The sequence below is a fragment of the Ancylobacter sp. TW_SC_1 genome, assembly GCF_056836805.1.
On the sequence record NZ_CM166365.1, the window covers coordinates 951,382 to 1,063,691 of the forward strand.

Here is a 112,310-nt window from a genome sequence, read left to right on the forward strand (position 1 = left end):
GCGTCGAGCGTGGTCTCCAGCGTGTCGTCGAGCGTGAGGCCGGCCCGGTCGAGCGGCGGCATCTCGAAGGTGCGCGCCCTCTCTGTGGCCTCCGCGTCCGGCGGCGTGACCGGCGGCAGCGCCGGCACGATGGCCTGCTGCGCCTCGATGAGGCCGGCGACGAAATCGAGATAGGGCTTGAGCGGGCTCACCGCCGCATAGGTGCGCAGCCGCGCCGCCCGCACGCCGAACAGGCGCGACGGGTCGGGCAGGACCGCGAAGGGCGGGGTGGAGACGGAGCCGATCACGCTCGGATCGGGCTGAAGCTCTGCCGACATTGTTTCCTCACGAACCGCACGGGCCACGTGTTGCGTCCAGGCACGTGTTGCATATAGGGCGGCGCGCGATCGGCGCGACGGCCCGTTCCCTCATCATCCCGGCCGTCGCAGGCCGATCCGGCTTCGGCACGCGATCCCGGATATGGCCTGCGGCCAATCCGGGATGACGGCGGGCGAGCACGCGCGTGCTCGCCCGCGCCGCCTATTCGGCCGGCGTGACCGGCGGCCTTGCCGGACGCTTGCCGGGCTTGCTGCCGACCAGTTCGCGCAGCCATTTGCGGTGATGGCGCCAGGCCCAGCCGCCCGTCACCTCGCCCCGGGTCATGGCGCCGATGGTGCCCTTCACCCAGATGGCGGCGTAGACATGGATGATCCACACGCAAATGATCACCACCGCGGTAATCGAATGCACGAGGATGGCGATGCGCTTCTGCTCGATGGTGGTGAAGGGATAGAAATACTGGTCCCACATCACGACGCCGCTGGCGATCAGCACGATGATGAGGGCCGACATCGACCAGAAGACGAATTTCTGGCCGGCATTGTACTTGCCGACCTCCGGCATCTTCTCCTCGCGGCCGGCCAGCAGGTCGGCCGAATGGGCCACCCAGTCGACGTCCTCGCGCGCGGGCAGGTTGGCCCGCCAGAAGCGCAGGAACAGCCCGGCGAAGGAGAAGAACAGCACCACGCCGATCCACGGATGCAGCGCCCGCGTCCACTGCCCGCCGCCGAACAGGCCGGTGAGGAAGAACAGCTTCGGCGTGAACAGCGCCATGCCGGACAGCGCCAGCAGCACGAGGCTGGTGGCGGTGACCCAGTGGTTGATGCGCGCGGGAAGCGTGTAGCGCGACACCTGGACCGGGTGGCCCGGGCGAACGGCGTCGCCCGGTTCCACGTCGGCGGGAGTGTGGTTCTCGAGGTTGGCGGCCGTCATGGCGTCCTCCCCTCATGCGCGTCGGCGGATGGCGCCGGCGGGGGCGCGCCCGTGCCCTCGACCAGCCTCTCGGCGTTCTCCTCGTCCTCCTCGCCGACCCTGTTCGGGCCGGCGACGGCGTAGTGCAGGAAGCCCGCGGCGGCGGCGAAGCCCATCACCGCGAGGCCGACATATTTGGTCACGCCCTTCCACGCATCGACGATCGGCGAGATGCGCGGATTGTCCGGCAGGCCGGCATAGATGGACGGCGTGTCGGCGTGGTGCAGCACGTACATCACATGCGTGCCGCCGACGCCCTGCGGGTCGTAGAGGCCGGCCTTGTCGAAGCCGCGCGACTTGAGGTCGGTGATGCGGAACTCCGCCCACTCCTTCATCTCGTCCTTGGTGCCGAAGACGATGGCCTGGGTCGGGCAGGCCTTCTGGCAGGCCGGGCCCTGGCCCACCGCCACGCGGTCCGAGCACAGCGTGCACTTGTAGGCGGTGTGGTCGACCTTGGAGATGCGCGGGATGTCGAAGGGGCAGCCCTTGATGCAGTAGCCGCAGCCGATGCAGTTCTCGTGCTGGAAATCGACGATGCCGTTCGAGTACTGCACGATGGCGCCGGGCGCCGGGCAGGCCTTCAGGCAGCCCGGATCCTCGCAATGCATGCAGCCATCCTTGCGGATGAGCCATTCGAGATTTTCGGTCTCGGGGTTCACCCATTCGGTGAAGCGCATCAGCGTGAAGGTGTCCGGCGTCAGGTCCATGGGATTGGTGTAGATCCCGTGGTTGAAGCCGATCTCCTCGGTCAGGTTGTTCCATTCGAGGCAGGCCGCCTGGCAGGCCTTGCAGCCGATGCACTTGGTCACGTCGATGAGCTTGGCGACCTCGGTCAGCCGCTCGGCGGGCGGCGTGACCTCGGAGGCGCTGCGGCGAAGGATGTCCTTCTCGCCGAAGCGCGGCTTTGCGGCGTCGGGGGCGACGGAGGGGTTGGGGATAGCTGGGAACATTGCGCCGCCTCCCTATGCCGCCACCGGCCCGGACGAGGGCTCGATGTTGACCATGAACGCCTTGAATTCCGGCGTCTCGATGTTCGCGTCGCCCACGAACGGGGTCAGCGTGTTCGCCGGGAAGCCCTTGCGCGCCGCCCCGACGAAGCCCCAGTGGATCGGCACGCCGACCACATGCACCGTCTTGCCGTCGATGGTCATCGGCTTGATGCGCTTGGTGACGACCGCCTTGGCGTAGAGCTCGCCGCGCTTCGACCACACGCGCACCCAGCCGCCGAGCGCGATGCCCTTCTCCTTCGCCAGCTCCTCCGAGATCTCGACGAACTGCTCCGGCTGCAGGACCGCGTTCACATGGTTGTTCTTGGTCCAGTAGTGGAAGTGCTCGGTGAGGCGGTAGGAGGTGCCGGCATAGGGGAAGGCGGGATCGCCGATGTCGGCGAACTGCTTCCAGTCGTCGGCGAAGACGCGCGCCACCGGATTGCCGCGCACCTTCGGCGCGATGACGTTGGCGACCGGGCTTTCGAACGGCTCGTAATGCGCCGGGAATGGCCCGTCGCGCATCATCTTGCGCACGAAGAGCCGCGACGTGCCCTCCGGGTTCATGATGAACGGCCCGACGTCGCGCGGCTTGGCGGTCGGCGCGATGTCCGGCACGTCGTAGCCGGTCCACTTGGCGCCGTCCCACTCGATCAGCTTGCGCGAGGGATCCCACGGCTTGCCGTCGAGGTCGCAGGAGGCGCGGTTGTAGAGGATGCGCCGGTTGGCCGGCCAGGAGAACGACCATTTGAGGAACATGCCGGCGTCGCCCGGGTCGGAATTGTCCCGCCGCGCCATCATGTTGCCGGCCTCGGTCCAGCAGCCGGAGAAGATCCAGCAGCCGCCCGCGGTGGTGCCGTCGTCGCGCATCTGGCCGAAGCCGGAAAGCTGCTTGCCGGCCTCCAGTATCTTCTTGGTCGGGTCGGCCGGGTCGTAGACGTCGGCCAGCACCGAGCCGTTCATCTCCCTGGCGAGCTCTTCCGCCGTCGGATGGTTCGGGTCCTTGTAGGACCAGTTCAGATTGACGATCGGATCGGGGAAGGCGCCGCCTTCCTTCTTGTAGAGCTCCTTCAGCCGCAGATGGATCTGCGCCATGATCCAGGTATCGGTCTTCGCCTCGCCGGGAGGCGAGCCGCCCGGCCAGTGCCATTGCAGCCAGCGGCCGGAATTGACCAGCGAGCCCTCGTCCTCGGCGAAGCAGGTGGTGGGGAGCTGGATCACCTCGGTCTGGATCTTTGCCGGGTCCGCCTTGTTGAAGGTGCCGTGATCCTCCCAGAACCGCGCCGTCTCGGTCTGGAGCGGGTCCATGATCACCAGCAGCTTCAGCTTGGCGAGGGCCTCGGCCAGCTTGGCCTTGTTGGGGAAGGCCTGCAGCGGGTTGAACCCCTGGCAGAAATAGAGGTTCACCTTGCCCTGCTTCATCATCTCGAAGATGCGCAGGACGTCGTAGCCCGGCACGTCGAGCTTGGGCAGGTAGCCATAGGCCCAGTCGTTCTCGACTGTCGCGGCGGAGCCGTACATGGACTTCATGAAGCTGACGAAGAACTTCTTGTAGTTCTGCCAGTAGCTCATCTGGTTCGGTCGCAGCGGCTTGAAGGCCCGCGTCGACATGTAGGTGGCGAAGTCCGCCTCCTTCTCCGTGGGGATGTTGAGATAGCCCGGGATGAGGTTGCTCATCAGCCCGAGATCGGTCAGCCCCTGGATGTTGGAATGGCCGCGCAGTGCGTTCATCCCGCCGCCGCGCACGCCGATATTGCCGAGGATGAGCTGCAGCATCGCCATGCCGCGGATGTTCTGCGAGCCCTTGGAATGCTGGGTCCAGCCGAGCGCGTACATGCTCGTCATGGTCTTGGTCGGCGTGGAGCACTCGCCGATCATCTCGGCCACCTTCAGGAACTTGTCCTTCGGCGTGCCGCAGATGCGCTCCACCATCTCGGGCGTGTAGATGGCGACGTGCTGCTTCAGCAGGTTCCACACGCAGCGCGGGTTCTGCAGCGTCTCGTCGACCACCGCGTAGCCGTCCGCGCCGATCTCGTAGTCCCAGGTGTCCTTGTTGTAGTCGCGCTTTTCCTCGTCATAGCCGGTGAACAGGCCGTCCTTGTAGCCGAAGCCCTCCTTCACCACGAAGGTGGCGTTGGTGAACGGCTTCACATACTCCCACTGCACCTTGTCGTTGCCGATGCACCAGTTGATGAGGCCCATCAGGAAGGCGATGTCCGAGCCCTGGCGGATCGGCGCGTAATAGTCCGCCACCGACGCCGAGCGGTTGTAGCGCGGGTCGACGACGATGAGCTTGGCGCCACGGTTGGCTTTCGCCTCGGTGACCCATTTGAATCCGCAGGGATGCGCTTCGGCGGCGTTGCCGCCCATGATGACGACGAGGTCGGTATTCTTGATGTCCGTCCAGGCGTTGGTCATGGCGCCACGGCCGAATGTTGGGGCGAGACTCGCCACCGTCGGGCCGTGTCAGACGCGTGCTTGGTTGTCGAACGCCAGAATGCCGGTGCTGCGCACCACCTTGTAGGTCGCGAAGGCCGTCTCGTTGGTCGTGGCCGAGGCGGCGAGGAAGCCGGCGGTAAGCCAGCGGTTGACGGTCACGCCGTCCTTGTTGGTGGCGACGAAATTGGCGTCGCGGTCGTCCTTCATGGCGCGGGCGATCTTGTCGAGCGCCACATCCCAGGAGACGGCCTCGAACCTGTCGGAGCCGGCCTTGCGCAGCATGGGCTGGGTGAGGCGGGTCTGCGACTTGACGATGTCGCGCAGCGCCGCGCCCTTGGGGCAGAGCGTGCCGCGGTTGGTGGGATGGTCGGAGTCGCCCTCGATATGGACGATGTCGGCCGTCTCGCCCTTCCGGAGGTCGCCCTTGGAATAGATGATGATGCCGCAGGCGACCGAGCAGTAGGTGCAGGTGTTTCGCGCTTCCGTCGTGTTCACCAGGTGAAACGGCTTCACGGCGGCGGCCACGGCGGCCTCCGCTTCGCTGAAGCCGAAGGCACCCAACGTCGTGCCGGCGATGCCGGCTCCCGACGTTTTGAGGAACGTGCGGCGCGAGAGCTCCATATTCATCGAGGCCCTCCCGAAAATCTCTCCGCGAAGCCCATCGCTCGATAGGCTTTTCCGATCACAAGGCTATTTTTTAGCTGGTCCAATGTCAAACAGTGTAAGGGCTGGACGCAGGACAAAAAAGCGTGTGATTTCAAGCCATTCCTTATATTGCCGTGCGGTTCGGAAATGCTGCGTCGCAATAGTTGCCCGGTTCGCCGATCGACCGATTGACGATTGGGCGGCCCCGTCGCAGCATCATGGCCGTGCTCGCATGGACGGCTCCCGCGTGTCGGGGCGAGACGATCCGCTTTCCGTGGCTGTTTGCCGCCTCCCTTGCGTCGATCGCGCTGGGCGGCGCGGCGAGGGCGTCTGACGTCTCGCCCCTGCCGATCGGCGGGATGCCGCCGGCGCTGGCGCTGCCTTCGCTCGACCATGGCCCGCAGGAGCTTGCGGCGCTGCACGGGCGCCCCGTCCTCGTTCACTTCTTCGCGACCTGGTGCGAACCCTGCCGCGCGGAAATGGCGGGACTGGCGCGGCTCGCCGGCCGCCTGAAGGAGCGGCCCTTCGCGCTGCTCGCGGTCGATGTCGGCGAGGTTCCCGTGCGGGTGCGCCGCTTCTTCGACGCCGCCCCCGTGCCGTTTCCCGTGCTGCTGGACGAGGACCGCGCCGCGCTGAAGGCGTGGAAGGTCGTCGGCCTGCCGTCGAGCTTCGTGCTCGATGCCTCGCGGACCCTGCGCCTTTATGCCGGCGGCCCGGTCGACTGGGACGACCCGGACGCCGCGCGCCTGCTCGACAGCCTGATGCCCGACACGCCCGCCGACACGGCCGCCGCGCCCACCGGCGCGAGTCTGCCGCCCCTCCTGCCGCCCCTCAACGATTGAATGAAACCGACCGGGAGCCATCGCCATGACCAGTCGCCGTGAATTCCTCAAAGCCGGCGCGGCGCTTGCCGCCGTCGCCGCCGCCCCTCACGCAGCCTTCGCCCAGGCCGCCAGTCCGGCCGCCGCCGCCGTCTTCGCACCGAAGCCGGACAAGTGGCGCCAGTTCGAGGTGGTGACGGTGCTCGACGTGAAGCCCGTCGAGGGCAAAGCCGGGCCGGCGCAGGCCTGGGTGCCGCTGCCCTCCTACACGGCGGCGGACTGGTTCAAGCCGGGCGAGAGCACCTGGAAGACCAATGCGGCGACCGCCACGGTCGAGAAGGACTCGGTCTATGGCGCGCAGATGCTGCATCTGACCTGGGCCGAGGGGGAGACGAAGCCGAGCGTCGAGATCACCTCGCGCTTTGCCACCCGCGACCGCGCCACCGATTTCGCCACGCCCGGCAACGCGGCGCCGCTCTCGTCCGAGGAACGGGCGCTGTTCCTGGCCTCCACCGACCTCATCCCCACCGACGGCATCGTCAAGGCGACCGCCGACAAGATCACCGCCGGCAAGACCAGCGACGTCGAGAAGTCGCGCGCCATCTATGAATGGGTGGTCGAGAACACCTACCGCAACGCGGCGACGCGCGGCTGCGGCACCGGCGACGTCGCCTCGCTGCTGGCGAGCGGCAATCTCGGCGGCAAATGCGCCGATCTCAACGCGCTGTTCGTCGGCCTCAACCGCGCCGCCGGCATCCCCGCGCGCGACCTCTACGGCATCCGCGTGGCGCCCTCGGCCTTCGGCTACAAGAGCCTGGGCGCCAATTCGCCGACCATCTCCAAGGCGCAGCACTGCCGCGCCGAGGTGTGGCTCGACGGCTTTGGCTGGGTCGCCACCGACCCGGCCGACGTGCGCAAGGTCGTGCTGGAGGAGCCGCCGGGCAAGAACGCCATGGACGACGCCAAGGTGCTGGCGGCGCGCAAGGCGCTGTTCGGCTCCTGGGAGGGCAACTGGCTGGCCTATAATGACGGCCACGACATCGCCCTGCCGGGCGCGAACGGGCCGAAGCTCGGCTTCCTCATGTACCCGCAGGCGGAAGTGGCGAGCCTGCGCCACGACTGCCTCGACCCCGACGCCTTCGCCTATGTGATCAAGGCGAGCGAGGTGTCGGCCTGATCGGAGGGCCTGCGCCCTCTCCCCGCCGGGGAGAGGGTTGGGGTGAGGGGGTGCCGGCCGACCGACGGGCCCCTCACCCGCCGCTGCGCGGCGACCTCTCCCCGCCGGGGAGAAGTGAAGATCATCATCGAGGACCCATTCCATGCTCGACAAGCCCACGGAGGGTGCCCCCTTCCGCCTCACCAGCCTCGCCCATGGCGGCGGCTGCGGCTGCAAGCTCGCGCCGTCCGTGCTGCGCGAATTGCTGGGCGAGCAGCCGCCGGGCTCGCCCTTCGAGCGGCTGCTCGTCGGCACCGAGACCGGCGACGACGCGGCGGTCTGGCAGCTCGACGACGAGACCTGCCTCATCGCCACCACCGACTTCTTCATGCCGATGGTGGACGACCCCTACGAGTTCGGCCGCATCGCCGCCACCAACGCCATCTCCGACGTCTACGCCATGGGCGGCAAGCCGCTGCTGGCGCTGGCGATCCTCGGCATGCCGCTCGGCAAGTTGGAGCCGGCCATGGTGCGCGAGATCCTGAAAGGCGGCGTGGCGATCGCCCGCGAGGCTGGCATCCCTGTCGCGGGCGGGCATTCCATCGACGCTCCCGAGCCGATCTACGGCCTCGCCGTCATCGGCACGGCGCGCCCGGAGCATATCCGCAGGAACAGCACCACCCGGCCGGGCGACGCGCTGATCCTCACCAAGCCGCTCGGCGTCGGCATCTATTCCGCCGCCTTCAAGAAGGAGGCGCTCTCGCCCGCCGCCTATGCCGAGATGATCGGCGCGATGACGACGCTGAACCGCGTCGGCACGGAGCTCGGCCGGATGCCCGACGTGCACGCCGTGACCGACGTCACCGGCTTCGGCATTCTCGGCCACGGGCTGGAAGTGGCGCGCGGCGCGGGCGTGGCGCTGCAGATCGAGGCGGGCGCGCTGCCGCTGCTCGACGAGGCCGGCGCGCTGGCGCAGGCCGGCTTCATTACCGGCGCCTCGCACCGCAACTGGGCGAGCTATGGCGAGGGCGTGCGGCTGCCGGCGGATTTCCCAGACTGGCGCCGCCATCTGCTCACCGACCCGCAGACCGCGGGCGGCCTGCTGGTCGCGGTGGCGCCGGAAGCCGCCGCCCGCGTTCTGGCCACGATCCGCGCGGCGGGCTTCGGCAAGGCGGCGATCATCGGGCATGCCGGCGAAGGCGAACCGTCGGTGACGGTGGTCTAGGCCCGCCGCCGGCGCACGGTCCGGAGGATCGGCCCGGAGGATCGGCCCGGCGGGTTGATCCTGTGACTTGGCCTGCCGATGCGGCCGGTTTATGAGCCGGCGGCGCCGGGCTATCATGGCCCGGTCCCACCCGGCATCGCGGCCGCGTCCTCGTGTCCGGGACCCCTAGTCAAGGATCGACCATGCTCGATACGGCCCTCGAACTCGCCTTCGGTCGCGGCACCCTGCCGCTCACCCTTCCGCCGGGGGCGAAGCCGACCGTGCTGCGCAAGGCCGAGCTGCCGAAGCTGGCCGACAATGTCGCCGGCATCCGCCGCGCCTTCGAGCATCCGGTCGGCTCGCCGCCGCTCGGCGAGCTGGTGAAGGGGCGCGCGAGCGCCTGCATCCTCGTCTGCGACATCACCCGGCCGGTGCCGAACCGGCTTTTCCTGCGCCCGATGATCGAGACCATGATCAAAGGCGGCATCCCGGCCGAGGCCATCACCGTGCTGGTGGCGACGGGGCTGCACCGCCCGAACGAGGGCGAGGAGCTCGCCGAGCTGATCGGCGATCCGTGGGTGCTGGAGACGGTGCGCGTGGTGAATCACTTCGCCCGCGACGAGGAGGCCCATGTCGATCTCGGGCCGACGCCGACGCGCGGCACGCCGGTCCATATCGACCGGCGCTTCGTCGAGGCCGATCTGCGCATCGCCACCGGGCTGGTGGAGCCGCATTTCATGGCCGGCTGGTCGGGCGGGCGAAAGGTGGTGGCGCCGGGCGTCGCCGGCCACCAGACCATCCGCACCTTCCATTCCGCCCGCTTCATGGAGGACCCGCTCGCGGTGCAGTGCAACCTCGTCGGCAACCCGCTGCACGAGGAGCAATTGGAGATCGTGCGCAAGGTCGGCGAGATCTACGCGCTGAACACCGTGCTGGACGAAGAGCGCGACCTCGTCTTCGTGTCCTTCGGCGAGATCATCGCCAGCCATCTCGCCGCCGTCGACTTCGTCGAGGAGGCCACCGTCATCGAGGTGCCGCGCCGCTTCCACACGGTGGTGACCTCCTCGGCCGGCTATCCGCTCGACAAGACCTACTACCAGACGGTGAAGGGCATGGTGACACCGCTCGACATCCTCGAACCCGGCGGCACGCTGATCATCGCCTCGGAATGCTCGGAGGGCTTCGGCAGCGAGGAATTCCGCGCCGCGCAGGCGCGCCTCGTCGAGCTCGGCCCGGAGCGGTTTCTCGCCACGCTGACCGCCAAGACGCTGGCCGATGTCGACGAGTGGCAGACCGAGATGCAGCTCAAGCCCATGCGGGTCGGGCGCATCCAGCTCTACACCACCGGCCTCACGCAGGAGGAGCGCCGCATCACGGCGGTGGAGATCGTGCCCTCGCTCGACGAGGCGATCGCGCAGAGCCTGGCGCGCTCCGGCGACGCCGCGCTCGCCATCGTGCCCGAGGGGCCCTATGTGATTCCCGTCTTCCGGCAGCGGCAGGCGGCGGCGTGACATCCGGCGGCGTGACATCCGGCGGCGTGAGACGCATCCATCTCGACGCGGTGGGCGGCGTCGCCGGCGACATGTTCGTGGCGGCGCTGCTCGATGCCTTCCCGGAGCTGCGTACCCGCGTGCTGGCCGATGCCCGCGCCGTGCTGCCCGAGGGACTGGGCGCACCCTTCCTCGACGAGGGGATGAGCGGCGGGGTGCGGGCGCTGTGCTTCGGGCTGGCGGGCGCTGCGCACGCGGATGCGCATGCCGGGGCTCAGGCTCATTCACCTGTCGAGCGGTCACATGACGAGCGGCCACTTGCCGAGCGGTCGGGCGGCGAGGCCGCTTCGCTTCACGCCCGGCTCCCTTCCTCCCTCATGGCCGGGCTGGTTTTGACCGAGACAGACACTTAATAACAGTGGAGATTTGAAGTCTGCCCCCGCAACCACTTCCAGCACGAATCGCTCGTCGTGGCGATTTAAGACCATACAGGCCGCCCTTCGGGGCGACCTGTGCCATTTAGGCTCACGCTTTCAGAGCGGAGCGGCGACCGTGCCCCCCATGACCTTACGAGTTCGAATCGCCCCCGCTCCGCCACGGACGGAAGGCTGCACTTTGCGGCCGGTCGAGCAGAAGATGTAGCATCGACATAATTGGCATGCGCGCCGGCGTGGCATGATCGACCGCCATATGCTGTAGATCTGGCCTCGCCCGCGCTGGATGGAAGGCGTCTCGCCTTCCATCCCATGCTGATGATGTCCATGCTCGTCGGCGGCTCCAGCGTAGGGTTCGCCTCCGATCGTTGTCGGCCATCTTCACCTTCCACAGCGCAAGCAAGCTCGTTGACCGTCCGTTATTCCGCGATCAGGTTAAACTCTTTGAGAAGTTCGGCGATCTCAGTCCCTTCGAGCTTCTTCATCAACAGTTTGCGCAGGAAGGCTGGCCCGGGAATTCCGATCCCCTTCCCGTCTCTCAGCGGTTCGATCGCGGCAAGCAGCGTGCGGATGTCATAGGTCGAATTGAACACCTCGGGCACGCCACGCTCGACATTAAGCAGTGTGTAGACCGCCTCCATCGGCGTGCGGACGGAATATTCCGTTGTGAAGATGCAGTCGCGCTGCTTCGACTCGGAGAACTGGCCGATGAAGGCGAAGTTGACCGCACCCTCAGGGACCACATCCGGCCGGTCGCCAGCTTGGCGCGGCATGAAGAAGGCGGTGATATAGGGCATCATTACTGGAACCGTTCGGGCTCCCGTCGCGGCGAGTTCGGTAATGTCCTCGGTTGGCACTCCCATATGATAAAGCCATTCCCGGGTGATTTCCTCGCCGGTGCAGTCCTGCATCGGCTTCTTCACATAGTCGCCTGGCCTGTCCACAAAGAGCGCGTAGAGCCAGCCCACAATCTGGTCCTTCGGCTGCTTTTTGAAGTGCGGTTGCCGGCTTACGGTCCAGCTCAACAACCAACTCGAATCCTTCACCGTGACGATGCCAGCCGTCACCACCTTGCCGCGGAACGGATCGCGCTTGGCGATCTTGCGGATATACTCCGGAATGCGCTCGTCCAGCGTGGTGATCGTCGCCGACGCCCATTTGGTTTCTGGGATGTGCGCGCCGAACGTATCGGGGCGCCCAAAGGCGGGGTTCTTGGCCGCGATACGGCGCCATAGATCCCAGGCCGGCGCCGGCCCCTCCTTCAGCTTGGCTGGGGTGTGATGATCGCCATTGTCCGAATTCTCGGTCAGCGAACCGATGGTGATGAAGACGAGATCGTCGGGGCCGAGATCTACACCGCCTTCTACGCCGTTCTCGATCCAGCGAATTCGTGTCGCCTGTTTGCGGTCGGCCTGGATCTCGAAATCGACATCGGTGACCTCGACGCCGTAGCGGAACTGGACACCATGACCCTGCAACCACTTCACCAGCGGCAGGACCATCGATTCATACTGGTTGTAGCGATTGAACTTGAGGGACGAAAAGTCCGAAAGGCTTCCGATATGATGGATAAAGCGGTGGAGATAGAGTTTCATTTCCAGTGCGGAATGCCACTCCTCAAAGGCAAACATGGTCCGCCAGTAAAGCCAGAAATTGCTCTTGAGAAAATCTTCGCTAAAAACTTCGTTGATGCGCTTATTTTCCATCTCCTCCCGCGTCGCGAGAAAGACGGAGAGCAGGTTCTTCTGTGCCTTGTCGTTCAGCGTCAGCAGGGCCTTGTCCGGCACGTCCTGCCCGCGGTTCTGCGTCACGCGCTGCAGCGAAAAGTTCGGATCGTCCTTGTCGAGCCGATAGAATTCATCGAGGACGCTCGCGTCTTCGATCTCCAGTGACGGGATCGAACGATAGAGGTCCCAGAGGCACTCGAAATGTTCCTCCATCTCGCGCCCGCCGCGGATGACGAACCCCTTTTCGGGCACATCAAGACCGTCGAGAGCTCCACCCGGTATTTTCAACTCCTCGAGTATGTTGATGCGCTCACCCGCAACACCACCATCCCGGATGAGGAAAGCTGCGCCAGCAAGTCCGGCGAGACCAGAGCCGACGAACCACGCCGTCTTCTTGTCCGCACCCTCGGGTTTACGGGGGCGGACGAAAGCTTCATAGTTTCCGCGGATATAGCGCATAGAAAATTCCTTCTTCTTAGATTTATTAGGCGTTAATCGGCAGTTTTTTAGGTGTAGAAGCTTTCGCCAGACGCGACGCCAAGTTTGCATGCCGCAGATTATGCACCAACCTCAGGGGCAATCATCGGATGTCTTCGATCCGGCGATGACGGCTCGCAGGAACATGGTGAGGGTCGCAGCAATTGGTGCCGGGCAGCTAACGCTCTCCTGCATTACCAGTCCATTCATCAGTGCAGCGAACCCTATCGCGATTTGTTCCGCCTGAGACCCTTTTCTCCTCCGGCTTAGGAGAGAGCCCGAGGGTTGGTTGATCCGAGACCATTTTCTGGATCGCCGGAAGCTGGAGTTTCCGGCCTTCTTCACGGCGGTGGGCTGGTTACGCCGCCGGGGTTCTGTAGCGAGATCGGGGGCTTGTGGCCGATGGCCCCGTGCGGCCGATCCTCGTTGTAGTATCTGAGCCAAGCCTCCATCTTTTCGGCCGCATCCGCAAGCGTCAGGAACCAGTGCGTGTTCAGGCACTCACTGCGGAAGCGGCCGTTGAACGCCTCGATGAAGGCATTGTCGGTGGGCTTGCCTGGCCGCGAGAAGTCGAGCGTGACGCCCTTGGCATAGGCCCACAGATCGAGATCGCGGCTGACGAACTCGGAGCCCTGATCGACCCGGATCGTCTTAGGATAGCCCAGTTTCGCGCAGACCCTTTCGAGCGTGGCGACGACGTTCTCGGCCCGGTAGGCGAAGCGGGGATCGACCGTCGGCGAGAAGCGCGAGAAGGTGTCGACCACCGTCAGCACCCGGATCTTGCGACCTGTGGCTAGCTGGTCGTGGACGAAATCCATCGCCCAGACATCGTTCGGCCGGGTGGCAAGTGCCCGGTCGATGGCGATCCAATCACCGCCGATAGCCGCACGACGTCACCTGCGGCACTCCGGGTTATTGCTAGCGCGTGGCGTCGGTCCCAGGCCTTGGCTCAGACCGGTTGCTCGGCCATGAAGCGCGCGCGGTGTCCGATGGACTGATTCCCTGCCTCTGGCGAAAGTGGTGACGGAGCCCGTAGGCGCTGCCCAGCCCGACTGCGGTCGCCACGTCATCCAGGCTTCCATCGCCCTCCCGGAGCAAGGTTTTTGCGGCTTCCAAGCGCTCGGAAGTGAGCCATTCGCCGGGAGGAGCGCCCGCTGCCTCTACGAAGCGGCGAAGGAGGGATTGGGCCCGGCCTTCAGCTTCCCCTCCCATCGAAGCAATAGGGCGCGTGGTCTGAGTTGACGATGTCGATGGTTCCGTCTTCGATGCCGCGCCACAGCGCGGCCTGCGCCGTGGTGTCACGCGGCGGAGGGCTGCACATCGCCTTCGCTCCCAGCATGTCCGGCTGATCGAGGTCCTGCTCGGTCAACAGGAGATATTGCGGACAGGTCTCGGCCAGAACGGTGTGACCGCGCGCCCGGGCGCGGCGGATTTCCTCGAGCCGATCTCCGCCGCTGACATGGACGATGACGAGGGGAACGCCAGCGATCTCCGCCAGCGTCACGGCTCTGTGCGTCGCTTCCCGCTCCACCGGCAGCGGACGGGACTGGGCGTGGGCGACCGGCCTCGTGCGCCCCGACCGTTCCAGCCGGTCCGCGAGCCAGCCGATGATCTCGTGATTTCCAGCATGGATGAGCATGATCGCCTTCTCCTGCCGCGCGATCTCGAATACGTCGAGAATTTGCCAGTCGCTGAGCAGCATCGCCTCATAGCACTACTTTGGCATATTTTTGATATTTGGATCCCCGCTGGGATTCCCCTGGGGCGGTTTGCGTGATTCATGGGCGGTCGGCTTATGGAGTGCCGACCATGAACGAAAGCTGGAAAGCGGATCTGGAAGAATGGCTGGCGCCGTTCCTCAGCGCTCTGGGTCATAAGGTCCGGGCGCGGCTGTGTCCCTTGTATGTGGCGGGGCTGATCGGTCCGGGAGATCGCAAAAGCATCCAGCCCATGGCAGCGCGTGAATGCGGCGTCGGGTACGACCAGTTGCATCACTTCGTGGCAGCCGGGACCTGGGATCAGGCGCCACTGGCGGATGTTCTGCTGAAGGAGGCCGATCGCATAGTGGGCGGCCCGTCCGCTTTCTTGATCATCGATGACACGGCGCTGCCCAAGAAGGGCAAGCATTCGGTGGGCGTCGCCCCGCAATACGCGACTACGCTCGGCAAGAACGCCAACTGCCAGACGCTCGTCTCCATCACGCTGGCACGCGACGAGGTTCCGGCCATGGTGGGCCTGCGCCTGTTTCTGCCGGAGAGCTGGACAAGCGACCCTGACCGCATGATCCGGGCGCGTGTGCCGGATGCCAATCGGTCCTACAGGACCAAGCCCGAGATCGCTCTGGAAGAGATCGACCGCATCCGGGCGGCGGGCGTGCGCTTCGGCTGCGTGCTGGCCGATGCCGGCTATGGTCTGAGCGCCCCGTTCCGCCAGGGCCTGAGTGCGCGTGGCCTCACCTGGGCGGTGGGTGTGGGCGGGCGCAAGAAGGTCTATCCCGCCGGCGTGGCCCTGACCTTCCCAGCGGCGGCGCGCGGCAGGCCGCGCAAGAACCCCGTGCCCGACGTGACCTCGCTTTCGGCGGAGAAGACGCTGGCGAGCGCCCCCTGGCGCACGCTGAGCTGGAGGCGGGGGACCAAGGGCCCGCTCAAGGCCCGCTTTGCCGCGGTGCGGATCCGGGTGGCCGATGGGCCGCCCCAGAGGATCGGCGCCATGGGACAGCAGCATCTGCCGGGGGAAGACGCCTGGCTCATTGGCGAGCACCGGTCCACTGGCGAGCGGAAATACTATCTCTCCAACCTTCCCGCCGATACGCCTCTCAAGCGCCTGGCGGGCGCGGTGAAGGCGCGGTGGGCCTGCGAGCAGGCGCATCAGCAGCTGAAGGAGGAACTTGGGCTCGACCACTTCGAGGGCCGATCCTGGGGCGGCCTGCACAGGCACGCCTTGATGACGATGATCGCCTACGCCTTCCTGCAGAACCGCCGCCTGCGTCAGGCGAGCGGGGGGAAAAAGGACCTCCGGCCCCCCGCCGCAGCCCAGCCTGCCGGCGATCCGCCAGGCCATCCTCGATCAGATCTTCAAGCCCGAGACACTCAGATGTCCACACTGCAGGGCGCGCTTCAGGCGTAAACTGCCAAAGTAGTGCTAGGTCATGTAGACTTTGATGCTCGTATGCCCGCGGCGGATCAGCGCCGGCAGTTCCTGCCCAAGAACGGCGGGCGTCGGGTCGCTGACGATCAGCTGAAAAGCGTAGTCGCCACCCGATGCTACGTCAACGCCACTGCTTCTCCTCCAATGTCCAGCGCTGGCCGGGCAAAGCACCATCCTTGACGAAAGCGTCGACCACGTTTCGAAGCACCTTGGAGGCCGTGCCTTCATAGCCCTTCGACGGCAGCGCTTGCCCGAATGCAATCGATCCGGAACTGAAGACGGCACCGTTGTTCGAACTCGTATAGAAAATCATGTCAGCGCGAATGCGATAGTCAAGGGTCCCAACCATACCGGCATAAGCATAGAGAATCTCCTCCGTAGCCAGAACGTAATTGTCCGTGTGGCCACCCGACGAGGCGATAATCTTCGTGTGCGGCGGCGTTCCGAGCGACAGATCGTAGCGATCGACTTCAATGCCTGCGGCGCCTCCGTAAGCCAAGCCTTGATCGCCAATCAGATCACCCTCAACACCCTGCGTGATCCAAGAAACCGTACGGTGCCAGGAATCGGGCATGCGGCGGAACGGCGCGCAGGTCTCGAAGCCCTCGGCGATCATGCCCACGCCGACGAGCTTCTGCGGCGCACGTCCACGATTGCGCCAGAGTCCGCTCTTCTCACCGGTGGTCTGCAGATAGTGCTCGCCGGCCTTGGCAGCCCAGGCGCGCATACCGCTGTCGAGTTTGCGCACCTCCATGACCGCGTTCTCTTCCGGGTCGAAATTTACACACCAATAATAGCCGTTTCCGCCCATGTAGATCAGGCGCCCGCCCTGCGCGACGAAGTCCTCCTGAGCATCAAGCATCCGCTCCGACACGTATTCGGGATGGGTGCCCGTCATCACACATTTATACGGAGCGATAGCGTCGACGCCTTCACGATGCAGGTCCAAATCGGAGATGAAATCGCACTCATATTCGAAATGCTCCAGCCAGGCGACGATCGAAAGATCGGCGGGGAATTGCCACGGAACGCCCATCCACGAATTGCGAAACTTGGGCCGCATGTTAATGAGCGGACGCTTGAAGGAACTGAAGCAGACGCCCGCGCCATCCTCAAAACTATTGTAGGTGGAAAGCCCGTATTCACGGTGCTCGTAGGTCTCGATCTCGACATCGGAGATGATGGGCGGCTGGCCGGTCATCGGCTGCACGATCTGCGCGTCGAAGGCGAGGGTTTCATTTCCGTAAGCTAGATAACTGGCCAACGGCACGAGGAAGCACAGCTTCGCGGTTGGCTTCGCGGGGCGGACGATGAAGACGATGTATTCCTCGGCGATGCCCTTGCCCGGCCCCACGCGGAGACGGATGGCGTAGGCGCCACTCTTCAGTTCGACCGGGATCTCCATGCTGCGGGTCGCCGCCCAAGCGCAATCCGTGATCGCATCCGGATGGAACTCGATGCCGCCGAATTCCTGCGGCGCGAGGCGGAAGCAATCGTTCTTGCCGTTCCAGTTCCAGCCGGTCATGCCGCGCACGGGATGGTTGACGCCGCGCGTCTTCAGCCTGAAGGGGCCGCTTTCCACCACCTCGTGGCCGATGCCATGCTCGGTATAGCCGGCAGCGGTGTCCCAGTAAGCGACGAGGCCGTCTCTCGGCGGAAGCTGCCCGGCTTTCACGCTATCGAATTCCTGGCGCGACAAGAAGCGGCCGGCGACGAAGGGGCGATCGATCTTGCCCGCATAGAGATCCGAGACGAAGTCCCCGCGCAGCACGTGGCGGTCCCGAGCACCGCCGATCAGGAACGGAATGTCGTCCCGGTTATGCTGTCGGAATCGAAGCCGCGTCCGGACGTGGGAAGCATAGTCGTAGGGGACGGTGGGACCGACCAGTGAATTGTAACGATTGAGCGCGCTCTCCTGGTAGAGCGTCGCCTCGCCCGTTTGCGCGTCATAGCTTACGCCGACAAGATACCAAGCATGGCGAATGAGCGGCATCTCGGCGGTGATGTAGTCGACCTCCTTGCCGTCGCCGACCCAGAATTGCAGGTAGCCGTCCGGCGTGATGCCGAAGCCGAAGCCTTCGTTGGTCAGGGTATCCCAGCGCCCCATGATGGTCTGCCGCATGCCCTTCTTGGGCATGGACGGCCAGATGAACGCAGCCATGGAGAGGGAGCCGTCGAGCTTCAGCCGGCGGTCGGGATCCTGAACCGCCAGGAAATTGCCCAGCTGCGTGAACTGCTTTTTCACGGCCCACGATCCGTTGACCGGGTGCTCGATCTCCTGCTCGATATAGCCGGGGCCGTCCTCCCGGTTATCGTCGCCATGGATCAACCGAACAAGCTGGGCTTCGGCCGTGCTGGCTCCATCGCAGTTCACATAGAACCGGATACACTCTCCCTGCTTTACTGAAAACTGATCCGCGTATCCGAATATCTTGGTCTCAGCCATCGCTCTTTTCCATAAGGTCGCTGATCTTCCGCAGGAAAATTCCGTGGAAACCTGCCGATGTACTAGTATAGTCGGCGCCGTCGAGGTCGACAGCGCGCTGGCCCGGCCGCGGGAGATTGGTGATCCGGTATCGGCCCTCGGGCGTCAGCCGCAACGCGTACTGCTCCTCGATGGGCAGGTTTTTGAAGTAGAATAGCAGGCGCCCGAGAGGTTCGCTGCGGTGCTGCGCGTTCGGTCGGCGGCGATGCTCCTCTATAAGCGCGTCGTTGATGACGGTGCGCAGGTACTCTCTCGTTTTTGCATCGAAATAAGCCCGGATTCGTCTCCCACCATCACGCGGCGAGGCGATCTCTTTTTCGACGTCGTCTTGCTCCACGCTGGACTTTCTCACGATCAGCTCTCCATGACGTCATGGATGCGGCGCACGAAGATCGCGTGGTACCCCTCGCCTATGGAATCATATTCCCGGTCTTCGACCACCCGGGGCGAGACACCTCGCTCGCCAGAAAAGGCAATGATCTTATAGCGGCCACTCACTGCATTGCGATGCAGGGCGTACTTGTCGTCCATCGGCGCCCGCCGGAAGTACATGAGAAGTCGTTCCAGAGCGGCGCTGTGCTGGCCCAGCGGCTGCCGGCGATGCTCCTCGACGATCTCGGGGCAAATGAGAGTCTTCACGTAATCCCGCTGCATCTTGTCGAAGCGCTTGAAGTACAGAACGTCCTTGTTGTCCTGTTCGGTCGCCTCCTCGGGCAGCGCCTCACCGCCCTTCTCGGCGCGCATGGAGCGCCACTCGCCGCGCTTCTTGTCGCGCCAGGCGTTGAACTGCTTCTTGATGCCGAAATAGCCGTTGTTCAGGAAGAGCACGACAGCAAGCATGATCATACCGATCAGGAACATGCGCATCGGACCGAGCCCAATCAGAACCTTGTCGAGGAAGATCACGACGAGCGTGCCGAGTATGGCCCCCTCCGCCTTGCCGATGCCGCCGATCGTCACCATCGCCAACCCGAGCAGCACCGTGTCGAAGCTGAAGATCGAAAAAGCGGTGCCGCCGTAGAGCGCGGCGTAGAATCCGCCAATGAACCCAAGCGCTGCCGAGGTCAGGACGAAGATTGTCATGCGCGCTCGGCGGTAGTCGACGCCGCAGGCTGCCGCAAACGCCTCGCGCTTTTCCGGCGCCATGCGCAGGACGCGGCCAAGGCGCTTGCCGTTTATGAAGCGGAAGAGGAACAGCGCGGCAATCAGCAGCAGGAAGGCACTGTAATAGGAAAGAAGCGACTGGGCCTCCGGGGACCAGCCTTTCGGCAGGAACGTGTCAGCGCCGTACAGGCCGCCGGAGGCGGAACCGAACTGTTTCGACGTGGTGAAGAAGACCCGGCAGAGTTCGTTCAACCCAAGCGTCAGCAGAGCGTAATAGAAGCCATCGAGCCGGAGTGCGGGAAAGGCGATGACGCCGCCCATGACAAGGCCGAGCGCGCCGCCTATCACTGGCAGCGTGTACCAGGGCAACCCCAGCTGTATAGACATGTAGGTGGTAACGAAGGCCGAGACGCCGACCACGGCATAGGTCGCCAGCGAGAAGATACTCGCCGAGCCGATGATCAGCGTCCAGCAGACATTGATGGCGGCGAAGACGCCGAAGATCGTGCCCGCCGACAGCATTGTATTGTACATCGACGCCGGGAAGAGCAGGGGTCCCAGAGCGAGCAACAGCAGGGACAGCGCCCAGTAGATCGGCCGTCGATCGAGGATCTCCTTCTCGGCCGCGAGCGTCTTTCGGTTGTAGACTCCGCGAATGTTGAGCAGCGTCCGGCGCGTCGGCCACCAGCGCCAGCGGGTCCACAGTTTCTGCCCGTGATTGGGCCAGATGACATAGTGCTTCAGTCGGCCGACCTTGTAGGTTTTCGCCTTGAAGCGGATGTTTGCCTCCCAGACATCGCCAGCATCGGGAGGCTGGACCGAGGTCAGCTCCGTGGTTTCAGCGCCCCAGGGGGCCAGGGGATTGCGCCAGACGATAGGGGGCAGGGCTTGGGGTTCCGTCATTGTTCGCGGGCCTTGTCGAGCAGTCCGGATATGCCACGTGGCCGGACGATCAGGATCATGATGATGACCAGGAACTGGGTGATGAGCACATACTGACCGCCGAGATAGCGGGAGGTCGTGGCTTCGGTGGCGCCGAGGATGAAGGCCGCGATCACCGCGCCCTGCACCGAGCCGAGCCCCCCGCACAGCGCGATGGACACGCCCTTAATGAGAGGCGTCAGACCGCTGAAGGGGGCGATGTAATAGGTCTGCGACAGAAGCACCGACGCCAGCCCGGCCATGGCGCCGGTCAACGCCATCACATAGATGCCGGTTGACCGTATTCCAATACCTACGATGGAAGCCGCGTGCGGGTTCATCATCATCGCCCGGATCTCAAGCCCGCGACGGCTGCCTTTCATCCAGGCGACGACGAAAGCGAGCATGAGGAGTGAGCAGATGACGATGCCGATCTTGTCTGACGTCAGGATGGTCGCGCCGATGGATATTTGCCACGTGCCGAACAGCTCCGGCAGGGATTTCGCGCGTGGGCCGAATTGCATCAGGAGCGCCTGCGAGCCGATGAGGCTGATCGCCAGAGTCCCGATCAAGCCGCGCGAGGTGAAATTCGGCTTGTCATGGAGCGGAATGAAGACAGCCAGGCAGATCAGGATCCCGCAGAGCGTTCCGCCGAGTATGCCAGCGGCCGCGATGACAGGCGGAAACTCGGAGATATGCTGGGCCGCCAGCCAGGCGCAGTAGCCCGCAAAGGAAAAGACGAAGCCGTAGCCAAGATTGATAAGACCGAGGCTTGACCAGGTGATCGAGACGGCGACCGCGATAAGCCCGTAGATGGCCGCGATCGTTACTGCATTCATCAAGATGAAGCTGATTTCCATTGTGAGGTACCGTTCAGCCAAGCCCGAGCGCGGTCGATGCCTCGCCCTTCAGTTTTCCGGCATGCATGCCGATGCAGCGATCGACCCGCCCTTCGAGCAGGGCGACGTTCTGCTCGGCGATGAACATGGCACTGTCCTTGAGGTCGATGGAGAAGAGCGCCTCCATAACTCTCTGGCCGATCTTCGGAGCCAGACCGAGTGAGGGCTCGTCGACCAGGTATAGCTTGGCGTCCGTCATGAGCCCGCGCCCGATCGAGACCATACGCCGCTCCCCGCCCGACAGGCGTCCGACTGGGGTCTTGGTTAGCTTGCGCAGGGGCTCAAAGAGATCGAGAATTCTTTCTTTGCGGGCCTTGCGGTCACGCCACGCCTCAGAGGTAAACGCCCCGGAATCGAGATGTTCCTCGACCGTGAGACCGGTGAAGATCTCATCGCCCTGCGGCATCAGGGCTAGCCCCCTGCGAACGATCTGGTGCGTATAACGCCCCGGCCCCTGGCTGCGCGTGCGTCCGATCTGCACGCCATTCAGCTCGATCGAGCCGCGCTGCCAGCCGGTCAGGCCGGCGATGGCATAGATAAGCGTCGTCTTTCCGTGGCCGTTGAGGCCGACGATTCCGAGCCGCTCGCCAGGTCGAATGACGAGGTCGAGATCGTGGATGACCCGGAGCGGGCCGTATCCGGCGGAGAGGCCGCTTATGTTGAGGACATCTTTCATGGCGTTCCCTCGGCACCCTCAGTGCGCTTCAAAATAGGCAGCGCGCACGGCCGGGCTGTCGATGATGTCGGCGAGCTTGCCCTCGGCGATGATCTCGCCGGCATCCATAACGATCACCCGGTCGGCGATGGAGGCGAGAAGCTCCATGCGGTGTTCGACGATCAGCACCGCTACTTCCATTTCTTTCGAGAGCATGCGGAGTATCTGGTCGATTTCGTCGATCTCGGCATTGATCAGGCCAGCAGCAGGCTCATCCATCAGAAGCACCTTCGGCCGCCGCATCAGGATGTTTGCCAGAAGAAGCTTGCGCCGCTCGAAGGTCTTGAGCTGCGTGTTCGGTTTGTCGTGGGAGGTGCGAAAATGGACGAGATCGGAGCCGTATTCGGCGTCGAAACGGGTCAGATAGGGCCTGTAGGCCTGCCGGGCCGCCTTGAACGTCTCGCCGACGGTCAGATCCTCGCAGACGATCGGGGTTTGGTAGGTCCGCCCGATACCCAGGCGGGCGCGCTCGAAGAGCGGCAGGCCGGAGATGTCTCGCCCACCATAGATCACGCGCCCGGTCTTCGGCCGGTATCGGCCCGAGAGGATCTCGAGTAGGCTCGTCTTGCCCGCCCCGTTCGGCCCGATGATGCCCAGCACTTCCCCGGGTTGCAGCTCGAGGCCGATATTGCGTAACACCTCTCGCCCGCCAAGGTCGAGCGAGAGGTGCTCCGCCGCGAAGATCGGCGCGTGGCGCGCGGACTCCATCGTCAGATCCACCACGGGGCGCGGCGGAGAGAGGATTCGGCGATCTGATTGGGCCAGACAACCTTGTGGGCGCCGTCCTGAACCTGAACGAAGAGCTGCGACATGCCCTTCTCGAGTTCAGTGGCCTGATTCCCGAACCCATTGTCAGGGAAGTGCAACGCCTCCTGAAGGTCATTACGCATGTCCATCAGGCCGCAGACGCCGCGATAGGGATTGTTTCGAATCCAGGCGACGTTGGCGGCGAAATCCTCCGGCTTGCCGGTCGCCTCCCAGGCGAGCTTGAGGTACTGGACGATGTCATAGCCGTTGCCGGTATAGACGAGGCCCATATTGCCCTCGAACTCTGAATACCGCGCCATGTACGCCTTGCGGAACGCTTGCCCGCGCGCGTCGCCATAGACGCCCAGCGTTGTCGCCCAGCAGAAGCCTTCCGTGGAACGCCCACCAAGTTCCAGGAATTCGGGCTGCGACGGACCATATTGGAGGTAGACGAGTGAATTCGGAACAGGGTCGGCGCGGAATTGCTTGCAGAAGGCCGCGTATTCGGCGGCAACCCAGTGGTCGATCATGATCGCGCCAGCATCGACTTCCTTCAGGCGGCGGATCACCGGGCTCCAGTCATTGACCGGATACTGGATGTCGGTCACTTCGGCGAGTTCGAAATCGTATTTCGGAATGGCCTCGCGCATCGCCCTCAGGATGGTCTGGTTGTAGCCGACCTGCTCCGCGACGACGTGGATCTTACGGTTCTTCGGCTTCCAGACGCCGGAACGCTCCATGGTGGTGAGCCAGAGCGGATAGGTCCAGCCGTAATTCACCTCGGCCGGACAGGTCTGCAGAACGTGACTGTATTTGACCGGGTCAGCCCGGTACGCTTCCGTGGGCAGGCGCTGCGCATTGCCGTTCAGATAGGGACACTTGTACTTCGCGGATTCGTCCAGCGCAGGAATGGGCGCGAAAAGGAAGGAGTTGGAGATCGCCATCACCTTCTTGTCGATGCAGGCGGCGATGGCCTGCCGGCAGCTCTCCGGCGAGAGCTTGTCGACGTCGGGGACGAACAGCTCGATTTCGCGACCCTGCACGCCGCCAGCGGCATTGATCTGCTCGACCGCAAGCTTGGTGCCGTTCAGGTGGTCGGTATCGTCGGCCACGCCGTAAGGCGTCGAGAGCGAGGATGGGACCCCCACCAGGATTTTGTCTGGCAGGCCGGTGGACAGAGCTGGAGCGCCAAGGCCGACCGCCGAGGCGCCGGCGAGGGCGATCTTCAAGGCATCGCGCCGCGAGACGGCCGAAAGGGCCATCGGCGACGCCGGCGAACCGATACTCCGCTTCTTCGTCATGAATCCCCTCCAGCCAGGCGTCCCGCGCCCGGTCATCTAGATCGATATTATCGATATGTCTATTTATGTTCGCAATCCGATAGATTCAGACTAGGCAATTCATCCTATAAGCGTCAATGATTTTTATCCGGCAATCTACGGGTTTTATATTATTAACAACCAATTCAAGAGCTAGTGCGACTAGACTGGTATGTCTATGATCAATAAAGAGGCAAATGCGGAAAATTTATCTCGGAAGGCTGGCGATGAATCGGGCATTCCTGCTAGAAGTGGCGAAGGAGCCGTTAACTGCCATGCTTGGAGCGGAAGGCGCCGTGCGAAGGCTGTGGCAGATGCCGCGCGCTGCCCCTGCTTCGGATGCAACAAGGGAGGGCACTCATTCGGGATATCGAAGAGTGCCAGATCATTTATGAACAAGTCCGCTTCGATGAAAATCGAACCCAACGACCCGAGCCAGGCCATCTCCATTCTGATCACCGACGATCACTGGGTGGTCCGGGAGTCCCTCAAGCATGTCGCGCGCGGACTCTGCGACGGTGAGATCGAGGAGGCTTCCAATCTGGACGAGGCGCTGGCGGCGCTGGCCCGGAACCCGTCGATCGGCCTGGTGCTGATCGACCTGGTCTTGCCGGACACGAAGGAGTTCGAAGGCCTGCAGGAACTGCGCAGCCGCTTCCCGTCCGTCCCCGTGGTCATCGTCTCGGTCCACGAGGATCCCGAGCATGTGCTCGAGGCGATCCGCCATGGCGTCGTGGGCTATATCCCGAAATCCTCTGGCGCGGTGCAGATCAAGCAGGCGCTCGGGCGGGTACTGGCGGGAGAGGTGAGTTTTCCTCGCGACATTCTCACGCGCGCGCATGTCGTCCCGGGACGGGAGAACCCTTCCACCGCCCCTATGCCTTCGTCTTCCGACGCGCGACCGGGTGTTGACGCCTTCCAGCACCTCACGCGACGCGAGACCGAAGTCCTCGTCGCGCTCGGTCGTGGCGAAGCCCTTCACAACATAGCCAACGCGCTGGAAATCAGCCGGCAGACTGTGCGCGTGCATCTCGGTAACGCCATGAAGAAGCTCGGCACTATGACACGCGAATCGGTAATCCGGCTGGCGGTGGAACGGGCGAGCGAACTGCAGAGGGTGCTGGAGACGAAATGAGCCCTTCGGATGAACTCGGCGCGCGGCAGGAAGCCCCCAGTGCGGATCAGGGGACGCGGCGGGCATGCGCTTTCTCCAGCCTGGGCTTCGGGATCGCGCTGTGGGGCTCCGATGGTGAGATAGTCGACGCCAATCCGGCCTTTCTGCGCCGTTTCGCCTTTTTGTTACCAAGGGAGCAGTGGCATGGCCAGTCCCAGCGGAACTTTCTAGATGCACTCAATTCCTCCGGGATGCTGGTGCACGCACAAGAGCCGCCCGAGGTCACCAACCGCTTGCCTCTCGCTGGCCGGACTCTCACTTTCACAGATGGCCAGGTCCTGAAGGTAGAGAGTTGGCCTATGCCGGAAGACGGCGTGGTGACCCTGTTCAGTGATATTTCCGAAGCTTGGCAATCGCAACAGGCCCTCGAGCGGGCGCGCGACAAGGCGGCGGCGGCGGATCAGAGCAAGTCACGTTTCCTGCGTGCCGCTAACCACGACCTGCGCCAGCCGCTCGCATCCCTGAAGCTGCTGATCTATTCCTGCATGGCTGCAGAATCGGAAAGGGAGCGCGCCGAAGCTCTCCACGCCATGGATGTCTCCGTTTCGATCATGGAGGACCTGCTCGGCGCGCTGCTCAATATCGGGCAGCTCGACGCCGGCAAGGTTGTCCCGCGCATCCAGACTTTTCAGCTTTCCACCGTACTGGAGCGGCTGCGCATCCAGTTCAGCCAGTTGGCGCGGGAGAAGGGTCTCGACCTGCGCATCCTGCCGTCTCGCGCTGCCGTCCAGAGCGACAGGGCCCTACTCGAGCGCATCCTGTCCAATTTCGTCGGCAATGCCATCAACTATACGGATGTGGGGCGCATTCTTGTGGGATGCCGGCGGCACGGTAGATTCCTGCGGATCGAGGTGCATGACACCGGCCGCGGCATTGCTCCCGAACACCAGGAGGCCATCTTCGAGGAGTTCTTCCGGGTGCCGGAGCGGCAGACCGCCCGCCACAATCTCGGGCTCGGCCTGAACATTTCCCGCCGCCTCGCAGAGGTTCTCGGGCACCGTATCACGCTCCGGTCCAGGCTCGGCAAGGGGGCAGTCTTCGCCCTCGATGTGCTGCTCGGAGACGTCTGGCATTCCTCGGTTGGCGAGGCGGAAATCAGCGAGCGGATCGGCGGAGAATTTACCGGTCTGAATTGTGTCGTCATCGAAGATGACATTCACTTGCGGAATGCGCTGACGGCGCTCCTGAAGCGGTGGGGCATAGGAACCCATATTCTCGATGCCTTCAACGACATAACGGCCTCAATCGCGGGGCTGCCCAGCCCGCCGGACATCATCATCACGGATCTTCGCCTGCGGGGCGGTGTGCTGGGAACAGACGTCGTTCATCAGATCAACGACCTTCTCGAACTCCCATGCCCCGCGATCGTCATTACGGCGGACACTGGGCCGGAACTGATCGACTCGATCCGCAATCAGGGGTTCCCGGTGTTGATCAAGCCCGTCAGCCCGCCAAGCCTTCGAGTCATCATGCACAATATTCTTTTCGAGCCAGAACTCGTGCCGGAACTTTCGTGAGTAACGCGCCGCCATGACGGACACCACAATCCCCATCGGCGGCATGGTACCGCTGACCGGCACCGCCGCGAGCGATGGTCGGGAGTTCAGCAACGGGATCATGCTCGCGTGCGAGGAAATAAACGGCCGTGGGGGCATACTCGGGCGCAGTCTCAGCCCGATCCTGATCGACACGGGCAACCAGACCGCCGCGGAGACCGTGCGAGCGGCGCGCCATCTGATCTCCAAGGGTGTGCATGCCATTTTCGCCGGCTACAACATCGGCGCGCAGAATTCGGAATACGAGCCCATCGCGGACGCTGGGATCATCTACATTCATCACAACACACTGCTGCAGCACCACGACACCGTCATGAGCGCCCCTCAGCGTTACTTCGGCTGTTTCATGGCTGATCCGGCCGAATACTGGTATGGTCAAGGCTTCATCAAATTTCTTTCTTGGCTGCGCGGCAGTGGGCAGTGGAAGCCCTCGAACAACCGCATAGCCATTGTCTCCGGGCCGAAGCCTTACAGCATCGTCATCGCCAACGCGATGATGCAGGTCGCAGAAGAGTTCGGCTGGAGCCCGGTCTCCCGTCCGAGAATCCTGCGGCGTCTACCGGCCGATTGGCGTCCCCTGTTGGAGGAAATCCGGAGCGAGGAGCCTGCAGTCCTCGCCATGACGCATTTTCATTCGGGCGATCTCGCCCGTTTCCAAATTCAGTTCATGAACGAACCGATACCGGCGCTGCTCTATCTGCAATATGGCGCCCTGCACCGCACATTTTCCGAACTCGTCGCCGAAAAGGGGCGCGGTGTGATCGTCGGAACTGTCATTGGCCTGTTGCGCGACGAGATGGGGTGGAACTTTTTCAGGCGCTACAAGGAACGCTTCGGGCAGGGTTCGACGCCTGAGATCGGTTGCCAGACCTATAATGCGCTCCACCATTATGCCATTGCCGCAGCTGTCGCTGGCGGCACTGCCGGTCCCGGCGCACATGAACGGAACCGGCGGATCGCTGCGATTTTGCTGTCTATGCCCTATCGCGGTGTGTCGGGCACCATCCGCTATCATCCCGATTGGCAGGCTGCCATGCCTTATCCGGACCTGACGCGCGACCCATCCCTGGGCCTGCCCCATCTGTTTTACCAGCTTCGGGGTCCGGACGACCCGCCCGCGCTCATCGCGCCGGAACCATTCGGCGATGCATCCTTCAAGTTGCCGCCGTGGTTTCAATCGCATTGAACTTGCGGTGGACTCGGCCTATCAACAAGTGCCGCTGGGTGGTCGGGGCAGCTTACGCGGGCACTGCAGCGACCCGAGGTCCCACCGCCTTGGCAACACCTTGAAACCGGGCTCCTTGTCGGTGCGGCGGACGACCGCGCGGGGGTGCCGCGCGGAACCGATACTCATGCGGGCGGAAGCTGGAAGTAGTAGTGACCGAATAGGATCACTCCAGCGCCCAGAGCGAGCGTGAGATACGGCAGAATGCCGGCCCGCCGTTCACCCAAGTCCTGTCCCTTCAGATCAAGATCCAGCAACATATGGTCGGGGAAGCGTCCCTTGTCCTGGACATAATGCCGGTAAAGGAAGACGGGAATGATGAGGAGTGCAAAAACAAGCCCGTACCAAAGCGCATTGGGATTGCCCCACACTTTGGCGCCTGCCCCCATGAAAAGCAGATTCACGAAGCCCAGCACCGCGTTGAACGCCACCAGCCAGTTCGGCGCGCGGTATGGGCGCGGAATCTTCGGACTGTCGATGCGATGGATCCAGGTAGCTTGTAGGTTCAGAAAAATGAATAGCATATAGCCGACGTTGGAGATGGACAGAATTAAGTAATATGCGCTCGCATCCGAGGCTGCGAACGTGAGCAAACCCAGGTTGAAGACGAGGTCCGTCCACAAGGCTCTGGTGGGCGCGCCATTTTTATTGGTGTGAGCGAGGTAGTTGGGCAGCCAGCCATCGACGCCACCTTGATAGAGGGTACGTGAAGAACCGGCCATGGCCATCATGATGGCCAAGATCAGCGCCAGGATCATCATCATTTCGAGCAGATGCGTAATAATTGCGGAGCCACCGCCGACCATTTCGCCCATTGCGGCGGCGACACCGGTACCGTCCACGATGCCCGGCTGGGTCATACCCTCAAGTCCGAGATAGCCTTGAAAGGTCGCGGCCACCAATGTGTAGAGCACCACGCACAGCAGCCCCGCGCTGATGATGGACGTCTTGGTGTCGCTTGCCGGATTTTTGAACTCGCGGGTGTAGCAGACGGCGGTTTCGAACGCGTAGGTGGACCAGCCCGCAATGAAGAGCGCGCCGAAGAATTGGGTCCAGCCACCATTATTCCACTCCCCCGTGGGGGGTAGGAGCGGAACGTAATTATCGTAATGGACGCTGCCGTTGAGGAAGGGAACGATACCCACAATCAGCATGGGAATGACCACCAACAGGCCAATCCACATCTGCACTCGCGCCGTGCCGAGAATGCCACGATGTTGGATGGCGAAGGCGACCAGCATCAAGATTGCGCCGATGAAGAAGGTGGCGCCAATCTCGATATTGGCCATTCCGAACAAGGAGAAGCTGACCAGCTTGAAAGAACGCAGGGCCGGTGTGCCGGCCTCGGCCAGCGCGGCGATGGCGATCTTTGTCGCGTCCTCCAAACTCTTGCCATCAATGGCGGCGGCATGAGACGCCATTTTGAGCCAGGCGCCCACTTCTGCGGATTCCGCGGTGAACACCGGAATTGGCGCGATGGCATTCAGGATATATCCGGCCGCGATAGCGCAACCGAGGGAGAGCACGGGCGACCAGGCAAACCAATTGCACCACACTGAGAGCGGAGCGGTGAGCTTGCTGTAGCGCAGCCACGCCGCCGCGCCATAGACGGCCGCGCCGCCCGACTTATTAGCGAACAAGCCGCCGATCTCGGCATAGCTGTAGGCTTGGCTCAGGCCCATGAGCACCGATATCGCCCAGACCAGGAATGCCAATTTTCCAGCGGTGGCGCCCATGCCACCGATTGATATCAAGACCAGGGCGGGAACACCGCTGGCGATCCAGAATGCCCCCTTCCAATCGATGGTCCTGTGCAGACCCTCGACTTCCCGCATGGAGCTTTTTCCGCTCCCGTTAACGTCTGACACGATGGACATAGGCCGACCCCTTCAGAAGACTCTGACATTTATGGAAAGGTTGTTTTTGCATATTATGCATTATTTTTGCATGCATTTGATGCACATTTTTTTACCCTCCGCAACATCCTTCTGAGGTCGGCGAGACTATTTTTCAGTCTCTGCAGACACTGAGAGATTCACAGGCTCTTACCAAAGTCGAATGAACCCGCTATGCTTCGGTTGCTTACGTAACGTCGGTGCAGGGATCAGAAGAATGGCAATGAAGGCGAAGGGGGCTGCCCGAACACGAGTATCGAGCAAGAGCGCGGTTGATCAGCAGGGCCCATCAGAACAATCTGCCGCGCGGGTGCCTCTGGAGAAACGGATCGGCGTTGTTTTGCGCAACCGGCGCGCGGCCGCCAAACTCACCTTGGCGGAAGTGAGTACCGGAGCCGGAATTTCCAGCGCCATGCTGAGCCGAATCGAGAACGGCGCGGCCACCGCGAGCCTTGATTCCCTCGAACGGGTCTGCGAGGCCCTCGGCATCGGCATGGCCGACCTGTTTCAGGAAACCGACCAACAGAACGGCATGGCACAGCTCATCAAGCGCAGCGACCAGATGGAGGTCGTTCGCGTGGGCACCAAGCACGGCCATACTTATAAACTGCTGTCCTATGATCGCGGACCTAGAAAGATCTTTGAGCCTTTCTTCATCGAGATGGATAAAAAGAGCCAGTCCTGGCCGCGCTTTTCGCACCCTGGAACGGAATTCATCTACATGCTGCAAGGACGCATGGAGTATCGATTTGGAGATCACACCTATGTTCTGGAACCCGGTGATGCCTTCACCTTTTCCGGAAATGTGGTGCACGGGCCAGAGCGCATTTTCGACGAACGTGCGAAATTTCTCTGCATAATCATTTATAATGAGTAGGTAAGCCGTGGGGAGAGCGGGATAACCCGCTCTCCGTTCGTGCGATCCGTACAGCCTTCCCGGCGCGCCTTTCCTGGACGCAAAACCCGCCAGGCTCATGCAGCGGGAGCAGCGTGGATTAGAAGCGCTGGCCGGGAATCCACTCGGTTCCGGCGAGCGGCACCCGGGCCATGGCAGCGGCCTCTATGGTGAGGGCCACAAGGTCCTCCGGCTCCAGATTATGCAGGTGGTTCTTGCCGCATGCGCGCGCCAGCGTTTGCGCCTCAAGGGTCATCACCTTGAGATAATTGGCGAGCCGATGGCCGGCCTTGACCGGATCGAGCCGCGCGGACAACTCCGGCGTCTGGGTCGTGATGCCGGCAGGATCCTTGCCCTCGTGCCAATCGTCATAGGCGCCTGCAGTGGTGCCGAGCTTTTCATACTCGCCTTCCCACCTGGGATCATTGTCGCCGAGGGCGACCAGAGCCGCGGTGCCGATGGCGACGGCATCAGCACCGAGCGCCATAGCCTTGGCCACATCCGCACCGTTGCGGATGCCGCCGGAGACGATGAGCTGCACCTTGCGATGCATGCCGAGGTCCTGCAACGCCTGCACCGCCGGGCGAATGGCCGAGAGCAGGGGAATGCCCACATGCTCAATGAACACTTCCTGCGTCGCAGCCGTGCCGCCCTGCATGCCGTCCAGAACGATCACATCGGCACCGGACTTCACGGCCAGCGCCGTGTCATAATAAGGCCGGCTGGCCCCGATCTTGAGATAGATCGGCTTTTCCCAATTGGTGATTTCACGCAGCTCATGGATCTTGATTTCAAGGTCGTCGGCGCCGGTCCAGTCGGGGTGGCGACAGGCCGAACGCTGGTCGATGCCCTTGGGCAAGGTGCGCATTTCCGCCACGCGATCGGAAATCTTCTGGCCCAGCAGCATGCCGCCGCCACCGGGCTTGGCTCCCTGGCCGATGACGATTTCGATGGCATCGGCCCGCCGCAGATCATCGGGATTCATGCCGTAGCGCGAGGGCAGATACTGATAGACGAGATATTTTGATTGCCCCCGCTCCTCCGGAGTCATGCCGCCATCGCCCGTGGTGGTGGAGGTTCCGGCAAGGCTGGCGCCCCGTCCCAGAGCTTCCTTCGCCTGGGCCGACAGTGAGCCAAAGCTCATGCCGGCGATGGTGATGGGAATGGAGAGCCGCAGCGGGTTCTTGGCGAAGCGCCCACCCAGCGTCACATCGGTCCCGCACTTCTCCCGATAGCCTTCGAGCGGGTAGCGCGTCATGGACGCGCCCAGCAACAGAAGATCGTCAAAGTTCGGCAGCTTGCGCTTTGATCCGCCTCCCCGGATATCATAAATGCCGGTCGCCGCAGCGCGCCGAATTTCAGAGAGCGTATAGTCATCGAACGTATGAGACTTACGCGGCGTTGTGGGGATCCAGTCCTTTTCGCTCATCAGTAAGCATCCACGTTGTCGATGTTGAAGTTATATAAGTTGCGCGCGGAGCCGTAGCGCCGGAACTCGCCCACATCCACGTTTCCCGCCTCGCCTGAGGCCTCAAGCAAACGGTAGAGCTCCGCGCGATGCTCTTCGCGCATGGCCTTTTCAATGCAATCCGCGCCGAGGCCGGCCACCGGTCCGCGCACATAAAGGCGTGCCTCATAGAGGCTGTCACCGAGCGCCTCACCCGCCTCCCCGAACACCACCATGCGGCCGGACTGACCCATGAAGGCGGAGAGATGGCCGATGGAGCCTTTCACGACGATATCGATTCCCTTCATGGAAATGCCGCAGCGGGCGGAGGCATTGCCGTCGACGATGAGCAGACCGCCGCGCCCGGTGGCACCGGCCGATTGGCTGGCGTCACCCTTTACATGAATGAGGCCGCTTATCATGTTCTCGCCGACACCCTGGCCGGCGCTGCCTTCCACCACGATGGTGGCGTGCTTGTTCATGCCGCCGCAAAAATAGCCGACCGGCCCATCGATGGTGATGGAGACCGGCGCATCCACGCCGGCCGCAACCGCGTGCTCGCCGGAGGGGTTGAGAATGGTCCAACTGGTTTCGTTGGTGTCCGCCCGCAGCTTCTGCAGGGCGGCGTTCAGCTCCCTGAGAGAGGTCTTTGCAAGATCAACGACGGGCATATCACGCGTGCTCCCAGAAATAGACCGTGGCCGGCTTCGGTTCCCACACCCGCGCGGTGGCGATATCGGGCAGGCAGGTGAGGCTTTTGAATTCGGACGCGAAGGCCACGTAACGGTCGGTCTCGGCCATCACCGCAGGCTTGCAGGCGATGGGATCGCGCAGCACGCTGAAGCCATTCTCGGTGCCCACCACGAAGGTGAAGAATCCGTCGAGATCATCGAGACTTGAGGTCAGCGCCTCGCCCAGGGTTTCGCCATCCCGCATCTTCTTGGTGAGATAAGCGGCGGCGACCTCGCTATCATTTTCGGTCCGGATCGTGATTCCGTCCCGCTTCAGCTCGCGGCGGAGCGAGGAATGGTTGGAAATGGAGCCATTGTGCACCAGGCATTGGTCGGCACCGGTGGAAAACGGATGGGCGCCATTGGTGGTCACCGCGGATTCTGTCGCCATGCGGGTATGCGAGATGCCGTGGGTGCCCTCCATTTCAGCGATGTCGAAGGCTTTCGCCACATCATCGGGGTAGCCCACCTCCTTATAGATTTCGAGCCGGTTTCCCGCGCTCATCACGGTGGCTTGCGGGGCATGGGCGGCGAGCCAGTCTTCCGCGCGTGCCACGTCCTGCGGCGCGAGCGTCACCACGGCGTGGGTATGACGGGTCGCAACGCGCGTACCATGACCCAGTTCGTCCGCAAGACGGCCGGCAAGCTCAGCGATATCGGTGCCCTCGGGCGCTGAGAAGGTGAGCTTGGAGAAACCCGGCGTGCTGTCGCGATAGATGGCGAACCCCGCTGAATCCGGCCCGCGGCTGCATAGGCTGGACGTCATTTGGGCGAGCAAGCGCCCAAGCTCGGGTTCGAGTGTGGGATCCTTGATGAAGAGGCCAGCGATTCCGCACATGGGCGGGGTCCTTCCAGTTCGTGTGGTTCAGAAGAAGGTGAGGTATTGGCGGGTTTCCCAGTCGGAGACGTGGCGGTGGTAATCCGCCCACTCGTCCCGCTTGAGGCCCACGAATTCGTCGAGAAAATCGGCGCCGAGCGCGGTGCGGAACAAATCGCTGGCGGCAAGATCCTCAATCGCCTCGCTGAGATTTTGTGGCAGCATGTCGATGCCGCGCGCGGCCACCTCCGCCGGGGTTAAGGCGTAGAAGTTCACATTGTGCGGGGCGCCGGGATCGAGCTTGCGGTCGACACCGTCCAAACCGGCTGCGATCAGCGCCGCCTGGGCGAGATAAGGATTCATGCCGGAATCGCCGACTCGGATCTCGATCCGCCCATAGGGAACGCGGACCATAGCGGTGCGATTATTGTCGCCATAAGCAACAAACACTGGCGCCCAAGTCGTGCCGGAGGCGGTCCGCCCCACCACTAGGCGCTTATAGGAATTGACCGAAGGCGCCAGCAGAGCGGTGAGCGGCCGGGCGTGAGCAAGAATGCCGGCGGTGAAGTGATAGGCAAGCTGCGACAGGCCGAGCCCTTTGGGATCGGCGGCATCGTGGAAGATGTTGCGGCCATTTTCATCGGCGAGCGAGCAGTGAATATGCATGCCGTTGCCGGTCATGGAGCTTTTCGGCTTCGGCATGAAGGAGCAGATGGCACCGAGCTCATGGGCGACTTCCGCCGACACCATCTTGAACAAAGTAATATTGTCGGCGGAATTCAGCGCATCTGAATAGTTGAAATTGATCTCATATTGCCCGTTCGCGTCCTCATGATCGATCTGATAGACGTCGATACCTACCGCCTTCAGACTTTCCGTCACCCGCTCCAAAAACTCCCGCGCGCGGGAGAGGCCGCGATAGTCGTAAGCCGGCTTGCGCAGGGTATCCGTGGCATCGAAGGGTCGGACCGTGCCGTCCGTAGTGCGCTCGAACAGGCTGAATTCCGGTTCGATGCCGGTGTTGAGAACCCAGCCCCGTTCGCTCAGGCGCGCAACCTGCATCTTCAACATGTTGCGGGTATCCACCGCATGCATGCGGCCGGATACAAGTCCGGTCCCCATCATGCGGGCATATCCGGGCGCCCATGGTAGCAACTTTAAGGTTTCGAGGTCTCCCCGCACGATATACTCGGCCTCATGGGGTGCAAGACGCAACCCGAAGACACCGCCACCCGCAAAGCCAACACCATCGGTGACAAGTTCGTCCAGATGGTCAACCGGAACCGCCTTACTCTTTGCTGTTCCATAGATATCGACAAATTGGGCTAGCACATAGCGCACCTTATGCGCGCTCAAAAACGCCTTTGCCCCTTCGATATCGAGACTTTCCGGCGTTGCGAGCTCGCCGGGCGCCAAACTCCATTGCTCGGTCATGAGTGAACTCTTCCCCTGAATGATTCGTCTATTTGGACGTCTTCTGGCTGGTTTCCGGATCCAACGCTTTGCCGCTTATCCGCTCCGGGTATTCTCCGAGTACAAGGAACTTGCATGATATGCAACATCTTTGTATGAAACGCACACCGTCCCGGCGAGCGCGGCGGAGCAAGAGGCACAGGACGATGCGCAACGTTGCGGCACACCCCACACTCGGCGCGCTGGCAGGCGGGCGCGACCTTTCAGGGGCAGCCCTTGCATACCGACCGTTCTGGTGGGAGGCCGCCCCAAGAACCGCCACCGCGCCCAGACAATTGCCGGCGGTGGTCGATGTGGTCATCGTGGGCTCCGGCTTCTCCGGCCTCTCCGCCGCTCTCACCCTCTTGCGCGCCGGACGGCAACCTTTGGTGCTGGAACGTGATGTTCCAGGCTTTGGCGCCAGCACCCGCAATGGCGGTCAGATCGGCAGCGGCAACCAGAAGTTCCGCGTTCAGCATCTCATCGCATTGCGAGGGCGCGCCAAGGCAGAGGCGCTGCTGCGCGAAGGTGTCTTGATGCTTGACTACATTGCGGAGCTGATCTCGGCCGAAGGCATCAGTTGCGCCTTCTCCCGCTGCGGCCGCTTCCGCGGCGCCATCCGCCCGGAGCATTACGAGGCGATGGCGCGGGATATGGACGACCTGAGAGCCCTTGTGGGGGTCAAGAGCTTCATGGTGCCGCGGGCCGAGCAGCATCGCGAAGTCGGAACCGATCTCTTCCACGGCGGCTCAGTTCTTCCCGGTGACGCGAGCCTACATCCCGGCCTCTATCACGCCGGCCTGATGCGTCGGATCAGCGAGTTGGGCGGGGCCGTCGAAGGCGGGGCCGGTGTCACCGGAATCACCGCTGAAAAGGGCGGCTTCACCGTTGCGACCGCGCGCGGCACAGTGTCCTGCCAATCGGTCATCATCGCCACAAATGGCTATACGGACAATCTGCTGCCGGAGCTTGGGCGGCGCATCGTGCCGGTCGGTTCCGCCTTGATCGCAACCGGCGAGATTCCCGAGGCCCGCTTCGCAGCATTGATGCCCACCGGCCGCATGTATGGAAACACGAACCGCGTCTTTTCCTATTTCCGTGCCGCGCCGGACGAACGGCGGATCGTGTGGGGTGGGCGCGTGGGGCGCTTATCCAATCCCCGTTCTCCAGCCGCCTACGGCCATCTTGCCCGCGATCTCCTGGCCACATTCCCGGAGCTTGCGGATATCCCCGTGAGCCACGCCTGGGATGGACAGATCGGCTACACCTATGACGAGATGCCTCATCTTGGCCGCACGCGCACGGGCATTCATTACGTCATCGGCTATTGCGGCACCGGCGTCTCCCGCTCCACCTATTTCGGCCACAAGATCGCATTGCAGCTGATCGGCTCCACGCAGGGCCGTACCGCCTTCGACGATCTCGCCTTCCCAGCCTATCCCGCCCCCCCAATCGCCCGGCGTGCCGTTCCGGTCGTAGAGACCTGGTACCGCCTACGCGACAAATTTAACTTCTGAAGGACAGTTTCATGATCCACGATACCCTGGTCGAGCGCCGCAACATCTCTTCCGGCGGCGCGTATGAAAGTATTTTCGGATATTCGCGCGCCGTACGTATGGGTGCAGATGTACACGTCTCCGGCACCTGCGCGCCCGCAGGTCATGAAGAGAGTGACGCCTACACCCAGACGCGGGCAGCCCTCGCCATCATTGAGTCCGCTCTGGCCGAGGCAGGGGCCGGTCTGGAACATGTGGTGCGCACGGTGGTCTATGTGCGCGACATGGTTGACGCTGACGCGGTGGCCCGGGGCCATCTGGAGAGCTTCGATGCCGTGCGCCCGGCAAGCACGCTGGTGCAGATCACATCCATGCTGCGGCCATGGCAGAAGGTGGAGATCGAGGTCTACGCCAAGGTCTGCGGCGCTGACGCTGTGCGGGCGATTTGAGTCGATCGAACGAAACACAGGCTGCGGTCGGTAATCTTTTGGCAGGGCGCTGAAATAGCACACTGCTTGATGCACTTTGAACTGGGCTCCATGCCTCACCGCTCGCCGGTCGGACGCACCGCAGGACACGCGCGACATTCACCCCAACATCGCCGAAACCTACCGCCGCAGGATCGAGCGACTGACCGCCGCGCTCGCTCATCCCGACGACGCCTTGGAAGCTGCCGACGCGCTGCGCGGTCGGTCTCGGTCAAAACCTGCCCGATGTTGATTTCCACTGAGAAGTGGCCCAGGTTGATGGTGTTCGGCGGTCAGTTGGCGGTCAAGTTTCGGGGCTTCTCCTTTGTGGGCTTGGTTGGGATATTCCGGCCGTAGCCGCACGCAGGACCCGTCATTGAGCCAGAGCCGGCCTTTCTTCGGCTGCTTGTGCGGCACCTTGAGCCCCTCCCGCCGCCAGATCCGCTCCACCCGCTTGACGTTCACCGCCCACCCGGCGGCATGCAGCAAGGCCGTGATCCGGCGATAGCCATAGCGTCCGTACCGGGTGGCGAGTTCGACGATGTCCGCGGTCAGGGCCGCCTCGTCGGCACGGCCCACCGGCACCTTGCGTTGGGTCGATCGATGTTGCCCCAGAACCCGGCACGCCAGCCGTTCCGACACGCCGAGCTTGCTCACGACGTGTTCGACGCAGCGACGGCGCCGGGCGGGGCTTAGAAGTTTCCCGCCGCAGCTTCCTTCAGGATCAGCTTCTCGAGCGTCAGATCCGAGACCGCCTTGCGCAGCCGCTCGTTCTCCTTCTCGAGTTCCTTCAGCCGCTTGACCTGGTCGCTCTTCAGCCCGCCAAACTCCTTGCGCCAGCGGCAATATGTGAACGCCGTCACCCCGATCGCCCGGATCATTTCGGCAACAGGGCGCCCCTGCGACACCAGAACGTCGACCTGCCGAAGCTTCGCGACGATCTCTTCCGGCTTGTGCTTCTTCCGCGCCATGGCGCCATCCTCCAAACGCCCGAAAGCCTACTTCACGGAGGACCACTTTCCAGCGGGCTGGCCAGTACGTCACGCATTGTCACCGCCGCCTTCGTTCTAAAAATCTGCCAAAGTAGTGCTAGGGCCGCTGCCACAGATGCCGGTGGCGCTGCCGTCCTCGTGGTCGGTGAGGCCAATGAGTCGGCCCGAACTGAAACGGTCGGCGGATCGAGCGTTGCCCGCCCACGCGCTTGTCCGGCGTGTCCAGCAGCGCATTGCCATAGGTCAGCGCCAGCGTCATTATGGCCGCATAGTGCGACGCCTCAGTATCCGGCGCGTTACTATTTTGCTCAGCTCGCGCAGCCACAATACAGAACTTGAGACCGCCCCACAAAACAGCCAGTCTCCAGCGTCCAAGCTGACGGTCGAGAATGCCTGCTGGAGGAGAGGCGTGTAAACCACGCAAGCGTGCAGCAGCAGCGAAAGCGCTACCGCGCTCCAGAGCCAGCGATTGGTGAAGAGGCCATTAAATGCGGTGCGATCGTCGGACCGTGCGTTGAAAACGTTGAAGAGCTGAAACATCACTAGCGTCGTAAAGGCCATGGTCCGGCCATAGGCGAGAGTGCCTGAACCTTCGACCATCCCCCCGGGTAGCGCTGCGTCGAGCACGAACAGCGTGCCGACCGCCATGATTGCGGCGACGAGGAATATGCCGACCCACATCTGTCCAGTGATGACCCCCTCGCCGGGCGGGCGAGGCGGATGGCGCATCCCATCCTCGTCGGCGGGATCGATGCCGAGCGCCAGCGCCGGGGCGCCATCGGTGACGAGGTTGATCCAGAGGATCTGCGTCGCCAGGAGCGGGAGCACGACGCCGCCGATGGCCGCGCCGGTCAGTCCGATCACGTCGGCGAGGAGAATGCCGAAGAACATGGTCATGACCTCCCCGATGTTCGACGACAGGAGGTAGCGCAAGAACTTCCTGATGTTAGCGAAGATCGCGCGCCCCTCTTCAACAGCGGCGACGATAGTGGCGAAGTTATCGTCCGCCAGCACAATGTCGGCCGCTTCCTTGGAGACGTCGGTGCCGGTGATCCCCATGGCAACGCCGATATCGGCGGCCTTCAGTGCGGGGGCATCGTTGACGCCGTCACCCGTCATCGCCACCGTCTCACCCGCGCGCTGCAGCGCTTTGACGATCCGCAGCTTGTGCTCGGGATTGACACGCGCATAGACGGAAACCTCCTGAACCGTTCGGTCCAGTTCCGCCTTGGTCATGGCCGCGAGCTCTGCGCCGGTGACGGCGCGGCCTCCCGAGGTGATGCCAAGCTCGGCGGCGATGATCCCCGCGGTCACGGGATGATCACCGGTGATCATGATGGAGCGGATGCCCGCAGCCTGCGCCCGCGCCACCGCCTCGCGCGCTTCCTGGCGCGGCGGGTCGATCATGCCGATCAGGCCGACGAAGACGAGATCGTGCTCCACATCCTTCTCGAAGGCGTCACGGTCGGAATGGTCGGCCGGCAGCAAGCGGAAGGCGACGCCAAGCGTGCGTAGCGCCTCCTGGGCGAGCGCGTCGTTGCTCGCCATGATCTCGGCCCTGCGCGCATCGGTGAGTGCGACGGCGTCTCGACCGACAAGTTCATCGGTGCAGTGCGCGAGCAGAATATCCGGCGCGCCCTTGGTCACCATGATCAGACGCTCGGGCTGCTCGGCATCCGTGTGGACCGTGCTCATCAATTTGCGTTCGGAGGAAAACGGTACCTCGCCGACCCTTGCGAAGCGTGCATCGAGGGCCTCGGCAAGCAAGCCGGCCTTGCGCGCCGCAACGATCAGGGCGCCCTCCGTCGGGTCCCCCTGGACGAACCAATTGCCGTCGCACTCCTGCAGCACCGCGTTATTGGCCCGCTCAGCCGCCGTCAGCGCGCGCGTAAGCTCGAACTGCAAGGACTCGCCGGGCGATTGCGGCCCAATGAGCTGTATGTCGCCGTGCGGCGCATATCCGGTCCCGGACAGGTTCGCGCTGCCGCTCGCCGTCACGACCCGGCGCACCGTCATCTCGTTTCGGGTCAGCGTGCCCGTTTTGTCGGAAGCGATGACCGTCGCCGAACCGAGGGTCTCCACCGCAGCCAGTCGGCGGATGATGGCCTTATTCTTCGCCATGCGCTGCATGCCGAGCGACAGCACCGCGGTGACCACTGTCGGCAATCCCTCCGGCACCGCGGCGACGGCCAGCGCGACGCCGAGGATCAGCACGTCGAGTATCTCGGAGAAGCCGCGAATATCGCTGACGAGGAAGATTGTGCCAATCACCGCGAGGGCGATGAGAACGACGGTAACCGCCAGCGCCTTGCCGACCCGATCGAGTTCCCGCTGCAGGGGCGTGATCTCATCCGGAGCTTTTTCCAGCATGCCGGCGATCCGCCCCATGGCAGTTCGCATCCCCGTCGCGGTAACGACGGCGCTGCCATGGCCATAGACCGCCGCGGTTCCGCTGAAGACGATGTTGTGCTGGTCGCCGAGCTCGGGCGTGCCGTAGAGGACTGCGATGTCCTTCGAAACCGGCAGGCTCTCGCCGGTGAGCGCGGCTTCCAGCGTCTGCAGGGAGGTCGATTCGATCAGTCGCGCATCGGCGGGAATGGTATCACCTTCCTCCAGGAGGACGATGTCGCCGGGAACGAGCTCGGCTGCTGGGATGCGCCGCCTCTCGCCGTCGCGAATGACGGTCGAATGTGTGGCAGACATTTGCCGCAGCGCCGCCGCCGCCTGCTCCGCCCGGGCTTCCTGAATGTAGCCCATCAGGGCGTTGAGGATCACAATGGCGAAAATCGCCAGGGCCTCATATGGGAGCGCCGTGTCGCGCTCCTGCAGCCAGATCGCGGCGGAAACGATTGCCGCGGCGAGCAGCAGGAGCACCAGCACGTCGGCGAACTGATCGAGGAACTTCAGCCAATGCGAACGCGGCGGCACTGCGTCGAGTTCGTTGCGGCCATAATGCGCCAGGCGCCACGCAGCTTCCGTCCGGCTGAGGCCGGACTGGCGCTGCGTCTTCAGGATGGCGATGATCTCGTCGGCGCTTTGCCGGTATGGCTCGTCAATGAACGGGGCGGGGGACGTCGCGGACATATCACAACGATACGCGTGCGCGACGGATTGCAATAGCTTGGTTTAGCGATGTGACGATCACACCGACCCAAAGAGCAAAGCCGACGCTGATGGCCCAAAGAACTAGCGGTCCGGGAATGGAGCCGCTCATAGGCAATGAACGGCGCGGCAATAGCGGGCCGATGACGAAGCCCTTCATACCGAGCACCGAGAGGCCGCCACCGTCGATATGAGGACGGTTTAGTCCGGCGGGCGCGTTCCCCTGCCGACCAGGGGAGGGTGCTGGAGATTGTGACCCTCTCCGCATCGAGATGCCGTGGTGAAAGCCGATCAGCCTGATCCGATAACGGTGCGGATGGGGCCACCAAATGACTTCCCGCGCGGGCAGCGGATTGAGGCATGTCATGGAATAGCGCGGGCGATCAATATCATATGCAAACAATAATACGGCCTGCTGGGGCAGCACTCCTGCATCGGTAATCGTCGCTCGCGGTCGGTCCGGGACGGCGCGCCATGGTCACAGCGTTGGACAAAGGCAAGTCCTTGAATCCCGGTCCTTCTTCCGGCCAGCAACCCTGCGCCGACGACCCGACGGTCGCCAGGAGCGTCGGGGATCAGTTCCGCCGCGGGCAGGAACAGCGAGGAACTGTCGGTGGGTTCTTGCATGTCCTGTGGCGCCATAAACGGTGGATCGGCGCCGCGGCTCTTTTGTTCGCCGCCGCGGCATGGATGTTGCTGCGCTGGCTAGTCGGGCCCGAAGTCGTGCTTTACCCGGTGCTGAAGGCTGAACTGGTGCGCACCGTGGTCGCCACCGGCCATGTAGAGACGCCGTATCGTGTTGAGATCGGTAGCCAGATCACCGGCACGGTGAAGGACGTGCTGGTGGAGGAGGGGCAGACGGTGAGGCAGGGCCAAGCCCTGGTCGCGCTCGACACCACCGAGCTCGATGCCGCGGTGGTGCAAGCGCAAGGGGCGGTAGCACAAGCCGAAGCGCAAATGCGGCAGATGCAGGAATTGACGAGACCCGCCGCCGACGAGGCGCTCAAGCAGGCCCGCGCCAATCTCGACAATGCCAAATCCGCTTTCGAGCGCGCCGACCGGCTCGCCAAATCCGGAGCGGGGACCCAAGCGACGCTGGATGAGGCGATGCGCGCTGTGAATGTCGCCCAGGCCCTGACGCGCACCGCCGAACTGCAGGTCTACACATCGAGCCCGGGTGGCAGCGATTATGTCATGGCGCAGACTCAGCTCGACCAAGCGCGGGCGAATCTGGCCACTGCCCGCGCGCGACTCGGCTACGCCACCATCACCGCCCCGCGCGACGGGGTACTCATCACCCGCAGCGTCGAGCGTGGCGCCGTGGTGCAGGCGGGGACAGCGCTCCTAGTGCTCGCCCCAGCCGGAGATATCCAACTGGTCGTGCAGATCGACGAGAAGAATCTGAGCCTGCTCAAGGTAGGTGAGGATGCCCTCGCCTCCGCCGACGCCTACCCCGAGGAGCGTTTTGCAGCTACTCTTTCTTATATCAACCCATCGGTTGATATCACCCGAGCCTCGGTCGAGGTGAAGCTCACCGTGCCCGATCCGCCGGCCTATTTCCGGCAGGACATGACGGTATCCGTCGATATCGCGGTCGATCGCCGGCAGGATGCAGTGATTGTACCGGCACGGACCGTACATGAACCAACCTCCGCAGCGCCTTGGGTGCTCGTGGTGCGTGAGGGCCGCGCCCGCAATCAGCCGGTGCGCCTCGGCCTCAGAGCGGCTGATCAGGTTCAGATTCTCGAAGGTGTCCTACCTGGCGAGAAGGTCGTACCCGTGGCGGCCGGCGTGCGTGCGGGCCAGCGCATTCGTCCGGTGCAGCCATGAACCGTTGGCTGCCCTTCGAATGGATCGCCGCCTTGCGCTTCCTGGCAGAGGGCCGGATGCAGACCGCCTTCATCCTCGGCGGGGTGACCATTGGCGTGGCTGTGATCGTATTCATGTCAGCCATGCTGGCGGGGCTTCAGGCCAATTTCATCAAGCGGGTGATTACCTCCCAATCGCAGATCCAGATCCTGCCACCCGACGAAGTGGCGCGGCCGCTACGCGAGCAGCCAGGCGTGATCGAAGGCGCGATCGTGCAGAAGCCGACCCAGCGAATCCTCTCCATCGATCAATGGCAATCCATCGCCGCCGCCATGCAGGCGCGACCCGACGTGTTGGTGGTCGCTCCCACCGCTTCGGGAGCTGCCCTCGCAGTCCGGGGCGACGCCAGTCGCAGCATCTCGATCATCGGCATGGAACCCGCGCAATATTTCCAGATCGTGCGGGTGCCGGATTACATCGTGGCGGGCGAAGTGCGGCTTGGAACCGATGATATCCTCGTCGGAACCGAACTGGCCAAGAACCTCGGCGCCAGTGTGGGCGACAAGATCATTGTCACCACCGCCAACAGCGGGAGGCGGGTGCTCACGGTCACCGCCATTTTCGATTTCGGCAACAAGGGGGCGAACGAGCGCTTCGCCTATGTGGCCTTGCGAACGGCGCAGAGTCTTCTCAACCTGATCGGCGGTGCGACCAGCATCGACCTCACCGTGACGGACATCTACGCCGCCGAGGATATCGCCCGCGACATTGAGGCCATTATTCCCATCAAGGCGGACAGTTGGATCGCCACCAACGCCCAATTCTTCACTGCAGTCGGCGCTCAGCAGACCTCCAACACCCTGATTCGGCTCTTTGTGGGTCTCTCCGTTGCCTTCGGGATCGCGGCAGTGCTGGTGGTGTCGGTAATCCAGCGATCGAAGGACATCGGCATATTACGCGCCATGGGCACGTCGCGAGGCCGAATCTTGAGGGTCTTCCTGATCCAGGGCGGCGTACTCGGCTTCGCGGGTTCGGTTTTGGGATCGGCGCTCGGTGCTGGAGCGCTCATCCTCTGGCATCGCTGGTTGCGCCAGGTTGATGGCTCGGAACTGTTCCCGCTGATCCTGGACCCCAGCCTGTTCGTCGCCTCGGCGATGCTCGCCACGGTAACCGGTGTCCTCGCCGGTCTGGCTCCCGCGCTCAGAGCGGCTCGGCTCGATCCTGTGGAGGCGATTCGTGGCTGACGTATTGGTTCTGGAGGCAGTCCGGAAATCCTACGCCATCGGCACGCCGGTCGAAACCGAGGTTCTGCACGGCATCGACCTTTCCGTGCGGGCCGGCGAGTTCGTCGCGTTGATCGGGCCGTCCGGGTCCGGAAAGAGTACGCTTCTCAACATCATCGGGCTTCTCGACAGCCCGACCTCCGGTCGGCTGTTCATCAATGGGGTCGATACGATGGAACTCGGCGATGCCGAGCGCACAAGGCTGCGCCGCCATGCCGTCGGCTTCGTGTTTCAGCATCACTATCTGATCTCTGCCTTCACAGCAGTCGAGAACGTGATGATGCCGATGCTGGTCGACAAAGGCCGCGCTGACCGGCAGATGGAGCGCCGGGCGGACGAACTTCTGGAGTGGATGGGCCTCAGCAGATGGCGGAATAACCGTGCCACCAATATGTCCGGAGGCCAGCAGCAGCGTGTCGCCGTGGCGCGGGCGCTCGTCATGGATCCCACGCTGGTGCTGGCCGACGAGCCCACGGGGAATCTCGACACCGCCTCCGCCGAAGGTGTCTTCGGACTGATGCGCCGCATCAACGCCGAACGGGGCACCACCTTCCTCGTCGTCACCCACAACCTCGCCCTGGCGGGACGATGCGACCGCATTATCGAGGTTGTCGATGGTCGTATCAGCACGGGACGCTTAGGCGCGCGCAATTAGTCCGGCGCTGCCCGGCAGCCTGCTGACTGATCTTGGACTCCCTTCCTTGAGGCGCATTCCAATGGCCTGCCCCCTGAAAAGTGGTCCTCCTTGAAAGAATGCTGCGCCCCGTCGTGCCCACGCCTCCTTCCGTCCGGCGTCTTTGGTCTCGGCCAGCACGAGCAGGGCGCCGGCGAGTTCCTCGGCGGTGAGCGCGTCCGCGCCGGTGGCAATCACCAGATCGCCGAGTTGCTGCACCTTGCCGGTCTTGAGCTCTCGTGCCTTGTCTTCCAGAGCCTTCAGCTCCGCGTCGAAGTCCCGTGGCTTGCGCATGGGTCTCTCCATCAGCAATCGATGGATGGATGATAGTTGAGCGGATTGCAGATGGCTGTAATGTTGCCGGGACAGACTGGGATGGCCTCGTCGCTCCCGAGATTTTTTCGAGGGAGGGCGCGCTTATACGTCGTTCCGACGTGCGCTTCGCCGTGCTGATGTTCGGATCGCGATGGCGATCTATCATCTTCACGTCAAGGTCATTGGCCGCAAGGCCGGCTCCAGTGCGGTGGCGTCCGCAGCCTACCGCTCTGCTAGTCGGCTGCGCGATGCGCGCATCGATCGCGTCCAGGACTTCTCCGGTAAACGCGGCGTCGTGCATTCCGAGGTCCTGCTGCCGGACGGGGCGCCTGAGATGTGGAGCGACCGCGAGCGGCTGTGGAACGATGTCGAAGCCTTCGAGCTGCGCAAGGACGCCCAGCTCGCCCGCGAGGTCGAGTTCGCCCTGCCGCGTGAGATGAGCCAGGCACAGGGCATCGCGCTGGCCCGTGACTTCGTTGAGGCGGAATTCGTCGATCTCGGAATGGTCGCCGATCTCAATGTGCATTGGGATGTCGATGAGGACGGCATGGCCAAGCCCCATGCCCATGTCATGCTCACCATGCGCTCGGTGGATGAGGACGGCTTCGGCCCGAAGGTGCGGGAGTGGAATGCGACTCATATGGTCGAGCGCTGGCGCGAACGCTGGGCCGCGCTCGCCAATGAGCGGCTGGCCGAGCTCGACATCGACGCGCGCATCGATCATCGCAGCCTGGAAGTCCAAGGCATCGCACTGGAGCCGCAGAGCCAGATCGGCGCGCCCGCCCAGCGCATTGAAGCGGAGGGAATCGAGGTCGCCGATCGGTCGGAGCTGCATCGCCAGATCGCGCGCGGCAATGGTGCGCGCGTCATCGCCGATCCGTCGCTGGCACTGGAGGCCATCACCCATCAGCAGTCGACCTTCACCCGGCGCGACATGGCGCGTTTTGCGCACCGCCACAGTGACGGTATTGAGCAGTTCAACGAGGTGATGGGCGCGATGGGCCGCGCCCCCGATCTCGTCGAGCTCGGCAAGGATGGACGCGGCGAAGATCGCTTCACCACCAAGGCAATGATTGAGGCCGAGCAGCGCCTGCACAAAGCTGCCGAGCTGATGGCCGAGCGCGAACGCCATTCCGTGAACGACAGGGACCGCGAAGCCGCCTTGGAGCGCGCCGAGCAGCGCGGCCTCGTTCTCTCCGCTGAGCAATCTGATGCGCTGTCGCACATCACCGGCACCCGCGATCTCGGCATCGTCGTCGGTTATGCCGGAACGGGGAAGAGCGCCATGCTGGGCGTCGCGCGCGAGGCCTGGGAGGCGGCCGGCCTGGAGGTTCGCGGCGTCGCCCTGTCCGGTATCGCGGCGGAGAATCTGGAGAGCGGATCGGGCATCACGTCCCGAACGATCGCCGGCCTGGAACATGGCTGGGGGCAAGGCCGGGATCTCCTTACATCACGCGATGTTCTGGTGATCGACGAGGCCGGCATGGTCGGCACGCGCCAGCTGGAGCGCGTGCTCTCCCATGCCGCTGACGTCGGCGCCAAGGTGGTGCTGGTTGGCGATCCGCAGCAGCTGCAATCCATCGAGGCCGGCGCCGCCTTCCGCTCGCTTGTTGAGCGCCAGGGCGGCGCAGAAATCGGTGAAGTGCGCCGCCAGCGCGCGGACTGGCAGCGCGACGCCACGCGCGACCTCGCGACTGGCAAGATCGGCGATGCGATCCAGGCCTATGAGAGGAATGGCATGGTCCATTCCTCGCAAACGCGGGAACAGGCGCGGGGCGAGTTGATCGACCGCTGGGAGCGTGACCGGCAGGCCGCACCTGACCGCAGCCGCATCATCCTCACCCACACCAATGACGAGGTGCGTGCCCTCAACCAGGCCGCCCGCGAACGCATGCGGGAAGCCGGCGATCTCGGCGAGGAGGTGCGTGTCACCGTGGAGCGCGGGGAGCGCTCAGTCGCCCGCGGCGACCGTGTCATGTTCCTGCAGAACGAACGTGGGCTCGGGGTGAAGAACGGCACGCTCGGCACTGTCGAGCAGGTCAGCGCGCAGTCCATGTCGGTGCGCACCGATGAGGGCCGATCCGTCGCCTTCGACCTGAAGGGTTACGATCGTATCGACCACGGCTATGCCGCCACCATCCACAAGGCGCAGGGCATGACGGTGGACCGCACCCATGTGCTGGCCACCCCCGGCATGGATGCCCATTCCAGCTATGTCGCGCTGTCGCGCCATCGCGACGGCATGGACCTGCATTACGGACGTGACGACTTCGCCGACGGGGAGCGCATGGTGCGTACCCTGTCGCGTGACCGGGCCAAGGACATGGCGTCGGATTACGCGCCGTCGGATCCGGCGCAGGCCTATGCCGAGCGGCGCGGCATCACCTTCCGCGAGCGGGTCGTGGAGATCGTCAGGAAGATCGTGCCGGAACAGGTGCGCGACCGGATCGGCGACATGATAGGGGGCATGCGCTCACCCGCAAACGGCACACAGACGCCAGAGCGGGCAGCGCCGGACAGGAAGGTGGCGGAAGACCCGGAGGACGCGTTGCGCAGCGCCCGCAGGCGGGCGCTTGTCCGCCACGCCCGCGCGTCCGATGCCATCATCGAAGCCAAACAACAGGGCCTTGCGCCTTCCGTCGAGCAACGGCGCGAGCTCGGTGCGGCAAGGCGCGCCTTCGATGAGGTGAGGCCCTACGGTTGGCAGGATGCGGAAGCCGCCTACAGCAGGGATAACAGCCTCGCGCGCGAAGCAAGCTCCGGCAGGATCGGCCGCGCCATCCGCGCCCTTCAGCTCGAAACCGAAATCCGCACCGGACGGGATGCCGATCCCGGCATCTCTCCTAACGTGCGCGCCGACCGCTTCGTGGAACGCTGGCAGAAGCTCGAACAGACCAGCCAGCACCAGTATCAGGCAGGTGACATGTCCGGCTACAGGGCCACGCGCGCCTCCATGGGCGACATGGCCAAAAGCCTGCAACGTGACCCGCAGATAGAATCGCTGCTTGCCAACCGCAAGCGCGAACTCGGCATCAGCGTCGAGACAGGCCGTCGTCTCGGTGACGAACTCGCCTTCACGCACGGCATCGACCTCGGCAGGGGCCGGGGCATCGGAATCTGACCCGTCCGATTTGCCGCCGTCTCTTCGCCACAGCCCTATGACGGGCTGAGCCCTCTTGCGCACCTGTCGAGGCCTGTCCTGTCTGGTCCTGGAAACAGCCAGCGGGAGGCAGGCCGGCCATGCGAGAACCAGACCGTATCATCCGTTTAAAGACCGTCCTCTCCCGAACTGGGCTGTCCCGCTCCACCATCTACCGCAAGATCGCCGAGGGCACCTTTCCCGCCCAGATCAAGATCAGCACGAACGGCGCGGGCTGGCAGGAATCCGACATCAACCGATGGATCGCCAACCCTGTCGGGTGGCGTCCGAAACGTGAGTTTGACCTCCTTGAACTCCGGTGACGTCGCTTGCGGGATCTTGGGTGGCACGCCCTTCGGGACAGCTCGATTCCGCTACGGCTTCCGCCGTAGCTTCACCGAACCCCAGACGGGTTAAGGCGTGACGATCCTTCGTGCAGCCGGCTTTCAGCCGGAACATGACGCGCATTCGCGCGAATTTCCTGTCTGTGGAGGGAACCGAGGGCTTCGCCCTTCTCTTCCCCAAACAGACTTCCGCCCACCTTCCTCCACGGCGCGTCGCGCCGTTCCGTGCAGGCGGGTCCCCGCGAAGCCTGTTTTCCCCTTCCAACCCACCGCTCGCGCGGCTCCGGGAAGCAGGCAGGGCCCGCTTTCCCATCCATCTGGGAAATGGCGGCAGCGAGGCAGAGCGCATGGTTTTGTTGGCAGAATCCTTGAAGCAGCTTGTAAAATTGCCTAATTGCAGTAATGTAGGTAATATAACTACTAGCATGGAGTCTTCGATGGAAGAAGCCGTTACGGCAGCGGATGCCAACCGCAAATTCTCCCTCATCCTGCGCAGCGTGCGCGAGGGACACAGCTATGTTGTGACCAGTCACGGGCGACCCGTGGCCCGCATCATTCCCGCCAACAAGCAAGAGAGCGTGGCTTCTGGCGCACGCGCGGCACTACTGTCGCGTCTCCAACACCAGCCCGTCGTCAATGCCGGCCGCTGGACACGCGACGAGCTTTACGAGGACGAGCGGTGAAGGTCGCTCTCGATACCAACGTCCTCGCCTATGCGGAGGGCGTCAACGATGGCGGCAAGCGCGCCATCGCCCTCGAACTGGTGCGCGACCTTCCTCAAGCGGCCGCCGTCATTCCCGTTCAGGTGCTTGGCGAACTGTTCAATGTTTTGGTGCGCAAGGCCGGCAGGTCGCGCACCGATGCGCGCGATGCCCTTCTGGCATGGCGCGATACCTTCGCGACGGTCGAGACCGCGCCCGAAGTTATGCTGGCCGCCGTCGACCTTGCGACCGACCACCGCTTCAGCATCTGGGATGCGGTCATTCTTTCAGCCGCCTCTCATGCCGGTTGTCGGTTGCTGTTGTCCGAAGACCTGCAAGACGGGTTCACATGGGGCGGGATAACGGTCGTCAATCCCTTTGCATCGCCCCGTCATCCGCTGCTGGAATCGCTATTGTAAGGACAAACCGAGTAAAGCAACCCGTCCTATGTGCCGCCGATACGTCGCCAGCGCCGCACGCTTGCGTTTTATGCCTTCACAGCCTGAATCCCGTGCCGCTTCATACCTGTTTGTCTCGAAAACAAAGCAGGAAGCGACATGGAAGAGGATACCGAACCGAGGCCGGAACGGTTCAGACCGGCCAACGACAATAGCGGTCCGCTTGGCGAGCCGAGCACGGAGACCTGGCTCAAGATCGACCGCGCGGCGCTGACACTGGCCCGCATCATCGGCCGCCGCATGGCGCGTGAGGATTTCGAGCGGCTGACCGCCGCCAACGACAACAGGCCCGACGTTTCCGAAAGCACGGAGGACGGGGCCGGCAAGGAGTGAAAGGACCGCCCCCGATGACTGCCCGTCCGACGCCGCGCGTTGCGCTCTATGCCCGTTATTCCTCCGACAACCAGCGTGACGCTTCCATTGAAGACCAGTTGCGCCAGTGCCGCGAACGCGCCGCCCGCGAGGGCTGGGCCGTCGCGGAAACCTATTCCGACCGCGCCATCTCCGGCGCTTCGCTCATCCGTTCGGGCATTCAGTCCCTGCTTGCCGACGCACAAGCCGGACGCTTCGATATCGTACTGTCCGAGGCGCTGGACCGCATCAGCCGAGATCAGGAGGACGTGGCGGGCGTCTTCAAGCGGTTGAGCTTCGCGGGTGTTCGTATCTTCACCCTCTCCGAAGGCGAGATCAACGAGCTTCATGTCGGCCTCAAGGGCACCATGAACGCCCTGTTTCTGAAGGACCTCGCCATCAAGACCCATCGCGGCATCCGGGGCCGCGTAGAAGCGGGCAAGATCGGCGGCGGCAACGCCTATGGCTATCGCGTCGTCCACCAGCTCGACGCGCGCGGCGAGCCGATCCGGGGCGAACGCGAGATCATCGAGGAGCAGGCCGAGATCATCAGGCGCATCTTCCGTGAATATGTCGCCGGCAAGGGGCCGCAACGCATCGCCGCCGATTTGAACCGCGACGGCATCGCCAGCCCCACCGGCAAGCGCTGGAACGACACCACCATTCGCGGCAACCGCATCATCAGTTCCGGCATCCTCAATTGCGAGCTTTACAACGGCGCCATCCGCTGGAACCGGCAGCGCCAGATGAAGAACCCGGACACCGGCCGCCGCGTCCTGCGTCTCAATCCCGAGAGCGAATGGATACGCACCGAGGTTCCCGAGCTTCGCATCGTACCGCAGGAGCTTTGGGACGCGGCCAAGGTCCGGCAGGACGAGTTGACCGCGCTCTATCAGAAGCAGATCGACGGTTCGCGCGCGGCCACGCGGGCGATGATTGCGAAGAATGCCGGGCTCAACGCCACCCATCGCCCGCGCACCCTGCTGTCCGGCCTCGTCTTGTGCGGCTGTTGCGGCAGCACCTACGCCCGGCGCGGGCAGGATCGCTTCGCCTGCACCAATCATGTGCTTGGCAACGGCTGCGACAATGCCCGCACCATCGCCCGCGAGGTACTGGAAGCCCGCGTGCTCACCGGCCTCAGCGAGCGCATGATGACGCCGGACATGGTAGCGGAAGCCATGCACGCCTACGCGCAAGAAACCAACCGCCTCAAACGCGAGCGCCGCCAGACGGAGGATGCCACCCGCCGCGAGCTTGCCGAGACGACCAAGGCCATTGCCGAGATCGTGCGCGTCATCGAGCAAGGTGGCTGGCACCGCGCCCTGTCCCAGCGCCTGACCGAGTTGGAGATGAAACAGGACGGCCTCACCGCCCGCCTGTCGGACGCACCGCAGGACACACACGATATTCACCCCAACATCGCCGAGACCTACCGCCGCAGGATCGAGCGACTGACCGCCGCGCTCGCTCATCCCGAAGACGCCCTGGAAGCCGCCGACGCGCTGCGCGAAGTCATCGAACGCGTCGTCGTCACTCCCGGCGAGCAACACGGCAGCTACCGCATCACCCTGCAAGGCGAGCTTGGCACGATCCTCGACTGGATCGACCGCACCGGAAAACCCGGCTACAAGCCCAATCCTGACCTGCCAACCTCTCGTTTGTCGGTCTCGGTAAAAACTCGGGCTTGACCCGGCCACCCAGGCTTCCGTGGGGGTTCTGGTGGAAGGGCTGGATCCCCGGGTCAAGCCCGGGGATGAGGGGAGCCGTGCTGGGGATGAGGGAAGCCACGGCCACCACGCCCACACGCCCCATCACGCGCACCAGCACGCCCCCGGCGCCGGCAGCTATCGCGACATGCGGGCGCGGATCGAACGCGCCGCACTGAGCGCGGGCACGGCCGGGCACGCCGCTGCCATCCTTGCCATCCTCGCCCGCGCCGAGGCGACGATCCATGGCGTGGCCATCGAGGAGGTGCATTTCCACGAAATCGCCGACTGGGATTCGCTGCTCGACGTCGTCGCCGCCGGCAGCATCGCCGGCGCGCTGGAGGGCGCGGACTGGACCGTCTCGCCCCTGCCGCTCGGCGGCGGGCTGGTGAAGACCCAGCACGGGCTGCTGCCGGTTCCGGCGCCGGCCACCGCCGCGATCCTCACCGGCTTCGACTGGCGCGACGACGGGGTTTTCGGCGAGCGCGTCACCCCAACCGGCGCCGCCATCCTCAGGCATCTGGCGCGGCCCGGCCGGCCCGCCGGTGGGCGGCTTGCCGCCTCCGGCACGGGCGCGGGCACGCGCACCTTGCCGGGACTGCCCAATGTGCTGCGCGCCCTCGTCTTCGAGGAGGTCGAGGCGAGCGGCGACCGGGTGGCGGTGATCGAGTTCGAGATCGACGACATGACCGGCGAGGAGATCGGCCAGGCCGTCGAGCGGCTGCGGGCCGAGGCGGGCGTGCTCGACGTCAGCGTCGGGCAGCGCCTCGGCAAGAAGGGCCGGCCGATGGTCTCGCTGCGCCTGCTGGTCCGGCCGCAGGAGGCCGATGCGGTGGCGCGGGCCTGCTTCGACCAGACCTCGACCCTCGGGCTGCGGCTGCGCGAGGAGCGGCGCCTGACCTTGCCGCGCGCGGCGGGCACCGCCGCCGGCGTCGCGGTCAAGCGGGCCGAGCGGCCCGGAGCGATCACCGTCAAGGCCGAGAGCGACGCGCTGACCGGGGCGACCCTCGCCGAGCGCCGGGCGGCCCGGCTGCGGGCGGAGCAGGGCGATGGATGAGGCGCGGCCGGAAGGACCGGCCGGGGCGCGGCTGGCCGCCGTTCTCGGCCGCTTCGACGCCCTCGCCGTCGCGGTGAGCGGGGGCGTCGATTCGATGACGCTCGCCACCTTCGCCCATCGCCATGGCCTGCCGGTCACGGTGATCCACGCGGTCTCTCCCGCCGTGCCGGCGGACGCGACGGCGCGGGTGCGCCGCCACGCGGCGGCGGAGGGCTGGGAGCTCGTGGTCACCGGATCGGGCGAGTTCGGGGATGCGCGCTATCGCGACAACCCCGTCGACCGCTGCTATTTCTGCAAGACCAATCTCTATGACCGCATCGCCGCGCTGACCGGGCGGCCGATCGCCTCGGGCGCCAATCTCGACGATCTCGGCGACTACCGGCCCGGACTGATCGCCGCCGCCGAGCGCCGCGTCGTGCATCCGCTGATCGAGGCGCGACTGGCCAAGCCGGACGTGCGCGCGCTGGCGCGTGGGCTCGGCCTCGCGGACGTCGCCGAGCTGCCGGCGCAGCCCTGCCTCGCCAGCCGGGTCGAGACGGGGATCGCCATCGACGCCGGCGACCTCGCCTTCGTCGAGATGGCCGAGCGGCGCCTCGCCGCGCTGACCGGCGGCGGCACCCTGCGCTGCCGCATCACCCATGAGGGCGTCGTCGTGGAACTCGGCGAGGACGCGATGGCGCGGGCGCCGGCGGTCGAGGCGGCGATGGCGGAACTGTGCGCCGGCGCGGCGCGGGTCTATGCCGGTGCGCGGCCCTACCGCCGCGGCGCGATGTTCGTCAGGACCTGAGCGATGGAATTCACCTTCGACTGGCAGCGCGCGGCCCGCGCCGGGGTGCCCGAAGCGGTGCTGTGCAGCGCCAAGACGCCGGACCAGCTCGCCGCCATTCTCGCCGAGGCCCGTCGGCGCGGCGCACGCCTTCTGCTGACACGGCTGGAGGGCCCGACCTTCGAAGCGCTAGATGCCGAGGCCAGCGCCGGGCTCGACTACGACGCCGCCTCGCGCACCGCCGTGCTCGGCGGCGGGGTGCCGCTGGTGGCGGGGGGCGTGGCGGTGGTCGCGGCCGGCACCTCCGACCTGCCGGTCGCCCGCGAGGCCGAACGCACGCTGGCCTTCTGCGGTCACGAGGCGCTGCTGGTCGCCGATGTCGGCGTCGCCGGGCTGTGGCGGCTGATGGCGCGGATCGAGGAGATCCGTGCCTGCCGGGTGGTGATCGCGGTGGCCGGCATGGAGGGCGCGCTGTTCAGCGTGCTCGGCGGCCTCGTATCGGCGCCGGTGATCGCCGTGCCGAGTTCAGTCGGCTATGGAGTAGCCGAGGGCGGCAGGGCGGCGCTCTCCTCGGCGCTGGCGAGCTGCGCGCCGGGCGTCGTCGCCGTGAACATCGACAACGGCTTCGGCGCGGCCTGCGCCGCCATCAAGATGCTCGACGCTGCCACCCCGGCCGGCACCCCGGCCGCCACACAGGCGGACTAGCGGCGCGCGGACCCGGTTTGCGGCCTGCGGCGCTTGGCGCGGGAGCGGTGGCGCCATAAGGTCCGGTAAGCGTGTCGCCGGATTTCCTCCTTCATGAAGTACAGGCCCGAGATCGACGGCCTCAGGGCCGTCGCGGTTGTTCCCGTCATCCTGTTCCATGCGGGTTTCGGCGCGTTCTCCGGCGGTTTCGTCGGCGTCGACGTGTTCTTCGTCATCAGCGGCTATCTCATCACCACCCTCCTCGCGGCGGAGATGGACACCGGCACGTTTTCCATCGCCCGCTTCTACGAGCGGCGCGCCCGCCGCATCCTGCCGGCGCTGTTCGTGGTGGTGGCGGCCTGCATCCCCTTCGCCTGGATCTGGATGTTCCCGGCGCAGTTCGAGAGCTTCGCGCTGTCGGTGGGGGCGGTGGCGCTGTTCGCCTCCAACATCCTGTTCTGGCAGGAGGCCGGCTATTTCGCCGCCGCGGCCGAGTACAAACCGCTGCTGCACACCTGGAGCCTGGCGGTCGAGGAACAGTTCTACATCCTGTTCCCGCTGCTGCTGCTCGGGCTCTGGCGCTTCGGGCGCCGGGGCGTGCTGGCCGGCATCGCCGCGCTCTCGCTCGGCAGCCTGCTGCTGGCCGAGCATGGCTGGCGCAACCATCCGGAGGCGAATTTCTACCTGCTGCACGCCCGCGCCTGGGAACTCGGGGCGGGCGCGATCTGCGCCCTTCTCATGCGCGAGCGGGCGCCCCGGCCCAATGCCGCGCTGTCGCTGCTGGGACTGGGGCTGGTTGTCTTCGCGGTCTTCGGCTTTGACGGGACGATGCCGTTTCCCTCGCTCTACGCCCTCGTGCCGGTGGGCGGCGCCGCGCTGATCATCCTGTTCGCCGCGCCCTCGACCCCGGCCGGCCGGGTGCTGGCGGCGCGGCCCTTCGTCGGCCTCGGGCTGATCAGCTACAGCGCCTATCTCTGGCACCAGCCGCTCTTCGCCTTCGCCCGCCTGCGCAGCCTCGACGCGCCGGGGCCCGGGCTGATGCTCGGGCTCGCGCTGGCCTCGCTCGGGCTGGCCTATCTCACCTGGCGCTTCGTCGAGCGCCCGTTCCGTGCCGGCAGCTTCGCCCGGCGGCTGTCGCGGCGCGAGCTGTTCGCCGGCGCGGCGGCGGTATCCGTGCTGTTCCTCGGCTTCGGCGCCTTCGGCTCTCTCCAGGACGGGGCGCCGTTCCGGCTGCCGGAGAAGGTGCAGGCGCTGCTGCGCGTCGAGAGCGAGTGGCAGCAGCACGGCGGAGGCGGTGCCTGCAATTTCAACGAGTTCAAGCCCCTGCGGGCGCAGCCGGTGGCCGGCTGCACCGGCTACATGATCGACGGGCGGGCGGAGGTCGTGCTCATCGGCGACAGCCATTCCGCCGCCATCACGCATGGCGTGCAGGAGGAACTGCGGCGCGCGGGCATCTCCTCCTATGCCGCCTCCTATGTCGGGTGCATCGGCCTGCCGGGCTTCTACCGCGCCGACCGGACCCGGTGGCATGCCTGCGACGCCTATAATCGCGCGATGCTGGATTTCGCCCGCACGCACGGCACGAAGACGGTGGTCATCACCTCGCGCTTTGCCTCCTATGTCGAGGGCTCGCGTTTCGACAATGGCGAGGGTGGCGTGGAGACCGGCACGGATACGCGCCTCGACGTTCTCGATGCGGTGAAGCAGGCGACCGGCGACCGGCACCAGCGCGTGCTGGCGGCGCTCCGGCCCGGCGTCGAGGCGATCGCGGACGAGATCAACGTCGTCCTCGTCTATCCCATTCCGGAGGCCGGCTGGAACGTGCCGCAGCGGGCCGCCCGGATGGCGCTGAACGGGGAGGGCGATGCCGGGCCGCTGTCGACCTCCTACGAGGCGTTTCGCGCCCGCAACGCCAATGTGCTCGCCGCTTTCGAGGCGATCGAGCATCCCGGCGTGTTCAAGATGCGCCCGCACGAGATCCTCTGCGCCGCCGGGCGCTGCCGCAACGCCGAGGGCGAGGTGGCGCTGTATTTCGACGACGACCACCTCTCCAGCGCCGGCGTCGGGCTGATCGTTCCCGAACTGGTCGCGCAGATCCGCAAGGCGCTCGCCGCGGCGCGATCCTAGGGGGGCGACCGGAGCCGACCGGGGCCGCCGGGGGATAATGGTGCCGTGCGCGGCACCCGACAGGGAGACGATCGTGGCGAAGGTTCTCGTTACCGGCGGTTCGGGCTTCATCGCCGTCCATCTCATCCTGCGGCTGCTCGCCGAGGGCCACGCGGTGCGCGCCACGCTGCGCGACCCGGCGCGGGCGGGACAGGTGCGGGCGATGCTGGCGGCGGGCGGCGCGGCACCCGGCGCGACGGTGGACTTCCACACCGCCGATCTCCTCGACGATGACGGCTGGACGCCGGCCGCCGCCGGCTGCGACTACGTCCTGCACGTCGCCTCCCCCCTGCCGGCCGGCATGGCCGCGGCGAAGGAGGGCGAACTGATCCGCACCGCGCGCGAGGGCACGCTGCGGGTGCTGCGGGCGGCGCGGGCGGGTGGCGCCCGGCGGGTCGTCGTCACCTCCTCCTTCGCGGCGGTCGGCTACGGGTACGCGCCGCGCGCCGGGCGCTATGACGAGAGCGACTGGACCGACCCGGCCGGTGCCGATGTCGACGCCTATACGCGCTCCAAGACGCTGGCCGAGCAGGCGGCGTGGGAGTTCGTCGCCCGCGAGGGCGGCGGCATGGAGCTGACGAGCGTCAACCCGGTCGTCGTGCTGGGCCCGGCGCTGGGGCCGGACATGTCGGCCTCGCTGGACCTGATACGGGCGCTGCTCGACGGCGCCGTGCCGGCCACGCCGCGCATCTTTCTCGGCCTCGTCGATGTGCGCGACGTCGCCGACCTGCATCTCAGGGCGATGACGGCGCCGGCGGCGGCCGGCGAGCGCTTCCTCGCCACCGCCGGCGACGCGGTCTCGCTCCACTGGATGGCGCAGACGCTGCGCGCCCGGCTCGGCCCGGCGGCGCGGCGGGCGCCGCGCTTCGAGCTGCCGGACCTCGCGGTGCGCCTCGCCGCCCTCGCCCTGCCGATGGCACGGCTGGCGGCGCCGCGCCTGGGGGTGCGGCGCGATGCCTGCGCCGACAAGGCGATGCGCCGGCTCGGCTGGGCGCCGCGCTCCGCCGAGGCGGCGGTTCTCGCCACCGCCGAGAGCCTGATCCGGCTCGGCCTGGTGAAGCGGTGAGTGTCCGATCGGCGCACCGCCATCCCGAGGTGCGCGCGGAGCGCGCCTCGAAGGATGCGCCTCGCGTACCTTGAGCCTCCTTCGAGGCCCGGCCGACGGCCGGGCACCTCAGGATGACGGTGCGCGAGGTTGGCCCCGTCCCCTCGCCGCGATCCCGGCTTTCGCGGCGCTCGGCCGGGATGACGGCGAACGGGATGACGATGCCGCCCGCTCAGCCCGGCGTGCCGAGGGGCTGCTGCTGGGTGATGCAGTGGATGTTGCCGCCGCCGAGGATGATCTCGTGCGTCGGCACGCCGACCACCTCGCGGTCCGGGAACAGCCGGGCGAGGATGGCGCGGGCGGTCTCGTCATGCGCGGGATCGAGCAGCGGCATCAGCACGTGCCCGTTGCCGATGTAGAAATTGGCGTAGGAGGCGCCGAGCCGCTCGCCATTGCCGCGCGACATGGTGCCCGAGCCCGGCCCGGCGTCGATGGCCTCCTCCATCGTGCGGAACAGCGGACCCGGCAGCGGCAGCTTGACGATCTCGATGGAGCGCCCGCGCGCGTCGGTCATCTTCGACAGGCGCTCATGGGCATCCCGGGAGATGGCGTATTGCGGATCGAGCGGGTCCTCGCACCAGGTCAGCGCCACCACGCCGGGGCGCACGAAGCAGGCGAGGTTGTCGATATGGCCGGAGGTCTCGTCGTCGACTAGGCCGGCGCCGAGCCACAGCACGCGCGAGACGCCGAGATGGTCCCTGAGGTGCTGCTCGATCTCCTCGCGCGTGAGGTCGGGGTTGCGGTTGGGGTTGAGCAGGCATTCCTCGGTGGTCAGCACCGTGCCCTCGCCATCGACATGGATCGAGCCGCCCTCCAGCACCAGCGGGGCGGCGTAGCGCGGGGCGCGCTCGATCTCCAACATCTTGGCGGCGATGAGCCGGTCCTGGTCGCAGGGGGCGTAGAGCCCGCCCCAGGCGTTGAAGTCCCAGTCGACGCCGCGCAGCCGTCCGGCGCCGTCGGTGACGAAGGTGGCGCCGCTGTCGCGGCACCAGGAATCGTCCGAGGACGCCTCGACCACCCGCACCGAGGGCGGCAGCATCGCGCGCGCATTGCGCCATTGCCGGGCGGTGGCGAGCATGGTGACCGGCTCGAAGCGGGCGATGGCGCTCGCCACGGCGACGAAGGCGTCCTGCGCCGGCAGCGCGCCCTCGCGCCAATTGTCCGGCCGCTCCGGCCAGATCATCCAGGTGCCGGCATGCGGCTCCCATTCGGCCGGCATGCGGAAGCCGTCGGCGGCGGGCAGGGTGGTGAGGGTCTGGCTCATGCCGATCACCCGATCGCGCGCGTCGGCGCGCGCCCGTCGAGGGAGAGCAGCGGCCCGTAGAGTTCCGGCCGCCGGTCGCGGAACACGCCCCAGCTGTGGCGCTGGCGGGCAATGCCGTCGAGGTCGAAGGTGGCGGTGAGCACCGCCTCCTCCTCGCGCCCGGCCTCGGCCAGCTTCTCGCCGGTCGGCCCGGCGATGAAGGAAGAGCCGTAGAAGGTGATGGCGGTGCCGTTGCGGCCCTCTTCCCGGCCGATGCGGTTGGAGGCGATCAGCGGCGTCAGGTTGGCCCCGGCATGGCCCTGCATCACGCGCTGCCAGTGGCCCGACGAATCGAGGCCGCTGTCGTGCGGCTCGGAGCCGATGGCGGTGGGGTAGAGCAGCACTTCGGCGCCGAGCAGCGCCATGGTGCGCGCGCATTCGGGGAACCACTGGTCCCAGCAGATGCCGACGCCGATGCGCCCGACCGCCGTGTCCCAGACGCGGAAGCCGGTGTCGCCCGGCGAGAAGTAGAACTTCTCGGTGTAGCCCGGCCCGTCCGGTATGTGGCTCTTGCGGTAGAGCCCGAGCACCGAGCCGTCCGCGTCCACCATGGCGAGGCTGTTGAAGGCGGCCTGGCCGGCGCGCTCGAAGAAGCTGATCGGCAGCACCACGCCCAGTTCCTTCGCGAGTTTCGCGAAATGGGCGATCAGCCGGTTGCCCTCGAAGGGTCTGGCGAGTTCGAGGAACTCGTAGAGCTGGTCCTGGCAGAAATAGGGGGTTTCGAACAGTTCCTGCAGCAGGATGAGCGTCGCGCCGCGCCCGGCGGCCTCGCGCACCAGCGCCTCGGCGCGGGCGATGTTGCCCTCGATATTCCAGTCGCAGCTCATCTGGGTGGCGGCGACGGTCAGGCTGCGCATTCGGATCTCCGGGGACAGGGGACGGGGTGGTCAGTTGACGGCGCGCAGCGGCTTTTCCAGCACCGCGAGGACGCGTTGAAGCTCATGGCCGCGCTTGAGGATGAGGCCGGTCTGCGACACGACGGTGTAGGCGCCCTGCCGGCGGGCGAGGCGCGGATCCTTCTCGACGCGGTAGATCGGCACTTCGGCGGCGCGCCGGAAGATCGAGAAGATCGCCCTGTCGCGGGTGAAGTCGATGGCGTAGTCGCGCCATTCGCCGAGCGCCACCATGCGGCCGTAGAGGTCGAGGATGCGGTCGAGCTCGCGCCGGTCGAAGGTGACGAGGGCGCCACGCGTGCCGACCGGCAAGGCTATGGGGTCGATTTCCGCCACGCGGCTCCTCCGGCTTGGCCGGCCCGGCTCTCCCGGACGGCCGGTCCGACGTCGTCATGTGCCTGTCATGATCCACCGGCCGGCGGGCGCCTTCAAGCGCCTTTCGCATTCATGGGGTATCCGGCGGCGTTCACGCGCTCGTTAACCGAAAACACATCGCCGCCCGAATTCGGCCGTTGCGATGCCGCCCGGCGCCACCAATCTATCCCTCATAGCGTTGGGCCGGTTCGCGTGGCGCATCGGTTTCCCAGCCCCCCAGCCCCCCGCGGTGCTCGCGGACCGGCCTGACGTTATGTTCTAGGTTCAATCCCCGAATTGCTCTTCAGGGCCGGCCATGTCGCCGGCCCTTTTTCTTTGTCCGCGCCACGGCGACGCCCGAGGGCACGGCACGGCGCGGCGCGGATTGGCCTCGCGGCCCCGCACCGGTCCGTCGGCAGGCTCGGTGGGAATCAGTGCAGCGGCTGCAGGGAGGCGCCCAATATGGCGCCGGGCTCGGTCGCGGAGCCGGACTGCACGAAGACGACGACCGCGTCGGTCGCATCGCCGGGCGGGCGGGGCAGGATGGTTTCAAAACGCGCGGCGCTGCCGTTCCAGTCGCCGAGCTTGGTCCAGCCGCGCACCACATTGTGGTAGGTCATGCTGGCGCCCTCGTTCTCGCCCCGGCCGATCTCGACCTCCATGCGGCTGATGACCGGGCACAGCCAGACCTCGCCCGATCCCGGGGCGGCGTCGATCTTGACCGTGATGCGGTCCTTCGCCGTCTCGACCGTGATCGGCACGGCGGGCCGGGCGATGGTCGACAAGGTGCGCTCCAGCGTCGAGCGATCGGAGCCGATGGCCATGACGTGGCCGTTCACCACCGCCTGCGGCGTGAACATCTTGCTGTCGCCGCGCATGTGGGCATAGGCCTTCTGGCGCAGCGAATGGCCGTGCTTGGCCAGCGTGTCCTTCCAGCCGAGATAGTCCCAGTAATCGACCGCGAGGGTGAGGGCGATCACGTCCGGTCGCTCGGCCATCTCGGCGAGCAGCTTGTCGGCCGGCGGGCAGGCGGAGCAGCCCTGGCTGGTGAACAGCTCGACCATCGCCCGCGGCGCCGTCACCGGCTTGATCGCCTCCGCCGGCGCCTCCTCGGCCCGCGCCGCTGCCGGCAGCACGAGCACCAGCGCCAGCAGCACGAAGCCGATCCGTGAAAACCGGTCGCGACAGGCGCCGGCGGTGTGTTCGGGCATGCGGAAGGCGGGGTGTGCGACGGTAACGGACATATCGAGCAGGTCGTCCTTGGGCGCGAGCTCAATGGTGCGACACGGGCCGTTCCGGATATCGGCGGACCCTGTCGCTTGGCTCCGGGAAGGATCTCCGGGCAGGTCTCGACCGACCGGATCCACCCTAGGCAATAGGACGTGGCAGGCGCCGCTGCCAGTCACATTCGGGTGTCGCGGGGCCGGTGCGGGCGGGGTGTCGCCGCCAGGCCGCAGGAAGCTGCCGCCGGGAAGCCGCCGGCGGAAGAGGTCGCGGAGAGAGGCGCAGGACGGAAAAGGGCCGGCGCGGGGTCGGATATCCCGCGCCGGCCCTTCCTGTCGTCGATCAGGCCGCGAGGTTGCGCAGCACGTAGGGCAGGATGCCGCCGTTGCGGAAGTAGTCCAGCTCGTCGAGCGTATCGATGCGGCAGGTGAGCGGGACGTTCTTCACGGTGCCGTCGGCGAAGGTGATCTCGGCGACCAGCGTCTGGCGCGGCTTGAGGTCGCCCTCGATGCCCCGGAGGGTGACGATCTCATCGCCCTTGATGCCCAGCGACTGCCAGGATTCGTCGTTCTGGAACACCAGCGGCACCACGCCCATGCCGACCAGGTTCGAGCGGTGGATGCGCTCGAAGCTCTGGGCGATGACGGCGCGGATGCCGAGCAGCGCCGTGCCCTTGGCCGCCCAGTCGCGCGAGGAGCCGGTGCCGTATTCCTTGCCGGCGAAGACGACGGTGGGCACGCCTTCCTGACGGTAGAGCATGGCGGCATCGTAGATCGGCATCTCGGCGCCGTCCGGCCAGTGGCGGGTGAAGCCGCCTTCCTTGCCGGCCAGCATCTGGTTCTTGATGCGGATATTGGCGAAGGTGCCGCGCATCATGATCTGATGATTGCCGCGCCGCGTGCCGTACTGGTTGAAGTCCGCCGGGCGGACCTGATGGTCGCGCAGGTAGACGCCGGCGGGGCTGGCTTCCTTGATCGAGCCGGCGGGCGAGATGTGGTCGGTGGTGATGGAATCGAGGAACAGGCCCATGACCCGCGCCTTGATGATGTCGGTGACGGGCTCCGGCTCCATCGCCATGCCCTCGAAATAGGGCGGGTTCTGCACATAGGTGGAGCGGTCGTCCCAGGCATAGGTCTCGCCGAGCGGGATGGCGATCTTCTGCCAGTTCTCGTCGCCCTTGAAGACGTCGGAGTACTTCTCCTGGAACATCTTCTTGGTGACGTTCTCGCGGATGAAGGTGGCGATCTCGCGGTTGGTCGGCCACACGTCCTTGAGATAGACCGGCGTGCCGTCCGAGCCGATGCCGAGCGGCTCGGTGGTGAGGTCGATCTGCAGCGAGCCGGCGATGGCGTAGGCGACGACCAGCGGCGGCGAGGCGAGGTAGTTCGCCTTCACGTCCGGGTTCACCCGGCCCTCGAAATTGCGGTTGCCGGAGATGACGGCACCGGCGATGAGGTCGTTCTTGTTGATGGCTTCCGAGATCGGCTCCGGCAGCGGGCCGGAATTGCCGATGCAGGTGGTGCAGCCGAAGCCGACCAGGTTGAAGCCGAGCGCGTCGAGGTCCTTCTGCAGGCCGGCGGCGTTGAGATAGCCTTCCACCACCTGCGAGCCGGGCGCCAGCGAGGTCTTCACCCACGGCTTCGACTTCAGCCCCTTGGCGACCGCGTTGCGGGCCAGCAGGCCGGCGGCGATCAGCACGCTGGGATTGGAGGTGTTGGTGCAGGAGGTGATGGCGGCGATGGTGACGTCGCCATGGCCGAGATCATAGTCGGTGCCGGCCACCGGCACGCGCTTGGCGGTCTCGCCGGCCTTCTTGAACTCGCCTTCCAGCGCGGCGAGGAAGCCCTGCTTGGTGCCGGAGAGCAGCACGCGGTCCTGCGGGCGCTTGGGGCCGGCGAGCGAGGGCAGCACGGTGGAGATGTCGAGTTCGAGGACGTCGGTGAACACCGGGTCCGGCGTGCCGGCCTCGCGCCACAGGCCCTGCGCCTTGGAATAGGCCTCCACCAGCGCGATGCGGTCATCCGTGCGGCCGGTCTCGTCGAGATAGGCGATGGTCTCGCCGTCGACCGGGAAGAAGCCGCAGGTCGCGCCATATTCGGGCGCCATGTTGCCGATGGTGGCGCGGTCGGCGAGGGTGAGATGGTCGAGGCCGGGGCCGAAGAACTCGACGAACTTGCCGACCACGCCCTTCTTGCGCAGCATCTGGGTGACGGTGAGCACGAGGTCGGTGGCGGTGATGCCTTCCTTCAGCTCGCCGGTCAGCTTGAAGCCGATCACCTCGGGAATGAGCATGGAGACCGGCTGGCCGAGCATGGCCGCCTCCGCCTCGATGCCGCCCACGCCCCAGCCCAGCACGCCGAGGCCGTTGATCATGGTGGTGTGGCTGTCGGTGCCGACGCAGGTGTCGGGATAGGCGACGGTGACGCCATCCTCGTCCTTGGTCCACACGGTCTGCGCCAGATATTCGAGGTTCACCTGGTGGCAGATGCCGGTGCCGGGCGGCACGACGCGGAAATTGTCGAAGGCCGACTGGCCCCATTTCAGGAAGCGGTAGCGCTCCTGGTTCTGCTTGTATTCCTCGTCGACATTCTTGCCGAAGGCGGCGTTGTCGCCGAAGAAGTTCACGATCACCGAATGGTCGATGACGAGGTCGACCGGCACCAGCGGGTTGATGCGCTTGGGGTCGCCGCCCAGATGCACCATGGCGTCGCGCATGGCGGCGAGGTCGACCACGGCGGGAACGCCGGTGAAGTCCTGCATCAGCACGCGCGCCGGCCGGTAGGCGATCTCGTTCTCGACCTTGCCGCGGTTGATCAGCCAGTCCTTGACCGAGATGATGTCCTGCTTGGTGACGGAGCGCCCGTCCTCGAATCGCAGCAGGTTCTCCAGCAGGACCTTCATGGAGAAGGGCAGGGCCGAGACGCCGTCGAGGCCGTTCTTCTCGGCCTCCGGCAGACTGTAATAGACGTAGGTCTTGTTCCCGGCGGTGAGGGTTTTCCGGCTTTTGAAGCTGTCGAGCGACGTCACGGCTGACTGATCCCCGCTAACGATGTGGCAAGGATGCGCTTGGCCTTGGAGGGAGGAGGGCTGGCGGGCTATAGCTCGCGGGGCCCGGTCGCGGCACGGGGCGCATCGTTCAGAATTCTATATAGAGCCATTTCAAACTCCGATCCTAGAGGGCTTGACGCGATGCATCGGAAATTTGTGCGTTGCGTCGGCGGCGGTAAGCGGTGGACGTCGTGATGCGTCTCGTGGTCGAGGAACTGGCCTGCCGGCGCGGCGTGCGGCTGCTGTTCGAGGGGCTCGGATTCACGCTCCAGGCCGGGCGGGCGCTCATCGTCACCGGCCCCAACGGGACCGGCAAATCCTCGCTGCTGCGGCTGCTGGCCGGGCTTTCGCGGCCGGCCGCCGGGCGGATGCGGCTGGAGGGCGCGGCCGAGCCCGAGGATTTCGCCGAGGAGGTGCACTATCTCGGTCATCTCGACGCGCACAAGGCGTCGCTGAGCGCCGAGGAGAACCTCGCCTTCTGGCGCGACATGCTCGGCCGGCCGGGGCTGTCCGTCGCGGCGGCGATGGACGCGGTCGGCCTCGGCGGCCTCGGCCGGCTGCCGGTGGCGGTGCTCTCGGCCGGGCAGAAGCGGCGTCTCGCCCTGGCCCGCCTGCTGGTCGCCGAGCGCCCCCTCTGGCTGCTCGACGAGCCGACCACGGCGCTCGACACCGCCGCGCAGGCCCGATTCGCCGAGCTGGCGCGTGCGCATCTGGCAAATGGCGGCCTCATCGTCGCCGCGACGCATGCCCCGCTCGATCTGGGCGCGGGCGACGCGCTCGACCTCGGCGCCTGGCGTCCCGCCCGGCCATTGTCCTCGCTGCCGGAGATCGCATGAGCCGCGCCTTCCTTGCTCTTCTCGCGCGCGACCTGAAGCTCGCCCTGCGCGCCGGCGGCGGGGCGGGGCTCGGCGTGGTGTTCTTCCTCGCCGTGGTGGTGGTCACGCCCTTCGCCATCGGTCCGGACCTCGCGCTGCTGGCGCGCATCGGCCCGGCGATCCTGTGGATCGGCGCGCTGCTGGCCTCGCTGATCGGCCTCGACCGGCTGTTCGCCGCCGATGCCGAGGACGGCTCGCTCGACGTGCTCGCCATGCTCGCGCTGCCGCTGGAGCTGATCGCCGCGGCCAAGGGGCTGGCGCACTGGATCGCCACCGGCCTGCCGCTGGTGATCGCCGCGCCGGTGCTGTCGCTGCTGCTCAACCTGGAGCCCGCCTCGATCGGCGCGCTGACGCTGACCCTGCTGGTCGGCACGCCGGCGATCACCTTTCTCGGCCTCATCGGCGCCGCCTTCGCCGCCGCCTTCCGGCGCGGCGGGCTGCTGGTCGCGGTGCTGGTGATGCCGCTCACCATTCCGGTGCTGATCTTCGCGGTGGCGGCGACCGGCACGGCACTCGGCGGCACGGTGCCGTTCGGCACGCCGTTCCGCATCCTGCTCGGCCTGTCGCTGGCGGCGATGGTGCTCGGCCCGATCGCGGCGGCGGCGGCGCTGCGCGTGGCACGCGACTGAGGTGCGACGACGCGCGACCGGCGCGGCGCGCCTCTGGTATGCCAGCAGGCGCGACATCCTCGCGCAGGCGTGGAAAACCTCCGCGCGCGGTCCATCGGCCGGTCGGTGCAGCAATGCGCCGCAGGGCGCGCAAAGCCTTGCAGCGGCGTGATGGCAGGTGTCGCAGGCGGTTACGGGGCCGCTACGTCATTTGCCCCCCTGAATCCCTCACGTCCTCGTGTTGCAGCACGCCCGGAGCCGTGTTAGGGAACCGCCGACCTCAAGGGAGGGTAAGGGAAACTCCTACGCCGCCTTGAGTTTGAACCCTTCCAGTCCGGAAGCCGGCGTCCCGCTCCTGGCGGACATCGCTCCGGACAAGCCCCGAGAGAGGCACTGTGGCCGAGACCTACGTATCCGGAGTGGCGGGACGCTACGCGAAGGCGCTCTTCGAGCTTGCCTGCGATGCCGGTTCCGTCGATGCGGTGAAGGCGGACCTCGCCAGGTTCAGCGCCATGATCGCCGAGAGCGACGACCTCAAGCGTCTGGTGCGCAGCCCGGCCTTCTCGTCCGAGGAACAGGAGCGGGCGGTTGCCGCCCTCCTCGACAAGGCCGGGATCGGCGGTCTCGCCGGCAATTTCTTCAAGACCGTGGCGGCCAATCGCCGGCTGTTCGCGGTCGAGTCGGTCATCCGCGGCTTCGACGCGCTGGTCGCCGCCTACCGTGGCGAAGTGACGGCGGAAGTCACCGTCGCGCAGCCGCTCTCGGATGCCCACGCCGCCACGCTGAAGCAGTCGCTCGACACGCTGACCGGCAAGGACGTCAAGCTCGCCGTCGAGGTCGACCCCTCGCTGCTCGGCGGCCTTAAGGTCAAGGTCGGCTCGAAGCTCGTCGATGCCTCGCTCAAGACCAAGCTCAATTCGATCCGCTATGCGATGAAAGAGGTTCGCTGATGGATATCCGCGCCGCAGAAATTTCCGCGATCCTCAAGGAGCAGATCAAGAATTTCGGCCAGGAAGCCGAAGTCTCCGAGGTCGGTCAGGTTCTGTCCGTCGGTGACGGCATCGCCCGTATCTACGGTCTCGACAACGTCCAGGCGGGCGAGATGGTCGAGTTCGAGAACGGCACGCGCGGCATGGCGCTGAACCTCGAAATCGACAATGTCGGCGTCGTGATCTTCGGTTCCGACCGCGAGATCATGGAGGGCCAGACCGTCAAGCGCACCGGCGCCATCGTCGACGTTCCCGTCGGCAAGGGCCTGCTCGGCCGCGTCGTCGACGCCCTCGGCAACCCGATCGACGGCAAGGGCCCGATCGAGTTCACCGAGCGCCGCCGCGTCGACGTGAAGGCGCCGGGCATCATCCCGCGCAAGTCGGTGCACGAGCCGATGCAGACCGGCCTCAAGGCCATCGACGCGCTGATCCCGATCGGCCGTGGCCAGCGCGAGCTGATCATCGGCGACCGTCAGACCGGCAAGACCGCGATCGCGCTCGACTCCATCCTCAACCAGAAGCCCATCAACCAGGGCACGGACGAGAAGGCCAAGCTCTACTGCGTGTATGTCGCGGTGGGCCAGAAGCGTTCGACCGTCGCCCAGTTCGTGAAGGTGCTGGAAGAGCAGGGCGCGCTGGAATATTCCATCATCGTCGCCGCCACCGCCTCGGACGCCGCTCCGATGCAGTTCCTGGCGCCGTTCGCCGGCACCGCCATGGGCGAGTTCTTCCGCGACAACGGCATGCACGCCCTCATCATCCATGACGACCTGTCCAAGCAGGCCGTGGCGTACCGCCAGATGTCGCTGCTGCTGCGCCGCCCGCCGGGCCGCGAGGCGTATCCGGGCGACGTGTTCTATCTCCACTCGCGCCTGCTCGAGCGCGCCGCCAAGCTCAATGACGAGAACGGCGCCGGTTCGCTGACCGCGCTTCCGGTCATCGAGACCCAGGCCAACGACGTGTCGGCCTACATCCCGACCAACGTGATCTCGATCACCGACGGCCAGATCTTCCTCGAGTCCGACCTGTTCTTCCAGGGCATCCGCCCGGCGGTGAACGTCGGCCTCTCGGTGTCGCGCGTCGGCTCCTCGGCGCAGATCAAGGCGATGAAGCAGGTCGCCGGCAAGATCAAGGGCGAGCTCGCCCAGTACCGCGAGCTCGCCGCCTTCGCGCAGTTCGGCTCGGACCTCGACGCCTCGACGCAGAAGCTGCTCAACCGCGGCGCGCGCCTGACCGAGCTGCTCAAGCAGTCGCAGTTCTCGCCGCTGAAGGTCGAGGAGCAGGTGGTGGTGATCTACGCCGGCACCAACGGCTATCTCGACGTGCTGCCGGTCTCCAAGGTCCGCGAGTTCGAGGCGGGTCTGCTGCTGTTCCTGCGCTCCAAGCACGCGGACATCCTCGAGGCCATCCGCACCTCGAAGGAACTGTCCAAGGACACCACCGAGAAGCTCGTCAAGGCGCTCGACGCCTTCGCGAAGACCTTCGCCTGAGCGACAGAGCCGAGCATCCGGGCACGGGAGTCCAAGTTAGATGGCCAGCCTTAAGGATCTGCGCAATCGCATCGCTTCGGTGAAGGCGACGCAGAAGATCACCAAGGCGATGCAGATGGTCGCCGCCGCCAAGCTGCGGCGCGCCCAGCAGGCCGCCGAGGCCGCGCGCCCCTATGCCCAGCGCATGGAAAGCGTGCTCGGCAACATCGCCGGGGCGATCTCCGGCGGGCCGGACGCGCCGCTGCTGCTGACCGGCACCGGCCGGGACGAGACGCATCTCCTGCTCGTGCTGACCGCCGAGCGCGGCCTGTGCGGCGCCTTCAACTCGTCGATCATCCGCCTCACCCGCGAGCGCGCCGCGGCGCTGATGGGCCAGGGCAAGACGGTCAAGATCTTCTGCGTCGGCCGCAAGGGCCACGAGGCGCTGCGCCGGCAGTTCGAGAAGCAGATCGTCGATGTCGTCGAGCTGCGCGCGAACAAGGGCGTGACCTTCGCCGACGCGCAGAAGATCGCCGACAAGATCGGCGCCATGTTCGCCGCCGGCGAATTCGACGTCGCGACCCAGTTCTTCAGCCGCTTCCACTCGGTGATCTCGCAGGTGCCGACCGCGCAGCAGCTGATCCCCGCCACTTTCGCCGCCCCGGCCGAAGCCGCGAAGGGCGCCGAAGCGATCTATGAATATGAGCCGGGCGAGGCCGAAATCCTCGCCGACCTGCTGCCGCGCAATCTCGCGGTGCAGGTCTTCAAGGCGCTGCTCGAGAACGGCGCGTCCGAGCAGGGCGCGCGCATGAGCGCGATGGACAACGCCACCCGCAACGCGGGTGACATGATCAAGAAGCAGACTTTGACCTACAACCGCACCCGTCAGGCGATGATCACGAAGGAACTTATCGAGATCATTTCCGGCGCCGAGGCGCTGTGAGGCAGGACCCGGAAGGACGACGAACATGGCTAATGTCGGACGCATCACACAGGTCATCGGCGCCGTCGTGGACGTGCAGTTCGAGGATCACCTCCCGGAGATCCTGAACGCGCTGGAGACCACGAATCAGGGCAACCGCCTCGTGCTCGAGGTCGCCCAGCATCTCGGCGAGAACACCGTGCGCACCATCGCCATGGACTCGACCGAAGGTCTGGTCCGCGGCACCGAGGTGAAGGACACCGGCGGCGCGATCTCCGTGCCGGTCGGCGAGGCCTGCCTCGGCCGCATCATGAACGTCATCGGCGAGCCGGTCGACGAGCTGGGCCCGATCATCGGCGATTCCACCCGCGGCATCCACCAGCCGGCTCCCTCCTATGCCGATCAGTCGACCGAGGCCGAGATCCTCGTCACCGGCATCAAGGTCGTCGATCTGCTGGCGCCGTACTCCAAGGGCGGCAAGGTCGGCCTGTTCGGCGGCGCCGGCGTCGGCAAGACCGTGCTGATCATGGAGCTGATCAACAACATCGCCAAGGCGCATGGTGGCTATTCCGTGTTCGCCGGCGTGGGCGAGCGTACCCGCGAGGGCAACGACCTCTACCACGAGATGATCGAATCCAAGGTGAACGTGGATCCGCACGAGCACGACGGTTCCGCCGCCGGCTCCAAGTGCGCCCTCGTCTACGGCCAGATGAACGAGCCTCCGGGCGCCCGCGCCCGCGTCGCGCTGACCGGCCTCACCGTCGCCGAGCACTTCCGCGACCAGGGCCAGGACGTGCTGTTCTTCGTCGACAACATCTTCCGCTTCACCCAGGCGGGTTCGGAAGTGTCGGCGCTGCTCGGCCGCATTCCCTCGGCGGTGGGCTATCAGCCGACGCTGGCCACCGACATGGGCGCGCTGCAGGAGCGCATCACCACCACGACCAAGGGGTCGATCACCTCGGTGCAGGCGATTTACGTGCCCGCCGACGACCTGACCGACCCGGCGCCGGCCGCCTCCTTCGCCCATCTCGACGCGACGACCGTGCTGTCGCGCTCGATCGCCGAAAAGGGCATCTACCCGGCGGTCGATCCGCTCGACTCGACCTCGCGCATCCTCTCGCCGCTGATCATCGGCGAGGAGCACTACAATGTGGCGCGTCAGGTGCAGCAGACGCTGCAGCGCTACAAGTCGCTGCAGGACATCATCGCGATCCTGGGCATGGACGAGCTCTCGGAAGAGGACAAGCTCACCGTCGCCCGCGCCCGCAAGATCGAGCGCTTCCTGTCGCAGCCCTTCCACGTCGCCGAAGTCTTCACCGGCTCGCCGGGCAAGCTCGTCGACCTCGCCGACACCATCAAGGGCTTCAAGGGCCTGGTGGAAGGCAAGTACGATCACCTCCCGGAGCAGGCCTTCTACATGGTCGGCACCATCGACGAGGCGATCGAGAAGGGCAAGAAGCTGGCTGCCGAGGCGGCGTGATCCCATCCGCCCGGCGCCGATGACGGCGCGGGGCGGCGATCGCCCAAGCTGACGCATCCCCTGGAGGATCCATGGCCACCTTCCCGTTCGAACTCGTCTCGCCCGAGCGCCTCGTCTACGCCGGCTCCGTGACCGAGGTCGTCGTCCCGGGCGCCGAGGGCGAGTTCGGCATCCTCGCCGGCCATTCGCCCTTCGTGTCGACGCTGAAGCCCGGCATCCTGACCATCAAGGGCGATGGCGCGCCGAAGAAGCTGTTCGTGCGCGGCGGTTTCGCCGAGGCCAATCCGCAGGGATTGACCATCCTGGCCGAAACCGCCATCCCGCTCGCCGAACTGCGCGCCGAGAATCTCGCGCAGATGATCACGGACGCGCAGGAGGACGTCGAGGACGCCCGCGACGAGGCCACCCGCGCCAGCCGCCAGCAGTTCCTCGAGCAGCTCAAGTCGGCCGCGGCCGCCGTCGAATCCGACTCGCGCGGCACGCACTGAGTCGACGTACCCATCGACGCGATTATGATCCGGGCCGCTGACACCAGCGGCCCTTTTCATTTTGGGAGGAAATGCCCGTGAGCGATTCGACGAGTTTCAGCGGCTCGACCTTCAGCGTGCAGGCCTGGGGCCGGAACCTGCCGACCTTCGAGGCCATCCGCACCATGCCGTTCAACGACGCGCTGGCCGACGGCACGCTCTCGGCGGAGCGCTTCCGCCACTACATGGTGCAGGACGCGCATTACCTCATCGCCTTCGGCCGCGGCCTCGCCGTCGCCGCCGCCAAGGCGGACGATCCGGACGGGCTGGTGCAGTTCGCGGAAGCCGCCAAGGTCGCCGTGGTGGTGGAGCGTTCGCTGCACGCCGACTTCTTCGACCAGTTCGGCATCGACGCGGAGGCGTTCGGGCGCACCGAGATGTCGCCGGTCTGCCACCACTACGCGAACTTCCTCATCGCCGCCGCCTATTCGGAGCCCTATCCGGTGGTGCTGGCGGCGCTGCTGCCGTGCTTCTGGATCTATGCCGAGATCGGCCGCGACATTCTCGGCCGGGCGGTGCGGCCCAATCCCTATGACGCGTGGATCGACACCTATGCCGGCGAGGAATTCCACGAGGCGGTGCGGGCGGTGATCGCCACCACCGACCGTGCGGCGGCGGGCGCCTCGCCGGACGTGCTGGCGCGCATGCACGCCGTCTACAAGCGGGCCACGCAGCTCGAATGGATGTTCTGGGATTCGGCCTGGCGCCAGGCGACCTGGCCGGTCTGAGCGGCGGCCGGCGGAACGCCCACCCGCAGCGCCCACCCGCAGCGCCCGCCTGTCGCGCCGCGCGCGCCACGAGAGCCCGCTCACGCGAAAAGGCCGGCGCGAATGGCCCGGCCCTGTGTCACGATTGGAGATGACGGCGCGATGCGCGCCGGGCCGCAGCCCGGCGTGTCAGCGGCGACGGCCGGGTGGCGGGCGACGCTGGCCGCTGCCGATCGGCGGGGTCGGGCCACCGGTCTTGTGACGGAAGTTGATGCGTCCGCGCTCAAGGTCGTAGGGCGACATCTCGACGACGACGCGGTCGCCGACGATGGTACGGATGCGGTTCTTCTTCATCTTGCCCGCCGCATAGGCGAGTATCTCGTGTTCATTGTCGAGCACCACGCGGAAGTTGCCATCGGGCAGGACTTCCGTCACCGTGCCGTCGAACTCGAGCAGTTCCTCTTTCGCCATTAATGGCTCTCCTCGTACAGGCTGCCGCCGGCTTCGCCGCTAGGCAAATACCCTGACGGCCGGCATTTGTCTCGTGCAGATATTACGCGGCGGCAGCGGAAACCACTTCAGCCGCGCGCCGGCCCCCGAATCGAGGGGCCGGCGCATCGGAATGGGTCGTATCAGGGGGCCGAGTTGAAGGACTTGCGCCGCGGCGGGCGACGCCCCTCGCGGGCCGGACCTTCATGACGTGCACCCTCGTGCCGGGCGCCCTCGTGGCGCGGCCCTTCGTGGCGCGGGCCATCCTTGCGGAAGCCGTCGCGGGCGCCGTCCTGCGGACCGCGCTGGAACGGACGCGCGGCGCGTTCGCCCTCGCGCGGACCACGCGGGCCGCGCACGTCGCGCGACTGCGGACGGCCGGCTTCCGGGCGGAAGCCCTCGAGCTGCGGCGCGCCCTCGCGGCGGCTTTCGCCACGGCGGTCGACGGACGGGATGGTGATCTTGATCAGCCGCTCGATGTCGCGCAGGAAGGCGCGCTCCTCGCTGTCGCACAGCGAGATGGCGATGCCCTCGCGGCCGGCGCGCGCGGTGCGGCCGATGCGGTGGACATAGCTTTCCGGCACGTTCGGCAGGTCGTAATTGATGACGTGGCTGACGCCCGGCACGTCGATGCCGCGCGCGGCGATGTCGGTCGCCACCAGCACCTTCACGATACCCTGCCGGAAAGCGGCCAGGGCACGTTCGCGCTGCGGCTGCGACTTGTTGCCGTGGATCGCCTCGGCGGCGATGCCGGCCATCGAGAGGCCCTTCACCACGCGGTCGGCGCCGTGCTTGGTGCGCGAGAACACCAGCGCGCGGTCGAGCGTCGGCTCGGAGAGCACTTCGACCAGCAGGTTCGGCTTGCCGGAGCGGTCGGTGAAGAACACCTTCTGCTCGACGCGGTCGGCGGTCTTGGCGACCGGGGTCACCGCGACGCGGACGGGATTGGTCAGCAGCGAATCGGCCAGCTTCTCGATCTCGCGCGGCATGGTCGCGGAGAAGAACAGGTTGCGGCGCTTGGCCGGCAGCCGCGCGACGATGGCGCGGATGGCGTGGATGAAGCCCATGTCGAGCATCTGGTCGGCCTCGTCGAGGACGAGGACCTCGACCATGTCGAGCCGCACGGCGTTGTTCTCGAGCAGGTCGACGAGGCGGCCGGGCGTGGCCACCAGCACGTCGACGCCATTGGCCAGCGCGCGCGCCTGCCGGCCGATCGGCACGCCGCCGATGGCGAGCGCCGTCGAGGGCCGCACATGCTTGCCGTAGAGCCGGAAGCTCTCGAGGATCTGGCCGGAGAGCTCGCGGGTCGGGCTCAGCACCAGCGCGCGGGCCGAGCGGCGCTCGGGGCGGAAACGGTTGGTGACGAGATGCTGCAGGATCGGCAGCGCGAAGGCGGCCGTCTTGCCGGTGCCCGTCTGGGCGATGCCGATGAGGTCGCGGCCGGCGAGAACCTGCGGCACGGCCTGGAGCTGGATCGGGGTGGGGGTGGTGTGGTTCGCTTCCGCGAGAGCCTTCAGAATCGGCTCGGCAAGGCCGAGTTCGGCGAATTGGGTCAAGTAACGTTCTTTCATGGGCGATTGCGTCCGCGCGCACAGATCGGGCGCGAACCGCGAATCACGGGGGGCGATGAGACACCCCGCGTAGCCTGGGACGTCGGCGTTTCTGGGTGATCAGGGGCTGAAGACTGCCGCGGCTTTGAGTCTGGAAGCGGAATTCCCGGTCAGGTCAACCTGAACAGATCCGGTTCCAAGCCGAAGCGGACATCGAGCGACGCGGCCCCGATACGGACACCTCGTCCGCATGCACCGCTTATGTGGCCTAAAAGGGTGGTGATTTCAAGGCGTCATTCACCCGCTATAAGATGGGGCATGTATCCAGACGTCGCCGGCCTCCGCAGTTTCTATGCCCAGCCCCTCGGCGTGGTGACGCGCCGCCTGGTCGGGCGCGCCATCCGTGCGCGCTTCGACAATGTGCGCGGCCTGTCGCTGCTCGGCATCGGCTATGCGACGCCCTATCTCGGCGTGTTCCGCGAGGAATGCGAGCGCGCGCTCGCCTTCATGCCCGGCGCGCAGGGCGTGACGCGCTGGCCCTCCGCCGCGCCGACGCTGGCGGCGCTGGTCGACGAGACCGAGCTGCCGCTGCGCGACGGCATGATCGACCGGGTGATCGCCGTGCATCTGCTGGAGATGACGCCCGATGCCGGGGAGGTGCTGCGCGAGGTCTGGCGCGTGCTGGCGCCGGGCGGACGGCTGCTCTGCGTGGTGCCGAGCCGGCGCGGCGTGTGGGCGCGCACCGAGAACAACCCGTTCGGCCACGGAAGGCCGTTCTCCCGCACCCAGGTGACCGACCTGCTGCGCGGCGCGCTGTTCACCCCCGTGGGCTGGGACGAGGCGCTCTACATGCCGCCGGTGGCGCGCAACTGGTTCCTGCGCTCGGCGGTGGCGTGGGAGCGGGTGGGGTCGAGCCTGGCGCTGCCCTTCGCCGGGGTGCACATCGTCGAGGCGACCAAGCAGGTCTACAAGCCGGTATCGACCAAGCGCCGCTCACGCCTGCGCGTGTTCCAGCCGGTGCTGGAGCCGGTGCTGGCGCCGAGGCCGCTGGGGGGCTAGGAGCGCGCCCGCGCTCAGCCCTTGCGCGCGCCCTCAGCCCTTGCGCGAGAGCAGGAACACCGCCTGCTCGCCGAGCAGGTTCCACACCGCCCAGGGCAGGTTGAAGCGCACGGGGCGGCCATAGCCGTTCAGCGCCGCCGCGCGGTCGATGCGCGCGCCGACCTCCTCCACCAGCGCGACGAAGTCGCGGATGGTGCAAAAATGGATGTTCGGCGTGTCGTGCCAGCTATAGGGCAGGTTCTCCGTGCTCGGCATCCGGCCGTTGAGCAGCAGATCGAGCCGCATGCGCCAGAAACCGAAATTGGGGAAGGAGACGATGGCGTGGCTGCCCACGCGCAGCATCTGCTCCAAGACCCATTTCGGCCGCCGCGTCGCCTGGATGGTCTGCGAGAGGATGACGTAGTCGAAGGAATTGTCGGGGTAGTCGGCCAGATCCACATCGGCGTCGCCCTGGATGATCGGCAGGCCGCGCGCCACGCCGGCATTGACGCCCTCGCGCGACAATTCGATGCCGCGCGCGTCGCAGCCGCGCGTGGTGGCCAGCAGCTCCAGCAATTCGCCGTCGCCCGAGCCGACATCGAGCACGCGGGTGCCCGGCCGCACCATGTCGGCGATCAGCAGCAGGTCGACGCGCGTGCCGGAGGCGGCGCGGGCGGCCTCGCGCATGGTCAGGTCGTGCGCCTTGAGGTCCTGCAGGGCGAGATCGCGCGGCGACATCATTTCACCCCCACGGTACGGGCGGCGGCGTCGATGAAGCCGCGCGTGATGGCGAAGAATTCCGGCTCGTCGAGCAGGAAGGAATCGTGGCCCTTGTCGCTCTCGATCTCGGCGAAGGAAACTGGTGCGCCGGCGGCGTTCAGCGCGTGAACGATGGCGCGCGAATCCGCCGTGGTGAACAGCCAGTCCGAGGTGAAGGAGACCAGGCAGAAGCGCGTCCGGGTGCCCTTGAAGGCATTGGCGAGCACGCCGTCATAGTCCGCCGCGAGGTCGAAATAATCCATGGCGCGGGTGACGTAGAGATAGGAATTGGCGTCGAAACGGTCGACGAACGCCTCGCCCTGGTGGCGCAGATAGCTCTCCACCTGGAAGTCGGCGTCGAAGGAGAAGGTGTGACCGTCGCGGTCCTGCAGCCGCCGGCCGAACTTCCGGTGCAGCGAACTGTCGGACATGTAGGTGATGTGCGCCGCCATGCGCGCGACCGCGAGGCCGCGTCGCGGGCTGGTGCCCTCATTGAGATAGCGCCCGCCGCGCCATTCCGGGTCGGCCATCACCGCCTGGCGGCCGACCTCGTGGAAGGCGATGTTCTGCGCCGAGTGGCGCGCCGCCGTGGCGATCGGCATCGCCGCGAAGACGCGCTCGGGATAGCTTGCCGCCCATTGCAGCACCTGCATGCCGCCCATCGAGCCGCCGACCACGGCGAGCAGCCGCTCGATGCCGAGATGGTCGATCAGCATGGACTGGGCGCGCACCATGTCGCGGATCGTCACGACCGGCAGGTCGAGGCCGTAGGGCTGGCCGGTGGCAGGGTTGGTGGAGGAGGGGCCGGTGGTGCCGAGGCAGCCGCCCAGCACGTTGGAGGCGATGACGAAGAAGCGGTCGGTGTCGACCGGCTTGCCCGGACCCACCAGCGTCTCCCACCAGCCCGGCTTGCCGGTGACGGGGTGCACGTTCGCCGCGTGCTGGTCGCCGGAGAGCGCGTGGCACAGCAGGATCGCGTTGGAACGCGCGGCGTTCAGCGTGCCGTAGGTCTGGTAGGCGATCTGGAACGGCGTGAGCACGCCGCCCGCGTCGAGCGGCAGCGGCTTGTCGGCGCCGAAGCGCGCCACGGCGGAATGCGGATGGTCCGCCTCGCCGCGCGCCGACTCGAACGTCCCGATATCGCGAATGGCTGTGCTGTCAGACATGGGAACCGTCATACCGGACGAAAGGTTCGTTATACCGGACGATCGGATGATCCTACAGCCGCGACTTGTCAATATGGCGGGCGGCAGATTTCGTTTTGCGCCCGGCGCGCGCGGCGCTAGAGCAGGGGCCGTCGGGATCGGAGCGATCTGCGCGGAACATGGCCGGGATCCTCGATCCGCGGCCTTTCCGTGTCGGTCCGGTCATTCCTCCGGGTCGGGAAATGCTCTAGGACATCCCTTGATGGACAAGATCACCAACATGCCGGCGGCGCGGCAAGCCCCGGCCACGCCCCCGGCTGCGGCCGAGCCCGCGACGGACCTCGGCACGCTGCGCGCGGAGATCGACCGCATCGACGCGGCGATGCACGCGCTTTTGATCGAGCGCAGCCAGATCATCGACCGGCTGGTGGCGGTCAAGCGCGCGCAGGGGACGGAAAGCGGCTCGGCCTTCCGCCCCGCCCGCGAGGCCTCGATGATGCGCCAGCTGGTCGACCGGCATCGCGGCATCCTGCCGCTCGACACGGTCGAGGGCATCTGGCGCGTCATCATCTCCACCTTCACCTATGTGCAGGCGCCCTATGCCGTGCATGCCGACCTCGCCTCGGGCGAGGCGGCGATGCGCGACACCTCGCGCTTCCATTTCGGCTTCACCGTGCCGTTCATCGGCCATATGGGGGCGGCCGGCGTGGTCGCCGCGGTGGCGCGCTCGCGCGGCGATCTCGGCATCGTGCCGGCCTTCGCGGCGCCCGGCGCCGGGGCCTGGTGGACCGCGCTGGAGGGCGAGCACGCGCCCAAGATCATCGCCCGCCTGCCCTTCGTCGAGCGTGCCGACCATCCCGCCGGCCTGCCGGTGTTCTGCATCGCCCATCCGGTGACGGACGGCGCGGTGACCGAGGTCGAGACCTGGAGCCTGCACGTCTCCGGCTGGAACGCGCAGGCGGCGCGCGCGCTCGCCCCGCTCGCCGAGGTCATCGCCGTGCCCGATCGCGGGCTCGACGGGGCGGCGCTGCTCGCCTCGATCCCGGTCGGCGGCGCGGCCGATCTCGACACCGTGCTGGCGGCGCTGCGCGCCTCCGGCGCCTCGGTGCGCGCGGCGGCCCTCGTCGGCAGCCATGCGAGCCGCTATACCCACTCGCCGCAGGGTTGATCCCGCCGGCCTTCCGCCGTTCAGCCGCCTCGCGATCCGCCGCCTATCGGAGTTCCGTCATGTCGTCCGCCGTTTCCCGTCCCACCCGTCCCGTCCCGCGCGCCAACGTGCTGGCGATCGAGGCCTATGTGCCGGGCAAGTCGCAGGCGGGCGCGGGCGTGAAGGTGCATAAGCTCTCGGCCAACGAGAACCCGCTCGGCGCCAGCCCGAAGGCGCTCGCCGCCTTCCAGTCGGCGCAGGCGCTGGAGCTCTACCCCGACGGTTCCTCGACCAAGCTGCGCGAGGCCATCGCCTCGACCTACGGGCTCGACCCGGCGCGCATCGTCTGCGGCACCGGCTCGGACGAACTGCTGATGCTGACCGCCGCCGCCTTCGCCGGGCCGGGTGACGAGGTGCTGTATTCGCAGCACGGCTTCCTCGTCTACCGCATCGCCGCGCTGGCGGCGGGCGCGACGCCGGTCGTCGCGCCGGAGAAGGACTATCGCTCCGACGTCGACGCCCTGCTGGCGGCGGTGACGGACAGGACGCGCGTCGTCTTCCTCGCCAACCCGAACAACCCGACCGGCACCTACCTGCCCTTCGACGAGGTGAAGCGCCTGCAGCGCGGCCTGCCGCCGCATGTGCTGCTGGCGCTCGACGCGGCCTATGCCGAATATGTCCGCCGCAACGACTACGAAGCCGGCATCGAGCTGGTCGCCACCTGCCCGAATGTCGTGATGCTGCGCACCTTCTCGAAGATCTACGGCCTGGCGGCGCTGCGCGTGGGCTGGCTCTACGCGCCGGCGGAGGTCGCCGACGCCATCAACCGCATCCGCGGGGCGTTCAACGTCTCGGCGCCGGGCCTCGCCGCCGCCGTCGCGGCGATCGAGGACACCGCGCATGTCGAGACCGCCATCGCCCATAACGAGACCTGGCTGCCCTGGCTCGCGGCCGAGCTGACGGCGCTCGGCCTCACCGTGACGCCGAGCGTGACGAACTTCCTGCTGGTGCATTTCCCCGACGTGCCGGGCCGCACGGCGAAGGACGCCGACGCCTTCCTGACCCAGCGCGGGCTGATCCTGCGCCGGGTGGATTCCTACGGCCTGCCGGGCGCGCTGCGGCTCACCGTCGGCACCGAGGAGGCCAACCGCCTGCTGGTCGACGCGCTGGCCGAGTTCCTCGGCCGGAAGGGCGCGGACAAGAAGGAGCCGGGTCATGGTGCTTGATCCGCCGCTGGCCAGCCCGCTGGTCGGGCGGCTCGCCGTCATCGGCATCGGCCTCATCGGTTCGTCGATCCTGCGCGCCGCCAAGGCACGCGGGCTTGCCGGCACGCTGGTCGCCTATGACGGCGCGGAGGCGGTGCGCGAGCGCTCCCATGCGCTGGGGCTGGCCGATGTCGTCGCCGCGACGCCGGAACAGGGCGTGCACGACGCCGACATCGTCATCCTCTGCGTGCCGGTCGGCGCCATGGGCGCGGTGGCGGAGGCGATCGCCCCGCACCTGAAGCCGGGCGCCATCGTCTCCGATGTAGGTTCGGTGAAGGGGGCGGTGCTGGCGGCGCTGCGCGCGCATCTGCCGGCAAATGTGCACATCGTCCCCGGCCATCCGGTGGCGGGCACGGAATATTCCGGCCCGGATGCCGGCTTCGCCACGCTGTTCAAGAACCGCTGGTCGATCCTCACCCCGCCGGCCGATGCCGATCCCGAGGCGGTGGCGAAGCTGTCCGGGCTATGGGCCGCCATGGGCGCCAATGTCGAGACGATGACGCCCGAGCACCACGACCTGGTGCTGGCCATCACCTCGCATGTGCCGCACCTCATCGCCTACAACATCGTCGGCACGGCGGCGGACCTGGAGGCGGTGACGCAGTCGGAGGTGATCAAGTACTCGGCCGGCGGCTTCCGCGACTTCACCCGCATCGCGGCGTCCGACCCGACCATGTGGCGCGACGTGTTCCTCAACAACCGCGAGGCGGTGATCGAGGTGCTCGGCCGCTTCACCGAGGACCTGATCGCGTTGCAGCGGGCGATCCGCTGGGAACAGGGCGACGTGCTGTTCGACCTGTTCACCCGCACCCGCGCCATCCGCCGCTCGATCATCGAGATCGGCCAGGAAACCGCCGCGCCCGACTTCGGCCGCGAGCGGGAGTGAGGGGCGGGTCTGCCCGCCCCGATTTCTACACCGCCTGATTGCGCGCATAGACCCGCAGCCGATGGCCGTCGGGATCGAGGGCGACGAAGCTGCGGCCGAAGTCGAGATCGGTCGGCCTCAGGGCGATGGCGATGCCTTTGGTCGCCCAGCTTTCATAGGTGGCATCGACGGCCGCGGCGTCGGCCACCTTGAAGCCAATCTCGCCGCCACCGGCACGCAGCTGCGGCGCCGGCTGCACGTCCCTGCGCTGCCACAGGCCGAGCGCAAGGTTCGGCGCGAGCGGAAACAGCGCGAAGTTCGCGCTTTCCTCGATCGGCGCACGCTCCAGCACCTGGCCGTAGAAGCGGGTGCTGGCGGCGGCATCGGCGACATAGAGAAGAATATTGCTGGCGTCGTTCATGGTGTGCCCCATTGGTTGGTCGAGGGGTGCAACCTAACCGTCGCTGCTGCCAGTTTCCGTCAGCATATTTAGGCCTCGCAGCCGTCCCGCGCCTCCCGCCAGCGCTTCATCAGCACCGCGCGGCGCTCCGGGTTGCGGACATCGAGCAGCTCCACGGCGGCGATGCGGTCGGTGCGGAAGCTGCGGAAATCGCCGCGCAGCTCGCACCAGCCGAGCAGCACCCGCACCTGGTCGAAAAAAGCCAGTGCGAACGGCCAGATCACGCGCTGCGTCGGCACGCCATGAGCGTCGCGATAGGCCAGCTCCAGCTTGCGTTCGGTGCGGATCGCCTTGCGCAGCAGCGCGGCGTCGATGCTGTCGGCCGGGATCGGCGCGCCGGGCACCACGAACAGCGAGGCGGCCTCCATCTCTTCGCGCAGGTCGGCCGGCAGCACGGCGCCGATGCGGGCGAGCGCGCTGCGGGCGGCGGCGCTGAGCGGCCCGTCGGTGCGCTCGGCGACCCAGCGCGAGCCGAGCACCAGCGCCTCGATTTCCTCGGGCGTGAACATCAGCGGCGGTAGCAGAAACCCGGGTTTGAGCACATAGCCGACGCCCGGCTCGCCCTCGATGGTGGCGCCCTGCGCCTGCAGGCTCGCAATGTCGCGATACAGCGTGCGCAGGCTCACCCCGATCTCGCCGGCCAGCACCCGGCCGCTGACCGGCTGGCGGTAGCGCCGCAGCGTGTGCAGCAGATCGAGCAGGCGTTCGGAGCGGGACATGCGCGGAGGATAGCAGGGGATGCTGCCGGAAGGTGGCAGTATGATGAGGGGTCCGCCCTGCCCGGCGAAGCCATGGATTGCGCGCCCCGCCCCGGGGCGGACGGCGCCTTCCGGCGCCGGCCCGCGTCTCAGACGAAAATGCCCGGCTCATCGCCGGGCATTCCCATGTCCTTGGCCGGATTCGGTTCCGGCCTTGAGCCTGTCCGCTCAGCCGCTGGTCGGCATGACGAACTGGGCACCCTCGCGGATGCCGGTCGGCCAGCGCGCGGTGGTGGTCTTCATCTTGGTGTAGAAGCCCACGCCCTCCATGCCGTAGACGTTGCGGTCGCCGAACACCGAGCGCTTCCAGCCGCCGAAGGAGTGGAAGGCCACCGGCACCGGGATCGGCACGTTGATGCCGATCATGCCGGCCTTGGCGTCGCGGTCGAAGGCGCGGGCGCTGTCGCCGTCGCGGGTGAAGATGGCGGCGCCATTGCCGTATTCGTGGTCGTTGACCAGCTTCAGCGCCTCGTCATAGCGGTCGACGCGCACCACCGAGAGCACCGGGCCGAAGATCTCTTCCTTGTAGATCTTCATGTCCGGCGTGACCTTGTCGAACAGGCAGCCGCCGATGAAATAGCCGCCCTCATAGCCCTGCAGCTTGAGGTCGCGCCCGTCGACGACGAGCTCCGCCCCCGCCGCGACGCCGGCATCGACATAGCCGCGCACCTTGGCGAGGTGTTCCTTGGTCACCAGCGGGCCCATCTCGCTGTCGCGGTCGAGGCCGGGGCCGACCTTCAGCGCGCGCACCTTCGGCACCAGCTTCTCCATCAGCGCGTCGCCGACGCCGCCGACCGCCACGGCCACCGAGACCGCCATGCAGCGCTCGCCGGCCGAGCCGTAGCCGGCGCCCATCAGTGCGTCGACGGTCTTGTCGAGATCGGCGTCGGGCATCACCACGAGGTGGTTCTTGGCGCCGCACAGCGCCTGCGCCCGCTTACCGTGCGCGGCGGCGGTCTTGTAGACATATTCGCCGATGGCGGTGGAGCCGACGAAGCTGACCGCGGCGACGTCCGGATGGGTGAGGAGGGCGTCGACCGCCTCCTTGTCGCCCTGCACGACGTTGAACACGCCGGCGGGCAAGCCGGCCTCGGCGAGCAGTTCCGCCAGCATCAGCGAGGGCGTCGGGTCCTTCTCGGAGGGCTTGAGCACGAAGGCGTTGCCGCAGGCCAGCGCCACCGGGAACATCCACATCGGCACCATGACCGGGAAGTTGAACGGGGTGATGCCGGCCACCACGCCGACCGGGTGGCGGGCCGAGAACACGTCGACGCCGCGCGCCACCTGCTCGGTGAAGTCGCCGCGCATCAGGTGCGGGATGCCGCAGGCGAACTCGACCACCTCGATGCCGCGGGTGACCTCGCCCTTGGCGTCGTCGAAGGTCTTGCCGTGCTCGCGGGTGATGGCGGCGGCGAGCGCGTCGATGTCGCGCTCCAGCAGCGCCTTGAACTTGAACATGATACGGGCGCGGGTCAGCGGCGGCGTATCGGCCCAGCCGGGGAACGCCTTGGCGGCGGCAGCGACCGCCTCGCCCACCGTGGCGGTGGAGGCGAGCAGCGTCTCGCCCGATTGCGCGCCGGTCGAGGGATCGAAGACCGGCGCGGTGCGCCCTGCCGTGGTGACGACCTTGCCGCCGATGTAGTGACCGATGACCGCCATGGCGATCTCCCCTCTGAGTTTTCCTGTCCTGGTTGTGCTTGTCGAAACTCGTCACTTCAACGACGATGTTTCCGCATCCGTTGTGCGTCCGTGCACAATAAGCTAGGGAATGCGTCATGGACTGGGACCATTTGCGCATCTTTCTCGCCGTCGCCCGGGCCGGGCAGATGCTGGCGGCCGCCCGCCAGCTCGGGCTCGACCACGCCACGGTCGGACGCCGGCTCGGCGCGCTGGAGGCCAGTCTCGGCAGCAAGCTGGTGGAGCGGCGCACCACCGGCAGCGAGCTGACGCCCGCCGGCGAGCGCCTGCTCGCCCATGCCGAGCGCATCGAGACCGAGATGCTGCAGGCGCAGGCGGCGCTGGGCAATGTCGACCTCGCGCTCGCCGGCATGGTGCGCATCGGCGCGCCGGACGGTTTCGGTACCTATTTCCTCGCCCCGCGCCTCGGCCGCCTCGCCGAGGAGCATCCGAGCCTGACGATCCAGCTCGCGCCGCTGCCGCGCAGCTTCTCGCTGCCCAAGCGCGAGGTCGACATCGCGGTGACGCTGCAGCGGCCGGTCGAGGGCCGGCTCATCGCCCGCAAGCTCACCGACTACACGCTCGGCGTCTATGCCTCGCGCGACTATCTCGCCCGCACCGGCCCGATCGAGGAGCTGCGCGACATCGCCGGGCGCCTGCTCGTCACCTATGTGCCCGATCTCGTCTATTCGCCGGCGCTCGACTATTTCGAGGTTTTCCGCGACGTCGAGGCGCGCCGGCTGGAATGCGCCAGCGTGGTCGGCCAGATGGAGGCGGTGCGGGCGGGGAGCGGGGTCGGCATCCTGCACGACTATGCCGCGCTCGGGCATCGCGAGCTGGTCCGGCTGCTGCCCGAGCTGAGCTTCCGCCGGGCCTACTGGCTGGTGGTCCACGCCGACATCCACGATCTCGGGCGTATCCGGGTGGTGGAGGATTTCATCGCCGGCGCGGTGCGGGAGGAGCGCGCCCGCTTCACTCACGAGGCCGGCACGCCGCAGGCGGCGGAGGTCTAGAGCCTGAGTTCGGCCAGCATGGCGCGCACGCGGGCGATCTCGCTGCGCACGAAGCTGCCGAAGGACGGGCCGGCGAGATAGTCGCCGGTCCAGTTGTAGCGGAACAGCGTCGCCTTCCAGGCTCCGCCCGAAACCATCAGGTTGGTCAGCGCGATCAGCCGGTCGAGTTCCCGCGCGGCGACGCCGGGCGGGGCGAAGACGCCGCGCCAGTTGCTCAGCTCGATCGCCATGCCCTGTTCGAGGAAGGTCGGCGCGCTGATGCCCGGCAGGCGCTGCGGCGCGGAGATCGCCAGCGCCCGCAACTGCCCGAGGGCAAGCTGCGCCTGGAGTTCGCCGAGGCCGCGGACGACGCAGGCCTCGTGCCCCTGCAGCACGGCGACGATCGCGTCGCCGCCGCCGGCAAAGGGGCGGTACGACATGCGGTCGGCGCCGATGCCGGCCCGGCGCGCGATCATCGCCGCGAGGAGATGGTCCGCCGTGCCGAGATCGGCGCCGCACAGCTCGACCGACGCCGGTTCGTGATGCAGCCGTGTCACCAGATCGGTGAGCGACTGGATGGGCGAATCCGGCCGCACCGCGCACACCATGTATTCCGTCGTCAGGCGCGCCACGGGCGAGAGGTTGTTCAGATTGACGGGAAGTCCGGCCAGGATGGCGGCGCCGATCATGCTGTAGCCTCCCAGTATCAAGGCATCGCCCCGCCCGGCGAAGTCATCGACAAAGGGGACGAGACCGGCTGCGCCGCTGCGCGGATCATGCGTGAGGGTGGTGGAGACCCGGTTCTCGCCCAGGCACAGCCCGATCGCCTGGCCCAACGCCGAAAGCCCGCTGTTCGCCAGGGTGGGGACAAACAGCGTCAGCGGCGCGGCAGCCGCCTCGGGCTGCGCCCGTGCGACGGACAGCCCCAGGCCGCTCGCGGCGAGTCCGGCGATGAAGCGGCGGCGATGCATGAGTATGGCGCGGCTGACCTTGAGCAGTTTGCCACGAAGATAGTTCTAATCTTGACATAGTTCGTCGGACGGTCGGACGAAAGTGACGAAGCGGAAATCGGACCGCTTCGTCGGAGCGTGTTACCGCCAGGACACGCTATCCGTGCATTGATGGGTAATAAAATACCATATTCAATAAATGAAACTGGCGCGTCACCCCGGCGCAATCCCTCTCCCGGTCCGGGCGAGCCAGGGTGGCGGGCCGGGGTGGCGACCCGGCGCAGGAGCGCGCGCTAGGGTTGCCCGGTCGCGACGGGGCCGGCCGCGCCGTCATGGTGCCGGCACTCGTCATGGTCGGCGAGGATCTCGATCACCCGGCAGGTGGCGACATGGCCGTGCGAGCAGCCCTCGACCATGCGCTGCAGCTCGGCGCGCAGCGCGGTGAGGCTGGCGATGCGGCGGTCGACGGCGACGAGGTGGTCGCGGGCGAGGGCGTCGGCGGCGGCGCAGGACTGGTCCGGATCGTCCTGCAGTCGCAGCAGGGTGCGGATCGCCTCGATCTCGAAGCCGAGTTCGCGGGCGTGGCGGATGAAGGCCAGCCGGCGCATGTCGGCCGCGCCATAGGAGCGCCGCCCGCCCTCGGTCCGGGGCGGCGGCGGCAGCAGGCCGATCTCCTCGTAATAGCGGATGGTCGGCACCTTCACGCCGCTCTCGCGCGCGACCTCACCGATCGTGAACGGGCCGATCGTAATCGGGTCGCGGTTGGACAGGCCGGCGGCGGACGATTCCCGGGTCATTTCGCGCTTGCTCCTCTAGTCGCTAGAGGAACTAGGCTCGCACCGACGCTGAGGCAAGTGCAGGCGCAGGAGAGACCATCATGCCGGCCGTGAAGACCCGCTACCGCATCGACGGAATGGACTGCGCCTCCTGTGCCACGAAGATCGACACCGCCGTGCGCCGGGTGCAGGGCGTGGCGCAGGTGTCGGTCTCGGTGACGGCCGGGACGATGACGGTGGAGCATGACGGCGCCGACCTGCTGGTGCTGGAGAAGCGCGTTTCCGGCCTCGGCTACGGCATCGTCCCGCTGGCGGCCGCGGCGAAGGCGCCGCCGCCCGCGCCGGTCCCTCACCATGACGCGGGTCACGCCCACGATCACGGATCGTGCTGCGGCCATGCTCATCCGCACGACCACGACCACGACCACGACCACGACCACGACCATGACCACGGCCACAGCCATGGCGGCACGGATCGCGTGCCCGCGCCGGCGAAAGAGCGTGCGGTCGGGCACGACCATGCGCAGTTGCCGGGCGACGGGCCATGGTGGACGAGCGGCAAGGCGCGGCTGGCGCTGGTCTGCGGCGCGGCGCTGGTGGCGGCCTATGCGCTCGGCCATTTCTTCCCCGTGCTCGATCCGTGGATCTTCATCGCCGCGCTGTCGATCGGCCTCGTGCCGATCGCCCGGCGCGCGCTCATGGCGGCGCTCTCCGGCACGCCCTTCTCCATCGAGACGCTGATGACCATCGCCGCCGTCGGCGCGGTGATCATCGGCGCGTCGGAGGAAGCGGCGGCGGTGGTGTTCCTGTTCCTCGTCGGCGAAGTGCTGGAAGGCGTCGCCGCCGGGCGGGCGCGCGATTCCATCCGCTCGCTCACCGCCCTGGTGCCGAAGACGGCACGGCTGGTCGCGGCGGGCGGCACGCGCGAGGTGCCGGCCGAGAGCCTCGCCATCGGCGACGTCATCCTCGTGCGTCCCGGCGAGCGCATCCCCGCCGATGGCGAGGTGCTGGAGGGCGCCGGCTCGGTGAACGAGGCGCCGGTGACCGGCGAGAGCGTGCCGGTCGGCAAGGAGAAGGGCGATACGGTCTTCGCCGGCACGGTGAACGGCGAGGCCGCGCTCACCATCCGCGCCACCACGGAGCCGTCCGACAACACCATCGCCCGCGTCGTCCGGCTGGTCGAGGAGGCGCAGGAGAGCAAGGCGCCGACCGAGCGCTTCATCGACCGTTTCGCGCGCTGGTACACGCCGCTTGTCGTCGTGCTGGCGGCGCTGGTGGCGGTGGTGCCGCCGCTCGTCTTCGGCGCGGGGTGGGACGAGTGGATCTACAAGGGCCTCGCTTTGCTGCTCATCGGCTGCCCCTGCGCGCTTGTCATCTCGACCCCGGCGGCGATCGCGGCGGGGCTCGCCTCCGGCGCGCGGCGCGGCCTGCTGATCAAGGGCGGCGCGGTGCTGGAGGTGCTGCGCACCATCACCGCCGTCGCCTTCGACAAGACCGGCACGCTGACCGAGGGCAAGCCGACGGTGACCGACATCGTGGCCTTCGACGGCGACGAGGCCGCGCTGCTGCGCCGGGCCGCGGCGCTGGAAGCGGGCTCCACCCATCCGCTCGCCGCGGCCATCCTCGACGCGGCGGGCGCGCGCGGGATCGCCGTGCCGGCGGTCGCCGAGGCCGGCGCGCTGGGCGGCGAGGGGGTGAGCGGCACGGTGGAGGGCGCGGCGCTGTTTCTCGGCTCGCCCAAGGCGGCGGCCGCGCGCGTGCCCCTCGCCGACGAACAGACGGCCGCCATCCACGCGCTCAACGACGCCGGCAAGACGGTGGCGGTGCTGCTGGCGGATGGTCGGGCGCAGGGCGTGATCGCCATGCGCGACGAGCCGCGCGCTGACGCGGCGGCGGGCCTGGCGGCGCTGAACGCGGCGGGCATCCGCACGCTGATGCTGACCGGCGACAATGAGCGCACGGCGAAAGCCGTCGGCGGCGATCTCGGCATCGCGGTGCGGGCCGGGCTGATGCCGGCCGACAAGCAGCGCATCATCGGCGACCTGCAGCGCGAGGGGCTGAAGGTGGCCAAGGTCGGCGACGGCATCAACGACGCGCCGGCGCTGGCGGCGGCCGATGTCGGCATCGCCATGGGCGGCGGCACCGACGTCGCGCTGGAGACGGCGGACGCCGCCGTGCTGCACGGGCGGGTGGCCGACGTGGCGGCGATGATCGGGCTGTCGCGCGCCACCATGCGCAACATCCACCAGAACATCACCCTGGCGCTGGGACTGAAGGCGGTGTTCCTCGTCACCACCATTGCCGGCATCACCGGCCTGTGGCCGGCCATCCTCGCCGATACCGGCGCCACCGTGCTGGTGACGGCCAACGCGCTGCGGCTGCTGGGGCGGCGGGGCTGACGTCGCCGTAACCTGTCATCCCGGACGGCCGCAGGCCGATCCGGGAGCGCTTTCCGCTCCAGAATGGCGCGCGATCCCGGCTCTCGCGATGCGCGGCCGGGATGCCGGTCCGGCCTATTTCGCCAGCTGCTTCAGCCAGCGCTTGGCCTGGGCGCGGACGTTCTTCGGGGCGGTGCCGCCATAGGAAACGCGGCTCGCCACCGACTTCGCCACCGAGAGCACGCCGAACACCTCCTTGGTGATGCGCGGCTCGACCGCCTGCATCTCGTCGAGGCTGAGCTTGTGCAGCGGCGCATCCTTGGCGGAGGCCAGCGCGACGATGCGGCCGGTGACGTGGTGCGCCTCGCGGAAGGGCAGGCCGAGCACGCGCACCAGCCAGTCGGCCAGATCGGTGGCGGTGGAATAGCCGCCGCCGGCGGCGTCCTTCATGCGCTTCTCGTTCGGCACCATGTCGCGCACCATGCCGCTCGTGGCCGCGATCATCAGCGAGAGGGTGGAGAGCGCGTCGAAGGCGCCTTCCTTGTCCTCCTGCATGTCCTTGGCATAGGCGAGCGCCAGGCCCTTCATCACCATGAGCAGGCCCGCGAAGGCGCCGGCGATGCGGCCGATCTTGGCGCGCACCAGCTCGGCGGCGTCCGGGTTGCGCTTCTGCGGCATGATCGAGGAGCCGGTGGTGAAGCGGTCGGAGAGCTTGAGCAGGCCGGTCAGCGGCGAGGTCCAGATCACGATCTCCTCGGCGAAGCGGGAGAGGTGCATGGCGCAGATCGAGGCGGAGGCCAGCGTCTCCAGCACGAAGTCGCGATCCGAGACCGAATCGAGCGAGTTCGCCGTCGGCCGGTCGAAGCCGAGGCTGCTGGCGGTGGCGAAGCGGTCGATCGGGAACGAGGTGCCGGCCAGCGCGGCGGCGCCGAGCGGGCACTCGTTGAGCCGCGCGCGGGCATCCTTGAAGCGGCTGCGGTCGCGCCCGAGCATCTCGACATAGGCCAGCAGATGGTGGCCGAAGGTCACGGGCTGCGCGGTCTGCAGATGGGTGAATCCGGGCATCACCGTGCCGGAATGGATGAGCGCCTTCTCGACCAGCGCCTGCTGGAGATCCTTGAGCTGGGCGTCGAGCGTGTCGATGGTGTCGCGCACATAGAGCCGGAAGTCGGTCGCCACCTGGTCGTTGCGCGAGCGCGCGGTGTGCAGCCGCCCGGCTGCCGGGCCGAGCAGCGTGGCGAGGCGCGATTCCACGTTCATGTGGATGTCCTCCAGCGCGCGCTGGAAGGTGAAGTCGCCCTTCTCGATCTCTGACAGGATCGTGTCTAGACCGGCGACGATCTTTTCGGCATCAGCCTTGTCGATGATCCCCTGGGCCGCCAGCATCGAGGCATGTGCCTTCGACCCCGCAATGTCCTGCGCATACAGGCGCTGGTCGAAACCGATGGAGGCGTTTATCTCCTCCATGATCGCATCGGGACCGGTCTCGAAACGGCCGCCCCACATCTTGTTGCTCATGCTGACTGATCTCCGAGGACGGCCATGACCGAACGACCTGAGGACGCGACGGGACCCGAGAACGAGGGTCCGCTGCGCCCCAAGGGGCGGTTCGCCCTCATCGTGGCGGCCGCGATCCTTCTGGGCGCCATCGCCGGGCTGGCAGGCGTATACGGGATCGGGGGCGGGGCGCGCAACGCCGTTGCGACGGTGCCGCTCGCGCCGGCGGCCGATACGGCCTCGCCGCCGCTCGCCGCCGAGGCCGCCTGCCAGGCGGCGAGCGACATCGGCCGGCGGCTCGCGACCCTTGCCACCGGCGAACTCGCCGCCTTCGCCCCCACCGAGAAGCCGACCCGCATTCCCGACCTCGCCCTGATCGGGCCGGATGGCCAGCCGACGACGCTCGCGCAGGTCGGCGGCGACGGGCTCAAGCTGGTCAACATCTGGGCCACCTGGTGCGTGCCCTGCCGCAAGGAGATGCCGGCGCTGGATGAACTGCAGGCGATGCTCGGCACCCGGGGCGGCGCGGGCAAGCCCGGCTTCGAGGTGGTGACGGTGAACATCGACACGCGCGATCCGGCCAAGCCGAAGACCTTCTTCGAGGAGACCGGCATCAAGAACCTCGTGCTCTACACCGACCCCAAGGCGCAGGCCTTCCAGGATCTGCGCGTGGTCGGGCGCGGCTTCGGCCTGCCGACCACCATGCTGATCGACGCGCAGGGCTGCGAGATCGGCCACATCGCCGGGCCGGCGGAATGGGCGAGCGCGGACGCGCAGGCGCTGGTGAAGGCGGCGCTGGCCGAGGCGGCGGCGGGGCCATAGCGGGCGCCGCCCGGCGGAAACGGGTGGCGCCCGGCCGCGCGAGGGACTAAAAGGCCGCTCCACGCGTCGCAGGAGCCTTCCATGTCCGCCTCGGAGCCCGTCGCCCGCACCGGGCTCGCCACCTCCGTCGCCGGCCCGCTGCCGATGGCCGCCGCCGACTGGGGCGCGCTGGTGCTCCTCGCGCTGATCTGGGGCGGCTCGTTCTTCTTCGGCAAGGTGGCGGTGCAGGAAGTGCCGCCGCTCACCATGGTGCTGACCCGCGTCGCCATCGGCGCGCTGGCGCTGTTCGTCATCGCCCGCGCGCGCGGCATCCACATGCCGCTGAACCGCGGCCTCGTCGGCGAGTTCGTGGTGCTGGCGATCATCGCCAACATCATCCCGTTCGGGCTCATCGCCTGGTCGCAGCAGCACATTCCGAGCGGGCTGTCCTCCATCCTCAACGCCGCGACGCCGCTCTTCACCGTGCTGGTGGCGCAGGCCTTCACCCATGACGAGAAGTTCACCGCCGGCAAGCTGGTCGGGGTGGTGCTCGGCTTCACCGGCGTGGCGCTGATGATGGGGCCGGCGCTGCTCGGCCAGCTCGGCGGACACCATCTGCCGGCGCAGCTCGCGGCCATCGGCGCGACGGTGTCCTACGGCTTCGCCAGCGTCTATGGCCGGCGCTTCCGCCATCTGCCGCCGCTCGGCGTCGCCATGGCGCAGCTCGCCACCTCCAGCGTGCTGCTGCTGCCCGCCGTGCTGCTGATCGACCGGCCCTGGCTCCTGCCGGTGCCCTCGCTGCCGGTGTTCGGCGCGCTGGCGGGCCTCGGCGTGCTCTCCACCGGCATCGCCTATATCCTGTATTTCCGCATTCTGGCGCGCAACGGGGCGACCAACATCTCGCTCGTCACCTTCCTCGTGCCGGTCAGCGCCATCCTGCTCGGCGCGCTGATCCTCGGCGAGGCGCTGGAGCCGCGCGAATTCCTCGGCTTCGCCATCATCGCGCTGGGCCTGGCGGCGATCGACGGGCGGCCGGCGCGGTGGGTGCGGGGGAAGATGGGGTAGGGGACGCGCTTCCCGCCGTCATCGCGGCCGCGCGCCGGGAGAGCCGGGAGCGCTCTCCATTGTCCGGCGATCCCGGATCGGCCTGCGGCCGTCCGGGATGACGGGAGCCGAATGCTACGCTGCGGCCGGAATGACCGGCCGTGTCGGCGTGCCCCGCCTCTATCTTGTCGGCACCGGCTTCTCGCCGCGGTAGTCGTAGAAGCCGCGCTGGGTCTTGCGGCCGAGCCAGCCGGCCTCGACATATTTCACCAGCAGCGGGCAGGGCCGGTACTTGCTGTCGGCCAGCCCCTCATGCAGCACCTGCATGATCGACAGGCAGGTGTCGAGGCCGATGAAGTCGGCGAGCTGCAGCGGGCCCATCGGGTGGTTGGCGCCCAGCCGCATGGCGGTGTCGATGGCGTCCACCGAGCCGACGCCCTCATAGAGCGTGTAGATCGCCTCGTTGATCATCGGCAGCAGGATGCGGTTGACCATGAAGGCGGGGAAATCCTCCGCCACCGCATAGGTCTTGCCCAGCCGGGTGATGAAGGCCTTGGACAGCTCGAAGGTCTCGTCCTCGGTGGCGATGCCGCGCACCAGCTCGACCAGCTGCATCAGCGGCACCGGATTCATGAAGTGAATGCCGATGAAGCGTTCCGGCCGGTCGGTCGAGGCGGCCAGCCGGGTGATCGAGATCGAGGAGGTGTTGGTGGCGAGAATCGCCTCCGGCTTCAGGAACGGGCAGATGGAGGAGAAGATCTTGCGCTTGACCTCCTCCTTCTCGACCGCCGCCTCGACGACGAGGTCGACATCGGCGAGGTCGGAAGTCTGGTCGGTGCCGTGAATGCGGGCGAGCGCGGCCTTCTTCTCGTCCTCGCCATAGAGGCCCTTGGCCGCCTGCCGGGACATGTTGCCGTTGATCGTGGCGAGGCTGGACTTGATGCGGTCGGCCTGCAGGTCGTTCAGCACCACGTCGTAGCCGGCAAGGGCGCACACATGCGCGATGCCGTTACCCATCTGGCCGGCACCGATAATGCCGACACGCTTGATCTCGAAAGCCATCGCTACGTCCGTTCTGCCCCACGCTGACGGCGGCAGTATAGTGTCCCGTCAGGCTTTTGCCTTAGCTATTTCCGCCTTCAGCGCCGGCACGATCTCGAACAGGTCGCCGACCAGGCCGTAATCGGCCACCTGGAAGATCGGCGCCTCCTCGTCCTTGTTCACCGCCACGATGACCTTGGAATCCTTCATGCCGGCCAGATGCTGGATGGCGCCGGAAATGCCGAGCGCGATGTAGAGGTCGGGCGCCACCACCTTGCCGGTCTGGCCGACCTGCCAGTCGTTCGGGGCGAAGCCGGCATCGACCGCCGCGCGCGAGGCGCCGACCGCCGCGCCGAGCACGTCGGCCAGCGGCTCGACCACGGCGTGGAAGTTCTCCGCCGATCCGATGGCGCGTCCGCCCGAGACGATGATGCGGGCGGCGGTGAGCTCGGGCCGGGCGCTGGTGGCGATTTCCTCGGCCACGAAGCGCGCCTGCGCCGACGGCTCGGAGAGGTCGATCGCCCGGATCGGCGCCGACCCGCTCTCGCCGGCCGGGGCGAAGGAGGCGGTGCGGATGGTCAGCACCTTCGTCGCGTCGGTGGCGCGCACGCGCTGGATGGCGTTGCCGGCATAGATTGGCCGGTCGAACGTGTCGGGCGCGACGACGGCGATGACGTCGGAGACCTGCATCACGTCGATGAGGGCGGCGAGACGCGGCATCACGCTTTTCCACACGGCGGTGGAGGGGGCGATCAGCGCGCCATAGCCCGGGGCCAGCGCGACGCCGAGCGCGGCCACCGGCTCGGCCAGACGGTGGGCATAGGCCGGGCCGTCGGCCAGCAGTACCTCGGCGACGCCGTCGAGCTTCGCGGCGGCCTCGGCGGCGGCGCGGGCCTTCTCGCCCACCACGAGCACATGCACCGGGGCGCCGAGCGCGGCCGCGGCGGTGAGCGCGCGGGCGGTGACGGGGTTCAGGCTCAGATCGTCATGTTCGGCGAACAGCAGGGTCGGCAGGTTGTCGGCCATGATCAGAGCACTCCCGCCTTCTTGAGATGATCGACCAGTTCGGCCGGCGAGCCGACCTTGATGCCGGCGGTGCGGCCGGGCGGCTCGGTGGTGGAGACCACCTGCAGCCGGGGGGCGAGGTCGACGCCGAGATCGGCCGCGGCCTTCTCCTCGATCGGCTTCTTCTTCGCCTTCATGATGTTGGGCAGGCTGGCATAGCGCGGCTCGTTGAGGCGCAGGTCGGTGGTCAGCACCGCCGGCAGGTCGAGGGCGAGCGTCTGCAGGCCGCCGTCGATCTCGCGCGTCACCTCGGCGCTGCCCTCGCCGAGCACCAGCCGCGAGGCGAAGGTCGCCTGCGGCCAGCCGAGCAGGGCGGCCAGCATCTGGCCGGTCTGGTTGCAGTCGTCGTCGATGGCCTGCTTGCCGAGGATGACGAGGCCCGGGCCTTCCGCCTCGACGATCGTCTTCAGGAGCTTGGCGACGGTGAGCGGCTCGATGCCGGCCTCGTCGGTCTTCACCCAGATGCCGCGGTCGGCGCCCATGGCGAGCGCGGTGCGGATGGTCTCGTCGGTCTTTGCCGGGCCGATGGAGACGGCGACGACCTCGGTCGCCTTGCCGGCCTCCTTCAGGCGGAGCGCCTCCTCGACGGCGATCTCGTCGAAGGGGTTCATCGACATCTTGACGTTGGCGAGCTCCACGCCGGAGCCGTCGGCCTTGACCCGGATCTTGACGTTGTAATCGACCACCCGCTTCACGGGCACCAGGATCTTCATCACCTATCTCCCCTCCGGCGGATGCGCGGGGCATCGCCGTTGGCAGCCGCATTCGGGGCAGGCGATCGCCGCCGCAAGGCCGGGCAGGGAGCCGGGAGGGGCCGCCTGGGGCGGTGCGGAGGGCGCAGTCGGCCTGCGGAAAACGCCGGCAAACTATGGTTCGGCCTGGGGCCTGTCAACGCCGCGCGCGGGGCTTTCATACCGGCGGGCGGGTATCCGGCGTGCCGTCGCGCGTCGTCACCCAGAGCGGCACGCCCGGGCGCCGCATGAACACGATCAGCACCGCGCCGGTGATCAGGCCGGCGACATGGGCCCACCACGCCGTCTCCTCGTCGCCGGACATGAACAGGCTCCAGAGCTGGAAGCCGATCCAGGCGCCGAGCGGCCAGATCGCCGGGACGCGCAAGGGCACGCGCAGGAACATCAGCACCCAGAGGCGCACATTCGGGTGCAGCATCAGATAGGCGCCGACCAGCCCCGAGATTCCCGCCGAGGCGCCGACCAGCGGCGAGGCCGAATCCGGCACGGCGAGGGCATGGGCGAGGCCGCCGGCGATGCCGCACAGCAGGTAGAAGGCGAGGAAGCGCAGATGGCCGAGCGCGTCCTCGACATTGTCGCCGAACACCCAGAGGAAGGCCATGTTGCCGCCCAGATGCAGCCAGCCGCCATGCAGGAACATGTAGCTGACCAGCGTCAGCTCGGAGGGCAGGCGGACATATTCGTCCGGCAGCACCGCGGCATGGGTGACGACGGCGGGTATGGCGCCGTAGCCGAAGGCCGAGGCGACGTCGAGCTCCGGCCGGTAGCCGTGCTGGACGAACAGGAACACCAGCACGTTCACCGCGATGATCGCCCAGGTGACATAGGCGTGGGTGATGCCCTCCAGCGGGTTGTCGTCGTTGAAGGGGATGAGCATGGCGCGCGTCAGTCGCCACGCCCGGCGGCCGGGACCCAGAGCACGTCGCCGGTCTGCTCGCCGGCCTTCTCGCCGCCCGCGCGGGCATTCGCCGCGCGGCTCATGACGAAGAGCAGGTCGGAGAGGCGGTTGAGATATTTCATCGCCGCCGGCGAGACGCGCTCGTCCGGCAGGCCGGCGAGTTCGACCACCAGCCGCTCGGCGCGCCGGCAGACGGTGCGCGCGACGTGCAGATGCGCCGCAGCCGGGGTGCCGGCCGGCAGCACGAAGGAGCGCAGCGGCTTGAGCGGGGCGTTGAGCGTGTCGATGTCGCGTTCCAGCTTGTCGACCTGAGAGGCGACGATGCGCAGCGGCTCATAGCCGAGATCCGCACCGGTGTCCGGCGTGGCGAGATCGGCGCCGAGGTCGAACAGGTCGTTCTGGATGCGGGCGAGCATCGCCTCCATGTCGGCGAGCGCCGGCGCGGCGCCGGTGTGCAGGCGCACGACGCCGAGGGTGGCGTTGGTCTCGTCCACCGTGCCATAGGCGGACACGCGCAGATCGTGCTTCGCCCGCCGCTCGCCGGTGCTCAGCGCCGTGGTGCCGTCGTCGCCGGTGCGGGTATAGATGCGGTTGAGGACCACCATGACGCGCGGCCGCCTCAGCCCCGGTTCATCAATACGATGGTGATCAGCACGAAGCAGAGCGCCACCGCCTGCAGCAGCACGCGCCACTGCATCAGCTTCTGCGAGAGAAGCGGCGAGCCGCCGCGCGCCATGTTGGCGAGGCCGAGGATCAGCACCAGGGCGACCGAACCCAGCGCGATCGGCAGCACCACGAATTTGGCGATGGTGACGAGGTCCATCGAAGTCTCCGGCGACCCCGCGGGGCCGACTCTAGTTCAGGGCGAGGATGGCAGCATTCAGGGCTGTCGCATAGGATACCCACGCCAGATAGGGAACCAGCAGCCCGGCCGCCATGCGGTCGATCCGCGCGCAGGCCCAGATGGTCGCGGCGATCGCCAGCCACAGCGCGGCGACCACGGCGAGCGCGGCCCCCACCGCCTCCATGCCGAAGAAGACCGGCGACCAGATCGCGTTCAGCGCCAGCTGGAGGAACCACAGGCCGACGGCGAGGCGGCGCTTCGGCGAGGGCGCGTGAAGCTGCCAGAGCCGCCACAGCGCCACCGCCATCAGCACGTAGAGCGTGGTCCAGGCGATGGGGAACACCGCGTCGGGCGGGGTCCATGAGGGCTTGGCCAGCGCCGCGTACCAGGTCGGGATCTTCGGCGTGGTGACGAGCGAGCCGAGCGCGCCGACGGCCAGGCACAGCCCGACCGCGATCACCAGGCGGAAGAAGGACAGGGTCTTCATGCGGCGTCTCCCGTCGAGGCGGCGTGGGGTCGCTTTCCCGTCACTACGGGCGAGCGGGCGATCGGTTCACGTCGGCTGCGGCGCGGCGCGCGGCCGGGGCGCACGGGCGGCGAGGTCGCGGAAGGCGGAGGAGGCGCCGTCGAGCCGCGCCGTCCATTCCGGGTCCGGCACCTGGCCGCGAATGGCCAGGTCGTAGGCCTGCAGCAGGGCGGCGATGGCCAGCGGCTCGATCAGCGCCGCCTTGAGCGCCCAGGCGACGATGGCGGCGAAGACGACGCCGAAGCCGGTCAGACCGCCCGGCAGCGCATAGGCAAGGCCGATCGCCGGGCCGAGCAGGATCAGGAAGATCAGCGCCGCCGCCGCATATTCGAACAGCGCGATCCAGACGGCGTTGCGGATCAGCGGCCCGGCATTCTGGGCGTAGAGCACCAGCCCGTCGCGCGCGGCCTCCGCCGGCGGGTCGTTCTCGCGCCGGATGATGTAGGCGAGGATGACCTCGTCGACGAGGCCGAGCGCCACCCGCAGCACGGCGTTGAGGAAGTCGTTCAGCGTGCGGAAGCCGGGGATCCAGCCGGTGAGCATGTTGAGGAGGCCGACAAGGGCGCGCACGGTGCCGCGGATCAGCAGGTCGATGGCGAACAGCACGTTCACTTCGAGGAAGCGCGCCTGGACCGTGGCGACGGCATAGGCGATCTGCGCCTGTCCGCCGGGAATGGCGCCGCCGCGCAGCAGCGCGTCCATCGCCGCGACATGGCCGGCCTTGATCATGTAGACGAGATACTGGCGCACCCACCACAGCACGCCGAACACCACGGCGAGGCCGCACACGCCGCCGATCAGCGCGCCGGTGATCGGGCCGTCGCCGCCGAAGGCGAGGCCGATGGCCCACCCCGCTCCGACGCCGACGCCGGTGCCGAGCACGAAGCCGACGGCGATGGCGGCATAGACGACCAGGCGCAGCAGCACGAAGGGCCAGGTGCGCAGCACCAGCCCGAACGTGGTCGCGATCGAGAAATCCCACATCGTCGCCCCCGAATGCCCGCTCCCGCGTCGCGCGCCTCCGTGCCCGCGCCGCAAAAGCAAACCCCGCCCCGGTGTTCCGGTGGCGGGGCAGCGTAGTCGTCTTTGCGGCGCGAGCAAACGGAGCGCCGCGGCTCAGGCGGCGAGATGCGCCTCGATCTCGTAGATCGGCAGCTTGACCATGTCGCGGTCGACCTCGGCGACGATGACGTCCTGTACCGCCTTGCCGAGATGCGGCCGCAGCGCGCCAAGTGCGCGCGGGGCGGCGACCAGCACGATCGCCTTGGCCTCGCCCGCCGCGACGGCGGCTTCGAGACGGTTGGCAAGGGTACGCATGAAGGCGCGCTCGGCCTCCTCGTGCCAGTCGGTCGGCTCGACCGAGGAGCGCCCCGCATTCGCCGATTCGTGCACGCGTCCGGGCGCGTCCGTGCCCTGCGCGCGGGTCGGCGGGTTGTCCTGCTCGTGCACTTCGTGGGTGCGCAGATTGGGAAAGACGGCGTCGCCCTCGTTGCGCAGGATGAGGGCCTTGCGCCCGTCGCACACCACGACCCATGCACCGGCGTCGATCTTGAGCTTGTTGTAGTTCGTCATGCGAGCCTCCTCCTCGAGGTCAGCGCCATTCCACACCGTTGGCGTCGGCGTGCCTTGACCTCGGTCAAGCGGCGATGACGGGCGGAAGTTCCATGCCGCCGGGAAGGATCAGGGAAGTCCCTCGCGGGCGCGCCGGATCGCCGCGTTGAGTTCACCGCCGTAAACGAAGATCGAGGCGGTGGTGTAGAGGAACACCAGGGCGATCATCACCGAGGCGAGGCCGGCATAGGTGGTGACGTAGTTGTTGGCGAATTCCGCGAGATAGCGGCCGAAGGCGGCGCCGGCGGCCAGCCACAGGCCCAGCGTGACGAGGATGCCGGGGGCGACCTCGGCCAGCGTCCGCCGGCCGGCCGGCAGCCACATATGCGCGACCACCAGCGCCACGACCAGGATGGCGGAGGTGGCGGCGTAGCGCAGGAAGGTGATGACCCAGCCGAAGGGTTCCAGCGCCGGCACGTAGCGCACGGCGGCGAGCCACAGCACCGGACCCAGCACGACGAGGAAGGACAGCGCCAGCAGCCCGGCGGCGCCGACCACCACGTAGCCGATCGATTCGAGGCGCAGCCAGTACCAGGAGCGCCCCTCGCGCACGCCATAGGCGCGGTTGAGGCCGATGCGCAGGCTCTCGATGCCGTTGGACGAGAAATAGATGGCGAGCACGACACCGATAGTCAGCACGTCGGTGCGGACCTGGGTCAGCACGTTGCGGATCTCCCGCCCGATCGGATCGGCAACCTGGGCCGGCCAGGCTTCCAGCATCAGCTGCACCGTCTCGTCGGCGAGGTTCTTGAAGTCGAAGAATGCCGCCAGCGCGGTGACGAAGATGAGGAAGGGAAACAGCGACATCAGCGCCGACAGCGCGATGTGGCTGGAAATCGCCCAGCCGTCGTCCTCGACGAAGCGCCAGAAGGCGTCCCAGCAGATGTCGAAGGCGCGCAGCAAGAGTTCCGGTCTCCTCGCGGAAGCGGATCGGCAGGGGCGGGTCCGCCGTGACATCGGATGTCCGGCGGCAAATGGCAAGTCTGACGGTCGCATAGGGTAAAGGCGGGGCCCGGTAAAGCCGCGCCGGGCGGTTCCATTTCGTTTTGGCGCCGAACCGCCCGCCTGTGGTAGATAGGGCGCCCGTTTCATGACCTGTGAGTGAAGCCATGTCCGCCCCGTCGTCGCTGCGTGCCGCCCCCGCCACCGAGACCCGTCTCGGCGCGCCGGTGCCGCGCGCGCCGGAGGATGTGCACGGGCTGATGCTGGAGATCGGTACGCGCGCCCGCGCCGCCGCCCGCACGCTGGCCCTCGCCTCCGCCGAGACCAAGCGCGCCGGGCTGAAGGCGGCGGCGGCGGCGATCCGCGCCCGCGCGGCCGACATCCTCGCCGCCAATGCGGAGGACGTGGCGGCCGCGCAGGCCGCCGGCATGAGCGCCTCCATGATCGACCGGCTGACGCTGAACGCCGCCCGGCTGGAGGGCACCGCCCGCGCGGTCGACGAGATCGCCGAGCTGCCCGATCCGGTCGGCCGGGTGACGGAGAGCTGGGAGCGCCCCAACGGGCTGCGCCTCGAGCGCGTGCGCACCCCGCTCGGCGTCGTCGGCGTGATCTATGAGAGCCGGCCCAACGTGACCGCCGATGCCGGCGGCCTGTGCCTGAAGGCCGGCAATGCGGTGATCCTGCGCGGCGGCTCGGACAGCTTCAATTCCTCGCGCGCCATCCATGCCGCCATGGTCGAGGGGCTGGCCGGCGCCGGCCTGCCGGCCGACGCCATCCAGCTCGTGCCGACCCGCGACCGCGCGGCGGTGGGCGAGATGCTGGCCGGGCTCGGCGGCACGCTCGACGTCATCGTGCCGCGCGGCGGCAAGAGCCTCGTCGCCCGGGTGCAGAGCGAGGCGCGGGTGCCGGTCTTCGCGCATCTGGAAGGCCTCGTGCACATCTATGTCGACAAGGGCGCCGACCTCGCCAAGGCGCTGTCCATCGTGAAGAACGCCAAGCTGCGCCGCACCAGCGTGTGCGGGGCGGCCGAGACGCTGCTGGTCGACCGCACGGATGCCGGCCGGCTGCTCGCCCCGCTCGTGACCATGCTGCTGGACGAGGGCTGCGCGGTGCGCGGCGACGCCGCCACCCGGGCGGTCGACCCGCGGGTGACGCCGGCCACGGACGAGGACTGGCGCACCGAATATCTCGACGCCGTCATCTCGGTGAAGCTGGTGGACGGCGTGACGGCCGCCATCGACCATATCGAGACCTATGGCTCGCACCACACCGACGCCATCCTGACCGAGGACGCGGCGGTGGCCGAGACCTTCCTGAACGAGGTCGATTCCGCCATCGTGGTGCACAACGCCTCGACCCAGTTCGCCGATGGCGGCGAGTTCGGTTTCGGCGGCGAGATCGGCATCGCCACCGGCCGCATGCACGCGCGCGGCCCGGTGGGCGCCGAGCAGCTCACCTCCTTCAAGTACCGGGTGCGCGGCACCGGCCAGATCCGCCCGTGAGCGCACGGCTTGCGGCCGAGGCGCGCATCCCCCCGCTGGCGGCGGGCATGCGCGTCGGGCTCTATGGCGGCAGCTTCAACCCGGCGCATGAGGCGCACCGCGCCGCCAGCCTGCTGGCGCTCAAGCGCCTGCGGCTCGACCGTGTGTGGTGGCTGGTGACGCCGGGAAACCCGCTGAAGGACAATCAGACGCTGCCGCCGCTCGGCCGGCGTCTGGCGCAGGCCCGCGCGGTGGCGAACCATCCCGCGCTGCTGCCGACCGGGCTGGAGGCGGGGCTGGGCACGCGCTTCAGCCACGACACGGTGGCGGCGCTGGTGAGGCGGTTTCCGCAGGTGCATTTCGTCTGGCTGATGGGGGCGGACAACCTCGCCTCCTTCCAGCGCTGGCAGCGCTGGAAGGAGCTGGCGGCGCTGCTGCCGATCGCGGTGATCGACCGGCCCGGCTGCACCTTCCCCGCCATGGCGGGCCCGGCCGCCGGCGCGCTGGCCCGCTGGCGCCGCCCGGAGAGCGAGGCCGGCGCGCTGGCCACCATGCGCCCGCCGGCCTGGGTGTTCCTGCACGGGCTGAAATCGCCGGTATCGTCGACGCGGATACGGGAAGCGGGGGAGGGGTGAGGGAGCGGGGGCTCGCGGCTTGGCGGAGGTTGCCCCCCCGCCTGCCATTGAGCGGCGTCCTGTCCCGGCGTCGCGCCGTCCGGCCCTGTTGCCGGGTGCGAACGTCCACTCCCGCGCGGATGCATGTTCCGGCCGCCGATTCCCATGGCCATCGTCTTGACCTTGGGGCATGCTGGTTGGCGTCGCACGGCGGGGGACGCGCTATGGCCGATGATGCACGCTTCGTGGCAGGCTGCCCGACCGCCTTCATTCATGACGGCGTTGGCGGCGCCGCCAGAAAGCAGCTGCTGTGGGGCGACCATGTCCGCCTGACGGGACCGGAGGCCGGCGGATGGGTGCCGGTCTTTTCGCGCAATGTCGAAGGCTGGATGAAGACGGGCGATCTCTCCTCGCGACGGCTTCTGGAAATCGTGTTTGTCGACATCGGTCAGGGTGACGGCGCGCTGGTGGTGACCCCGGACGATCAGCACCTTCTGGTTGATGCGGGGATGGAGGACAATCTCTACCGCTTCCTGCGCTGGCGCTATGGCCGCTTCCAGCGCCCCTTCTCCTTCGCCGCGGCGGTGATCAGCCATCCGGATTCGGACCACTACAAAGGTTTCCAACCGATATTCGACGACGCGAACATCCGCTTCGAGGCGCTGCATCACAACGGGCTGATCGAACGCGGCGGCGCCCATCCGCTTGGGCCGCGCGCCGACGGCTTCGTCACCGACGTCGTCCAGACCCACGCCGCCCTCCAGGACCTCCTGTCCGATCCGGCGCGGCGCGGACGGAAGATCTATCCGAACATGCTGCACGAGCTGCTGGCATCGGGCCGCCTCGGCGAGGCCACGGCGGTCTCCTCCGCCGACCGCCATCTGCCGGGCTTCGCGCCCGGCAATACGCCGTCGGGCCTCAGGATCGAGGTACTGGCGCCGGTGCTCGACCTCTCGGGGCCCACGCCGCGCCTGCCCTGGTTCGGCGATCTCGGCAAGACCAAGAACGGCCATTCCGTCGTGCTGCGTCTCGTCTATGGCGAGATTTCGGTGCTTCTCGGCGGCGATCTCAACGTCCCCGCCGAGCACAGGCTGCTGAACCACTATACCGGATATGCCATGCCGCCACGCGAGGAGGATCGCCCGGCGGTGATCGAAGGCGCGCGCAAGCTGTTCCGCTCCGATGTCGCCAAGGCCTGCCACCATGGCAGCGCGGATTTCTCCGACCTGTTCCTGCAGGCCATCGATCCGCTGGTGACCGTGATATCGAGCGGTGATGACGAGCCTCACGCGCATCCTCGCGCCGATGCCCTGGGAGCGGTCGGTCGCTGGGGGCGCGGCGCCCGGCCGCTGGTGTTCTCGACGGAGCTGGCGCGCTCGGCAAAAGAGGTCATCAAGCACCCCTTCGTTTTCCGTCAGCAATTGCTCACCGCGCAAGCCGCGCTCGCCGCGACGCCGCCCGGTTCGGAAAGGGACCGCGCGCAGAAGAAGGTCGACACGCTGCTCGGGCAGATCGAGCGCAGCGTCGCCGTCTATGGCGCGATCAATTTACGGTCGGATGGGCGGCACATCGTGATGGCGCAGAAAGTGGAAGCGCCGAGCCGGGTTTCCGGGCAATGGGACGTCTATCTGATGACCCCCGACGCCGCCGGCGTCCTGCGCTATCAAAGCAAGCACTGACGGTTGTCTTCCAAGTCACGGGGAGCGTCGTGCGAGGCATTCCCGATTCCCGGCGGAAACAACCTCGCTCTGCCGGAGCCATGGCCTGTCGCATGCCGATGGGCTGAGGGCGCCCCCGCACCGGCCTCTCCAGGTCTTCCGCACGGCCGCCGGGCGCGGAAGCGCGCGGCCGGGCGAGAATGTCTCGCGCCGACCGCCTCGCTCACCCGCCAGCCCGCCTGCAGACGCGCCCGGCAGTCGTCCGCCCCGCTGCGGCGCCGCCGCGCCTCATCGGTTGAGGCGGGAGGCGTGCCAGGCGATGTGATCGGCCATGAAGCTGGAGATGAAGAAATAGGAGTGGTCGTAGCCCTCGCGCATGGTGAGCGTGAGAGGGATGCCGGCGGCCTGACAGGCCCGCACCAGAAGTTCGGGCCGCAGGCCGGTGTTCAGGAACGGATCCGCCGACCCCTGATCGACCAGAAATTCCGGGAAGCGCCTGCCGTCCTCGATCAGCGACACGGCGTCATAGGCCCGCCAGGCCCGCTCGTCCGGGCCGAGATATTTCTCCAGCGCCGGCCGCGACCAGTCGGCCGTGCTCGGCTGGACGATCGGCGCGAAGGCTGAGCAGCTCCCGAAGCGATCCGGATGCTTCAGCGCGATGGTCAGCGCGCCATGCCCGCCCATGGAGTGGCCGAAAATGCCCTGCCGGCTCATATCGGCCGGAAATTCGGCCGCGATCAGCGCGGTGAGTTCCTCCAGGAGGTAGGAATACATCCGGTAGTTCGCGGCATAGGGCGCCTGCGTGGCGTCGAGATAGAAGCCGGCGCCCGAGCCGAACTGCCAGTTGCCGGGCTCGTCCGGCACCTCCTCGCCGCGCGGGCTGGTGTCCGGCGCGACGACGATGACGCCATGCGCCGCCGCGGCCGCCCGGTACTCGCCCTTCTCCATCACATTGGCATGGCTGCAGGTGAGGCCCGAGAGATACCACAGCACCGGCACCGGGCCGTCGGCCGCCTGCGGCGGCACGAAGACGGCGAAGGTCATCGGCGTGCCGGTCGTCCTCGATTCGTGCCGATAGACGCCCTGCACGCCGCCATGCGACTTCGCCGTCGACACCGTTTCCATCACTGGGGCGCCCATCAGTAGATCACCACGGAACGGATCGACTTGCCCTCATGCATCAGGTCGAAGGCGGTGTTGATCTCGTCGAGCGGCATGGTGTGGGTGATCAGGTCGTCGATGTTGATCTTGCCCTCCATGTACCAGTCGACGATCTTCGGCACGTCGGTGCGCCCGCGCGCGCCGCCGAAGGCCGAGCCGCGCCAGTTGCGGCCGGTGACGAGCTGGAACGGGCGGGTGGAGATTTCCGCTCCCGCCGGCGCCACGCCGATGACGATGGAGGTGCCCCAGCCGCGATGGCAGGCTTCCAGCGCCTGGCGCATCACGTTGACATTGCCGGTGCAGTCGAAGGTGAAGTCGGCGCCGCCATCGGTGAGGTCCTGGATCGCCTGCACCACCTTGTCGTTGCCGACCTCCTTCGGGTTGATGAAGTCGGTCATGCCGAATTTTTTGGCCATCTCGACCTTGGCCGGGTTGATGTCGACGCCGATGATCCTGTCGGCACCGACCATGCGGGCGCCCTGGATCACGTTGAGGCCGATGCCACCGAGACCGAACACCACGACATTGGCGCCGGGCCACACCTTGGCCGTGTAGACCACCGCGCCGATGCCGGTGGTGACGCCGCAGCCGATGTAGCAGATCTTGTCGAAGGGGGCGTCCTCGCGCACCTTGGCCAGCGCGATCTCCGGCAGCACGGTGAAGTTCGAGAAGGTCGAGCAGCCCATATAGTGGAAGATCTCGCCGCCATCGCAGGAGAAGCGGGTGGTACGGTCGGGCATCAGGCCCTGTCCCTGGGTGGCGCGGATCGAGGTGCACAGGTTCGAGCGCTGCGACAGGCAGGTTTTGCAGCTCCGGCATTCCGGCGTGTAGAGCGGGATGACGTGGTCGCCGACCCTCAAGGAGGTCACGCCGGCGCCGATCTCGCGCACGATGCCCGCGCCCTCATGGCCGAGAATGGCGGGGAACTTGCCCTCGGAATCCAGCCCATCCAGCGTGTAGGCGTCGGTGTGGCACACGCCGGTCGCCATGATCTCGACCAGCACCTCGCCGGGCCTGGGCCCGCCGATCTCGATGGTCTCGATGGTCAGCGGCTTCTTGGCTTCCCAGGCGACGGCGGCACGCGATTTCATCGGATGTTCCCTCTTGAGGTCGAATTTCGGCTATTTCAGATAGGTGCGCAGGATCTTCATGATCGCGTCGAGGTCGTCCGCGGCGGGCCGGGCGCCGGCCTCTTGCATCCTGTGCCCGAAGCTCTCGCGCAGGTGGATGTCGAGCACCTCGGCCATCAGCCCGCCGGCGGCGCCGCGCAGCGCGGAGATCTGCTGCAGCAGCACGCCGCATTCGGCCTCCGCCTCGATCGCCCGTTCGAGCGCCTCGGCCTGGCCCCTGATGCGGCGCAGCCGCGTCAGGGCACGCTTCTTGTCGTCCGGCGAATGGGGCATCGGGACACCACGGTACCGCGCTTGCGTAGGCGGCTGAGCCGCTTGAATATACTGGAGGGAGTATATGCGCAAGGGTATGGCGACCTTGACGCGGCTACCCGGCCGCGGCGCTGGTGCGGCGGTTTCCGCAGGTGCCTTTCGTCCGGCTGATGGGGGCGGGCGACCTCGCCGCCTTCCCGCGCTGGCCGCACCGGCGCGAGAGCGCGGCGCTGGCGCCGATGGTCCTCATCGACCGCCCCGGCGGCACCTTTTTCGCCATGGCTGGCCCGGCCGCCGTCGCGCTGGCCCGTGCCGGAGAGCGAGCCGGTATGCTGGCTACGATGCGCCCCCGGCCTGGGTGTTCCTCCACGGGCTGAAATAGCCGGTGTCGTCGACGAGGATACGGGAGGTGGGACGTGGAGACTGATCTTCTTTGACGTTGGGCCTGTCCGTTGCTGGGCCCGCACCGGCCCCAAAGTCCCGCATGGACCAGTTTGACGAAGGCATCGGTCGTTTCGCCTTCTAGGGGCGCCAGGAACCTTCGGACGCGCTCGGCGGAGATTTTACCGCCGCCGGACGCGGACGGCTCAAAGAGCTACGACGGCCCTCCGAATACCAAGCGTCGGCTCCTCCCCGTCCTCAAACCTCGCGGCAATCTCTCGATCGAGCTGCTCTCCTTCGAGCAACAAGAGTTCATAAGTATAGCGATTGTAGAACTGGATCACGCCGACGATGCCACGCGCGTGGTTCTCCAGCCTGACGTTAATCGCGTTCGGAAATCGCATGGTCACCGTCTCCTGGCCAGTCCAGAATGGGCCGTCTGACACGCGCGCGCCAAGCTCACCTTCGCCGTATCGGATGAAGCGTTTGAGGCTGGCCCAACGGGCGGCATTGACCTCCTCGCCAAGATAGAAGGCGGCGAAATTTACGAAGATCTTGGCCAGCGCCCGCCGATGGAGCTGATCGAAGGTTTCCTCGATGTGGACGCCGACGGTTGGCTGGCCGGTCTCGTCGACGCTCGGGTTGATGTCGAACTGCGATGGCTCCGCCATCCGTACGTGAAATCCAGCGTGGCTCAATTCTTTCAGGAAGGCGTCATGCGCCTCCTTTGAGGGGGCAAAGATGGCAAGCTTTTGCGCCCCCGGCGGCCCATAGACCTCGTCGGGCAAGGCAAATCGCCCAAGCTCCGCGCGGGTAAAGATGTCGGTCTTGCCGGTTTGTCGATTCTCGATCCGCAGCTGGGTCGCCAGCGGAAGAAGTTGATTGGTTGTCGGATCAAGGCCCGCAACGGCGGCGCCCAGCATCGTTCCAGCCTCGGTCTGATCCGCAAGTGTAAATCGCAATCGCCGTTGCGGACGCATTTCCCTGGACAGCCGCCCCTGGGCGTAGCGCGCTATACCCTCCAGTGTGTCGCGGGCGAGCATCTGGTCGAGCTCGCGCCCAAGAACGGTGTTGCAGGGATCGCAGACACATTTGAGCGTCGGCGTCTTTGTGCCGAAGGTTCCGAACGCTTGGGGAATGACGTGCTCGCGCCCCGAGAACTTTATCGGGTCGCCATCGCCGCAGTAAATGCAAGCCGTAACCATCAATGGTCGAGAGATCGGAGCCAGTTTATACCGTCAAAAGGGCCTGGACGCAGCCCTAAAGATGTATCCTAATCCAACACCCCCGGGGTGTCGAAGTCGAAGTGGCCTGATAGGGATACGCTCCTTCGCGGCGATGCGGTCGCGGGGGAGCGCTTGCCGGGCCGCTCATGCGGATAGCGGCGCAAGGCCGTCGAGCGCCCGCTGTCTAAGTCGACTCCAATGCCGGCAATTGGCGTAAATTCACCCCCGGTTGAAGATCGCCCCCATCCGCACTATCCTAAGGGGGCGTGCACGGCGCGGGAGGTCCGCCCGTGGCATTGCGGTTAAGACGAGAGGATCTGGACCCCTGTCCATCATGGCGCTTGCAGCGGCCGACACCAGCCCGGCGACTGCACCTGTCTCCGACGCGCGTTTCGACGCCGAGGAGATGCTGGCCCTCGTTCTCGCCCGTCTCGACGACGACAAGGCCGAGGACGTCGTTTCCATCGAACTTCGCGGCAAGACGACCATCGCCGATTACATGGTCGTGGCCTCGGGGCGCTCCCAGCGCCATGTCGGCGCCATCGCCGAGCACCTCGTCGAGGCGCTCAAGGCGCGTGGCGTCAAGGGCGTGCGGGTCGAAGGCCTTCCGGCCTGCGACTGGGTGCTGATCGATGCGAGCGATGTCATCGTCCACGTCTTCCAGCCGGAAGTGCGCGGGTTCTACAACATCGAGAAGATGTGGTCGGCCGCCGTTCCCGGCGGTCCGGCGCAGATGACGCGCGGCTGACACCGCCTTGCGTCTGGTGATCCTTGCCGTCGGCCGCCTCAAGGCGGGGCCGGAGAGAGAGCTTTGCGCGCGCTATCTCGACCGCGCGGGCAAGGGCGGCCGGTCGCTGGGCCTTTCCGGACCCGACGTGACCGAGCTTGCCGAGAGCGCCGCGCGCCGTCCCGAGGATCGCATGAGCGAGGAAGGGGCGGGGCTGATCGGCGCGCTGCCCGAGGCCGGCGCCATGATCGCGCTCGACCCGCGCGGGCTCGAGCTGACCAGCGAGCAGCTCGCCGCCGACGTCGCCGCCCTGCGCGACCGCGGCGCGCGCAACCTGACCTTCGTCATCGGCGGCGCCGACGGGCTGAGCGAGGCGGTGCGCGCAAGGGCCGACAAGCTCCTCGCCTTCGGCCGCGCCACCTTTCCCCACCAGTTCGTCCGCGTCATGATGGCCGAGCAGATCTATCGCGTGACCACGATCCTCGCCGGCCATCCCTACCACAAGGCCTGATCGCCGGGCCCGGCGGGCGGCCGGCGCTAACCGAAGATTAACCACGCCAGCCGCTCCCTGTGCCGATGCTCTCGCGACGCCCCGAACCGTCTCCCGCCGACCGGCCGCTCCGCGCAGCCGGATGGCGCGCGTGCGCGCTGGCGGTCACGCTGCTGGCGGCGGTCCTGTGCGGCGCCGCCGCAGCTCGCGCCCAGACGTCCGTGCAGCCTGATCGTGCAGCCGAACAGCAGCAGCGCATGCAGCGCATCGACGCCGAGCTGAAGGGCTCGGCCGCCGAGCAGCAGCGCCTGGTGTCCGAGATCGAGGCGCTCCGGGGCGACCGGGCAAAGCTCAATGCCGCGCTGCTCGACACCGCCATTCGCGTCCGCGACACCGAGGCAAAGCTCGACGCCAGCGAACTGCGCCTTCTCCAGCTCGGCCGCGAGGCGGCCGACATCCGCGAATCGCTGCAGTCGCGCCGCAAGATGCTGTCGGAAGTTCTCGGCGGATTGGTGCGCCTCGGCCGGCGCCCGCCGCCGGCGCTGATGGTGCGCCCGGACGATGCGCTGCAGTCGATCCGCTCGGCCATGCTGCTCGGCGCCGTCCTCCCCGAGCTGAAGGCGGAGACCGACCTGCTGGCCAGCGAGCTGGCCGCACAGGAACGCGTGCGCCAGGAAACCGCCCGCGAGCGCGACGCTCTCGCAGAATTGAAAGTCTCGCTCGCCGAGGAGCGGCGCCGCACCACGGCGCTGATCGACGAGAAGAAGAAGTCGCTCGAACAGGGCGAGACGGCGCTGGCCGGCGAGAAGAACCGGGCCGCCGCGCTGGCCGCCGAGGCGGGCAATGTGCGCGAGCTGATGGAGCGCATGGAGACCGAGATCGCCGCCGCCCGCAAGGCGGCACAGGAAGCCGCGCAAACGCAGCCGGAACAAGGCCCCGCGGCACGGCTGGCGGCGTTGCAGAATCCCGGCCGGCTGGCCCCCGGCATGCCGTTCGAGGACGCCAGGGGCCTGCTGCCGATGCCGGTCGGCGGGACGGTGCTGAAGGCATTCGGCACCGAGGACGGTTATGGCGGACAGGAAAAGGGCGTGTCCTTCGGCGCCCGCGTCGAGGGGCAGGTCGCCTCGCCGAGCGACGGCTGGGTGGTCTATGCCGGGCCGTTCCGCTCCTATGGTCAACTATTGATCATCAACGCCGGCGGCGGATACCATATTCTGCTGGCGGGGATGGACAAGATCACCGTGGAGTTGGGTCAGTTCGTGCTGTCCGGCGAGCCGGTCGCGATCATGGGGCGTGGGCCGCAGCTGGTTTCTTCGGCCAGCCTTGGAACCGCCCAACCTATTCTTTACGTCGAGTTCCGTAAGGATGGAAACTCGATCGATCCAACGCCATGGTGGGCGACGAGCGAAAGCGAGAAGGTACGCGGATGATGCGTAGGACGTCAGTATTTATCTTCGGTGCGGCGGCCGGCGCCCTGATCGCGGTCGGCGCCACCCAGCCGCGGCTGCTGCTGCAGCCGACCCAGGCGGTGGCCGCCGCCTCGGACACCTATCGCCAGCTGAACCTGTTCGGCGACGTCTTCGAGCGCGTGCGCGCCGACTATGTCGAGAAGCCGGACGATTCCAAGCTGATCGAGGCGGCCATCAACGGCATGCTCTCCTCGCTCGATCCGCACTCGACCTACATGGACGCGAAGGATTTCCGCGACATGCAGGTGCAGACCCGCGGCCAGTTCGGCGGGCTGGGCATCGAGGTCACGATGGAGGACGGCCTGGTCAAGGTCGTCGCCCCGATCGACGACACCCCGGCCGCCAAGGCCGGCGTGCAGGCCGGCGACCTCATCGCCAAGCTCGACGGCGAAGAGGTGAAGGGGATGACCCTGAACCAGGCTGTCGACAAGATGCGCGGCGCGGTGGCGACCCCGATCAAGCTGACCATCATCCGCAAGGGCCAGGACAAGCCGATCGAATTGTCGATCACGCGCGATGTCATCAACATCAAGTCGGTGCGCTCGCGCGTCGAGGCGGGCGACATCGGCTATATCCGCATCACCTCGTTCAGCGAGCAGACCGGCGAAGGCCTGAAGAAGGCGATCGCCGACCTCACCAAGCAGATCGGCGAGGACAAGCTCAAGGGCTTCATCATCGACCTGCGCAACAATCCCGGCGGCCTGCTCGACCAGGCGATCGACGTCTCCGACACCTTCCTCGACCGTGGCGAGATCGTCTCGACGCGTGGCCGCAATCCCGAGGAGACCGAGCGGCGCAATGCGCGGCCAGGCGACCTTGCGGATGGCAAGCCGATCATCGTGCTGGTCAATGGCGGTTCGGCCTCGGCCTCGGAGATCGTCGCCGGCGCACTGCAGGACCACAAGCGCGCCACCATTCTCGGCTCGCTCTCCTTCGGCAAGGGTTCCGTGCAGACGGTGATCCCGGTGTCCGGCAATGCCGCGGTCAAGCTGACCACGGCGCGCTACTACACCCCGTCCGGCCGCTCGATCCAGGCCAAGGGCATCCAGCCGGACATCGAGCTGGTGCAGGACGTGCCGGCGGAAGTGAAGGAGAAGGCGGAAGCCGCGGGCGTGGAGACCACGCGCGGCGAGGCGTCGCTCAAGGGTCACCTGAAGAACGGCGAGGACGAGGCGACCGGTTCGCCGGCCTATGTGCCGCCGGATCCGAAGGACGACACGCAGCTCAAGCTGGCCATCGACCTGATCCAGGGCGTGCAGAAGAATGCCGCCTATCCGGCCGACCCCAAGGCGGCCGTGCCGAACTGATCCTGCCTGGTTTCCGGCCGGCGCCCGCGCCGGCCGTGACGGCAACGACACGAACCCCGCTCTTTCGCGAGAGCGGGGTTTCGCATTTTGAGGGATGCCGCAGCGCCTGCCCGATTTTGCCGCGATCCCGCCTTGGTCGGGGGCGACAAACACCGTCATGAATCGCCTGATCCTCAAACGCGCTCCGCGCGAGACGACGGCCCCACGCAGTGGCGAGGCCCTGCCGGGACACGACGCCGGGCGCGACAGCGCGCGGCACTACGCGGCGGTGGGTTTCTTCGGCGTCGCCGCGCTGTCGGTGTTCGGCGTCGCCGTGGCGGCCTATACGTTTCGCGATGCCGAGCCGCACGGCCCGGCCGGCGCCAGCTTCAGCCTCGATACTGCCGGATTTGCGGCCACGGGATTCGCGACCACGGGCGTCGCCGCCGACGCGCCGACGCTGCGGCCCAGCCTCGGCGGGACGGGTGGGGACAGCATCACCGTCTTCGACAGCGCGACCGGCCAGAACGAGGTGATGGCGGGGCCCGGCGCGCTCGATACCGCCGACGCCGCCAGCTTTACCGGCGGCGGGCCGGCCGCGCCGTTAACCCCCTGATCAGGCCGGCGCGTGCGGACCCTACGCGCGGCTGTCATCATCGCCTATGATCATGCCGTTCCTCGTGCTTGCAGTCCGCGGGTGCCTTCATGATTCCCTTCGACCAGCTTCCCTATCGCCCCTGCGTCGGGGTGGTGCTCGTCAACCGCGACGGGCTCGTCTTCCTCGGCCAGCGCACGGGCGGGCCCGAGCACGTCGACGCGCATCATTCCTGGCAGATGCCGCAGGGCGGCATCGATGAGGGCGAGAGTCCGGAGGAGGCGGCGCTGCGCGAACTCTACGAGGAGACCAACGTTTCCTCGGTCGAACCGCTGGCGATCGCCTCGGACTGGTTCGCC

At 66.9% G+C, this 112,310-nt stretch carries 103 protein-coding genes and 2 pseudogenes (2 of these 105 only partly in view); 52 read left to right on the top strand and 53 right to left on the bottom strand.

The genetic code is table 11. From position 1 onward, the window contains the following. From fdhE to fdnG, 4 genes are all read right to left on the bottom strand, one after another. A protein-coding gene (gene fdhE, locus AC1PZ7_RS04440; RefSeq protein ID WP_482358302.1) for a formate dehydrogenase accessory protein FdhE crosses the window boundary here: on the bottom strand, nt 1–317 show its 5' end (the start). The gene continues 595 nt to the left of window position 1, outside the view; the window shows 317 of its 912 coding nt (coding positions 1–317); the start codon lies at nt 315–317; the stop codon falls past the left edge of the window. Nucleotides 318–519: 202 nt separating this feature from the next. After that, complete coding sequence (locus tag AC1PZ7_RS04445; RefSeq protein ID WP_482358303.1) at nt 520–1,251, bottom strand: formate dehydrogenase subunit gamma; 732 nt, start codon at nt 1,249–1,251, stop codon at nt 520–522. Beyond that, nucleotides 1,248–2,240, bottom strand: a complete 993-nt coding sequence (fdxH, locus tag AC1PZ7_RS04450) for a formate dehydrogenase subunit beta (protein ID WP_482358304.1) — start codon at nt 2,238–2,240, stop codon at nt 1,248–1,250. The genes AC1PZ7_RS04445 and fdxH overlap by 4 nt, the downstream gene beginning before the upstream one ends. 12 nt (nt 2,241–2,252) lie before the next feature. Beyond that, complete coding sequence (fdnG, locus tag AC1PZ7_RS04455; RefSeq protein WP_482358305.1) at nt 2,253–5,342, bottom strand: formate dehydrogenase-N subunit alpha; 3,090 nt, start codon at nt 5,340–5,342, stop codon at nt 2,253–2,255. Between the two features lie 236 nt (nt 5,343–5,578). On the opposite strand from fdnG, the gene AC1PZ7_RS04460 reads away from it, so the two are divergent. The 5 genes from AC1PZ7_RS04460 to AC1PZ7_RS04480 all read left to right on the top strand — a co-directional run bounded on the left by AC1PZ7_RS04460 (nt 5,579) and on the right by AC1PZ7_RS04480 (nt 10,444). Then, a complete protein-coding gene (locus AC1PZ7_RS04460; protein ID WP_482358306.1) occupies nt 5,579–6,202 on the top strand; it encodes a TlpA family protein disulfide reductase in 624 nt (207 codons plus the stop codon). Between the two features lie 25 nt (nt 6,203–6,227). After that, nucleotides 6,228–7,358, top strand: a complete 1,131-nt coding sequence (locus tag AC1PZ7_RS04465) for a transglutaminase-like domain-containing protein (RefSeq protein WP_482358307.1) — start codon at nt 6,228–6,230, stop codon at nt 7,356–7,358. A 142-nt stretch (nt 7,359–7,500) separates the two neighbouring features. Continuing rightward, complete coding sequence (gene selD / locus AC1PZ7_RS04470) at nt 7,501–8,562, top strand: selenide, water dikinase SelD (RefSeq protein WP_482358308.1); 1,062 nt, start codon at nt 7,501–7,503, stop codon at nt 8,560–8,562. A 182-nt stretch (nt 8,563–8,744) separates the two neighbouring features. Further along, on the top strand, nt 8,745–10,052 hold the full coding sequence (locus tag AC1PZ7_RS04475) for a nickel-dependent lactate racemase family protein (protein WP_482358309.1): 1,308 nt from the start codon (nt 8,745–8,747) through the stop codon (nt 10,050–10,052). Nucleotides 10,053–10,078: 26 nt separating this feature from the next. Next, a complete protein-coding gene (locus tag AC1PZ7_RS04480) occupies nt 10,079–10,444 on the top strand; it encodes a hypothetical protein (protein WP_482358310.1) in 366 nt (121 codons plus the stop codon). Between the two features lie 440 nt (nt 10,445–10,884). Here the strand turns inward: AC1PZ7_RS04480 and AC1PZ7_RS04485 are convergent, their stop codons facing one another. From AC1PZ7_RS04485 to AC1PZ7_RS04500, 4 genes and pseudogenes are all read right to left on the bottom strand, one after another. Beyond that, nucleotides 10,885–12,651 carry an oleate hydratase gene (locus AC1PZ7_RS04485; protein ID WP_482358311.1) on the bottom strand — a complete coding sequence of 589 codons (1,767 nt, stop codon included), beginning with the start codon at nt 12,649–12,651 and terminating at the stop codon, nt 10,885–10,887. A 359-nt stretch (nt 12,652–13,010) separates the two neighbouring features. Then, nucleotides 13,011–13,526 (bottom strand): annotated as a pseudogene (locus AC1PZ7_RS04490) (integrase core domain-containing protein); the annotation flags it as partial. A gap of 61 nt (nt 13,527–13,587) precedes the next feature. After that, nucleotides 13,588–13,881 (bottom strand): helix-turn-helix domain-containing protein, encoded by a 294-nt coding sequence (locus AC1PZ7_RS04495; RefSeq protein WP_482358312.1) that lies wholly within the window; start codon nt 13,879–13,881, stop codon nt 13,588–13,590. Beyond that, complete coding sequence (locus AC1PZ7_RS04500) at nt 13,865–14,371, bottom strand: hypothetical protein (protein ID WP_482358313.1); 507 nt, start codon at nt 14,369–14,371, stop codon at nt 13,865–13,867. The genes AC1PZ7_RS04495 and AC1PZ7_RS04500 overlap by 17 nt, the downstream gene beginning before the upstream one ends. Before the next feature lie 98 nt (nt 14,372–14,469). Between AC1PZ7_RS04500 and AC1PZ7_RS04505 the strand changes: the two genes are divergently transcribed. Then, on the top strand, nt 14,470–15,795 hold the full coding sequence (locus AC1PZ7_RS04505) for an IS701 family transposase (protein ID WP_482358314.1): 1,326 nt from the start codon (nt 14,470–14,472) through the stop codon (nt 15,793–15,795). A gap of 142 nt (nt 15,796–15,937) precedes the next feature. Here AC1PZ7_RS04505 and AC1PZ7_RS04510 read toward each other — a convergent pair whose 3' ends face one another. From AC1PZ7_RS04510 to AC1PZ7_RS04540, 7 genes are read right to left on the bottom strand one after another with little or no spacing between them, the layout of a single operon-like run. Beyond that, entirely contained in the window at nt 15,938–18,262 is a 2,325-nt protein-coding gene (locus AC1PZ7_RS04510) for a N,N-dimethylformamidase beta subunit family domain-containing protein (protein WP_482358315.1), read from the bottom strand. Further along, nucleotides 18,255–18,653 (bottom strand): N,N-dimethylformamidase alpha subunit family protein, encoded by a 399-nt coding sequence (locus tag AC1PZ7_RS04515; RefSeq protein ID WP_482358316.1) that lies wholly within the window; start codon nt 18,651–18,653, stop codon nt 18,255–18,257. Before AC1PZ7_RS04515 ends, AC1PZ7_RS04510 begins: the two co-directional genes overlap by 8 nt. 2 nt (nt 18,654–18,655) lie before the next feature. Next, nucleotides 18,656–20,308, bottom strand: coding sequence for a branched-chain amino acid ABC transporter permease (locus AC1PZ7_RS04520; RefSeq protein ID WP_482358317.1), 1,653 nt, complete (start codon nt 20,306–20,308; stop codon nt 18,656–18,658). Continuing rightward, the gene (locus AC1PZ7_RS04525) at nt 20,305–21,186 is read right to left on the bottom strand and encodes a branched-chain amino acid ABC transporter permease (RefSeq protein WP_482358318.1); all 882 of its coding nucleotides are present in this window, start codon (nt 21,184–21,186) and stop codon (nt 20,305–20,307) included. Before AC1PZ7_RS04525 ends, AC1PZ7_RS04520 begins: the two co-directional genes overlap by 4 nt. Before the next feature lie 13 nt (nt 21,187–21,199). After that, nucleotides 21,200–21,901, bottom strand: a complete 702-nt coding sequence (locus AC1PZ7_RS04530) for an ABC transporter ATP-binding protein (RefSeq protein ID WP_482358319.1) — start codon at nt 21,899–21,901, stop codon at nt 21,200–21,202. Nucleotides 21,902–21,919: 18 nt separating this feature from the next. Beyond that, nucleotides 21,920–22,648 carry an ABC transporter ATP-binding protein gene (locus tag AC1PZ7_RS04535; RefSeq protein ID WP_482358320.1) on the bottom strand — a complete coding sequence of 243 codons (729 nt, stop codon included), beginning with the start codon at nt 22,646–22,648 and terminating at the stop codon, nt 21,920–21,922. A gap of 2 nt (nt 22,649–22,650) precedes the next feature. Continuing rightward, nucleotides 22,651–23,988, bottom strand: a complete 1,338-nt coding sequence (locus AC1PZ7_RS04540; protein WP_482358321.1) for an ABC transporter substrate-binding protein — start codon at nt 23,986–23,988, stop codon at nt 22,651–22,653. Nucleotides 23,989–24,397: 409 nt separating this feature from the next. On the opposite strand from AC1PZ7_RS04540, the gene AC1PZ7_RS04545 reads away from it, so the two are divergent. The 3 genes from AC1PZ7_RS04545 to AC1PZ7_RS04555 are packed head-to-tail and all read left to right on the top strand — an operon-like array spanning nt 24,398 to nt 27,922. Next, complete coding sequence (locus tag AC1PZ7_RS04545; protein ID WP_482358322.1) at nt 24,398–25,141, top strand: response regulator; 744 nt, start codon at nt 24,398–24,400, stop codon at nt 25,139–25,141. Further along, nucleotides 25,138–26,697 (top strand): sensor histidine kinase, encoded by a 1,560-nt coding sequence (locus tag AC1PZ7_RS04550; RefSeq protein ID WP_482358323.1) that lies wholly within the window; start codon nt 25,138–25,140, stop codon nt 26,695–26,697. The genes AC1PZ7_RS04545 and AC1PZ7_RS04550 overlap by 4 nt, the downstream gene beginning before the upstream one ends. A gap of 13 nt (nt 26,698–26,710) precedes the next feature. Continuing rightward, nucleotides 26,711–27,922 (top strand): ABC transporter substrate-binding protein, encoded by a 1,212-nt coding sequence (locus AC1PZ7_RS04555; protein ID WP_482358324.1) that lies wholly within the window; start codon nt 26,711–26,713, stop codon nt 27,920–27,922. Between the two features lie 164 nt (nt 27,923–28,086). On the opposite strand, the gene AC1PZ7_RS04560 is transcribed toward AC1PZ7_RS04555, so the two are convergent. Continuing rightward, a complete protein-coding gene (locus AC1PZ7_RS04560; protein WP_482358325.1) occupies nt 28,087–29,796 on the bottom strand; it encodes a trimethylamine N-oxide permease in 1,710 nt (569 codons plus the stop codon). Nucleotides 29,797–30,073: 277 nt separating this feature from the next. Between AC1PZ7_RS04560 and AC1PZ7_RS04565 the strand changes: the two genes are divergently transcribed. Next, a complete protein-coding gene (locus AC1PZ7_RS04565) occupies nt 30,074–30,733 on the top strand; it encodes a helix-turn-helix domain-containing protein (RefSeq protein ID WP_482358326.1) in 660 nt (219 codons plus the stop codon). Nucleotides 30,734–30,851: 118 nt separating this feature from the next. On the opposite strand, the gene AC1PZ7_RS04570 is transcribed toward AC1PZ7_RS04565, so the two are convergent. From AC1PZ7_RS04570 to glnT, 4 genes are read right to left on the bottom strand one after another with little or no spacing between them, the layout of a single operon-like run. Then, nucleotides 30,852–32,180, bottom strand: a complete 1,329-nt coding sequence (locus tag AC1PZ7_RS04570; protein WP_482358327.1) for an FMN-binding glutamate synthase family protein — start codon at nt 32,178–32,180, stop codon at nt 30,852–30,854. Then, complete coding sequence (locus AC1PZ7_RS04575; RefSeq protein WP_482358328.1) at nt 32,180–32,869, bottom strand: protein glxC; 690 nt, start codon at nt 32,867–32,869, stop codon at nt 32,180–32,182. Before AC1PZ7_RS04575 ends, AC1PZ7_RS04570 begins: the two co-directional genes overlap by 1 nt. Nucleotide 32,870: 1 nt before the next feature. Next, nucleotides 32,871–33,767, bottom strand: coding sequence for a class II glutamine amidotransferase (locus tag AC1PZ7_RS04580; protein WP_482358329.1), 897 nt, complete (start codon nt 33,765–33,767; stop codon nt 32,871–32,873). Nucleotides 33,768–33,794: 27 nt separating this feature from the next. Beyond that, nucleotides 33,795–35,180, bottom strand: coding sequence for a type III glutamate--ammonia ligase (gene glnT, locus AC1PZ7_RS04585; RefSeq protein ID WP_482358330.1), 1,386 nt, complete (start codon nt 35,178–35,180; stop codon nt 33,795–33,797). A 185-nt stretch (nt 35,181–35,365) separates the two neighbouring features. Between glnT and AC1PZ7_RS04590 the strand changes: the two genes are divergently transcribed. Together AC1PZ7_RS04590 and AC1PZ7_RS04595 are read left to right on the top strand one after the other, a co-directional pair. Further along, the gene (locus AC1PZ7_RS04590; RefSeq protein WP_482358331.1) at nt 35,366–36,715 is read left to right on the top strand and encodes an NAD(P)/FAD-dependent oxidoreductase; all 1,350 of its coding nucleotides are present in this window, start codon (nt 35,366–35,368) and stop codon (nt 36,713–36,715) included. Nucleotides 36,716–36,726: 11 nt separating this feature from the next. Next, nucleotides 36,727–37,143, top strand: coding sequence for a Rid family hydrolase (locus tag AC1PZ7_RS04595; protein WP_482358332.1), 417 nt, complete (start codon nt 36,727–36,729; stop codon nt 37,141–37,143). Nucleotides 37,144–37,500: 357 nt separating this feature from the next. On the opposite strand, the pseudogene AC1PZ7_RS04600 reads toward AC1PZ7_RS04595, so the two are convergent. The 3 genes and pseudogenes from AC1PZ7_RS04600 to AC1PZ7_RS04610 all read right to left on the bottom strand — a co-directional run. Then, nucleotides 37,501–38,132 (bottom strand): annotated as a pseudogene (locus tag AC1PZ7_RS04600) (IS3 family transposase); the annotation flags it as partial. Between the two features lie 279 nt (nt 38,133–38,411). After that, nucleotides 38,412–41,237, bottom strand: a complete 2,826-nt coding sequence (locus AC1PZ7_RS04605) for a cation-translocating P-type ATPase (RefSeq protein ID WP_482358333.1) — start codon at nt 41,235–41,237, stop codon at nt 38,412–38,414. A 1-nt stretch (nt 41,238) separates the two neighbouring features. Beyond that, nucleotides 41,239–41,682 carry a hypothetical protein gene (locus AC1PZ7_RS04610; RefSeq protein ID WP_482358334.1) on the bottom strand — a complete coding sequence of 148 codons (444 nt, stop codon included), beginning with the start codon at nt 41,680–41,682 and terminating at the stop codon, nt 41,239–41,241. 47 nt (nt 41,683–41,729) lie between these two features. Here AC1PZ7_RS04610 and AC1PZ7_RS04615 point away from each other — a divergent pair, with 47 nt between their 5' ends. From AC1PZ7_RS04615 to AC1PZ7_RS04625, 3 genes are read left to right on the top strand one after another with little or no spacing between them, the layout of a single operon-like run. Next, nucleotides 41,730–43,085: an efflux RND transporter periplasmic adaptor subunit gene (locus AC1PZ7_RS04615; protein ID WP_482358335.1), complete on the top strand. Its 1,356-nt coding sequence runs from the start codon at nt 41,730–41,732 to the stop codon at nt 43,083–43,085. Continuing rightward, nucleotides 43,082–44,308: an ABC transporter permease gene (locus AC1PZ7_RS04620; RefSeq protein ID WP_482358336.1), complete on the top strand. Its 1,227-nt coding sequence runs from the start codon at nt 43,082–43,084 to the stop codon at nt 44,306–44,308. Before AC1PZ7_RS04615 ends, AC1PZ7_RS04620 begins: the two co-directional genes overlap by 4 nt. Further along, complete coding sequence (locus tag AC1PZ7_RS04625; protein WP_482358337.1) at nt 44,301–45,002, top strand: ABC transporter ATP-binding protein; 702 nt, start codon at nt 44,301–44,303, stop codon at nt 45,000–45,002. Before AC1PZ7_RS04620 ends, AC1PZ7_RS04625 begins: the two co-directional genes overlap by 8 nt. Here the strand turns inward: AC1PZ7_RS04625 and AC1PZ7_RS04630 are convergent. Then, nucleotides 44,985–45,314, bottom strand: coding sequence for a conjugal transfer protein TraD (locus AC1PZ7_RS04630; RefSeq protein WP_482358338.1), 330 nt, complete (start codon nt 45,312–45,314; stop codon nt 44,985–44,987). The genes AC1PZ7_RS04625 and AC1PZ7_RS04630 overlap by 18 nt on opposite strands. A gap of 172 nt (nt 45,315–45,486) precedes the next feature. On the opposite strand from AC1PZ7_RS04630, the gene traA reads away from it, so the two are divergent. The 11 genes from traA (at nt 45,487) to AC1PZ7_RS04685 (ending at nt 57,773) form a co-directional block, all read left to right on the top strand. Beyond that, complete coding sequence (gene traA, locus AC1PZ7_RS04635) at nt 45,487–48,456, top strand: Ti-type conjugative transfer relaxase TraA (protein ID WP_482358339.1); 2,970 nt, start codon at nt 45,487–45,489, stop codon at nt 48,454–48,456. Nucleotides 48,457–48,575: 119 nt separating this feature from the next. Next, entirely contained in the window at nt 48,576–48,797 is a 222-nt protein-coding gene (locus tag AC1PZ7_RS04640) for a helix-turn-helix transcriptional regulator (protein WP_482358340.1), read from the top strand. 458 nt (nt 48,798–49,255) lie between these two features. Next, nucleotides 49,256–49,501: a type II toxin-antitoxin system Phd/YefM family antitoxin gene (locus tag AC1PZ7_RS04645; protein ID WP_482358341.1), complete on the top strand. Its 246-nt coding sequence runs from the start codon at nt 49,256–49,258 to the stop codon at nt 49,499–49,501. Next, the gene (locus tag AC1PZ7_RS04650; protein WP_482358342.1) at nt 49,498–49,938 is read left to right on the top strand and encodes a PIN domain-containing protein; all 441 of its coding nucleotides are present in this window, start codon (nt 49,498–49,500) and stop codon (nt 49,936–49,938) included. Before AC1PZ7_RS04645 ends, AC1PZ7_RS04650 begins: the two co-directional genes overlap by 4 nt. Nucleotides 49,939–50,076: 138 nt before the next feature. Continuing rightward, entirely contained in the window at nt 50,077–50,310 is a 234-nt protein-coding gene (locus AC1PZ7_RS04655; RefSeq protein ID WP_482358343.1) for a hypothetical protein, read from the top strand. Nucleotides 50,311–50,324: 14 nt separating this feature from the next. Then, the gene (locus tag AC1PZ7_RS04660; protein WP_482358344.1) at nt 50,325–52,016 is read left to right on the top strand and encodes a recombinase family protein; all 1,692 of its coding nucleotides are present in this window, start codon (nt 50,325–50,327) and stop codon (nt 52,014–52,016) included. A 31-nt stretch (nt 52,017–52,047) separates the two neighbouring features. Continuing rightward, nucleotides 52,048–53,091 carry a nickel pincer cofactor biosynthesis protein LarC gene (gene larC, locus AC1PZ7_RS04665; protein WP_482358345.1) on the top strand — a complete coding sequence of 348 codons (1,044 nt, stop codon included), beginning with the start codon at nt 52,048–52,050 and terminating at the stop codon, nt 53,089–53,091. Continuing rightward, a complete protein-coding gene (larE, locus tag AC1PZ7_RS04670; protein ID WP_482358346.1) occupies nt 53,084–53,878 on the top strand; it encodes an ATP-dependent sacrificial sulfur transferase LarE in 795 nt (264 codons plus the stop codon). The genes larC and larE overlap by 8 nt, the downstream gene beginning before the upstream one ends. A 3-nt stretch (nt 53,879–53,881) precedes the next feature. Beyond that, nucleotides 53,882–54,562 carry a nickel pincer cofactor biosynthesis protein LarB gene (gene larB, locus AC1PZ7_RS04675; RefSeq protein WP_482358347.1) on the top strand — a complete coding sequence of 227 codons (681 nt, stop codon included), beginning with the start codon at nt 53,882–53,884 and terminating at the stop codon, nt 54,560–54,562. Nucleotides 54,563–54,655: 93 nt separating this feature from the next. Further along, nucleotides 54,656–56,668 (top strand): acyltransferase family protein, encoded by a 2,013-nt coding sequence (locus tag AC1PZ7_RS04680; RefSeq protein ID WP_482358348.1) that lies wholly within the window; start codon nt 54,656–54,658, stop codon nt 56,666–56,668. 73 nt (nt 56,669–56,741) lie between these two features. Further along, the gene (locus AC1PZ7_RS04685; RefSeq protein WP_482358349.1) at nt 56,742–57,773 is read left to right on the top strand and encodes an NAD-dependent epimerase/dehydratase family protein; all 1,032 of its coding nucleotides are present in this window, start codon (nt 56,742–56,744) and stop codon (nt 57,771–57,773) included. 211 nt (nt 57,774–57,984) lie between these two features. Here AC1PZ7_RS04685 and aguA read toward each other — a convergent pair whose 3' ends face one another. The 5 genes from aguA to acnA all read right to left on the bottom strand — a co-directional run bounded on the left by aguA (nt 57,985) and on the right by acnA (nt 64,613). Beyond that, on the bottom strand, nt 57,985–59,076 hold the full coding sequence (aguA, locus tag AC1PZ7_RS04690) for an agmatine deiminase (protein ID WP_482358350.1): 1,092 nt from the start codon (nt 59,074–59,076) through the stop codon (nt 57,985–57,987). Nucleotides 59,077–59,081: 5 nt separating this feature from the next. Next, nucleotides 59,082–59,972, bottom strand: coding sequence for an N-carbamoylputrescine amidase (aguB, locus tag AC1PZ7_RS04695; RefSeq protein WP_482358351.1), 891 nt, complete (start codon nt 59,970–59,972; stop codon nt 59,082–59,084). A gap of 30 nt (nt 59,973–60,002) precedes the next feature. After that, nucleotides 60,003–60,344, bottom strand: coding sequence for a DUF2794 domain-containing protein (locus AC1PZ7_RS04700; protein WP_482358352.1), 342 nt, complete (start codon nt 60,342–60,344; stop codon nt 60,003–60,005). Nucleotides 60,345–60,793: 449 nt separating this feature from the next. After that, nucleotides 60,794–61,573 carry a DUF1223 domain-containing protein gene (locus AC1PZ7_RS04705; protein ID WP_482358353.1) on the bottom strand — a complete coding sequence of 260 codons (780 nt, stop codon included), beginning with the start codon at nt 61,571–61,573 and terminating at the stop codon, nt 60,794–60,796. A gap of 355 nt (nt 61,574–61,928) precedes the next feature. After that, entirely contained in the window at nt 61,929–64,613 is a 2,685-nt protein-coding gene (gene acnA / locus AC1PZ7_RS04710) for an aconitate hydratase AcnA (RefSeq protein ID WP_482358354.1), read from the bottom strand. A 215-nt stretch (nt 64,614–64,828) separates the two neighbouring features. Between acnA and ccmA the strand changes: the two genes are divergently transcribed. The 8 genes from ccmA (at nt 64,829) to tenA (ending at nt 72,232) form a co-directional block, all read left to right on the top strand. Next, nucleotides 64,829–65,470 (top strand): heme ABC exporter ATP-binding protein CcmA, encoded by a 642-nt coding sequence (gene ccmA, locus AC1PZ7_RS04715; protein ID WP_482358355.1) that lies wholly within the window; start codon nt 64,829–64,831, stop codon nt 65,468–65,470. Continuing rightward, nucleotides 65,467–66,138: a heme exporter protein CcmB gene (gene ccmB, locus AC1PZ7_RS04720; protein WP_482358356.1), complete on the top strand. Its 672-nt coding sequence runs from the start codon at nt 65,467–65,469 to the stop codon at nt 66,136–66,138. Before ccmA ends, ccmB begins: the two co-directional genes overlap by 4 nt. Nucleotides 66,139–66,512: 374 nt before the next feature. Continuing rightward, the gene (locus AC1PZ7_RS04725) at nt 66,513–67,067 is read left to right on the top strand and encodes a F0F1 ATP synthase subunit delta (RefSeq protein ID WP_482358357.1); all 555 of its coding nucleotides are present in this window, start codon (nt 66,513–66,515) and stop codon (nt 67,065–67,067) included. Beyond that, nucleotides 67,067–68,596 (top strand): F0F1 ATP synthase subunit alpha, encoded by a 1,530-nt coding sequence (gene atpA / locus AC1PZ7_RS04730; protein ID WP_482358358.1) that lies wholly within the window; start codon nt 67,067–67,069, stop codon nt 68,594–68,596. Before AC1PZ7_RS04725 ends, atpA begins: the two co-directional genes overlap by 1 nt. Before the next feature lie 40 nt (nt 68,597–68,636). Next, a complete protein-coding gene (locus AC1PZ7_RS04735) occupies nt 68,637–69,518 on the top strand; it encodes a F0F1 ATP synthase subunit gamma (protein ID WP_482358359.1) in 882 nt (293 codons plus the stop codon). Nucleotides 69,519–69,543: 25 nt separating this feature from the next. Continuing rightward, nucleotides 69,544–70,977, top strand: coding sequence for a F0F1 ATP synthase subunit beta (gene atpD / locus AC1PZ7_RS04740; RefSeq protein ID WP_482358360.1), 1,434 nt, complete (start codon nt 69,544–69,546; stop codon nt 70,975–70,977). 71 nt (nt 70,978–71,048) lie between these two features. Further along, a complete protein-coding gene (locus AC1PZ7_RS04745) occupies nt 71,049–71,465 on the top strand; it encodes a F0F1 ATP synthase subunit epsilon (RefSeq protein ID WP_482358361.1) in 417 nt (138 codons plus the stop codon). A 71-nt stretch (nt 71,466–71,536) separates the two neighbouring features. Further along, nucleotides 71,537–72,232: a thiaminase II gene (gene tenA, locus AC1PZ7_RS04750; RefSeq protein ID WP_482358362.1), complete on the top strand. Its 696-nt coding sequence runs from the start codon at nt 71,537–71,539 to the stop codon at nt 72,230–72,232. 168 nt (nt 72,233–72,400) lie between these two features. On the opposite strand, the gene infA is transcribed toward tenA, so the two are convergent. Together infA and AC1PZ7_RS04760 are read right to left on the bottom strand one after the other, a co-directional pair. After that, a complete protein-coding gene (gene infA, locus AC1PZ7_RS04755) occupies nt 72,401–72,682 on the bottom strand; it encodes a translation initiation factor IF-1 (protein WP_013168254.1) in 282 nt (93 codons plus the stop codon). 161 nt (nt 72,683–72,843) lie between these two features. Continuing rightward, nucleotides 72,844–74,271, bottom strand: a complete 1,428-nt coding sequence (locus AC1PZ7_RS04760) for a DEAD/DEAH box helicase (RefSeq protein WP_482358363.1) — start codon at nt 74,269–74,271, stop codon at nt 72,844–72,846. Between the two features lie 297 nt (nt 74,272–74,568). Between AC1PZ7_RS04760 and AC1PZ7_RS04765 the strand changes: the two genes are divergently transcribed. Then, nucleotides 74,569–75,309 carry a class I SAM-dependent methyltransferase gene (locus AC1PZ7_RS04765; protein WP_482358364.1) on the top strand — a complete coding sequence of 247 codons (741 nt, stop codon included), beginning with the start codon at nt 74,569–74,571 and terminating at the stop codon, nt 75,307–75,309. A 33-nt stretch (nt 75,310–75,342) separates the two neighbouring features. Here AC1PZ7_RS04765 and metW read toward each other — a convergent pair whose 3' ends face one another. Next, nucleotides 75,343–75,975, bottom strand: a complete 633-nt coding sequence (metW, locus tag AC1PZ7_RS04770; protein ID WP_482359565.1) for a methionine biosynthesis protein MetW — start codon at nt 75,973–75,975, stop codon at nt 75,343–75,345. Nucleotides 75,976–76,025: 50 nt separating this feature from the next. Beyond that, a complete protein-coding gene (gene metX / locus AC1PZ7_RS04775) occupies nt 76,026–77,213 on the bottom strand; it encodes a homoserine O-acetyltransferase MetX (RefSeq protein WP_482358365.1) in 1,188 nt (395 codons plus the stop codon). 241 nt (nt 77,214–77,454) lie between these two features. On the opposite strand from metX, the gene AC1PZ7_RS04780 reads away from it, so the two are divergent. Genes AC1PZ7_RS04780 through AC1PZ7_RS04790 form a run of 3 tightly spaced genes read left to right on the top strand, consistent with a single transcriptional unit; the run spans nt 77,455 to nt 80,490 of the window. Next, nucleotides 77,455–78,360 (top strand): chorismate mutase, encoded by a 906-nt coding sequence (locus tag AC1PZ7_RS04780; RefSeq protein WP_482358366.1) that lies wholly within the window; start codon nt 77,455–77,457, stop codon nt 78,358–78,360. A 59-nt stretch (nt 78,361–78,419) separates the two neighbouring features. Beyond that, nucleotides 78,420–79,565: a histidinol-phosphate transaminase gene (gene hisC, locus AC1PZ7_RS04785; RefSeq protein WP_482358367.1), complete on the top strand. Its 1,146-nt coding sequence runs from the start codon at nt 78,420–78,422 to the stop codon at nt 79,563–79,565. Further along, nucleotides 79,555–80,490 carry a prephenate/arogenate dehydrogenase family protein gene (locus AC1PZ7_RS04790; RefSeq protein ID WP_482358368.1) on the top strand — a complete coding sequence of 312 codons (936 nt, stop codon included), beginning with the start codon at nt 79,555–79,557 and terminating at the stop codon, nt 80,488–80,490. The genes hisC and AC1PZ7_RS04790 overlap by 11 nt, the downstream gene beginning before the upstream one ends. Nucleotides 80,491–80,515: 25 nt before the next feature. Here AC1PZ7_RS04790 and AC1PZ7_RS04795 read toward each other — a convergent pair whose 3' ends face one another. From AC1PZ7_RS04795 to AC1PZ7_RS04805, 3 genes are all read right to left on the bottom strand, one after another. Then, the gene (locus AC1PZ7_RS04795; protein ID WP_482358369.1) at nt 80,516–80,890 is read right to left on the bottom strand and encodes a VOC family protein; all 375 of its coding nucleotides are present in this window, start codon (nt 80,888–80,890) and stop codon (nt 80,516–80,518) included. A 68-nt stretch (nt 80,891–80,958) separates the two neighbouring features. Continuing rightward, entirely contained in the window at nt 80,959–81,648 is a 690-nt protein-coding gene (locus tag AC1PZ7_RS04800; RefSeq protein ID WP_482358370.1) for a helix-turn-helix transcriptional regulator, read from the bottom strand. Nucleotides 81,649–81,855: 207 nt separating this feature from the next. After that, nucleotides 81,856–83,346: a CoA-acylating methylmalonate-semialdehyde dehydrogenase gene (locus AC1PZ7_RS04805; protein ID WP_482358371.1), complete on the bottom strand. Its 1,491-nt coding sequence runs from the start codon at nt 83,344–83,346 to the stop codon at nt 81,856–81,858. A gap of 116 nt (nt 83,347–83,462) precedes the next feature. On the opposite strand from AC1PZ7_RS04805, the gene AC1PZ7_RS04810 reads away from it, so the two are divergent. Further along, the gene (locus AC1PZ7_RS04810) at nt 83,463–84,377 is read left to right on the top strand and encodes a LysR family transcriptional regulator (RefSeq protein WP_482358372.1); all 915 of its coding nucleotides are present in this window, start codon (nt 83,463–83,465) and stop codon (nt 84,375–84,377) included. On the opposite strand, the gene AC1PZ7_RS04815 is transcribed toward AC1PZ7_RS04810, so the two are convergent. Together AC1PZ7_RS04815 and AC1PZ7_RS04820 are read right to left on the bottom strand one after the other, a co-directional pair. Then, nucleotides 84,374–85,327 carry a Bug family tripartite tricarboxylate transporter substrate binding protein gene (locus AC1PZ7_RS04815; protein ID WP_482358373.1) on the bottom strand — a complete coding sequence of 318 codons (954 nt, stop codon included), beginning with the start codon at nt 85,325–85,327 and terminating at the stop codon, nt 84,374–84,376. The genes AC1PZ7_RS04810 and AC1PZ7_RS04815 overlap by 4 nt on opposite strands. A gap of 272 nt (nt 85,328–85,599) precedes the next feature. Then, a complete protein-coding gene (locus tag AC1PZ7_RS04820) occupies nt 85,600–86,052 on the bottom strand; it encodes a MerR family transcriptional regulator (protein WP_482359566.1) in 453 nt (150 codons plus the stop codon). Nucleotides 86,053–86,183: 131 nt separating this feature from the next. Here AC1PZ7_RS04820 and AC1PZ7_RS04825 point away from each other — a divergent pair, with 131 nt between their 5' ends. Beyond that, nucleotides 86,184–88,481: a heavy metal translocating P-type ATPase gene (locus AC1PZ7_RS04825; RefSeq protein WP_482358374.1), complete on the top strand. Its 2,298-nt coding sequence runs from the start codon at nt 86,184–86,186 to the stop codon at nt 88,479–88,481. Nucleotides 88,482–88,595: 114 nt separating this feature from the next. Here AC1PZ7_RS04825 and argH read toward each other — a convergent pair whose 3' ends face one another. Next, nucleotides 88,596–89,978, bottom strand: coding sequence for an argininosuccinate lyase (gene argH, locus AC1PZ7_RS04830; protein WP_482358375.1), 1,383 nt, complete (start codon nt 89,976–89,978; stop codon nt 88,596–88,598). Nucleotides 89,979–90,002: 24 nt separating this feature from the next. Here argH and tlpA point away from each other — a divergent pair, with 24 nt between their 5' ends. Both tlpA and AC1PZ7_RS04840 read left to right on the top strand, forming a co-directional pair. Beyond that, nucleotides 90,003–90,779: a thiol:disulfide interchange protein TlpA gene (gene tlpA, locus AC1PZ7_RS04835; RefSeq protein ID WP_482358376.1), complete on the top strand. Its 777-nt coding sequence runs from the start codon at nt 90,003–90,005 to the stop codon at nt 90,777–90,779. 81 nt (nt 90,780–90,860) lie between these two features. Further along, nucleotides 90,861–91,823, top strand: a complete 963-nt coding sequence (locus AC1PZ7_RS04840; RefSeq protein WP_482358377.1) for a DMT family transporter — start codon at nt 90,861–90,863, stop codon at nt 91,821–91,823. 159 nt (nt 91,824–91,982) lie between these two features. On the opposite strand, the gene AC1PZ7_RS04845 is transcribed toward AC1PZ7_RS04840, so the two are convergent. The 10 genes from AC1PZ7_RS04845 to AC1PZ7_RS04890 form a co-directional block, all read right to left on the bottom strand. Further along, nucleotides 91,983–92,864 (bottom strand): 3-hydroxybutyryl-CoA dehydrogenase, encoded by an 882-nt coding sequence (locus AC1PZ7_RS04845; protein WP_482358378.1) that lies wholly within the window; start codon nt 92,862–92,864, stop codon nt 91,983–91,985. A gap of 48 nt (nt 92,865–92,912) precedes the next feature. Next, a complete protein-coding gene (locus AC1PZ7_RS04850; RefSeq protein ID WP_482359567.1) occupies nt 92,913–93,857 on the bottom strand; it encodes an electron transfer flavoprotein subunit alpha/FixB family protein in 945 nt (314 codons plus the stop codon). 14 nt (nt 93,858–93,871) lie between these two features. Continuing rightward, nucleotides 93,872–94,621, bottom strand: coding sequence for an electron transfer flavoprotein subunit beta/FixA family protein (locus AC1PZ7_RS04855; protein WP_482358379.1), 750 nt, complete (start codon nt 94,619–94,621; stop codon nt 93,872–93,874). 196 nt (nt 94,622–94,817) lie between these two features. Continuing rightward, nucleotides 94,818–95,537 (bottom strand): rhomboid family intramembrane serine protease, encoded by a 720-nt coding sequence (locus tag AC1PZ7_RS04860; protein ID WP_482358380.1) that lies wholly within the window; start codon nt 95,535–95,537, stop codon nt 94,818–94,820. Between the two features lie 8 nt (nt 95,538–95,545). After that, entirely contained in the window at nt 95,546–96,163 is a 618-nt protein-coding gene (locus AC1PZ7_RS04865; protein ID WP_482358381.1) for a cob(I)yrinic acid a,c-diamide adenosyltransferase, read from the bottom strand. Between the two features lie 14 nt (nt 96,164–96,177). Then, the gene (locus AC1PZ7_RS04870; protein ID WP_482358382.1) at nt 96,178–96,381 is read right to left on the bottom strand and encodes a twin transmembrane helix small protein; all 204 of its coding nucleotides are present in this window, start codon (nt 96,379–96,381) and stop codon (nt 96,178–96,180) included. A gap of 31 nt (nt 96,382–96,412) precedes the next feature. Next, nucleotides 96,413–96,889: a TspO/MBR family protein gene (locus tag AC1PZ7_RS04875; protein WP_482358383.1), complete on the bottom strand. Its 477-nt coding sequence runs from the start codon at nt 96,887–96,889 to the stop codon at nt 96,413–96,415. A gap of 66 nt (nt 96,890–96,955) precedes the next feature. Beyond that, on the bottom strand, nt 96,956–97,912 hold the full coding sequence (locus AC1PZ7_RS04880; protein ID WP_482358384.1) for a hypothetical protein: 957 nt from the start codon (nt 97,910–97,912) through the stop codon (nt 96,956–96,958). A 132-nt stretch (nt 97,913–98,044) separates the two neighbouring features. Further along, the gene (locus tag AC1PZ7_RS04885) at nt 98,045–98,500 is read right to left on the bottom strand and encodes a baeRF12 domain-containing protein (protein ID WP_482358385.1); all 456 of its coding nucleotides are present in this window, start codon (nt 98,498–98,500) and stop codon (nt 98,045–98,047) included. Nucleotides 98,501–98,608: 108 nt separating this feature from the next. Next, nucleotides 98,609–99,442, bottom strand: a complete 834-nt coding sequence (locus AC1PZ7_RS04890) for a YihY/virulence factor BrkB family protein (protein ID WP_482358386.1) — start codon at nt 99,440–99,442, stop codon at nt 98,609–98,611. Nucleotides 99,443–99,741: 299 nt separating this feature from the next. Between AC1PZ7_RS04890 and AC1PZ7_RS04895 the strand changes: the two genes are divergently transcribed. The 3 genes from AC1PZ7_RS04895 (at nt 99,742) to AC1PZ7_RS04905 (ending at nt 103,255) form a co-directional block, all read left to right on the top strand. Then, nucleotides 99,742–100,983 carry a glutamate-5-semialdehyde dehydrogenase gene (locus AC1PZ7_RS04895; RefSeq protein WP_482359568.1) on the top strand — a complete coding sequence of 414 codons (1,242 nt, stop codon included), beginning with the start codon at nt 99,742–99,744 and terminating at the stop codon, nt 100,981–100,983. Then, entirely contained in the window at nt 100,980–101,597 is a 618-nt protein-coding gene (locus tag AC1PZ7_RS04900; protein ID WP_482358387.1) for a nicotinate-nucleotide adenylyltransferase, read from the top strand. Before AC1PZ7_RS04895 ends, AC1PZ7_RS04900 begins: the two co-directional genes overlap by 4 nt. A 203-nt stretch (nt 101,598–101,800) precedes the next feature. Next, a complete protein-coding gene (locus tag AC1PZ7_RS04905) occupies nt 101,801–103,255 on the top strand; it encodes a ComEC/Rec2 family competence protein (RefSeq protein ID WP_482358388.1) in 1,455 nt (484 codons plus the stop codon). Nucleotides 103,256–103,522: 267 nt separating this feature from the next. Here the strand turns inward: AC1PZ7_RS04905 and fghA are convergent, their stop codons facing one another. From fghA to AC1PZ7_RS04920, 3 genes are read right to left on the bottom strand one after another with little or no spacing between them, the layout of a single operon-like run. Then, nucleotides 103,523–104,359 carry an S-formylglutathione hydrolase gene (gene fghA, locus AC1PZ7_RS04910; RefSeq protein ID WP_482359569.1) on the bottom strand — a complete coding sequence of 279 codons (837 nt, stop codon included), beginning with the start codon at nt 104,357–104,359 and terminating at the stop codon, nt 103,523–103,525. A gap of 14 nt (nt 104,360–104,373) precedes the next feature. Continuing rightward, complete coding sequence (locus AC1PZ7_RS04915) at nt 104,374–105,486, bottom strand: S-(hydroxymethyl)glutathione dehydrogenase/class III alcohol dehydrogenase (protein ID WP_482358389.1); 1,113 nt, start codon at nt 105,484–105,486, stop codon at nt 104,374–104,376. A gap of 30 nt (nt 105,487–105,516) precedes the next feature. Beyond that, entirely contained in the window at nt 105,517–105,798 is a 282-nt protein-coding gene (locus AC1PZ7_RS04920) for a metal/formaldehyde-sensitive transcriptional repressor (protein WP_482358390.1), read from the bottom strand. A gap of 131 nt (nt 105,799–105,929) precedes the next feature. Here AC1PZ7_RS04920 and AC1PZ7_RS04925 point away from each other — a divergent pair, with 131 nt between their 5' ends. After that, nucleotides 105,930–106,154, top strand: coding sequence for a hypothetical protein (locus AC1PZ7_RS04925; protein WP_482358391.1), 225 nt, complete (start codon nt 105,930–105,932; stop codon nt 106,152–106,154). 210 nt (nt 106,155–106,364) lie between these two features. Here the strand turns inward: AC1PZ7_RS04925 and AC1PZ7_RS04930 are convergent, their stop codons facing one another. Beyond that, nucleotides 106,365–107,363, bottom strand: coding sequence for an HNH endonuclease (locus AC1PZ7_RS04930; RefSeq protein WP_482359570.1), 999 nt, complete (start codon nt 107,361–107,363; stop codon nt 106,365–106,367). Between the two features lie 355 nt (nt 107,364–107,718). Between AC1PZ7_RS04930 and rsfS the strand changes: the two genes are divergently transcribed. The 6 genes from rsfS to AC1PZ7_RS04960 all read left to right on the top strand — a co-directional run. Then, a complete protein-coding gene (rsfS, locus tag AC1PZ7_RS04935; protein ID WP_482358392.1) occupies nt 107,719–108,132 on the top strand; it encodes a ribosome silencing factor in 414 nt (137 codons plus the stop codon). Between the two features lie 7 nt (nt 108,133–108,139). Further along, on the top strand, nt 108,140–108,622 hold the full coding sequence (rlmH, locus tag AC1PZ7_RS04940; protein WP_482358393.1) for a 23S rRNA (pseudouridine(1915)-N(3))-methyltransferase RlmH: 483 nt from the start codon (nt 108,140–108,142) through the stop codon (nt 108,620–108,622). Nucleotides 108,623–108,858: 236 nt separating this feature from the next. Further along, on the top strand, nt 108,859–110,031 hold the full coding sequence (locus AC1PZ7_RS04945) for a murein hydrolase activator EnvC family protein (RefSeq protein ID WP_482358394.1): 1,173 nt from the start codon (nt 108,859–108,861) through the stop codon (nt 110,029–110,031). Beyond that, on the top strand, nt 110,028–111,377 hold the full coding sequence (locus tag AC1PZ7_RS04950) for a S41 family peptidase (RefSeq protein ID WP_482358395.1): 1,350 nt from the start codon (nt 110,028–110,030) through the stop codon (nt 111,375–111,377). The genes AC1PZ7_RS04945 and AC1PZ7_RS04950 overlap by 4 nt, the downstream gene beginning before the upstream one ends. Before the next feature lie 94 nt (nt 111,378–111,471). Then, the gene (locus AC1PZ7_RS04955; protein ID WP_482358396.1) at nt 111,472–111,972 is read left to right on the top strand and encodes a hypothetical protein; all 501 of its coding nucleotides are present in this window, start codon (nt 111,472–111,474) and stop codon (nt 111,970–111,972) included. A gap of 89 nt (nt 111,973–112,061) precedes the next feature. Beyond that, on the top strand, nt 112,062–112,310 hold the 5' portion of the coding sequence (locus AC1PZ7_RS04960; RefSeq protein ID WP_482358397.1) for an RNA pyrophosphohydrolase. It continues 264 nt past the right edge of the window; 249 of the gene's 513 nt are visible here — the first part of the coding sequence; the start codon lies at nt 112,062–112,064; the stop codon falls past the right edge of the window.

Excerpts from the sequence above, each read along its gene's own strand:
- AC1PZ7_RS04865 (WP_482358381.1), bottom strand. The coding sequence starts at position 96,163 with ATGGTGGTCCTCAACCGCATCTATACCCGCACCGGCGACGACGGCACC.
- AC1PZ7_RS04760 (WP_482358363.1), bottom strand. The coding sequence starts at position 74,271 with ATGAAAGAACGTTACTTGACCCAATTCGCCGAACTCGGCCTTGCCGAG.
- AC1PZ7_RS04590 (WP_482358331.1), top strand. The coding sequence starts at position 35,366 with ATGCGCAACGTTGCGGCACACCCCACACTCGGCGCGCTGGCAGGCGGG.
- AC1PZ7_RS04655 (WP_482358343.1), top strand. The coding sequence starts at position 50,077 with ATGGAAGAGGATACCGAACCGAGGCCGGAACGGTTCAGACCGGCCAAC.
- ccmA (WP_482358355.1), top strand. The coding sequence starts at position 64,829 with ATGCGTCTCGTGGTCGAGGAACTGGCCTGCCGGCGCGGCGTGCGGCTG.
- AC1PZ7_RS04660 (WP_482358344.1), top strand. The coding sequence starts at position 50,325 with ATGACTGCCCGTCCGACGCCGCGCGTTGCGCTCTATGCCCGTTATTCC.
- AC1PZ7_RS04535 (WP_482358320.1), bottom strand. The coding sequence starts at position 22,648 with ATGGAGTCCGCGCGCCACGCGCCGATCTTCGCGGCGGAGCACCTCTCG.
- AC1PZ7_RS04885 (WP_482358385.1), bottom strand. The coding sequence starts at position 98,500 with ATGACGAACTACAACAAGCTCAAGATCGACGCCGGTGCATGGGTCGTG.
- larB (WP_482358347.1), top strand. The coding sequence starts at position 53,882 with ATGGAATTCACCTTCGACTGGCAGCGCGCGGCCCGCGCCGGGGTGCCC.
- AC1PZ7_RS04920 (WP_482358390.1), bottom strand. The coding sequence starts at position 105,798 with ATGCCCCATTCGCCGGACGACAAGAAGCGTGCCCTGACGCGGCTGCGC.
- AC1PZ7_RS04950 (WP_482358395.1), top strand. The coding sequence starts at position 110,028 with ATGATGCGTAGGACGTCAGTATTTATCTTCGGTGCGGCGGCCGGCGCC.
- AC1PZ7_RS04870 (WP_482358382.1), bottom strand. The coding sequence starts at position 96,381 with ATGGACCTCGTCACCATCGCCAAATTCGTGGTGCTGCCGATCGCGCTG.
- AC1PZ7_RS04880 (WP_482358384.1), bottom strand. The coding sequence starts at position 97,912 with ATGTGGGATTTCTCGATCGCGACCACGTTCGGGCTGGTGCTGCGCACC.
- AC1PZ7_RS04735 (WP_482358359.1), top strand. The coding sequence starts at position 68,637 with ATGGCCAGCCTTAAGGATCTGCGCAATCGCATCGCTTCGGTGAAGGCG.
- AC1PZ7_RS04615 (WP_482358335.1), top strand. The coding sequence starts at position 41,730 with ATGGTCACAGCGTTGGACAAAGGCAAGTCCTTGAATCCCGGTCCTTCT.
- AC1PZ7_RS04580 (WP_482358329.1), bottom strand. The coding sequence starts at position 33,767 with ATGTGCGGAATCGCTGGCCTCTTCATCAAGGATCCCACACTCGAACCC.
- larE (WP_482358346.1), top strand. The coding sequence starts at position 53,084 with ATGGATGAGGCGCGGCCGGAAGGACCGGCCGGGGCGCGGCTGGCCGCC.
- AC1PZ7_RS04575 (WP_482358328.1), bottom strand. The coding sequence starts at position 32,869 with ATGCCCGTCGTTGATCTTGCAAAGACCTCTCTCAGGGAGCTGAACGCC.
- aguB (WP_482358351.1), bottom strand. The coding sequence starts at position 59,972 with ATGCGCAGCCTGACCGTCGCCGCCACCCAGATGAGCTGCGACTGGAAT.
- AC1PZ7_RS04825 (WP_482358374.1), top strand. The coding sequence starts at position 86,184 with ATGCCGGCCGTGAAGACCCGCTACCGCATCGACGGAATGGACTGCGCC.
- AC1PZ7_RS04560 (WP_482358325.1), bottom strand. The coding sequence starts at position 29,796 with ATGCGGGAAGTCGAGGGTCTGCACAGGACCATCGATTGGAAGGGGGCA.
- AC1PZ7_RS04545 (WP_482358322.1), top strand. The coding sequence starts at position 24,398 with ATGAACAAGTCCGCTTCGATGAAAATCGAACCCAACGACCCGAGCCAG.
- AC1PZ7_RS04555 (WP_482358324.1), top strand. The coding sequence starts at position 26,711 with ATGACGGACACCACAATCCCCATCGGCGGCATGGTACCGCTGACCGGC.
- AC1PZ7_RS04810 (WP_482358372.1), top strand. The coding sequence starts at position 83,463 with ATGGACTGGGACCATTTGCGCATCTTTCTCGCCGTCGCCCGGGCCGGG.
- AC1PZ7_RS04485 (WP_482358311.1), bottom strand. The coding sequence starts at position 12,651 with ATGCGCTATATCCGCGGAAACTATGAAGCTTTCGTCCGCCCCCGTAAA.
- AC1PZ7_RS04800 (WP_482358370.1), bottom strand. The coding sequence starts at position 81,648 with ATGTCCCGCTCCGAACGCCTGCTCGATCTGCTGCACACGCTGCGGCGC.
- metW (WP_482359565.1), bottom strand. The coding sequence starts at position 75,975 with ATGCGCGAGGCCGCCCGCGCCGCCTCCGGCACGCGCGTCGACCTGCTG.
- AC1PZ7_RS04500 (WP_482358313.1), bottom strand. The coding sequence starts at position 14,371 with ATGCTGCTCAGCGACTGGCAAATTCTCGACGTATTCGAGATCGCGCGG.
- atpD (WP_482358360.1), top strand. The coding sequence starts at position 69,544 with ATGGCTAATGTCGGACGCATCACACAGGTCATCGGCGCCGTCGTGGAC.
- AC1PZ7_RS04840 (WP_482358377.1), top strand. The coding sequence starts at position 90,861 with ATGTCCGCCTCGGAGCCCGTCGCCCGCACCGGGCTCGCCACCTCCGTC.
- selD (WP_482358308.1), top strand. The coding sequence starts at position 7,501 with ATGCTCGACAAGCCCACGGAGGGTGCCCCCTTCCGCCTCACCAGCCTC.
- infA (WP_013168254.1), bottom strand. The coding sequence starts at position 72,682 with ATGGCGAAAGAGGAACTGCTCGAGTTCGACGGCACGGTGACGGAAGTC.
- AC1PZ7_RS04570 (WP_482358327.1), bottom strand. The coding sequence starts at position 32,180 with ATGAGCGAAAAGGACTGGATCCCCACAACGCCGCGTAAGTCTCATACG.
- AC1PZ7_RS04860 (WP_482358380.1), bottom strand. The coding sequence starts at position 95,537 with ATGCTCATCCCCTTCAACGACGACAACCCGCTGGAGGGCATCACCCAC.
- AC1PZ7_RS04460 (WP_482358306.1), top strand. The coding sequence starts at position 5,579 with ATGGCCGTGCTCGCATGGACGGCTCCCGCGTGTCGGGGCGAGACGATC.
- hisC (WP_482358367.1), top strand. The coding sequence starts at position 78,420 with ATGTCGTCCGCCGTTTCCCGTCCCACCCGTCCCGTCCCGCGCGCCAAC.
- traA (WP_482358339.1), top strand. The coding sequence starts at position 45,487 with ATGGCGATCTATCATCTTCACGTCAAGGTCATTGGCCGCAAGGCCGGC.
- tenA (WP_482358362.1), top strand. The coding sequence starts at position 71,537 with ATGCCCGTGAGCGATTCGACGAGTTTCAGCGGCTCGACCTTCAGCGTG.
- AC1PZ7_RS04495 (WP_482358312.1), bottom strand. The coding sequence starts at position 13,881 with ATGGGAGGGGAAGCTGAAGGCCGGGCCCAATCCCTCCTTCGCCGCTTC.
- AC1PZ7_RS04620 (WP_482358336.1), top strand. The coding sequence starts at position 43,082 with ATGAACCGTTGGCTGCCCTTCGAATGGATCGCCGCCTTGCGCTTCCTG.
- fghA (WP_482359569.1), bottom strand. The coding sequence starts at position 104,359 with ATGGAAACGGTGTCGACGGCGAAGTCGCATGGCGGCGTGCAGGGCGTC.
- ccmB (WP_482358356.1), top strand. The coding sequence starts at position 65,467 with ATGAGCCGCGCCTTCCTTGCTCTTCTCGCGCGCGACCTGAAGCTCGCC.
- AC1PZ7_RS04520 (WP_482358317.1), bottom strand. The coding sequence starts at position 20,308 with ATGACGGAACCCCAAGCCCTGCCCCCTATCGTCTGGCGCAATCCCCTG.
- AC1PZ7_RS04855 (WP_482358379.1), bottom strand. The coding sequence starts at position 94,621 with ATGAAGATCCTGGTGCCCGTGAAGCGGGTGGTCGATTACAACGTCAAG.
- AC1PZ7_RS04530 (WP_482358319.1), bottom strand. The coding sequence starts at position 21,901 with ATGAAAGATGTCCTCAACATAAGCGGCCTCTCCGCCGGATACGGCCCG.
- AC1PZ7_RS04845 (WP_482358378.1), bottom strand. The coding sequence starts at position 92,864 with ATGGCTTTCGAGATCAAGCGTGTCGGCATTATCGGTGCCGGCCAGATG.
- metX (WP_482358365.1), bottom strand. The coding sequence starts at position 77,213 with ATGTCTGACAGCACAGCCATTCGCGATATCGGGACGTTCGAGTCGGCG.
- argH (WP_482358375.1), bottom strand. The coding sequence starts at position 89,978 with ATGAGCAACAAGATGTGGGGCGGCCGTTTCGAGACCGGTCCCGATGCG.
- AC1PZ7_RS04630 (WP_482358338.1), bottom strand. The coding sequence starts at position 45,314 with ATGCGCAAGCCACGGGACTTCGACGCGGAGCTGAAGGCTCTGGAAGAC.
- rsfS (WP_482358392.1), top strand. The coding sequence starts at position 107,719 with ATGGCGCTTGCAGCGGCCGACACCAGCCCGGCGACTGCACCTGTCTCC.
- AC1PZ7_RS04875 (WP_482358383.1), bottom strand. The coding sequence starts at position 96,889 with ATGAAGACCCTGTCCTTCTTCCGCCTGGTGATCGCGGTCGGGCTGTGC.
- AC1PZ7_RS04465 (WP_482358307.1), top strand. The coding sequence starts at position 6,228 with ATGACCAGTCGCCGTGAATTCCTCAAAGCCGGCGCGGCGCTTGCCGCC.
- tlpA (WP_482358376.1), top strand. The coding sequence starts at position 90,003 with ATGACCGAACGACCTGAGGACGCGACGGGACCCGAGAACGAGGGTCCG.
- aguA (WP_482358350.1), bottom strand. The coding sequence starts at position 59,076 with ATGAGCCAGACCCTCACCACCCTGCCCGCCGCCGACGGCTTCCGCATG.
- AC1PZ7_RS04525 (WP_482358318.1), bottom strand. The coding sequence starts at position 21,186 with ATGGAAATCAGCTTCATCTTGATGAATGCAGTAACGATCGCGGCCATC.
- AC1PZ7_RS04510 (WP_482358315.1), bottom strand. The coding sequence starts at position 18,262 with ATGGCTGAGACCAAGATATTCGGATACGCGGATCAGTTTTCAGTAAAG.
- atpA (WP_482358358.1), top strand. The coding sequence starts at position 67,067 with ATGGATATCCGCGCCGCAGAAATTTCCGCGATCCTCAAGGAGCAGATC.
- AC1PZ7_RS04765 (WP_482358364.1), top strand. The coding sequence starts at position 74,569 with ATGTATCCAGACGTCGCCGGCCTCCGCAGTTTCTATGCCCAGCCCCTC.
- AC1PZ7_RS04795 (WP_482358369.1), bottom strand. The coding sequence starts at position 80,890 with ATGAACGACGCCAGCAATATTCTTCTCTATGTCGCCGATGCCGCCGCC.
- AC1PZ7_RS04905 (WP_482358388.1), top strand. The coding sequence starts at position 101,801 with ATGGCCGATGATGCACGCTTCGTGGCAGGCTGCCCGACCGCCTTCATT.
- AC1PZ7_RS04645 (WP_482358341.1), top strand. The coding sequence starts at position 49,256 with ATGGAAGAAGCCGTTACGGCAGCGGATGCCAACCGCAAATTCTCCCTC.
- AC1PZ7_RS04895 (WP_482359568.1), top strand. The coding sequence starts at position 99,742 with ATGCTGGAGATCGGTACGCGCGCCCGCGCCGCCGCCCGCACGCTGGCC.
- glnT (WP_482358330.1), bottom strand. The coding sequence starts at position 35,180 with ATGACCGAGCAATGGAGTTTGGCGCCCGGCGAGCTCGCAACGCCGGAA.
- AC1PZ7_RS04540 (WP_482358321.1), bottom strand. The coding sequence starts at position 23,988 with ATGACGAAGAAGCGGAGTATCGGTTCGCCGGCGTCGCCGATGGCCCTT.
- AC1PZ7_RS04605 (WP_482358333.1), bottom strand. The coding sequence starts at position 41,237 with ATGTCCGCGACGTCCCCCGCCCCGTTCATTGACGAGCCATACCGGCAA.
- AC1PZ7_RS04945 (WP_482358394.1), top strand. The coding sequence starts at position 108,859 with ATGCAGCGCATCGACGCCGAGCTGAAGGGCTCGGCCGCCGAGCAGCAG.
- AC1PZ7_RS04915 (WP_482358389.1), bottom strand. The coding sequence starts at position 105,486 with ATGAAATCGCGTGCCGCCGTCGCCTGGGAAGCCAAGAAGCCGCTGACC.
- AC1PZ7_RS04565 (WP_482358326.1), top strand. The coding sequence starts at position 30,074 with ATGGCAATGAAGGCGAAGGGGGCTGCCCGAACACGAGTATCGAGCAAG.
- AC1PZ7_RS04955 (WP_482358396.1), top strand. The coding sequence starts at position 111,472 with ATGCCGCAGCGCCTGCCCGATTTTGCCGCGATCCCGCCTTGGTCGGGG.
- AC1PZ7_RS04595 (WP_482358332.1), top strand. The coding sequence starts at position 36,727 with ATGATCCACGATACCCTGGTCGAGCGCCGCAACATCTCTTCCGGCGGC.
- AC1PZ7_RS04930 (WP_482359570.1), bottom strand. The coding sequence starts at position 107,363 with ATGGTTACGGCTTGCATTTACTGCGGCGATGGCGACCCGATAAAGTTC.
- AC1PZ7_RS04680 (WP_482358348.1), top strand. The coding sequence starts at position 54,656 with ATGAAGTACAGGCCCGAGATCGACGGCCTCAGGGCCGTCGCGGTTGTT.
- AC1PZ7_RS04705 (WP_482358353.1), bottom strand. The coding sequence starts at position 61,573 with ATGCCCGAACACACCGCCGGCGCCTGTCGCGACCGGTTTTCACGGATC.
- AC1PZ7_RS04445 (WP_482358303.1), bottom strand. The coding sequence starts at position 1,251 with ATGACGGCCGCCAACCTCGAGAACCACACTCCCGCCGACGTGGAACCG.
- AC1PZ7_RS04805 (WP_482358371.1), bottom strand. The coding sequence starts at position 83,346 with ATGGCGGTCATCGGTCACTACATCGGCGGCAAGGTCGTCACCACGGCA.
- AC1PZ7_RS04550 (WP_482358323.1), top strand. The coding sequence starts at position 25,138 with ATGAGCCCTTCGGATGAACTCGGCGCGCGGCAGGAAGCCCCCAGTGCG.
- AC1PZ7_RS04815 (WP_482358373.1), bottom strand. The coding sequence starts at position 85,327 with ATGCATCGCCGCCGCTTCATCGCCGGACTCGCCGCGAGCGGCCTGGGG.
- fdxH (WP_482358304.1), bottom strand. The coding sequence starts at position 2,240 with ATGTTCCCAGCTATCCCCAACCCCTCCGTCGCCCCCGACGCCGCAAAG.
- AC1PZ7_RS04780 (WP_482358366.1), top strand. The coding sequence starts at position 77,455 with ATGGACAAGATCACCAACATGCCGGCGGCGCGGCAAGCCCCGGCCACG.
- AC1PZ7_RS04745 (WP_482358361.1), top strand. The coding sequence starts at position 71,049 with ATGGCCACCTTCCCGTTCGAACTCGTCTCGCCCGAGCGCCTCGTCTAC.
- AC1PZ7_RS04640 (WP_482358340.1), top strand. The coding sequence starts at position 48,576 with ATGCGAGAACCAGACCGTATCATCCGTTTAAAGACCGTCCTCTCCCGA.
- AC1PZ7_RS04790 (WP_482358368.1), top strand. The coding sequence starts at position 79,555 with ATGGTGCTTGATCCGCCGCTGGCCAGCCCGCTGGTCGGGCGGCTCGCC.
- AC1PZ7_RS04475 (WP_482358309.1), top strand. The coding sequence starts at position 8,745 with ATGCTCGATACGGCCCTCGAACTCGCCTTCGGTCGCGGCACCCTGCCG.